This is a genomic window from Bacillus sp. T3 (assembly GCF_033449965.1).
Lineage (GTDB): Bacteria > Bacillota > Bacilli > Bacillales > Cytobacillaceae > Bacillus_BU.
Map to the genome: position 1 here is coordinate 1 of NZ_CP137761.1, position 115343 is coordinate 115343.

Sequence of the window (115343 nt, forward strand, 5' to 3'; positions counted from 1 at the left end):
ACAGGGGAGAGCCCCCAACTACCATCGGCGCTGAGAAGCTTAACTTCCGTGTTCGGTATGGGAACGGGTGTGACCTTCTCGCTATCGCCACCAGACTATTTTTATAAGACATTATTTATTATAATGGCTTTTTTAATTTTTGCAAGAGAAATTTTTAAATTTCATTCTCTCAAAACTAGATAATGTAGAAGAAGAAAAACGTTTTTTGGTTAAGTCCTCGATCGATTAGTATCAGTCAGCTCCACATGTCGCCACGCTTCCACCTCTGACCTATCAACCTGATCATCTTTCAGGGATCTTACTAGCTTACGCTATGGGAAATCTCATCTTGAGGGGGGCTTCATGCTTAGATGCTTTCAGCACTTATCCCGTCCGCACATAGCTACCCAGCTATGCCTTTGGCAAGACAACTGGTACACCAGCGGTGCGTCCATCCCGGTCCTCTCGTACTAAGGACAGCTCCTCTCAAATTTCCTGCGCCCACGACGGATAGGGACCGAACTGTCTCACGACGTTCTGAACCCAGCTCGCGTACCGCTTTAATGGGCGAACAGCCCAACCCTTGGGACCGACTACAGCCCCAGGATGCGATGAGCCGACATCGAGGTGCCAAACCTCCCCGTCGATGTGGACTCTTGGGGGAGATAAGCCTGTTATCCCTGGGTAGCTTTTATCCGTTGAGCGATGGCCCTTCCATGCGGAACCACCGGATCACTAAGCCCGACTTTCGTCCCTGCTCGACTTGTAGGTCTCGCAGTCAAGCTCCCTTGTGCCTTTACACTCTACGAATGATTTCCAACCATTCTGAGGGAACCTTTGGGCGCCTCCGTTACTTTTTAGGAGGCGACCGCCCCAGTCAAACTGCCCACCTGACACTGTCTCCTACCCCGATCAGGGGTATGGGTTAGAATTTCAATACAGCCAGGGTAGTATCCCACCGATGCCTCCACCGAAGCTGGCGCTCCGGCTTCTACGGCTCCTACCTATCCTGTACAAGCTGTACCAAAATTCAATATCAGGCTACAGTAAAGCTCCACGGGGTCTTTCCGTCCTGTCGCGGGTAACCTGCATCTTCACAGGTACTATAATTTCACCGAGTCTCTCGTTGAGACAGTGCCCAGATCGTTACGCCTTTCGTGCGGGTCGGAACTTACCCGACAAGGAATTTCGCTACCTTAGGACCGTTATAGTTACGGCCGCCGTTTACTGGGGCTTCGGTTCAAAGCTTCGCTTGCGCTAACCTCTCCCCTTAACCTTCCAGCACCGGGCAGGCGTCAGCCCCTATACTTCGCCTTGCGGCTTTGCAGAGACCTGTGTTTTTGCTAAACAGTCGCCTGGGCCTATTCACTGCGGCTCTTCTAGGCTTTAACACCCAAAAGAGCACCCCTTCTCCCGAAGTTACGGGGTCATTTTGCCGAGTTCCTTAACGAGAGTTCTCTCGCTCACCTTAGGATTCTCTCCTCGACTACCTGTGTCGGTTTGCGGTACGGGCACCTTTTATCTCGCTAGAGGCTTTTCTTGGCAGTGTGGAATCAGGAACTTCGGTACTATATTTCCCTCGGCATCACAGCTCAGCCTTTACGGAAACGGGATTTGCCTCATTTCCAGCCTAACTGCTTACACGCACATATCCAGCAGTGCGCTTACCCTATCCTCCTGCGTCCCCCCGTTGCTCAAACGATAATGAGGTGGTACAGGAATATCAACCTGTTATCCATCGCCTACGCCTTTCGGCCTCGGCTTAGGTCCCGACTAACCCTGAGCGGACGAGCCTTCCTCAGGAAACCTTAGTCATTCGGTGGATGGGATTCTCACCCATCTTTCGCTACTCATACCGGCATTCTCACTTCTGAAGCGCTCCACCAGTCCTTACGGTCTAGCTTCAACGCCCTTAGAACGCTCTCCTACCACTGACATCGTAGATGTCAATCCACAGCTTCGGTGATACGTTTAGCCCCGGTACATTTTCGGCGCAGAGTCACTCGACCAGTGAGCTATTACGCACTCTTTAAATGGTGGCTGCTTCTAAGCCAACATCCTGGTTGTCTAAGCAACTCCACATCCTTTTCCACTTAACGTATACTTTGGGACCTTAGCTGGTGGTCTGGGCTGTTTCCCTTTTGACTACGGATCTTATCACTCGCAGTCTGACTCCCACGGATAAGTCTTTGGCATTCGGAGTTTGTCTGAATTCGGTAACCCGATGAGGGCCCCTAGTCCAAACAGTGCTCTACCTCCAAGACTCTTACTACGTGAGGCTAGCCCTAAAGCTATTTCGGAGAGAACCAGCTATCTCCAAGTTCGATTGGAATTTCTCCGCTACCCACACCTCATCCCCGCACTTTTCAACGTGCGTGGGTTCGGGCCTCCAGTTGGTGTTACCCAACCTTCACCCTGGACATGGGTAGATCACCTGGTTTCGGGTCTACGACCACATACTAATTCGCCCTATTCAGACTCGCTTTCGCTGCGGCTCCGTCTTCTCAACTTAACCTTGCATGTAATCGTAACTCGCCGGTTCATTCTACAAAAGGCACGCCATCACCCATTAACGGGCTCTGACTACTTGTAGGCACACGGTTTCAGGATCTCTTTCACTCCCCTTCCAGGGTGCTTTTCACCTTTCCCTCACGGTACTGGTTCACTATCGGTCACTAGGGAGTATTTAGCCTTGGGAGATGGTCCTCCCTGCTTCCGACCGGATTTCACGTGTTCTGGCCGTACTCAGGATCCACTCAGGAGGGAACGAAGTTTCAACTACAGGGTTTTTACCTTCTTTGACGGACCTTTCCAGATCTCTTCATTTACCCCGTTCCTTTGTAACTCCATGTTGAGTGTCCTACAACCCCAAGAGGCAAGCCTCTTGGTTTGGGCTATGTCCCGTTTCGCTCGCCGCTACTCAGGGAATCGCATTTGCTTTCTCTTCCTCCGGGTACTTAGATGTTTCAGTTCCCGGGTGTGCCTTCAATACCCTATGTATTCAGGTAAAGATACTACTCCATTACGAGTAGTGGGTTCCCCCATTCGGAAATCTCCGGATCAAAGCTTACTTACAGCTCCCCGAAGCATATCGGTGTTAGTACCGTCCTTCATCGGCTCCTAGTGCCAAGGCATCCACCGTGCGCCCTTTCTAACTTAACCTAAAGGTTAATTCTCTTATTATTAAGAGAGAAAAAACTAATGTGGTGTTTCTTGTTTTCTTCTTTTACGATTATCTAGTTTTCAAAGAACGAACGGTAAATGATAAGCTTCGCATTTCGTTGTCAGCTGCGCTTACTCAGGTCCTCATGTACGCTAAGTACACTCCGGCCTTCCCTCGCTTGCTTCCTAGAACTGCTCGCTTCTAATTTACCTTAAGTTTCGAGGAATTGCTCCCTCAAAACTAAACAAACAAAGCGGTCAACAGTACAGACCAGAAGGTCTGCATTCCGATTGTCTTTATGACAATATCCTTAGAAAGGAGGTGATCCAGCCGCACCTTCCGATACGGCTACCTTGTTACGACTTCACCCCAATCATCTGTCCCACCTTAGGCGGCTGGCTCCTTACGGTTACCCCACCGACTTCGGGTGTTACAAACTCTCGTGGTGTGACGGGCGGTGTGTACAAGGCCCGGGAACGTATTCACCGCGGCATGCTGATCCGCGATTACTAGCGATTCCAGCTTCATGTAGGCGAGTTGCAGCCTACAATCCGAACTGAGAATGGTTTTATGGGATTGGCTCGACCTCGCGGTTTCGCGACCCTTTGTACCATCCATTGTAGCACGTGTGTAGCCCAGGTCATAAGGGGCATGATGATTTGACGTCATCCCCACCTTCCTCCGGTTTGTCACCGGCAGTCACCTTAGAGTGCCCAACTAAATGCTGGCAACTAAGATCAAGGGTTGCGCTCGTTGCGGGACTTAACCCAACATCTCACGACACGAGCTGACGACAACCATGCACCACCTGTCACTCTGTCCCCCGAAGGGGAACGTCCTATCTCTAGGAGTGTCAGAGGATGTCAAGACCTGGTAAGGTTCTTCGCGTTGCTTCGAATTAAACCACATGCTCCACCGCTTGTGCGGGCCCCCGTCAATTCCTTTGAGTTTCAGCCTTGCGGCCGTACTCCCCAGGCGGAGTGCTTAATGCGTTTGCTGCAGCACTAAAGGGCGGAAACCCTCTAACACTTAGCACTCATCGTTTACGGCGTGGACTACCAGGGTATCTAATCCTGTTCGCTCCCCACGCTTTCGCGCCTCAGCGTCAGTTACAGACCAAAGAGCCGCCTTCGCCACTGGTGTTCCTCCACATCTCTACGCATTTCACCGCTACACGTGGAATTCCGCTCTTCTCTTCTGCACTCAAGTTCCCCAGTTTCCAATGACCCTCCCGGTCTAGCCTGGGGCTTTCACATCAGACTTAAGGAACCGCCTGCGCGCGCTTTACGCCCAATAATTCCGGACAACGCTTGCCACCTACGTATTACCGCGGCTGCTGGCACGTAGTTAGCCGTGGCTTTCTGGTTAGGTACCGTCAAGGTACCGGCAGTTACTCCGATACTTGTTCTTCCCTAACAACAGAGCTTTACGACCCGAAGGCCTTCTTCGCTCACGCGGCGTTGCTCCGTCAGACTTTCGTCCATTGCGGAAGATTCCCTACTGCTGCCTCCCGTAGGAGTCTGGGCCGTGTCTCAGTCCCAGTGTGGCCGATCACCCTCTCAGGTCGGCTACGCATCGTCGCCTTGGTGAGCCGTTACCTCACCAACTAGCTAATGCGCCGCGGGCCCATCTGTAAGTGACAGCCGAAACCGTCTTTCAGCTTCCCCTCATGAGAAGGAAAGGATTATCCGGGTATTAGCTCCGGTTTCCCGAAGTTATCCCAGTCTTACAGGCAGGTTGCCCACGTGTTACTCACCCGTCCGCCGCTGATATCAGGGAGCAAGCTCCCATCAATCCGCTCGACTTGCATGTATTAGGCACGCCGCCAGCGTTCGTCCTGAGCCAGGATCAAACTCTCCAAGAAAGTTGATTTAGCTCAAAAATGTTACGTTGGCTAGTGTATTATAACCAAAGTTATAAGCACTAAAATTTATTATTGTTGACGTTTGTTTGTTTAGTTTTCAAAGAACAATTTTCTTGTTATCGCTCAGAGGCGACTTTATTAATATAACATGTCGTGTTAATCATGTCAACATCATTTTTCTCAATCAATGTTGTTGCTCAGCAGCGACGTTTATTAATATACCAAGTTCTATTATATAAGTCAACAAGTTTTATTCATTTTTCTTTTACCTTTTTCATCTGCCTTATTTTTGATGGCATATAATGAAAGCATTCAACAGGTGAAGCCACTCTCTTAAACAGGGAAAACAATATTTTGTAACGGTCTTTCATTGCCTGTTTAACTAGATGTTCAATTCGTTCATCCTGTAAATCAAATAAAATTTCATCCAGCTCTCGCTTAATCAAATATCTTATTTCTTGTTCCTCTTGTCCTGAAATGATCATTCCTATCATAGTAACACTCCTTATATATGGTTTTTATTTTTTGTAGTGTTTTCCATATTTGGTTTTTTTATTAGCAAATAATCATATCGGCTATTTTGGAGCATAGGATAGGATTGAGCGATGGGACGAGGTGAAGAGGATGAAATTCTTTTTCGTATTAAACGGTAAAACCATTAAGCATTTAGTATTAATAATGATTGCAGCCTTTTTTACAGCCTTTTTTATGTATATGGAGAACATCTTCCATCTTGCAGTATTTACAACTAAAGATGGTCCAAAGGCCATTTATAAAGGTGAAAAAGATGTGGCTCTAACCTTTAATATTGGTTGGGGTGATGAAAAAGCTGAGCCCATACTTGATATTTTAAAAAAGGAAAATGTTAAGTCTGCAACCTTTTTCCTTTCTGGATCATGGGCTGAAAGACATCCTGATCTTGTTGAGAGAATTGTAAAGGATGGTTTTGAGATTGGCATATTGGGGTATTCCTACCAAGATTATTCTGAGCTAGAGGAAGCGAAGATTAAAAAGGATCTTTTATTAGCCCAAGAAGTATTTAAAAAATTAAATGTTAAAGGGATTGAGCTTGCACGGGCACCAACTGGCCAATTTGATCAAAGGTCATTGAAGATTGCTACACAATATGGGTATTCCTTTGTTCATTGGAGCATCGACTCCAAAGATTGGACAAATCCAGGTGTAGAACAAATAACGAAAAATGTAGCAAAGGCAAAAAAAGGGGATATTATCCTATTACATGCCTCCGATTCTGCAAAACAAACTGCAAAAGCAATACCGAATATATTAGCCGAACTAAAAAAGAAGGGATTAAAGCTTGTCTCTGTATCAGAAATGATCGCCAACGGAACTACACAGTCCTCTGAGGTAAACTAATTAATAAACCTTTAAAAAAATGGAGCTGATATTTGGTCAGCTCCATTTTTCTTGTTTCAGGCCTTTTGAGCATTATTTCGTTGTAATTGGGAAGTTTCATTAAGCTTATGGAGAATTAAAAGCTGATAGGCATTACACACTAGAAGTGGAATTAACATTAAATACAACCAGCTGTGTTCATTAACTCGTAATACTGGCATCCATTCAATAACTGTAATAACAACCATAAAAAATAACGCAGGAACAAAAGCTTCTTTATTGGTTTGCTTTGCTTTTTGCCAGGCAAATAACAGACCGAATAGTAAAACAAATACTCCTAATACAATATAGGAAAGATAGCTTTCTCCTTTCTCAGCGTAAAATAAGTAACGAAAATAAATTAAATCGAATACAACAAAACCTACCAATACTAATTGAACACGATTCCAAAGCTTAACACTTCGAAATATTCCCAATCCAAATCGATGTATCGTTAAGTAAGCAAAAAAACCCATTTGACTAAGCAAACTAAAAATAAGACCAATCCCCATTAACCAAAACAATACTGATAGGATTTCTAACCATTCAAAATGAGTAAAGAATGGTTCAAATTCATCCCAGCGTACAATGAAGCCAACTATTCCAGTGGTTAATGCCCCAATCAATAAGGTTGAAAAAAATAATTTGACCAAATTTCGGCTATTCACGACTTTTCCCCATACTAAATTAAGTAATCGTTGCATCAACGAATACTTATTCTATAGTGTTATTAGCATAACAATCCTTCTCTACTTTAAATTGTACCAACCAAATTTTGAAAAATCTAGATATTCACATCAAATGAATAATTATCGTCCATCTTTCTCAATCTATAAGTAAGAATTGCTATGTGAAGGGAGCCTCAAAATGAAAATGCAGTCAAAATTGCTCCTCCCCTTTTGCTTAGTTTTTATTATTTCTGGCTGCGCGGAATCTCAAGCTCAAGGTGGACAACTTGATTATGAAGAAACTAAAAAAATGGTCGTCGACATCTTAAAAACCGATGATGGTAAAAATGCCATTAAAGAGGTCATGTCTGACGATAAACTAAAGCAACAATTAATAATGGATCAAACCGTTGTAAAAGAAGTTATTGAGCAAACGTTGACCTCAGATAAAGGCATGGAATTTTGGAAAAAGGCGTATGAAGATCCAAAATTTGCTGAAGGTATTGCCAAAAGCATGAAAACGGAGAATGAAGGTTTGTTGAAAAACCTTATGAATGATCCAGATTACCGTGGTAAATTAGTGGAAATTATGAAAGACCCCGAACTTCAAAAAGAGGTTCAGGATACATTAAAAAGCAATGAATATCGTGAGCATATACAAAAAATCGTCAGTGAAACTTTTGAAAGCCCACTTTTTAAAGCAAAAATTCAAGATCTCCTCATTAAAGCTGCAGATGAGGTAAAAGCCGGTAAGAGTGAAGGCGAAGCCTAAGAATTAATGAAAAATCTCCAAAAAATAAAGCCTCCTTGAAGGAGGCTTTATTTTTTTCAGTTTATTTCTCAATGATTCCTGCAATCTTTTGGGCAATATCCAAATAGATTTTGCCGAGCTTATGATCCTCTTGATAAATAGAAGGAGCAAAATCTTCTTCATTCCAATCAGGCTGTCCTAGTGGCAGTTGACCAAGTAGGGTCGTCTGTAACTCTTCCGCTAGCTTCTCTCCACCACCACGGCCAAAGATATATTCCTTATCGCCTGTTTTTTCACTTTCAAAATAAGACATATTTTCGATTACACCAATCACTTCATGATCGGTTTTAATGGCCATTGCACCTGCACGTGCAGCAACAAAGGCTGCTGTTGGATGCGGAGTCGTAATGATGACTTCTTTACATGCCGGCAACATCGAATGAACGTCTAAGGCAACATCTCCTGTGCCTGGAGGTAAATCAAGCAGTAAATAATCGAGTTCGCCCCATTTTACTTCATTAAAGAAACTGTTTAACATTTTACCAAGCATTGGACCACGCCAAATAATCGGAGCATTATCCTCGACAAAGAATCCCATCGAAATTACTTTAACACCAAAGCGGTCGACAGGAAGAATTTTTTCGTTCTGAATAGCAGGTCGAGTTGTAATTCCCATCATATCCGGAACACTAAATCCGTAAATATCCGCATCAACTAATCCAACCTTTTTCCCTAGCCGAGCCAAAGATACTGCCAAGTTAACCGACACAGTTGATTTCCCGACACCGCCTTTACCGCTCGCAATCGCGATAAACGTTGTTTTACTGTTAGGTGATAGCAATCCTTCTTCTTCTGGGGAGGCTTCGGCACGGAATTTTGCTAATACTTCTTCAGGGAGTTCACTAAAACGCAACCCAACTGTGTTAGCTCCCTCTTGTTTCAACAAAGAAACAATTTCCGATTGTAGTTGAAGCTGTTCTGCTGTTCCTGTTTTAGCAATAGCCACTTTAACACTGACATGGCCTTTTTCTGCATTGATCTTAACCTCTTGAATCGCATTGACTTCCTCAAGCGTTCTATGTAAAAAAGGTTCCTTTACTCCGTTTAAAAGTTCGACAACTTTTGCTTCTGACAACATTCAAAAACACCCACCTTGTGTATTCATTTCCAATTCATCATATACCATAATTAACTAAATTAACAGTTAAGTGAATCACTTTTGATAGATGAGAATGGTTTTTCCAGCAAAGAAAAAAAGAAGGCTTTTCACCTTCTATTCTGCTTCTTTTAATTCTTTTTCAGTCGTAAAGTAACGAATAATTCCTTTATAAATTGATGCTGCAATCTTTTCCTGATATTGGTCCTGCTTTAAGTTATTTTTTTCTGCTGGATTTGATAAGAAACCTATTTCAACTAAAGCACCAGGTTTTTTCGCATGTTTTAATATATAGACATGATGAATTGATTTCGCCTGTCGGTCTGTATTATTTAGATTTTTCCGTAATTCATCTTGGATAAATTTTGCTGCTCGTTCATTTTCGTTTTTTTGTGGTGCGTAAAAGGTTTGGGCACCGCTCCACCGTGGTGATGGAATTGAGTTCAAGTGAACACTTATAAATAAATCAGCCTCTGACTCATTGATCATCTTTAAGCGCGTTTTTAAATCCTCCACTTTTCTGCGGCTATATCCCTTCGTGTCTTCATCTGCTAAATCCCGATCTTCTTCTCGAGTCATAATGACAAGTGCACCCTGTTCTTGAAGGTATTCCCGGAGCTTTAATGATACATCTAAAGCAATATCCTTTTCTAAAGCCTTTTTATCCCCAGCTCCGCCATCTGGACCACCGTGGCCAGGATCAACGAGAATAATTTTTCCACTCAACGGAAGATTCCACGACTTCCATGAGTCATCCTCCCTGAAGTCATACTGTAGAATGAAAAATAAAGTAATCAGCCCGAGGGCAAATCCACTGATTTTTAATTTTCGTTTCATGTGTCGTGCTGCTCCCTCCCGCCTGTCCTTATAATTCACTATATGGGACATACAGGGGCTTTAGAACAGCAAAACAGTTAGACAATACACCCTTTATCGGAAATCAATAATAGCCTTTTTTTCAATGAAGCCGGAGCTTATATCGTCTTTCTCCCTTCGTAAACCCTTCTCTAAACCAATGATCTACATAGGCCTCGCAGAGATAAAACAAAGATTCACTATGGATTCCCTCATCATATAAGCCATGACCCCAATACAGGATAAAATTATATAAGGTATCGGATAAATGTTTTAGCTCCTCCTCGCAGCGTGTTCGGACCTGCTTTAACTCCTCACCAAAATAGCCAAACCGGCTCATCCGGGCACCTAATAAATATCCTTCAATCGCGATATCGTAACACGCCTCTTCCATTCCTGCCTTCATTAAAACACTAGAGGCAATCCTCGATGAACCAAAATATTGCTTCACACTTGTTTTCAGCATTTGTATAGATAAATCACGAAGTACGGTTCGCTCATATTTTATTTGCTTTTCTCGTTTTTTCTCTTTAAACGTTGTTATCAAGGTCATAAAATCTACACTCCTTTGAAAGTAGTCTTTATCCTTCACACAGGAGAAATACAAGAATTATTTAGCATTATGTTTCCAATTTTAATGGGTAAAATCGGAAAATTTAATTCGGTGAATTTTAGCATAAATTGATTCCTGTTTTAAAAACTATTAAGGATGCTTAATAGGGAAATTTTTTTGAAAGGAGGGCAAAATGAAAAACCTAATTATTTTAGTCACTAGTATTGTTTTTCTTCTACAATTTGACCCTCATCCTTCAAAAGCAGAAGGTAACTCCATTAATAATGAGGAAAAAATGGCGGAGGGCATTCCTAGTTCTGCCTCAGTTCAAGGTCAGCATATCTTGATGACAAGAGCGGAGTTTAAGAATTGGCTATATAAACAACATGTAACAAGGAAGATTGATTTAATTCAACAGCATCATACCTGGCTTCCTTCCTATAAGCATTTCAATGGGGCCAACCATTTTACGATGTTGAGCGGGATGGAAAATTATCATAAACAACAAATGGGCTGGAAAAATATTGCCCAAAATATTACAACCTTTCCTGATGGAAAAATTGCTGTTTCCCGGCCATTTAACATTCCTCCAGATGGGACCATTGGATCCAAAGCGAATGAGAATGGAATTGCGATTGAGCATGTGGGAAATTTTGATGTTGGTCACGATGTGATGACAGAGGAACAAAAGGAAACAATTGTCTATCTCAATGCCTTGCTCTGTATCAAATTTGGCTTGGACCCTTCCATCGACACTATTACCTATCATCATTGGTGGAGCTTAAAGAATGGCGAAAGAGTGTTAGATAAAGGTCCTGATTATAATGTAAAAACGTGTCCTGGGGCAGGCTTTTTTGGGGAAATTCAACCGAAAATGCGAAAACATACTTTTATCCGCTTATAGTCCGGAAAAAGGAAGAGATAGTAGGTTTGATGAAATAGTTTATTTAACCTGATTGCCGAATGAAGAGTGCATATAGAGGTTCCAACAAAATTGTATTTACTCATTTTCTTTTATTTACAAAAAGACTCCCAACCAAGTGGTGGGAGTCTTTGTCAGAATGTGGTCAAAAATAACACACCCTTGTTAAACTTTCTAGCATTAGAATAAATTCTTGAAGAACGCCTAAAGCGTTTATCGCCCTTTTAACATCCTATGATTCTTCATTCACCAAAAATTGTGCGTGTCGCAGCCATTCGTCTGAGTCCTACCATTAATAATGGTATTTCCATATTTATGACCTTTACCTTCTTCCGCAGCCATTGCATCTGACTTAGTTACATGAACGGTTCCACGTGGATGCTGTGGTGGTGCATATATGGAATAAAGTTTTAGAGGAATATTTCCGATATTGGTTACATTATGCCATGTTCCAGCGGGAACCATTATTGCTGAATCATCTTTGATTCTTCTTTCAAAATTCAGATTCCCTTTACTATTCCCCATTTGAACAATCCCCTCACCTTGTTCAACACGCAAGAATTGATCAACGTGAGGATGTATTTCTAACCCAATATCTTCCCCTGCTTTAAGACTCATCAATGTAACCTGCAAATGTTTTCCTGTCCATAAAGCTGTACGATACGTATTGTTTTGTTTTGATGCCTCATTGATGTTAATAACGAATGGTTTAGGACCATAATCTGTTAGCAAAGCATTTCCATTACTATTAGGTAATCTTAATGCATGAAATCTGTTTGCATAAATATTGGCTGGATAATCCCAGTAATCAGACTGTCTTGCATAATTATTCATTGGTATATTTTCATAATAAGGATATTGGTGCGGATAGTTATAAGGAACATAGTACATTTTTCTCCATCCTCTCACACTTTACTAATCAGGTAATGAAATCACCTAATTCTTACCTTAAATACTATGCAATATGAAATAGCATGAATAGGCACAGACCCATATCTTTATGTAACTGGGTTATTTCCTGTGAATTTCCTAAATTAATATTCTTATGACGAAACATTTTAATTAACACTTATATACTATAAGAAGGATAAAACATCTTGGGGTTAGGAGAGAAGAGTACATGAATGAAGAACTTCAAAGGTTATTTAATAATTTAATTCAAATTGAACATGTATCTACGACCTTATATCTTGCCATGTCTGCATATATGGGGAGATTGAACTTAACTGGTATGGCACACTGGCTAAGATTGCAATCAGAAGAGGAAAGAACACACATGCTTAAATTAATTGATTTTGTTGTGGATCGAGACGGTACTGTCCAACTGAGCAGTCTTCCTGCTCAACCAAGCGACTTTGGTACACCACTAGAGACTTTTCAAAAGGTATTATCTCATGAGCAATTTGTTACAAATTCTTATCGCCAAGCTTATAACTACGCCAATCAAACAGACCCACAGGCCGCTATCATTATACAAGATTTTCTTAGAGAACAAATCGATGAAGAAGCACAAGCAAAAACAATTATAGATCGACTTAGACTTGCTGAAGGTAACCCTTCTGCCCTTTTATTATTAGACCAGGAATTAGGAGCCAGAACAGCTACAACGACCGCTCCAGCAGCAAAATAAACTTGAAATTGACTTACTTTACACATGATAAGCATATAACTTAAACATTTCTTATAAAAATTCTATCCCAACCATCCTTTCAAGGATGGTTTTGTATTATATCAGCTTCATTTTTTACGAGCCTACCAAATCAACATTTTATTACTGATACTGTAGATAAACCCTAGAATTTAAATTCAAAAGGCATACTCTTCCCTGCTTTTGGAGTGATTAGATGTGATCAGAAAATTTTTGATGGTCAAAATGTGGTCAATAGCTATTTTCGCGCATAAAAAAGACCCTTTCCACCAAAGTGGAAAGAGCCTTGAAACGTAAATATTAACGTTTTGAGAACTGAGGTGCACGACGAGCGCCTTTAAGACCGTATTTTTTACGTTCTTTCATACGAGCGTCACGAGTTAATAGTCCAGCGCGCTTTAATGTTGGGCGGAATTCTGGATCAGCTTGAAGTAACGCACGAGCGATACCGTGGCGGATTGCGCCAGCTTGACCAGTGTAACCTCCACCTTTAACATTTACAAGCACATCGTAGCTACCTAAAGTTTCAGTAGCGTTTAATGGTTGTTTAACCACTTCACGTAATGCTTCGAATGGAATGTAATCTGTGATTTCACGATCGTTAATAGTAATGGTTCCGTTACCTGGAACTAAACGAACACGTGCAACGGAGCTTTTACGACGACCAGTACCGATATATTGAACTTGTGCCAAGTTAATAACCTCCTCTTAAAATTATCCGCGAAGTGTGTAAACTTCTGGTTTTTGTGCTTGATGTTGGTGTTCTGCACCAGCATATACGTGTAATTTCTTGAACATTTGACGACCAAGAGAGTTCTTAGGAAGCATGCCTTTGATAGCAAGTTCTAACATTTTCTCAGGGTAGTTTGTACGCATTTCAAGCGCTGTTCTTTGTTTTAATCCACCTGGGTGGTTAGTGTGACGGTAGTAAATCTTGTCAGTTAACTTTTTACCAGTTAACTCGATCTTAGATGCATTCACGATGATTACATTATCACCAGTGTCAACATGTGGTGTGAAAGTTGGTTTATTTTTACCACGTAAAATTGATGCTACTTCGCTAGCAAGGCGACCTAAAGTCTGACCTTCCGCATCAATTACGTACCATTTACGTTCAATATTGTTTGAATTAGCCATAAACGTTGTACGCATGAATTTCCCTCCTAAAATAATCTGATTCAGATTGTCCATATATATTTTTACACAAATTGCTCTTCCAGGGCTCATTGTGGGGTTAAAATACATACCATATGATATAATATCTCGTTCTGGTCGAATTGTCAACACCAGGATTAGTTGCCTTAACGAAAAATCCGATAATAAGTGTGTAAAAATATTATTAATAAACTACTTCCCATAAGTATAAGCCATGGGCTGGGGCTGTTTTGCCCGTTATGGTTCGATCTTTGTTCTTTATTAGCTCTGGAATTGAAGCCGAATCCCGCTCGCCAGTCCCAACCTCGAGCAAGGTCCCAACCAGAATCCTAACCATATTATACAAAAAACCGTTACCAACAAATCGAAATACTAACAGTCCATTTTCCTCCAACAATTCAATCTGATGAATGGTCCGAACACGATCCTCCACTTCTGTCTTCGCAGAGCAAAAACTCGTAAAATCATGAGTCCCAACTAAAAATTGTGATGCAGCGATCATGTTGGACACATTTAACGGATACTTAAATTGATAGGCAAACGGATGTAAAAACGGATCCCTTGTTTTTGAAGGATAGATAAAATAACGATACTCCTTCTTGACGACATCAAATCTTGCATGAAAATCACGATGAACTTTGCTAACAGCTAGAATGGATATATCATCCAGGGAGTAGGCTATTTAAGGCAAGCTGCCACTTTTCCTCAGAGATGTTTAAAGGAGAGTCAAAGTGAAAGACCTGTCCCTTTGCATGCACCCCTGCATCCGTTCTTCCGGAGGCAGAAATTCGCACCTGAGTGCCTTTATGAAGCTTCATCAATGCTCGTTCAATCTCACTCTGGACGGTAACTTTATTCGGTTGAACTTGATAGCCAGAATACGAAGTTCCTACATAAGCAATTTTACATTTAAAACGCTGCATTCTATTACCCCATTACGATCGAAAAAGATATAAAACAGCCGTTAAGCATCCAAGTGCTAGTAGCATGGCTGTATCAGCAAAACTCCATCTCAATAAGCGATACTTCGTTCTACCTTCTCCACCACGATATCCCCTTGCCTCCATTGCCACGGCCAGTTCCTCAGCTCGCTTAAACGAACTAATAAACAACGGTATCAATAACGGAACAATTGCCTTGACTCTTTCTTTAATTGGACCACTAGTAAATTCGACTCCGCGTGCAATCTGTGCCTTCATAATTTTATCCGTCTCCTGCATTAAGGTTGGAATAAACCTCAAGGAAATAGACATCATGAGCGCTAATTCATGCACTGGAAATTTCACTTTTTTCAATGGTCCCAACAGTGTCTCAAGACCATCCGTGATCTCAATTGGTGTTGTTGTTAATGTCAGAAGAGAAGTCATAAGGATTAATAAAAAGAACCGCATCGAGATAAAAACTCCTTGTCGGATTCCATTTTCATAAATCTCAATCGGGCCAAGCTCATATATAAGCTCGCCACCTTTAGTTAAAAATATATGAAGAATTAACGTAAAGATGATGAGCCAAAGAACCGGTTTAAGTCCGCCAATTAAAAAGCGAGCAGAAATTTTGGATAGTGCCACCATGATTAGTGTGTACAAAGTTAAGATTCCATAGGTGAGCGGATTATTGGCAAAAAACACAACACAGACAAATAAGAACACAAGAATCAGCTTAGAACGAGGATCCATTTGATGAATGATTGAATTAGCTGGTACATAGCGGCCCAGTATCATTTTATCCATCATCACGCATTCCCCCTTTTCAAATGAGCGGAAATCGACTCTATAAGCTGTTCCATTGTTAAACATGGTTTTCCAAGCTTCGTTTGAAAGGTTTGTTCAAACCGTTGCTGAAAGCGAATAATCTCCGGTACGTCTAAGCCTAACTGGATTAAACCTTCTGGTGAAGAGAAAATTTCTTCCAGGTGTTCCCTGTTTGTAGACCTCTCCTTTATGCATGATAAAAATTTGGTCAGCAAAACGAGCTGCATCCTCCATGCTATGAGTAACCAAGATGGTTGAAAGGGATCTTTCTTGGTGAAGTCGATAAAACATCTCCATAATCTCCTTACGCCCTCTCGGATCTAAACCTGCAGTTGGCTCATCCAATACAATGACATCTGGCTCCATCGCCAAGACACCTGCAATCGCTACTCTTCTCATTTGTCCACCAGATAGATCAAAAGGTGATTTGGTTAAAATTTCCTCAGATAGTCCAACTTGACGAATCGCTTCTCTCGCTCTTGCCTTGGCTACTGTTTCAGTTACCCCAAAATTCATTGGTCCAAAACAAATATCCTTTTCAACCGTTTCATCGAATAACTGATGCTCTGGGAATTGAAAGACAATCCCAACTTTTTGACGGATAGCTCTTAAATTTTTTTCCTTCTTGTTTGCTTCAATTGTTCGATCACCAATCATGACTCTACCTTTTGTAGGACGCAACAATGCATTGAGGTGTTGGAGAACGGTGGACTTCCCTGAGCCAGTATGACCTATAATGGCCATAAAAGAGCCAGATGGAATATTAATTGATACATTTTGAATCGCAAGTCGCTCAAATGGAGTTCCTTGTTGATAGCGATGCTCTACTTGCTGCAGTGAGATATCCATAATTCATTCACCAACTCTTCTTCAGATAAAAAATGTTTTGTCAGATGAAAACCGTTTTTACGAAATTCCTTCCCTAATTTAACAGGAAACGGAATATCCAAGCCTAATTGGACCAATTCTTCATCTAAGGAAAAGATTTGTTCAGGCGTACCTTCTTTATACCGTTCGCCCTTATTCATGACAATGATCCGATCGGCCTTTGCAGCTTCCTCTAAATCATGTGTAATCGAAATAACTGTTATATTTCGGCTTTCCTTTAGCTCTCTGATAGTGGCTAACACTTCTTCTCTACCACGGGGGTCTAGCATCGATGTTGCTTCATCCAAGATAATAATGGCTGGTTGTAATGCTAATACACTCGCAATCGCCACACGTTGCTTCTGACCACCAGAAAGATGGTGCGGCTCTTGATTAAGAAACGAAGCCATTTTTACTTTTTCCAAAGATTCAGGAATTCGTTCAAGCATAACCTCTCGAGGAATCCCCATATTTTCTAAACCAAAAGCCACATCATCTTCAACTGTTGTACCGACAAACTGATTATCAGGGTTTTGAAAGACCATACCGATTTTTTGACGAATATCCCAAACAGATTGTTCATTCAGCTCAATCCCACAAACATTTACCTTACCTGATTGAGGAAACTGTAAGCCGTTTAATATTTTAGCCATTGTTGATTTCCCTGAACCATTATGACCAACAATCGCAAGCCATTCTCCTTCAAACACCTCAAACGAAACATTCTTTAATGCAAAGCCTTCTTGGGAATCATATTGAAAACATATATTGTCTAAAACAACCAACGCTTTACTCATGGTAGTCCTCTCCTATCTAGTCTCCACTCAGCTATCTTTACTCTATAATCAAGATTTTTTGAAAATAAAAAAAGCCTGCACCTCGCCCTATACGAAAATCCGTAGCTTTTCGTATTCTACATTCCCAACTTGGAAACGAGGAGGAGGTGCATGAGCTAAACAAGACATGAATAGAGACCAAAAGTATTATTAACTTACATACCATCTCTAAGGCATATCATGCTTATCATAACGCTCAGTATGGGCTTGGTTCATTCGTGGAATGCTATACGAAATCTCTATATGCATTCAGCTTGATTAAAGAAAAAGGGCAAAGAACAAGTTTGTATGTAAACTGTCCTCGCCCTTGTTGTTAGTAGAAAAATATTAAACTAACTCGATGATAACCATTGGTGCGCCATCGCCGCGGCGTGGTCCAAGCTTCATAATACGAGTGTAGCCACCTTGACGCTCTTCATATCGTGGTGCGATATCAGCGAAAAGCTTTTGAAGTGCATCTTGGTTCGTTTCAGCGTTAGCTACTTCATTACGAATGTAAGCAGCAGCTTGACGACGAGCATGCAAATCTCCGCGCTTTCCAAGAGTAATCATTTTTTCAACTGTTGAACGAAGTTCTTTCGCACGAGTTTCAGTTGTTTCAATACGCTCATTAATGATTAGGTCTGTTGTTAAGTCTCTAAGCATTGCTTTACGTTGAGCGCTTGTACGTCCTAACTTTCTGTAAGCCATGAAAGTTTCCCTCCTTTGTTGAAGTCTTCTTCTCTATCTAAAAGTTAACAGCATCACATGTCAACTAGTTAGTCATCCTTACGTAAGCCTAAGCCTAGTTCTTCTAGCTTCGCTTTTACTTCTTCTAGAGATTTTCTACCTAAGTTACGAACTTTCATCATATCTTCTTCCGTTTTGTTAGCTAACTCTTGAACGGTATTGATGCCAGCACGTTTTAAGCAGTTATACGAACGAACAGAAAGATCGAGTTCTTCAATAGTCATTTCTAGAACTTTCTCTTTTTGATCTTCTTCTTTTTCAACCATGATTTCAGCATTTTGTGCTTCGTCAGTTAACCCAACGAAAATATTTAAATGCTCGGTCAAAATTTTAGCACCTAGAGCAATTGCTTCTTTAGGTCCTGTACTACCATCTGTCCATACATCAAATGTTAACTTATCATAGTTCGTCATTTGACCAACACGAGTATTCTCAACTTGGTAAGAAACACGTGCAACTGGAGTATAGATGGAATCAATCGGAATTACACCAATCGGCTGGTCTTCTCTTTTGTTTTGATCAGCGGGAGTATAACCGCGACCACGTCTAGCTGTTAGACGCATCCGAAAATGACCATTTGTCCCAAGAGTGGCAATGTGAAGATCTGGATTCAAGATTTCAACATCACTATCATGAGTAACATCAGCCGCCGTAACAATCCCTTCACCCTTCACATCAATTTCAAGCGTCTTCTCTTCATCAGAGTAGATTTTAAGTGCTAACTTTTTAATGTTAAGAATGATGGAAGACACATCTTCCACGACGCCTTCAATTGTTGAGAATTCATGAAGTACACCATCAATTTGAATGGCTGTAACTGCAGCACCTGGGAGTGAGGATAATAGGATACGACGTAAGGAGTTACCCAAAGTTGTTCCATATCCACGCTCAAGTGGTTCTACGACGAACTTCCCGTATTTGGCATCATCATTGATCTCAACCGTTTCGATTTTTGGTTTTTCTATTTCGATCATCAAATATACCCTCCTTCAAAACGTCGAAACCCAGGTTAATAAAGTTAACCGAAATTCCCCCTGCATACGTTCCCGATTGTGCACAACAACTGGATAGATTTCTGTATGAGCGCAAAATATTAGTATCATATCCCATTATAGACAGGGATACAAATTCTATACAGAAAAATTATACGCGGCGACGTTTTGGTGGACGGCATCCGTTATGTGGAACTGGAGTTACGTCTTTGATTGCAGTAACTTCAAGACCAGCAGCTTGTAAAGCACGAATTGCAGCTTCACGTCCTGCACCAGGTCCTTTAACTGTTACTTCAAGAGTCTTCATACCATGTTCCATTGAAGTTTTTGCAGCAGTTTCAGCAGCCATTTGAGCAGCGAATGGAGTAGATTTACGAGAACCTTTAAATCCAAGCGCACCTGCACTTGACCAAGAAATTGCATTTCCGTGCGGGTCAGTAATAGTTACAATCGTGTTATTGAAAGTTGAACGAATATGAGCAATACCAGATTCAATATTCTTTTTTACACGGCGTTTGCGTGTATTAGTTTTACGTGCCATTTAAATGAGTACCTCCTTTACTAATTATTTTTTCTTGTTAGCAACGGTCTTACGAGGACCTTTACGAGTACGAGCGTTGTTCTTCGTATTTTGTCCGCGAACAGGCAATCCACGACGATGACGAAGACCACGGTATGATCCGATTTCCATTAAACGCTTAATGTTAAGCGAAATTTCACGGCGAAGGTCACCTTCAACCTTTAATTTGTCGATAATGTCACGGATTTTATTTAATTCTTCTTCTGTTAAATCACGCACACGTGTATCTTCAGAAACTCCAGCATCTGCTAGGATTTTCTCAGCAGTTGGTTTCCCAATTCCGTAAATGTAAGTTAATGAGATTACTACACGCTTTTCGCGTGGAACATCCACACCAGCAATACGTGCCATAGAATAAGCACCTCCTTCTATATTAACCTTGTTTTTGTTTATGTTTTGGGTTTTCGCAGATAACCATTACTTTACCGCGTCTGCGAATAACTTTACATTTTTCACAGATTGGTTTAACAGATGGTCTTACTTTCATTATTCTAACCTCCTTGATCATACGGAGTGCAATGGACTATTTAAAGCGATACGTGATTCTTCCGCGAGTTAGATCATAAGGGGATAGCTCAACAGTCACTTTATCCCCTGGTAAAATCCGAATGAAGTGCATGCGGATTTTTCCAGAAACATGAGCTAACACAGAATGACCATTTTCTAATTCTACCTTAAACATGGCATTTGGCAAAGTTTCAACTACTGTACCTTCTACTTCAATTACATCATCTTTCGCCATCAAACTGTCTCCTTTCTTTATTCAAGTACGTATTAATTCACAAATTGCATTAGAAAGACAAGACCGATTTTTTCGATTGTACTCGAATCAGCATGCATACGTGAACCTAACTGCTTAGTTTGGTTAAAATTTCGTAACCTGTCTCAGTGATCGCAATCGTATGCTCGAAATGAGCACACATTCTCCCATCAACTGTTACAACCGTCCAGTCATCCGCCAAGGTCTTGACATATTGACTTCCAGCATTCACCATCGGTTCAATAGCTAGTACCATGCCAGGTTTTAAACGCGGACCTTTGTTTGGGGGACCATAATGTGGGATTTGAGGATCCTCATGTAAGTCTTGCCCTACGCCGTGTCCAACATACTCGCGCACAATGGAAAAGCCGTTTGCTTCCACATACGTTTGAATCGCATGAGAGATGTTTGATAGGCGTTCACCTGGTTTAGCTTCCTTAAGGCCAAGAAAGAGAGCATGCTCCGTAACCTCTAACAGACGTTTCGTTTCCTCTTCAATTTCACCTACCGGATAAGTCCAAGCTGAATCTCCATGATAACCGTTGTATTTTGCACCAATGTCAATACTGATGATATCGCCATTCTTCAATACACGATCACCTGGTATTCCGTGAACTAATTCATCATTGACAGAAGCACAGATGCTGCCACGAAACCCATTATACCCTTTAAAAGATGGAATTGCACCCTGTTTTAAGATAAACTGTTCGGCAATAACATCTAATTCTTTCGTTGTAATCCCCGGACGAATATGTTTCTTTAATTCCTCATGTGTTAGAGCAACAATGCGACCAGCTTGGCGCATTATTTCAATTTCACGCGGGGTTTTACAAATGATCATTATTTTAAGCTCCCGAGTAACTCGGCGATATCAGCAAAAACGACTTTAATATCGCGCTGACCATCGATGTTACGTAAATACCCTTTTGTTTCATAGAAATCTAATAAAGGCTGCGCTTGTTGAATATTTACTTCTAAGCGGTTTTGAACTGTTTCTGCATTATCATCAGCACGTTGGTATAATTCTCCGCCACAACGGTCACAAGTACCTTCTTGTGCAGGTGGATTAAACACTAAATGATAAGTAGCTCCACATCCTTTACAAATGCGGCGACCAGTTAAACGCTCCATTAAGATTCCATGATCGACATCAATATTAATAACGTAGTCGATTTTTTTGTCTAGTTGAGTAAGAATATCTTCGAGTGCTTCTGCTTGAGGTACAGTTCTTGGAAACCCATCGAGTAGGAATCCTTTCTTACAATCATCTTTGCTTAGACGTTCACGAACGATTCCGATCGTTACTTCATCAGGAACAAGGGCACCTTGATCCATGAAAGACTTTGCTTGTAAGCCTAGTTCTGTTCCCTCTTTCATCGCTGCACGGAACATATCTCCAGTTGAGATATGAGGAATGCCGTATTGATCGACAATTTGCTCAGCTTGAGTACCTTTACCGGCACCTGGAAGACCCATTAATACTAAATTCACAGTTATTCCCCCTCAGTCTAGACGGTTTTAGGGATATAACGTCCCTAAAACCAATTTATTTAATAAATCCTTTATAATGTCGATTCACAAGCTGTGATTCAAGTTGTTTCATCGTGTCAAGTGCAACACCAACCACGATTAGTAAACTTGTACCGCCAATTTGTGCTGATTGCGGCAGATCAGCAAATTTCACAAAGAATACAGGCAAGATCGCTATAATTGCTAAGAATAAAGATCCTACAAGCGTTAAACGATAAAGCACTCTTGTTAGATATTCCTGTGTGCTTCTTCCAGGACGAATCCCAGGAATATATCCACCTTGCTTTTTCAAGTTTTCAGCAACCTGTTCTGGGTTAACTTGGATGAAAGCATAGAAATAAGTAAAGGCGATAATTAAAGCAACATACATAATCATACCGACTGGATTTGTATAATCAAACGTCTTCTGAATCCATAACGTTACATCATTAGGACCAAAGAAAGACGCAATCGTTGGTGGAGTAACAATAAACGATACAGCGAAGATAACTGGAATAACACCAGCCGCATTAACCTTCAATGGCATGTGCGTTGCACCACCGGAAGGACGACCTTCAACCATTCGTTTTGCATACTGAATCGGAATCTTACGCAACGCCTGTTGAATAAATATAACTCCTACAACAACAGCGATAACAGCTAATACAATTAATAAAACCGTAAGAATACGGATAAATAATTGATCACCTGCATTTTCAAATTGCTGAGCGTATATTTGATTCGCCGTTGATGGGATTCCGGCCACTATACCAGCAAAGATGATAATCGAAATACCATTACCAACACCGTTAGAAGTAATCTGTTCACCTAACCACATTAAGAAAGAAGTTCCTGCTGTGAGTACAGTAGCGATTAACAAATAAGTGCCGATTCCTGGATTCTTAATTAACATCCCTGATGCCATATTATTAAAACCATAAGACATTCCAAACGCTTGAATAAAACCAAGTACGATTGTGAAGTATCTTGTAAATTGAGCTAACTTTCTGCGGCCCACTTCACCTTGCTTGGACCACTCAGTGAATTTAGGTACTACATCCATTTGTAGCAATTGAATAATAATGGATGCGGTGATATAAGGCATAATCCCCATTGCAAAAATAGAGAATTTCTTTAATGCACCGCCACCAAAAATATTCAAAACACCAAAAACACCAGATTGATCTTGTGCCTCTAATAAATCTGCATTTACGTTTGGGACGGGAATAAATGTCCCAAGACGAAATACAATTAGCATCAAGAGGGTGAATATGATTTTTTTTCTAATATCACCCACGCGCATAAAATTGGAGATTGCTCGGAACATTAGATCACCTCAGTAGTTCCACCGGCAGCTTCTATAGCTTCTTTCGCAGCAGAGGAAAATTTATGTGCTTTCACTGTAAGCTTTTTCTCTACACTACCTTTTGCAAGAATTTTAATTCCTGCTTTTTCACTGCTAACAATTCCTGTTTCAAGAAGAAGTTCTGGAGTAACTTCTGTCCCTTCTTCAAAACGATTTAAAACATCAAGGTTTACGATTGCGTATTCCTTACGGTTGATGTTTGTAAAACCACGTTTTGGTAAACGACGGAATAATGGTGTTTGACCACCTTCAAAGCCAAGACGAACACCGCCGCCTGAACGTGCGTTTTGTCCTTTATGACCTTTTCCAGCAGTTTTCCCTTGACCAGAACCAATACCACGTCCAAGACGTTTACGTTCTTTACGAGAACCTTCTGCAGGTTTTAATTCATGAAGTTTCATATGGGCACCTCCTTATAGGTAAAAAGAATCAATTTTATTGTTCTTTTACAGTAATAAGGTGAGCAACTTTTTTGATCATACCGCGGATAGCGGGATTATCTTGCTGCTCAACCGTCTGGTTAACCTTACGTAAACCAAGAGCCTTAACTGTTTCGCGTTGGTCTTGTGGACGACCAATAAGACTGCGAGTGAGGGTAATTTCTAGTTTATTCGCCATTTGATTTCCCTCCTTATCCTAACAGTTCTTCTACTGATTTACCGCGTAACTTAGCTACGTCCTCAGCACGTTTTAATTGTTTTAAGCCATCGATAGTTGCACGAACCATATTAATTGGTGTGTTTGTTCCTAAAGATTTAGATAGGATATCTGCAACACCAGCTAACTCAAGCACCGCACGTACAGGTCCACCAGCGATAACCCCAGTACCTTCAGAAGCAGGTTTTAATAGGATTTCACCAGCACCAAAATGTCCGATTACTTGATGTGGAATAGTTGTGCCCACCATTGGAACTTCAACTAAGTTTTTCTTAGCATCTTCAATTGCTTTACGAATGGCATCTGGAACTTCTTGAGCTTTACCAGTACCAAAACCAACATTACCGTTTTTATCTCCAACTACTACAAGTGCAGAGAAACGAAAACGACGTCCACCTTTAACAACTTTCGCAACACGGTTAACCGTAACTACGCGTTCTTCAAGTTCAAGTTTGTTTGGATCAATACGACGCATCTGTTTTTTTCCCTCCTTTGTCTATTAAAATTCTAAGCCGTTTTCACGTGCAGCATCAGCTAATGCTTTAACGCGTCCATGATAGAGGTATCCGCCACGGTCGAATACAATAGAAGTAATTCCTTTTTCAACAGCACGTTTAGCTACTAATTCTCCGACCTTTTGTGCTGCTTCAAGGTTTCCAGTTGATTCTAAACCGAAGTCTTTATCTAATGTAGAAGCACTCGCTAAAGTAACTCCATTAACATCATCGATTAATTGAGCATAAATGTGTTTACTAGAACGGAACACATTTAAACGAGGACGAGCCGCAGTACCGCTAAGTTTCGCACGAACACGAGCATGTCTCTTCTTGCGAGTAGCGTTTTTATCAAGCTTCGTAATCATTTACGTCACTCCTTTCGTTTGCCTAGGCAGCATTACTTACCTGTTTTACCTTCTTTACGACGCACGAATTCACCTTCGTAACGAATTCCTTTACCTTTATAAGGCTCTGGTGGGCGAACTCCACGAATGTTAGCTGCTAAAGCGCCGACACGTTCTTTATCTGCACCTTTAACAGAAATTTTTGTGTTTGCTGGTACTTCGATTTCGATACCTTCTTCAGGCTCGATTTCAACCTGGATGAGAGTAACCAACGTTAAGAACTAGTTTATTACCTTGCTTTTGAGCACGGTAACCAACCCCGATCAACTCAAGGTTTCTTACGAATCCTTTAGAAACTCCTTCAATCATGTTAGCAATCACTGCGCGAGTAGTTCCGTGCAAAGCGCGGTGTTCTTTCACATCAGATGGACGAGATACGTTGATCACGTTCTCTTCAATGCTAATAGTAATATCAGGATTAAATGTACGAGATAATTCCCCTTTAGGGCCTTTAACTGTTACTTGACCATTAGTAGCAGTAACAGTAACGCCAGCAGGAATTTCGATTGGTTTTTTACCTACGCGAGACATTTGGTGCACCTCCATTCATTAAAAAACTTGATTACCAGATATATGCTAGAATTTCTCCGCCAACTTGTTTAGCACGAGCTTCTTTATCAGTTACAACACCTTGTGAAGTCGATACAAGCGCAACTCCTAAACCGTTAAGAACACGTGGAACCTCAGTTGATTTCGCATAAACACGAAGTCCAGGTTTACTGATTCTCTTAAGACCAGTGATAACACGCTCATTGTTTGAACCGTATTTCAAGAAAATGCGGATGATACCTTGTTTGTTATCTTCGATATATTCAACATCACGAACGAAACCTTCACGCTTAAGAATTTCAGCGATTTCTTTCTTGATATTAGAAGCAGGAACTTCTAATTTTTCGTGACGAACCATATTCGCATTACGAATGCGAGTAAGCATATCTGCAATTGGATCTGTCATGACCATTTGATTTACCTCCTTCCCAGACTTTGGGTTTTACCAGCTAGCTTTTTTGACACCAGGAATTTGTCCTTTGTATGCTAATTCACGGAAACAAATACGGCAAAGCTTAAATTTACGGTATACAGAGTGTGGACGGCCACAACGTTCGCAGCGAGTATACTCTTGTACCTTATGTTTAGGCGTGCGTTTTTGTTTCGCAATCATTGATTTTTTAGCCACGTTTTCGCCTCCCTCATTTAGAGATTACTTTTGGAATGGCATTCCGAACTGAGTTAAAAGCTCACGAGCTTCTTCGTCAGTATTTGCCGTCGTAACGATAACGATATCCATGCCTCGTACTTTGCTTACTTTATCGTAATCAATTTCAGGGAAGATAAGCTGTTCTTTAACACCTAATGTGTAGTTTCCACGACCATCAAATGCTTTTTTAGATACACCACGGAAGTCACGTACACGTGGAAGAGAAACAGATACTAATTTATCAAGAAATTGGTACATACGCTCTCCACGAAGTGTAACTTTCGCACCGATTGGCATTCCTTCACGAAGTCGGAAACCAGCGATTGATTTTTTCGCACGAGTCACTACTGGCTTTTGACCAGCGATTTGTGTTAACTCTTCAACTGCACTATCAAGTGCTTTTGCGTTTGCAACAGCATCACCAACACCCATGTTGATAACGATCTTATCAAGTTTTGGTACTTCCATAACGGATTTATAGTTAAACTTGCTCATAAGAGCAGGGCTAATTTCACTTACAAACTTTTCTTTTAGGCGGTTCATTGAGTGTACCTCCCTTCACTTATAGACTATTTATCAAGAACTTCACCGGATTTTATTGCTACACGTACTTTCTTGCCGTCAACCGTTTTATATCCTACACGAGTTGGTGTACTAGATTTAGGGTCGATAGGCATTACGTTTGATACATGAATAGGTGCCTCTTGGCTAATGATTCCGCCTTGCGGGTTGATTTGAGAAGGTTTAGCGTGTTTTTTCACGATGTTAACTCCTTCTACAAGAACACGGCTTTGCTTTGGATAAGCTGCCAGTATAACGCCCGTTTTGCCTTTATCCTTGCCAGAGATGACCATAACTTTGTCACCTTTTTTCACATGCATCTGCGCGCACCTCCTTAAAGGCAATTTTAATTTATTTATAGTACTTCTGGAGCTAGAGAAACGATTTTCATAAAGTTGTTGTCACGTAATTCACGTGCAACTGGTCCAAAGATACGAGTTCCACGAGGGCTCTTATCATCTTTGATAATCACACATGCGTTTTCATCGAAACGAATGTAAGAACCGTCATTACGACGAGCGCCGCTCTTTGTACGAACGACAACTGCTTTAACAACGTCACCTTTTTTAACAACGCCACCTGGTGTTGCTTGTTTCACTGTACAAACAATAATATCACCAATGTTCGCTGTTTTACGGCCAGAGCCACCAAGAACTTTAATTGTAAGTACTTCACGAGCACCTGAGTTGTCAGCAACTTTTAAACGAGTTTCCTGTTGGATCATGCGTGTAACCTCCCTTCGGAATAAACCTTAATCCGAACAATTAAATAATAACTGCTTTTTCTACCACTTCAACAAGACGGAAGCGCTTTGTTGCAGAAAGCGGACGAGTTTCCATGATACGAACGATGTCGCCAACTTTTGCTGCGTTCTGCTCATCATGTGCTTTAAACTTTTTAGAGTATTTCACGCGTTTACCGTAAAGAGGATGCTTTTTGTATGTTTCGACAAGTACTGTAACGGTTTTATCCATTTTGTCAGAAACAACGCGTCCAGTGTAAACTTTGCGTTGATTACGTTCACTCATTTGGGCGAACCTCCTCTCAATTATCGATTGTTAACGCCGATTTCTCTTTCACGAATCACAGTTTTCATGCGAGCAATCGCTTTGCGTACTTCACGGATGCGAGCTGTGTTTTCAAGTTGTCCAGTCGCTAATTGAAAGCGAAGGTTGAAAAGCTCTTCTTTTAATGATTTCACTTTTTGTTCTATTTCGGCAGTGGTTAGATCACGAATTTCATTAGCTTTCATTAGATTCACCACCAATTTCTTCTCGTTTTACAAACTTACATTTAACTGGAAGTTTGTGTGATGCAAGACGTAATGCTTCACGAGCGATCTCTTCAGATACACCAGCGATTTCAAACATTACTTTTCCTGGCTTAACAACTGCTACCCATCCTTCAGGAGCACCTTTACCGAAACCCATCCGTACTTCTAGAGGCTTAGCAGTATAAGGCTTGTGCGGGAAAATTTTAATCCAAACTTTACCGCCACGTTTCATGTAACGAGTCATCGCGATACGAGCCGCTTCAATCTGGCGGTTTGTGATCCAAGATGCTTCTGTAGCTTGAAGGCCAAATTCACCAAAAGCCACTTCGGTACCACCTTTTGCATTTCCGCGCATTTTTCCGCGATGTTCACGACGATACTTAACGCGTTTTGGCAATAACATATTATTTGCCTCCTTCCACAGTTTTCTTCTTAGTAGGAAGGACTTCTCCACGATAGATCCATACTTTTACTCCAAGTTTACCGTAAGTAGTATCTGCTTCTGCAGTAGCATAGTCGATATCGGCACGAAGTGTATGAAGTGGAACTGTACCTTCACTATAGTGTTCTGAACGAGCGATGTCAGCACCGCCTAAACGACCGGAATACCATTGTTTTGATTCCTTTTGCACCAGCACGCATAGCACGTTGGATAGCTTGCTTTTGTGCACGACGGAATGATACACGGTTTTCTAATTGACGAGCAATGTTCTCTGCAACTAATTTTGCATCAAGATCTGCTCTTTTAATTTCAAGAATATTGATGTGTACACGCTTGCCAGTAAGTGAGTTAAGGGCTTTACGAAGTGCTTCAACTTCAGTACCACCTTTACCGATAACCATACCTGGCTTAGCAGTGTGGATTGTAATGTTTAAGCGATTAGCTGCACGTTCAATTTCAACTTTAGAAACTGATGCATCCTTTAAGCGCTTCGTGATATACTCACGAACTTTAAGGTCTTCGTGCAAAAGATCAGCATAGTCTTTGCCTGCGTACCATTTTGATTCCCAATCACGAATGATCCCGACACGCAAACCGACTGGATTTACTTTTTGACCCACTGATTATCCCTCCTTCTTTTCTGATAGCACAATTGTAATGTGACTAGTACGTTTGTTTATTTGACTTGCACGTCCTTGTGCGCGTGGACGGAAACGTTTTAAAGTTGGTCCCTCGTCTACGAATGCTTGCTCAACCACTAGGTTGTTAATATCCATTTCGTAGTTGTGCTCAGCGTTTGCCATAGCAGATTTTAAAACTTTCTCAACGATTGGAGAAGAAGCTTTTGGAGTTAATTTTAAAATCGCTACTGCTTCACCTACTTGCTTACCTCGAATTAAATCTACGACTAAACGAGCTTTACGAGGAGCAATACGAACTGTTCTTGCAACAGCTTTAGCTTGCATCAGAATGCCCTCCTCTCATTAACGTCTTGTTTTCTTATCATCACTAGCATGCCCTTTGTAAGTACGTGTTGGAGCAAATTCTCCAAGCTTATGACCTACCATGTCTTCAGTAACATATACAGGAACATGTTTACGACCATCATAAACAGCGATTGTGTGTCCGATGAATTGCGGGAAGATCGTTGAACGACGTGACCAAGTTTTTACTACTTGTTTGCCTTCAGTTTCATTTAACTTTTCGATCTTTGTGATTAAATGCTCATCAACAAAAGGTCCTTTTTTCAAGCTGCGACCCATAGCTGAACCTCCCTTCGTGATCGTTCTACGGTTCTTTTGGCGAACCGTAGTTCAATCCCGTTATTTTTTACGACGACGTACAATAAATTTATCTGATTTGTTTTTCTTCTTACGAGTTTTGAATCCAAGAGTTGGTTTACCCCATGGAGACATTGGTGACTTACGTCCGATTGGTGAACGTCCTTCACCACCACCGTGTGGGTGATCGTTAGGGTTCATTACAGATCCACGAACAGTTGGGCGTTTACCTAACCAACGAGAACGACCTGCTTTACCAATGTTAATTAATTCGTGTTGCTCGTTACCAACTTGACCGATTGTAGCACGGCAAGTAGCAAGAATCATACGAACTTCACCAGAATTCAAACGGACAAGAACGTATTTACCTTCTTTACCTAGAACCTGTGCGCTAGTTCCTGCAGAACGTACTAATTGTCCACCTTTACCAGGTTTTAACTCGATATTGTGGATAACTGTACCTACTGGAATGTTTGTTAATGGTAGTGCGTTTCCTACTTTAATGTCAGCCTCAGGACCAGACATTACCTCCATACCTACTACAAGGTTTTTTGGAGCTAAGATATAACGCTTTTCTCCATCTACATAATTAATTAATGCGATGTTTGCAGAACGGTTTGGATCATACTCAACTGTAGCAACGCGTCCTGGAATGCCATCTTTATCACGTTTAAAATCAATGATACGGTATTGACGCTTATGGCCGCCACCTTGATGACGAACTGTTAACTTACCTTGGTTATTACGGCCGCCTTTTCTCTTTAACGGTGCAAGTAGAGATTTTTCGGGTGTGCTAGTTGTGATTTCTGCGAAATCAGAAGTAGTCATACCACGACGACCATTAGAGGTAGGTTTATACTTTTTAATCGCCATTTTTTTCCCTCCTCTTCTAGTTATAGGAATTAAACTTCAAAGAATTCGATTTCTTTGCTGTCTTGAGTTAATTTTACAATAGCTTTACGGCGTTTGTTAGTGTATCCACCAAACTTGCCCATACGCTTAAATTTGCCTTTGTAGTTCATAATGTTAACTTTCTCAACTTTAACGCCAAAGATTTCTTGGATAGCGTCTTTTACTTGAGTTTTATTAGCTCTTACGTCCACTTCAAAAGTGTACTTTTTCTCAGACATTGCTTCACTTGAAGCTTCAGTAATCACGGGGCGCTTAATGATATCGCGTGCATCCATTATGCAAGCACCTCCTCTACTTTTTCAACCGCAGCTTTCGTCATGATTAATTTATCATGATTTAATACATCCAAAACATTAATACCGTTAGCAGTTACAACTGTTACACCTGGAATGTTACGAGCAGATAATGCTACATTTTCATCCAAATCAGCTGTTACAATTAACGCTTTAGATTCAACAGAAAGACCTTTAAGGACTTTAGTGAATTCTTTTGTTTTTGGTGCTTCGAAAGCTAGGTTTTCTAATACAAGAATGTTTTCAGCCAATACTTTAGAAGAAAGAGCTGACTTAATTGCTAAGCGACGTACTTTCTTCGGTAATTTATAGCTGTAGCTACGTGGAACAGGTCCAAATACTGTACCACCACCGCGCCATTGTGGAGAACGAATCGAACCTTGACGTGCACGACCAGTTCCTTTTTGACGCCACGGTTTACGACCACCGCCGGCTACTTCAGAACGAATTTTTGTTTTATGAGTTCCTTGACGTAAAGAAGCTCTTTGCATGATGACAGCTTCAAATAACACATGGTTATTTGGCTCAATACCAAATACTGAATCATTAAGTTCGATTTCACCAACTTGTGATCCGCTTTGGTTAAATAACGCTACTTTCGGCATTGTATTTCCTCCTTTCTGCGTGAATTACTATGCTTTTACCGCACTTTTAATTTTAAGTAATGCTTTTTTAGCACCAGGTACGTTACCTTTGATTAAAAGTAAGTTACGTTCAGCATCAACTTTCACGATCTGTAGGTTTTGAACTGTAACTTGCTCTCCACCCATACGTCCTGCTAACTTTTTCCCTTTAAATACGCGGTTTGGAGCAACAGGTCCCATTGAACCTGGACGACGATGGTAACGAGAACCGTGAGCCATAGGGCCGCGAGATTGTCCGTGGCGTTTGATAACACCTTGGAAACCTTTACCTTTAGAGATTCCTGTTACATCAACGATTTCGCCTTCTGCGAAAATATCAACTTTGACTTCCTGACCAACCTGATACTCACCTAAGTTTACACCACGTAATTCGCGGATGAAGCGCTTAGGAGCAGTATTTGCTTTGTTAACATGGCCTTTTTCCGGCTTGTTCGCAAGCTTTTCACGCTTATCTTCAAAACCTAATTGAACAGATTCATACCCGTCTGTTTCAACAGATTTTACTTGAAGTACCACGTTACCAGCAGCTTGAACAACTGTTACTGGAATAAGATCTCCATTTTCAGCAAAAACTTGAGTCATACCGATTTTTCTTCCTAAGATTCCTTTGGTCATTATAGTCACACCTCCTGTTTTCTTCATTATTTATTCATTATAATTTGATTTCGATGTCCACACCTGATGGTAAATCCAAACGCATTAATGAATCAACCGTTTGTGGTGTTGGGTTAATGATATCGATTAAACGCTTATGAGTACGCATCTCGAATTGTTCACGAGAATCTTTGTACTTATGCACCGCACGTAAGATTGTGTAAATTGACTTTTCAGTTGGAAGCGGAATCGGACCAGATACAGCTGCACCAGAACGTTTTGCCGTTTCAACAATCTTTTCAGCAGATTGATCAAGAATTCTGTGATCATAAGCCTTTAAACGAATACGAATTTTTTGTTTTGCCATTATTTTCCCTCCTTTTCGCCTATTTTAAGATAGACATTCTCCGCGAAAATTTCCCACACACTCGCCATGGCAAAGCGGCCGGGTGTGTCAGCAACCTTCCGCATCATCGCAGTCGAAGACCAACATTGTCTATTATACCGAAAACAAAAAGAGAAAGCAACATGTTTTTAAATCTCTTTAAGTCCAGCACACTTTTATTATTATAACGACCTGTAACGAAGAAATCAAGTCTGAATTATTACTGCCAATTATTACTCTATATTATAGAAATAAAAAAAGCAGATGGGTCGTCACCCACCTGCTTCTTTATTTAGTCCAAAGACTACGCCATGATTTTAGCAACTGATCCAGCGCCTACTGTACGGCCACCTTCACGAATTGAGAACTTAGTTCCTTCTTCAACAGCGATAGGAGCAATAAGTTCAACTGTCATTTCGATGTTATCACCAGGCATAACCATTTCTACGCCTTCTGGAAGATTACAAATACCAGTAATATCAGAAGTACGGAAATAGAATTGTGGACGGTAGTTTGTGAAGAATGGAGTATGACGTCCACCTTCTTCTTTAGATAAAACGTAAACTTGTGCAGTGAACTTTGTATGTGGGTTGATTGTTTTTGGCTTAGCCAAAACTTGTCCACGTTCGATTTCTTCACGAGCAACCCCACGAAGAAGTGCACCGATGTTGTCTCCAGCTTCTGCATAATCAAGAAGCTTACGGAACATTTCAACACCTGTTACAGTAGTAGATTTAGGCTCTTCAGTGAAACCTACGATTTCAACTACGTCACCAACTTTAACTACACCACGCTCAACACGTCCTGTAGCAACAGTTCCACGACCAGTGATTGAAAATACATCCTCAACTGGCATCATGAATGGCTTTTCAGTATCACGAGCTGGAGTTGGAATATATTCATCAACAGCAGCCATAAGTTCATTTACTTTTTCTTCCCATTCTGGTTCGCCTTCAAGAGCTTTTAATGCAGAACCTTTGATTACAGGAATGTCATCGCCTGGGAAGTCGTATTCAGATAGTAGATCACGGATTTCCATTTCTACTAATTCAAGTAACTCTTCGTCGTCAACCATGTCACACTTGTTCATGAATACAACAAGGTATGGTACACCTACTTGACGAGAAAGAAGGATGTGCTCACGAGTTTGTGGCATTGGGCCGTCAGCAGCAGATACTACTAAGATACCGCCATCCATTTGTGCAGCTCCAGTGATCATGTTTTTAACATAGTCAGCATGTCCTGGGCAGTCAACGTGTGCATAGTGACGAGTTGCAGTTTCATATTCTACGTGTGCAGTAGAGATTGTGATACCACGTTCTCTTTCTTCTGGTGCACCATCGATTTGATCGTATGCACGAGCTTCTGCTCCACCTACTTTTGCAAGTACAGATGTGATTGCAGCTGTTAAAGTTGTTTTACCATGGTCAACGTGTCCGATTGTACCAATGTTAACGTGTGGCTTAGAACGGTCGAATTTAGCTTTTGCCATTTTAGGAAATCCTCCTTTGATTTTAAAAAAATAAGTTAAGTATATGTGGGTATATGAAGATAGATTGAAGTCTATCTTCATATATTCCAAAGCTTACACTAGTATTTATACTTGATTAAAGGGGTAAAATCAATTACTCACCTTTATTTTTTTTGATGATTTCTTCAGAGATTGACTTTGGTACCTCTTCGTAATGGTCGAAGTGCATTGAGAACACTCCACGTCCTTGAGTGCTTGAACGCAAAGCAGTTGCGTAACCAAACATTTCAGATAGTGGAACCATAGAACGAACTACCTGAGCATTACCACGAGCTTCCATACCTTCGACGCGGCCGCGACGAGCAGTGATTTGACCCATGATATCTCCAAGATAATCTTCAGGAATAACAACTTCAACTCTCATAACTGGTTCAAGGATTACAGGGCTACATTTTGAAGCAGCATTTTTAAGAGCCATTGAAGCGGCAATTTTAAACGCCATTTCACTTGAGTCAACATCATGGTATGAACCATCAAATAGTCTAGCCTTGATGTCTACAAGTGGATAACCAGCAAGTACTCCTCGATCAAGCGCATCTTCAAGACCTGCTTGAACCGCTGGGATGTATTCACGAGGAACAACCCCACCGACGATACCATTTATAAATTCAAACCCTTTACCTTCGTCATTAGGTGAGAACTCAATCCATACATGTCCGTACTGACCACGTCCACCAGATTGACGAGCGAATTTCCCTTCAACGTTTGCAGAAGAACGGAATGTTTCACGGTAAGCAACCTGAGGTGCACCTACGTTTGCTTCTACTTTGAACTCGCGACGCATACGGTCAACGATGATATCAAGGTGAAGTTCTCCCATACCTGCAATGATAACTTGTCCAGTTTCCTGGTCAGTGTGTGCACGGAAAGTTGGGTCTTCTTCTTGAAGCTTTTGTAAAGCTGTTGTCATTTTGTCTTGGTCAGCTTTAGATTTAGGTTCAACAGAAAGTTGAATAACAGGTTCTGGGAACTGCATAGATTCTAAGATTACTGGAGCTTTATCATCACATAAAGTATCACCAGTAGTAGTATCTTTTAAACCTACAGCTGCAGCAATATCCCCTGCATGTACTTCTGAGATTTCTTGACGGCTGTTCGCATGCATTTGCAGGATACGACCGATACGCTCGCGCTTCCCTTTAGTAGAGTTTTGAACATATGATCCAGAGCTTAATGTACCTGAGTACACACGGAAGAATGTCAATTTCCCTACATACGGGTCAGTCATAACTTTAAATGCAAGTGCTGAGAAAGGCTCGCTGTCGTCAGAATGACGTTCAACTTCTTCATCTGTATCTGGTAGAGTACCTTTGATAGCAGGTACATCTAATGGAGATGGAAGATAGTCAATAACAGCATCAAGCATTAATTGAACACCTTTGTTTTTAAATGCTGATCCACAGATAACTGGGTAAAACTCAACATTTGTAGTACCTTTACGGATACCAGCTTTCAGCTCTTCAATGCTGATTTCTTCTCCGCCAAGATATTTTTCCATTAATTCTTCATCAAGCTCAGCTACTGCTTCAACCAACTTTTCACGGTATTCTGTAGCTAAATCTTGATGTTCTTCTGGAATTTCACGAATTTCAATATCAGTTCCAAGATCATTACTGTAGAAATGAGCTTTCATTTCTACTAAGTCAATGATAGCTTCGAACTCATCTTCAGCACCGATTGGTAATTGGATCGGGTGCGCATTCGCTTGAAGACGGTCATGAATAGTTTTTACAGAATACAAGAAATCCGCACCGATTTTATCCATTTTGTTAACGAATACTACACGGGGAACTCCATAAGTTGTTGCTTGACGCCAAACAGTTTCTGTTTGTGGCTCAACCCCAGATTGAGCATCAAGAACTGCTACCGCACCATCTAGTACACGAAGTGAACGTTCAACCTCAACAGTGAAGTCTACGTGTCCTGGTGTGTCGATGATGTTTACGCGATGACCCTTCCACTGTGCAGTTGTTGCTGCAGAAGTGATTGTGATACCACGTTCTTGTTCTTGCTCCATCCAGTCCATTTGCGAGGCACCTTCATGAGTTTCACCAATCTTATGAATACGACCAGTATAATAAAGGACACGCTCAGTAGTGGTTGTTTTACCGGCATCAATGTGAGCCATGATTCCGATATTACGAGTATTTTCCAAGGAGAACTCTCTAGCCATTTGGTCTATCTCCTTCCATGTATGAGTGTATTAGATTTGAAGGTTAGATTACCAACGATAGTGAGCAAACGCTTTGTTTGCTTCAGCCATTTTATGAGTATCTTCACGCTTCTTAACAGATGCTCCTGTTGCATTAGCTGCATCAAGAATTTCATTTGCTAAACGTTGTTCCATAGTTTTCTCACCGCGAAGACGAGAATAGTTAACTAACCAACGAAGACCAAGAGTTGTACGACGATCAGGGCGTACCTCCACTGGAACTTGGTAGTTAGCACCACCCACACGGCGTGCTCTTACTTCTAGTACTGGCATGATGTTTTTAAGTGCTTGTTCAAACACTTCCATCGGCTCTTTGCCAGAGCGTTCACGAATAATATCAAACGCAGAGTAAAGAATTTCTTGAGATTTACCTCTTTTACCGTCGATCATCATTTTGTTGATCAAACGAGTTACAAGCTTTGAGTTGTAAAGCGGATCTGGTAAAACGTCTCTTTTTGCTACTGGACCTTTACGTGGCATATTTTTTCCTCCTTTCAAAGAAGCTACTATTTAAATTAGATTATTTTTTCGGTGCTTTTGGTCTCTTAGTTCCGTACTTAGAACGACCTTGCATACGACCGTTAACTCCAGCTGTATCAAGTGCTCCACGAACGATGTGGTAACGTACCCCAGGTAAGTCCTTTACACGTCCGCCACGGATAAGTACAACACTATGTTCTTGTAGGTTGTGTCCAATCCCAGGAATGTAAGCTGTTACCTCGATACCGTTTGTTAAACGAACACGCGCATATTTACGTAATGCAGAGTTCGGTTTTTTCGGTGTCATAGTACCAACACGTGTACATACTCCACGTTTTTGAGGTGAAGATACGTCTGTTTGTGATTTCTTAAAGCTGTTATAACCTTTGTTTAGTGCAGGTGATTTTGACTTTTCCTCTTTAGATTGACGAGGTTTACGCACTAATTGATTAATTGTAGGCATGTTTTTTCCTCCCTTCATTTTTTGTGTAAGCCCACACATCCAGGTGGTTCAATTTTTTGCAAAAACAAAGTTTTTGCAGATATATTCTACAAAAACAGTTTTTAACGAGTAATAGCTACAGCTGCAGCTCCAACATCTATCTTACATGCTTTTCCGAGTTTTTTCATCGAATCTACATAAGAAACCGGCACGTTTTCTTCCCTTGCTGTTTGTTCAACTTTTGCGATCACTTTTTGATCGGCATCGGTCGCAATAACAAGTTCAATCACAACACCTGATTTTAGAGCTTTAACTGCTTGTTTTGTACCTATAATGACGTGACCAGCCTGTAATACTTTTTCATAAGACATCGTTCATATCCTCCAAAGTATCAGGTAAATAGGAGCACCTTTGATATATTAACACCTTAGAATTGCAATGTCAACATGTCGCTAAATATTTTATTTTGTAAAAAATGTATTTATCGACCTTGATATTTGAAACAAATCACAAGCGCCATGTAACGAAGATCGTCGCCTGGCGCTTGCGTATGTTATTTCAAATCATCTAACCTTATAACTTGGTAAAAGATTAATTATTCAACTGTCACAGTTTCTGCAGCTTCATCTTGAAGAATTGGCTCTGCTCGACGGTAACGTTGCATACCTGTTCCAGCTGGAACTAATTTACCGATAATTACATTCTCTTTTAAGCCGAGAAGCTCATCGCGCTTACCTTTAATCGCTGCATCTGTAAGAACTCTTGTTGTTTCTTGGAAGGATGCTGCTGATAAGAATGAATCTGTCTCAAGCGAAGCTTTCGTAATCCCAAGTAGTACAGGACGGCCAGTTGCTGGCATTTTTCCTGCAAGCAAAGCCTTCTCATTGGCATCAGTAAACTGATGAACGTCGAGAAGTGCACCAGGTAATACGCTAGTTTCACCTGCATCTGCAACTCGTACTTTACGAAGCATTTGTCGAACCATTACTTCGATATGTTTGTCTCCGATTTCTACCCCTTGCATGCGGTATACTTTTTGTACCTCACGCAGCAAGTATTCTTGTACGGATTTCATATCGGTTACACGTAATAATTCTTTTGGATCAATTGAACCTTCTGTTAATTCTTGTCCACGTCCAACTCGGTCATTTATAGCAACCTTTAAACGTGCTGTATATGGCGCTGTATACGTGCGGCTTTCTACATCACCTTGAACAACGATTTCGTGTTGGCGGTCACGACCTTCGTTAATACCAACGACAACACCTTCGATTTCAGAAATGACAGATTGACCTTTTGGATTACGAGCTTCAAATAACTCTTGAATACGAGGTAAACCTTGAGTAATATCGTCTCCAGCTACCCCACCTGTATGGAATGTACGCATTGTTAACTGAGTTCCTGGTTCACCGATAGATTGTGCAGCAATAATACCTACTGCTTCACCTACTTCAACCTCTTGGCCTGTAGCTAAGTTACGTCCATAACATTTCTTACAAACACCGTGGCGAGTATTACATGTAAAGGCAGAACGGATCCAAACCTCTTCAATGTTTGCTTCAACCACTTCAACTGATAAATCTTCAGTAATTAGCCCGTTTTCAGGAACAATGACTTCATTTGTTACTGGATGCTTAATAGCTTTTCTTGCATATCGACCAATAAGACGTTCGTCTAGTGGTTCGATAACTTCAGTACCATCTTTAAGTGCACTAATTAATAAACCACGGTCTGTTCCGCAATCATCCTCACGGACAATAACATCCTGTGCTACATCAACTAGACGACGAGTAAGGTAACCTGAGTCAGCTGTTTTTAGCGCTGTATCCGCCAATCCTTTACGAGCTCCATGTGTAGAAATAAAGTATTCTAATACTGTTAATCCTTCTCGGAAACTTGATTTGATTGGTAATTCGATAATACGACCAGCCGGGTTCGCCATCAAACCACGCATCCCTGCTAATTGGGTAAAGTTCGATGCGTTACCACGTGCTCCAGAATCACTCATCATAAAGATTGGGTTGGTTCTTTCCAAGGATTTCATCAGCTTCGCTTGAATTGTATCCTTAGCCGCACTCCAGATTGAAATAACACGGTCATAACGCTCATCTTCGGTGATTAAACCACGTCTAAACTGTTTCATGACGTTATCAACCTTTGCCTGAGCTTCTTGAATGATTTCTTGCTTCTCACCTAAAACGACGATATCAGCTACACCTACGGTGATACCAGCTTTAGTTGAATATTTAAATCCTAGATCCTTCATTCGGTCTAGCATTTTTGAGGTTTCAGTAATCTTAAATCGTTTAAATACTTCAGCAATGATATTTCCAAGAATCTTCTTCTTAAACGGATCAACAAGAGGCATCTCTTTAATAAATGCACTCACGTCTGTTCCAGGTCCAACAAAGTATTTCTCTGGTGTTTTTTCTTCAAGATTTAACTTGGTTGGTTCATTAATATAAGGGAATGATTCAGGTAATATCTCATTAAAGATTAACTTTCCAACAGTAGTTATCAATAGTTTAGAGTTTTGTTCTTCCGTAAAAGTAACATTTCCTAATGAACCAGCATCTACAGCTACTCTTGTATGCAAGTGGACATAACCGTTTTGGTAAGCAATTAATGCTTCGTTACGATCTTTAAAGATCATACCTTCTCCAACGGCACCTTCACGTTCCATTGTTAAATAATAGTTCCCTAATACCATGTCCTGAGATGGTGTAACAACAGGTTTTCCATCCTTTGGATTTAAGATATTTTGGGCTGCAAGCATTAATAAACGAGCTTCAGCTTGAGCTTCAGAAGAAAGTGGTACGTGTACCGCCATTTGGTCACCGTCAAAGTCAGCGTTATACGCTGTACAAACTAACGGATGCAAACGAATCGCACGGCCTTCAACCAATGTAGGTTCAAATGCCTGAATTCCAAGACGGTGAAGTGTCGGTGCACGGTTTAGTAAAACCTGAATGCTCTCTGATTACTTCTTCAAGTACATCCCATACCTCAGGGTTTACACGTTCGATTTTACGCTTTGCAGATTTAATGTTATGAGCAAGTCCTTTTTCTACCAACTCTTTCATAACAAATGGTTTAAATAACTCTAAAGCCATTTCTTTAGGTAAGCCGCACTGATACATTTTCAAGTTCGGTCCAACGACGATAACAGAACGACCTGAATAGTCAACACGTTTTCCTAAAAGGTTTTGACGGAAACGACCTTGTTTTCCTTTTAACATATGAGATAAAGATTTTAACGGACGATTTCCAGGTCCAGTAACTGGTCGGCCACGACGACCGTTATCAATTAAAGCATCTACTGCCTCTTGTAGCATCCGCTTTTCATTCTGAACAATAATACTTGGTGCACCAAGATCTAACAGACGCTTTAAGCGATTGTTACGGTTAATTACACGACGATACAAATCATTTAAGTCAGAGGTAGCAAAGCGGCCACCGTCCAACTGAACCATTGGACGTAATTCAGGCGGAATAACCGGAAGCACATCTAAAATCATCCAGGAAGGCTCGTTTCCTGACCCACGGAATGCTTCGAGTACTTCAAGTCGTTTAATCGCACGTGTACGACGCTGACCTTGAGCGGTTTTTAATTCTTCTTTTAACGAATCAACTTCTTTTTCTAAGTCGATATCGAATAAAAGCTTTTTAATCGCTTCTGCACCCATTGATGCTTGAAATTTACTGCCGTATTTTTCACGGTACGTACGGTATTCTTTTTCAGATAAAAGCTGCTTCTTCTCTAATGCTGTATCACCTGGCTCGGTAACAACATAAGAAGCAAAGTAAATAACTTCTTCAAGCGCTCGAGGAGACATGTCTAGGACAAGACCCATACGGCTTGGGATTCCTTTGAAGTACCATATGTGGGATACAGGAGCTGCTAATTCGATATGACCCATACGTTCGCGACGAACCTTCGCACGGGTTACCTCAACACCACAACGGTCACAAACTACACCTTTATAACGAACGCGCTTATACTTCCCGCAATGACATTCCCAGTCCTTTTGTGGACCAAAGATTCGTTCACAAAACAAACCGTCTTTTTCCGGTTTTAGTGTACGATAATTAATCGTTTCTGGTTTCTTGACCTCACCAAATGACCACGAGCGGATTTTATCCGGTGAAGCTAGACCAATTTTCATATACTCAAAATTGTTTACATCTAGCAAGGGGCCTACCTCCCTTTCGATCTTCAGGTTTTACCCTTATTCCGATTATATCGGCTAAAACATCGTAAATGATTACGTATGCAGTGAAACATCTATATGAAAAATGTAAGTGCTCAGTGATGACAAAAGTCTTCACTGAGCTCATAAACTATGTTACTCTTTCGTCCCTACAGGCTCTGTCTCAACACTATCTAATTCAGGTGTGATGGTTAAAGATTCGGCTTGTTGAATTTCTTCTTCATCTTCCATGTCGCGCATTTCAATTTCCTGCTCATCACCAGAAAGAATCTTTACATCCATTCCCAAACTTTGAAGTTCTTTAATTAATACCTTAAATGACTCTGGTACACCAGGTTCAGGTACGTTCTCACCTTTTACAATCGCTTCATATGTTTTTACACGACCAACAACATCATCAGACTTAACTGTTAAGATTTCTTGTAGTGTGTAAGCTGCACCATATGCTTCTAGTGCCCATACTTCCATTTCCCCGAAACGCTGTCCACCAAATTGAGCTTTACCTCCAAGTGGTTGCTGGGTAACAAGTGAGTATGGTCCAGTAGAACGAGCATGCAATTTATCATCAACCATGTGTGCAAGTTTAATCATGTACATAACACCAACAGAAACACGATTATCAAATGGTTCACCAGAACGACCATCATAAAGAACTGTTTTAGCATCTCGCGCCATTCCAGCCTCTTCAATCGTACCCCAAACATCTTCTTCACGTGCACCATCAAATACTGGTGAAGCGACATGAATACCAAGTGCTCTTGCAGCCATACCTAAGTGTAGTTCAAGCACCTGACCGATATTCATCCGTGAAGGAACCCCTAATGGATTTAACATGATATCTACAGGAGTACCATCTGGTAAATAAGGCATATCCTCTTCAGGCATGATCTTCGAGATAACCCCTTTATTACCATGTCGTCCTGCCATTTTATCGCCTTCATGAATTTTACGCTTTTGCACAATGTAAACACGAACGAGCTGATTTACACCAGGTGGTAGTTCATCACCGTCTTCACGGTTAAAGACTTTTACATCCAAGACAATACCGCCACCACCGTGAGGAACACGCAGTGATGTATCACGAACTTCTCGAGCTTTTTCTCCAAAGATTGCATGCAATAGACGCTCTTCAGCTGTTAATTCCGTCACACCTTTAGGCGTAACTTTACCAACTAAAAGATCTCCATCTTTCACTTCAGCACCAATTCGAATAATTCCGCGTTCATCTAAGTTGCGAAGAGCATCTTCTCCAACGTTAGGGATATCGCGCGTAATTTCCTCTGGTCCTAATTTTGTATCACGTGATTCTGATTCATATTCTTCAATATGAATCGATGTATAGACATCGTCTTTTACAAGACGCTCACTCATGATAATCGCATCTTCGTAGTTATAACCGTCCCAATTTATGAAGGCCACAAGAACATTTCGCCCTAATGCTAATTCACCTTTTTCCATTGAAGGTCCATCTGCAAGGATTTCTCCTTTTACAACACGATCTCCAACACTAACAATTGGACGTTGATTGTAACATGTACCTTGGTTCGAACGAATAAATTTCAACATACGGTATTTATCAAGATTCCCTTTCGTTTCTTGACCATCTACCACGGAAATCCGACGTACCCACACTTCACGTGCTTCAACATGTTCAACAATACCTTCGTGCTTACAAATAACTGCAGCACCAGAGTCTTTTGCTGATACATATTCCATACCTGTACCAACTCTCGGCGCTTCAGGTTGGAGTAAAGGAACAGCTTGTCGTTGCATGTTTGCTCCCATAAGGGCACGGTTCGAGTCATCGTTTTCTAAGAACGGAATACACGCTGTCGCTGCAGATACTACTTGTTTTGGAGAGACGTCCATGTAATCGATACGATCACGATTCACAACAACGTTTTCATCTCTAAAACGTGCAACAACATCTTCATCTAAGAATGAACCATCATCACCCAAACGAGCATTCGCTTGCGCAACTACATAGTTATCCTGTTCATCAGCTGTTAAATAATCAATTCTTTGAGTTACTTTGCCTGTTTCCGGATCGACACGACGATATGGCGTCTCAATGAAACCAAAACGGTTGACCTTTGCATAGGATGATAGCGAGTTAATCAATCCGATATTCGGACCCTCTGGCGTTTCAATCGGACACATACGGCCATAGTGTGAATAGTGAACGTCTCGCACTTCAAAACCAGCACGTTCCCTTGTTAAACCACCAGGTCCTAATGCAGATAAACGACGTTTATGTGTTAACTCGGCTAATGGATTAGTTTGATCCATAAATTGAGATAACTGAGAGCTACCGAAGAACTCTTTAATTGAAGCAATAACCGGTCTAATATTAATTAATTGTTGTGGAGTGATTGTCGCTGTATCCTGAATTGACATTCTCTCACGAACAACACGCTCCATACGTGATAAACCAATACGGAACTGGTTTTGCAGCAACTCCCCAACAGAACGTAAACGGCGGTTACCTAGATGATCAATATCATCGGTATTTCCAACACCGTGTAGCAAGTTGAAGAAATAGCTAATTGAAGCAATAATGTCAGCAGGTGTTATGTTCTTAATGGCTTCTTCGATATTCGAGTTACCAATTACATTAATGACCTTTTCTCCATCTTCATTAGGAGCGTAAATCTTGATTGATTGAAGAATGATATCATCTTCAACAACCCCACCTACTGGGTTAGATGTTTTAAATCCAATATTATTTTCGAGATTAGGAAGAATGCGATCTAATGTACGACGATCTAACGTTGTACCTTTTTCCGCAATAATTTCCCCTGTTTCAGGATCAACAAGCGTTTCTGCTAAGCGCTGACCGAAAAGTCTATTTTTAATATGAAGCTTTTTATTAATCTTGTAGCGTCCAACATTCGCTAAATCATAACGTTTTGGATCAAAGAATCTGGACACTAATAAGCTCTTCGCATTTTCAACCGTTGGTGGTTCACCCAGGACGAAGGCGCTCATATATTTCTAAAAGCGCTTTTTCAGTGCTTTCAGTGTTGTCTTTTTCTAATGTGTTACGGATATATTCATTATCTCCGATTAAATCGATGATTTCAGAATCAGATCCGAATCCAAGCGAACGCAAAAGAACCGTAACGGGCAGTTTCCGAGTACGATCTATTCTTACATACACTACATCCTTGGCATCAGTTTCATACTCAAGCCAAGCACCACGGTTAGGGATTACTGTAGCGGTAAATCCTTTCTTCCCGTTCTTATCCACTTTTCCACTAAAGTACACACTAGGAGAACGCACTAATTGAGAAACAATGACGCGTTCTGCACCATTAATAACAAACGTCCCTGTTTCAGTCATTAGTGGGAAGTCACCCATAAATACATCCTGGTCTTTTACTTCACCTGTTTCTTTGTTCACTAGACGTACTTTCACTCGCAACGGAGCAGAATATGTAACGTCTCGTTCTTTTGACTCCTCAACGGAATACTTAGGATCACCTAAGCTGTAATCAATGAATTCGAGTGATAGGTTACCAGTAAAGTCTTCGATCGGAGAAATATCCTGGAACATTTCTCGCAAACCCTCATCTAGAAACCATTGATAGGAAGAGGTTTGAATTTCAATAAGATTTGGTAACTCTAAAACTTCACTGATTCTTGCATAACTTCTTCGTTGGCGGTGTCGTCCATACTGAACTAGTTGACCTGTCAACTGATTCACCCCTCAAATCAAGCGTTATAATTACATCTATTGCCATCAAACAAACATAAACGGTTTCACCGTTCAGTCGTAAGACAAAAAGAAAAAGGGTTTTTTTGTTAAAAACCACAATTTCACATGACGAACTATTATTTTGTTAGCTTATCCGTCTATAGCCAAATTTATACAATAAATGATGAATTTAGCATTAAAACGAAAACTAATCTATTGGCATTTTATAATATTAACATAGGCATCTTGACGAGTCAATGTTTTTTTGCTTTATAAATGAAATAACCCTTGCTTTTATCCACCGTTTCAACTTCACCAAATAGTGCTTCAAGTTTAGCAAAAGCAGAAGGTCCACCTTGCTTCTTTTGAATAACAACCCAAAGTGACCCATTTACTTTCAAATGATGAAAGCTTTGTTCAAATATCTCATGTACAATCTGCTTACCTGCGCGAATCGGCGGATTCGTTACAATATCCGTAAACCCTGATTCTGAAACTGACAGGAGACGGTCACTTTGATAGATTTGGACATTATCAATTCGGTTTAATACAGCATTTTCCTGCGAAAGACTTAATGCTCGTTCATTGACATCAATCATATGTACAGTAGCATCCGGAAGACTCTTTGCAAGTGAAAGGCCGATCGGTCCATAACCACATCCTACATCTAGGATTTTTCCCGATTTCTCCGACGGTTCGAAAACTTCTATTAGAAGCCGGGAACCAAAATCCACCTCTTTTTTCGAAAAAACTCCATTATCTGTTTTAAATCGAAATGAGTGATTCCTCAGATTAAAATCCCAATAATTTGGATTACTTTCAACCTTTTGTGTGCGGGAATAATAATGGTCTGCCATAGGTTTATAACCACCTCCACGGGAGAGAGTTTTAGGAATAGAAGGAATTGAGGTAAAAAGCTTTTCCGAACAGTATTATATGTTAACTGGATTGAAAAAGCAAAAAAAGCTCGCTTATGCAGCGAGCTTTTTTAAAGTTAAATTACTTAACTTCTACGTTAGCGCCAACTTCTTCAAGTTTGCCTTTGATTTCTTCTGCTTCTTCTTTAGAAACGCCTTCTTTAACAGCCTTTGGAGTGTTATCAACAAGTTCTTTTGCTTCTTTAAGTCCAAGACCAGTGATTTCACGAACTACTTTGATAACCTTGATTTTTTGATCTCCAGGTGATGCAAGAACCACGTCAAATTCAGTTTGCTCTTCAACAGCAGCTGCACCTGCGCCACCAACAACAGCTACAGGAGCTGCAGCAGTTACGCCGAATTCTTCTTCAATTGCTTTTACTAAGTCGTTTAATTCTAAAACAGTCATATTTTTAACTGCTTCAATGATTTGTTCTTTAGTCATGATTATTTTCCTCCTTAGAGTTTTGTTTTATTTAGTAGTTTAACGATAAGTCTAACTTACGCGCCTTGTTCTTCTTTTTGATCTGCAACAGCTTTTGCAGCAAGAGCAAGATTGCGAATTGGTGCTTGAAGAACGCTGAGTAACATAGATAGTAAACCTTCGCGAGATGGTAGTTCCGCAAGAGCTTTAATATCATCAGCAGTCGCAACAGTTCCTTCAATTACACCCGCTTTAATTTCAAGAGCTTCGTGTTTTTTCGCGAAGTCATTAAGAATTTTAGCAGGAGCAACTACATCTTCAGTACTGAACGCGATTGCGTTTGGACCTGTAAGAGCTTCATTTAATCCAGAAAGCTCACAAGCATCAGCCGCACGACGAGTCATTGTGTTTTTATACACTTTGAACTCAACACCTGCTTCACGAAGTTGCTTACGAAGTTCAGTTACTTCTGCAACATTCAATCCACGGTAGTCAACAACAACAGTTGACACGCTTGCTTTTAATTTATCAGCAATTTCATCTACGATTTGTTTCTTTGTTTCGATAGCGCTGCTCATCCTTACACCTCCTGTAGTTATACTACATTCATACCTGGACAATAAAAAGCCTCCACACCCAAACAGACATGGAGGATTGTATACAATAGTAGTTTACAGAAAATCTATCGTATGACCTCGGTAGGATATTAAGCTATAAATAGCACCTACTGTCTCTGGTACAAATGTTATTTTATTTCAACAACAAATTACATTATAGTAAATGTAATTCTGTTTGTCAATTCCATTATTTTACTGAAACAGATGATGGATCAACTTTTACGCCAGGGCCCATTGTTGAAGTAACAGTAACGTTCTTCATGTATGTTCCTTTAGCAGCTGCAGGCTTAACTTTTACCATTGTTTCAAATACAGTGTTAAAGTTTTCGATCAATTTTTGATCTTCGAAAGATTGTTTACCGATTGGAACGTGGATATTACCAGCTTTATCAACACGGTATTCAACTTTACCTGCTTTAATTTCGTTGATTGCTTTTGTCACATCAAATGTAACAGTTCCTGTTTTAGGGTTTGGCATTAAACCTTTAGGTCCTAATGTACGACCGAGTTTACCAACTTCACCCATCATATCAGGAGTAGCAACGATTACATCAAAGTCAAACCAACCTTGTTGGATTTTGTTGATGTATTCAGAATCGCCAACATAATCAGCGCCTGCTGCTTCAGCTTCTTTAGCTTTTTCACCTTTAGCGAAAACTAGAACGCGTTGCACTTTACCAGTTCCGTTCGGAAGAACAACAGCACCACGAATTTGTTGGTCAGCTTTCTTAGGATCTACTCCTAGACGGAAAGCTACTTCAAGAGTTGCATCGAATTTAACAATGCTTGTCTTTTTTGCAAGTTCAATTGCTTCTGCAATTGGATACGCTTTAGAACTATCTACAAGCTTAGCAGCTTCTAAATACTTCTTACCTTTTTTAGCCATTTTAATTATCCTCCTTGAATGTGGTTTTAGCGGAATAACCTCCCACGAATAAAGGTTGCGAGTGAAATTTTCAGCTACGCAACCTCCTCTTACAAAACACTAACAGTTAATGACGAATTAGTCTTCGATAACAATACCCATGCTGCGAGCAGTACCTTCAACCATACGCATTGCTGCTTCGACGCTAGCTGCGTTAAGGTCAGGCATTTTCTGTTCAGCAATCTCGCGTACCGTTGCACGTTTAACTGTCGCTACTTTATTACGGTTAGGCTGGCCTGAACCAGACTGAATTCCAGCTGCTACTTTCAAAAGAACGGCAGCAGGAGGAGTTTTCGTAATAAATGTAAAAGAACGGTCTTCAAATACCGTAATTTCAACAGGGATGATTAAGCCAGCTTGATCAGCCGTACGAGCGTTAAACTCCTTACAGAATCCCATGATGTTTACACCGGCTTGACCTAATGCAGGACCAACTGGTGGCGCTGGATTAGCTTTACCTGCAGGAATTTGCAATTTGACAACTTTAATTACTTTTTTAGCCACGAGACACACCTCCTTAAAGTCCGTGATGTGGTAATAGGGAAAATTTCCCTCCCACTCATAGAAAAGTCTTTATATAAACATAAAGAACTTGATAATTGTCGAGTCTCTTTTCGAGACATATTGACCTATGAAATTTTATCACTATTCCGTGACAATTTCAAGTTGATTTTAATCTAATTTATCAATTTGTGTAAAATCGAGCTCTACCGGGGTATCACGACCGAACATATTAACTAAAACTTTTAATTTAGATTTATCTTTTTCAATCTCTTCGATTGTTCCTGTGAAGTTAGCAAAAGGACCTTCTTTTACCTTAACCGTTTCTCCTACCTCGAAATCGATGTCGACGCGTTTTTCATCCACACCCATGCGTTTCAAGATAACAACCACTTCTTCTGGAAGTAATGGAGTCGGCTTTGATCCGGATCCTGCAGAACCAACAAATCCTGTTACTCCAGGCGTATTACGGACAACATACCAAGAATCATCCGTCATAATGATTTCAACCAACACATATCCAGGAAACACCTTACGCTTAACAACTTTTTTCTTACCATTTTTGAAATCGGTTTCTTCTTCTTCAGGCACGATTACTCGAAAAATCTTGTCCGACATTCCCATAGACTCGACGCGTTTTTCTAAGTTCGCCTTTACTTTATTCTCATATCCAGAGTAAGTATGAACTACATACCAGTTCTTTTCCATTCAAGAGGACTAATTCGTCCGTCCCTCCCCATTTCATAATATCTGTACCTTATTACACGTACTTTTTTCCACAATGAAAAAACCCGTTACCCGAGCTTTAACATGTTTCTGCATTATTTTCCATTATACCATGGATTGCAGAGTGTTATTCAAGAATTATACGAATCAATTCAGAAATACCATAATCTAGTGCCGCAAAGAAAAGGGCAAAAAATGTAACCGTTGATAACACCGTAATCGTATAGCGGGTTAATTCTTTACGTTTTGGCCAACTAACCTTTTTTGTTTCTCGAGCCACTTCGCGGAAGAACGTTAAAATGCGTTGCATGCTGTAACCTCCAACAATCGATCTATAATAAAATGTAAATCATTTCGTTTCTCGATGTATCGTATGAGTTCCACAATTGGTACAGAACTTTTTCAGTTCAAGTCTTGCTTGCGTTTCTTTTTTACTGTTTGTGGTGTAGTTGCGTGAACCACAGCTTTCACATGCCAAAATTACTTTTTTTCCCACAAAAAACACCTACTATAAACAACTATATCATTCTTTAAAAATGTATCACTTCAATGATACAGTGTCAACAAGTGACACTAAGTTCTCACAAATAGAAAAGCGGAAGCGACCGGGTAGCGGCGTATGGACTGGAGCCCTCCGACCGAGATAAAGGAAACACGAAGAGCTGAAAGCGAATCGATGTTGACTTATCGTAGGGAGGTGGGTGAAGTCCACTAGACGCTGGTCGCTGCAGCTAGACAAATAGAAAAGCGAAGGTGCCTCGCTCAGCCCCGACAAGCATAAGACGCTTCAGGAGAAGGCGTTCTTTACCTTCTTACCTAAAGTGGCTTATGACCTCGAGGGGCTAGGCACCGCAGCTAGACAAATAGAAAAGCGGAAGCGACCGTTCAGCCCCTATGCAAAAAAACAAATATTAAACTGTAAACTCGCGGACTTCTAAATAACGCTCAAGCTTCCTCTTTACACGCTGCAACGCATTATCAATCGATTTCACATGCCGATTTAGCTCTTCGGAGATTTCTTGATAGGATTGGCCATCTAAGTATAATGCCAGAACTTTTCGTTCAAGATCACTTAAAAGTTCTTTCATTTTTCCTTCTATGTTATCAAATTCTTCTTGGTTAATGATTAATTCCTCAGGATCCATAACCTTTGCACCTGAAAGAACATCCATTAGTGTCCGATCTGATTCCTCATCATAAATCGGCTTGTCCAATGAAACATACGAATTTAGCGGTATATGTTTTTGCCTGGTGGCGGTTTTAATCGCGGTGATGATTTGTCTTGTAATACATAATTCGGCAAACGCTTTAAAAGAAGTCATCTTATCATCCCTATAATCACGAATTGCTTTATACAACCCGATCATACCTTCCTGAACAATATCTTCTTTATCGGCACCGATGAGAAAATAGGATCTTGCTTTTGCTCGAACAAAATTTCGATATTTATGAATTAAGTAATCTAATGCATCACTTTCCCCATTGTGCACTAACTCTACTAATTCTTCATCTTCGAGCTGTAAATATCGTTCATTGATCCTTGCTCTGAAGTCCGTACTCATGCAAATCCCCCCGACCACACATGCATAGTTAGAAATATTATACAGTAGGCTTTTTTTGGAAGTCAACCATTGCTCACCGTTCCCGGCGCCATTTTTCGAAAATTTGGGCTATTTCGTCACTTAGTGGAATCTTTGACGGCGGTCTCTTTGTTTGGATCTTCTTAACGTTTCGTTCAATTTTTTTCTCAATCGTATTCATTTCTGTTAACAATTCTCGCGCTGATTTCCTTAGGGCTCCTTGCCCAAAGATCACCCATTGCTCAGTAAAATCGGAAGTGGCGACATGGATTTGTGTTCGGCGATCACTAAGACTGCTAGCCAGCTTCTCAATTCTTTCATCAGCAGATTCATTTTCCTTCGTGAATATCACTTCAACCTTATAATTATGATATTTTTTTTCAATTCCTTGAACATAATGCGCATCAAATACGACGATGACACGGAAACCCGTATACGCTTGATATTCTGCCATTTTTTCTACTAATAAATCTCTAGCCGCACCTAAGTCCTTATTTTTCAAAGCACTTAAGTCAGGCCAAGCACCAATGATGTTATAACCATCTACAATCAGAATATCCATCATTATCGACCAATTGGGTGTCTTTTTCGGTAAACCTCGTACATAAGAAGTGCTGCTGCAACCGATGCGTTTAAAGAGGTAACATGACCCGCCATGGGCAAATGAATTAGAAAATCACATTTATCACGCACGAGTCGACCCATTCCTTTCCCTTCACTGCCAATGACCAAGCCAAGTGGCATACTTCCGTCAAAGGAGCGATAGTCCTCACTACCTTTAGCATCCGTCCCTGCAATCCATAACCCTTTTTCTTTTAACTCATCAATTGTTCGCGCGATATTCGTAACACGAACAACAGGAATGTACTCAATTGCACCTGTCGAAGCTTTTGCAACAGTAGAGGTTAATCCTACTGCTCTTCTTTTTGGAATAATAATCCCATGGGCACCAACAGCATCAGCTGTTCGCATAATTGAGCCTAAATTATGGGGATCTTCAATTTCATCTAAAATTAAAAAGAAAGGAGGTTCGTTTCTTTCCGCAGCAACGGCAAACAAATCGTCTATTTCAGCATATTGGTATGCAGCAACTGCCGCTATCACTCCTTGATGGTTTCCCTCTGTCATTTGGTCAATCTTTTTCTTTGGGACAAATTGGACTAACACACTCTTTTCTTTAGCTAATCCAATCACCTGCTGCATTTGTCCACCTTGTGACCCTTCCGCGATAAAAATCTTGTTAATGTCACGATCTGACTTCAATGCCTCAATGACGGGATTTTTTCCAATGATATAATCTGAATTCATTATCCGCGGCCTCCTTTCTTTTCTTCAACTAAGTGAATCGATTTCTTGATTAATTCTTCAAGTCGTATAATCTGGTTTGCTAAATACAAATAGCCTAATAAAGCCTCAAATGCAGTCGAGTATCGGTACGTTTGTACATCGGTATTTTTCGGAATACTACCAGATTTGGCATTTCTACCTCTTTTTAAAACAGCCATTTCTTCATCGGTCAGAATGCCTTCATCGATAAATTGATGGACCACTGCAGCCTGAGCTTTAGCAGACACATAATTCGTCGCTTCTCGATGCAATTGATTTGGCCTAACCGTACCAGATTGAATTAAGTGGTAGCGAATATAGTTTTCGAAGACAGCATCTCCCATATATGCAAGAGCTAAACTATTTAATTGTTTTTCGTCAATCAGACTTTCATAATGAAGCATGAATTAGCCTCTTTTCCATCTTGTTCCTTGCGGTGTATCTTCCAGAATAATATTCATGTCTTTCAGTTGATCCCTGATTTGGTCCGATAATTGGAAGTTACGATCCTTACGTGCTTGAATTCGTTGCTGAATCAATGACTCAATCTCTTCATCAAGCAATTCTTCCTGGCCTAACGAAAGTCCCAATACGCCAAATAATTTCTCGAATAATGAAGTAAAAGCATCAATCACTTCATTTGCCGTATTTTTTTCAAGCATATAGTAGTTTGAAAGCTTCGATAGCTCAAACAAGGTTGAGATACCATTTGCCGTATTAAAATCATCATCCATTTCCCGAATAAACTCTTGTTCAAGAGCCTGTATTTGATCTAACCATTCCTGATTATTATCCGTTAAATTAGTACTTGCCTCTTTTCGATGCGTTAGATTTTGGTAGGAAGTTTTCAATCGTTCTAATGCCGCTTTTGTATTTTCCAATAGCTCATCGCTATAGTTAATTGGATTGCGATAATGAACCGAAAGCATAAAGAAGCGAATCACTTCCGGATTATGCTTTTTAATAATGTCATGGACTAAGACAAAATTCCCTAGTGATTTTGACATTTTTTCATTATCAATATTGATATAGCCGTTATGCATCCAATAACGAGCAAATTGTTTTTCATTCAACGCTTCGGATTGCGCAATTTCATTTTCGTGGTGTGGAAAAGCTAAATCCTGCCCACCTGCATGGATATCAATTGTATCACCCAAGTATTTTTTTGCCATTGCCGAACATTCAATATGCCAGCCAGGTCGACCTAGACCCCATGGACTTTGCCAAGCAATCTCTCCCTGTTTTGCCGCTTTCCATAAGGCAAAGTCTAGAGCATCCTGCTTCTTTTCACCCACATCAATTCGCGCCCCAACCTTCAGTTCATCAATTGATTGATGTGATAGTTTTCCGTAACCATCAAACTTTCTAGTTCGATAATAAACATCCCCCGCTGATTCATATGCGTACCCTTTCTGAATCAAGGCATCAATAAAATCGATAATAATATCCATGTTCTCCGTAACACGCGGATGAACATCAGCTTTTTTACAGCCAAGTGCACTAACATCCTCAAAATAAGCATTGATAAAGCGGTCAGCAATGGTTGGAACATCCTCCCCTAATTGGTTGGCTGCTCTAATCAATTTATCGTCCACATCTGTAAAATTTGAAACATATTGAACATCAAAGCCGCGAAACTCAAAATAACGGCGCACCGTATCAAAAACAATCGCAGGTCTAGCGTTCCCAATATGAATATAGTTATAGACGGTTGGACCGCAAACATACATTTTTACTTTCCCTTTTTCCAAAGGAACAAATTCTTCTTTTTTTCTAGTCAGAGTATTATATAACTGAATCGTCATTTTTTTAATGACACCCTTTCCTTTTGCAAATCGTCAACTTCTTTTTTGAGGCGTTCGATTTCTTCGCCTAATTCTTTAAAGCGGTCAGCAATTGGATCTGGTAAATCGGTATGATTAAGGTCTTTTTTAATTTTTACACCATCGCGAACAACGACTTTTGCTTTCATTCCGACAACAGTTGAATTATCAGGAACGTCACTAAGAACAACCGCTCCTGCCCCAATCTTCGAATTTTCGCCAATTGTGATGGATCCGAGCACCTTCGCTCCAGGTAGCAATTAAGGCATTATCCTTAACTGTAGGATGGCGTTTTCCCTTCTCTTTCCCAGTACCCCCTAACGTAACCCCTTGGTATACAGTTACATTATCCCCAATTTCACAAGTTTCTCCAATGACAATTCCCATACCATGGTCAATAAAAAATCTGCGCCCTATTTTTGCCCCAGGGTGGATTTCAATCCCTGTGAAGAAGCGGCTAGCCTGAGAAATAACCCTTGCAATGAAGAAAAGCTTTCTTTTAAAAAACCAGTGTGCAAAACGATGTGCCCAAATAGAGTGTAGACCAGAGTAAGTTAAAATAACCTCGAGATAACTCCTCGCAGCCGGGTCCTGTTCAAAAATTACTTCAATATCCTCTTTTAATCGTTTAAACATTGTTACGTCTCCCCCTGTTAAATAACAGCACATCTTCTTTCTTTGGCCATTGCCTTAGTTCTTACTATTTTCAGTAAAACAAAAAGACGCCTCTGTCAAAAGACAGAGACGCCATATGCGCGGTTCCACTCTGTTTAGACCAAAACTTTTTCATCACACTTAACGAACGAAAAGTGAAGGAAAATATCAGTTGGTCTCAACTTAACCTGTTAACGGAAGGGTCCGCCCATGTCTACTCGATAAGTTACAATCTTTCGAATGGGACTCAGAGGGGCATTTCAAAAAACAAGAGGCTTAAACCACTTTCAGCCGATGATGGTTCTCTCTGAAAAACTTTGTTTTTTTACTTGTCCTCTTCAACGCTTTCTTGCCTATATATCCTATACTATATTATATTTTGTTCTTAATGTAACTAGCAAATAATAAAATTATTTTTCAAGCAACGCGTTAAATCGTTTAACAATCGTTTCTTTTCCAATCAAGGCGATAGCTTTAGGAAGATCCGGTCCATGTGTTTGGCCTGTAGCCGCCACACGAATGGGCATAAATAGTTTTTTCCCTTTATGGCCAGTTCCTTTTTGAACCGCTTTTATCGATGCTTGAATATTAGGTGCAGTAAATTCATCTAGCAGATCAATTTCAGCTAAAAATGCTTGAAGTACTTCTGGAACCTGCTCTTCGCTAATAACGGCTTTTGCCTCTTCATCGAACGTTACTTCATCCTTAAAGAATAATGAAGAAAGCTCAACTATTTCAGCACCATAGCTCATTTGATCTTGATAAAGGGCAATCAAATTACGAACCCATTCATTTTCCTGTTCCGACATCTCAAGCTGAACAAGACCAGCTTGAATTAAATGTGGCAAAGCAAGATCAACGGCTTTATCAACCTCAACCTTTTTCATGTACTGATTGTTCATCCAAGTTAATTTTTGCTTATCAAACAATGCAGGTGATTTTGACAGTCGCTTCGCATCAAACTTTTCAATTAACTCTTCTATTGTGTAGATCTCTTCTTCACCAGCTGGTGACCAGCCTAAAAGAGCAATAAAGTTAAATAATGCTTCCGGAATATAGCCCAATTGCTCGTATTGCTCAATAAACTGGATAATTGATTCATCCCGTTTCGATAGTTTTTTACGACTTTCATTCACAATTAACGTCATATGTCCAAACAATGGTGGCTCCCAACCGAGCGCTTCATATACCATTAATTGCTTTGGTGTGTTTGAAATATGATCATCACCGCGAAGGACATGAGAAATATCCATCGTATGATCATCGACGGCAACAGCAAAATTATAGGTTGGCATTCCGTCCTTTTTCACGATGACAAAATCACCCATACCTTCAGACTCAAATGATACACTGCCTTTTACCATATCATCGAACGTAAAGGTTTTATTCTGTGGAACCAAGAAGCGAATGCTTGGTTTGCGACCTTCAGCTTCAAACTTGGCCTGACCCTCTTCAGATAAATGACGACATCTTCCAGAATAGGCTGGAGTTTCGCCTTTTGCCATTTGCTCTTCTCTTTCCGCTTCAAGTTCTGATTCCGTACAGTAGCATTTATATGCCAAGCCCTTAGCTAAAAGCTCGTTTACATACTCATTATAAATTTCTAGGCGTTCTGATTGGCGATATGGTCCGTACTCTCCACCAACATCAATACTTTCATCCCAGTCCATACCTAGCCATTTTAAGTACTTTAATTGGCTTTGCTCTCCGCCTTCAATATTGCGTTTTTGGTCAGTATCTTCAATCCGAATAATGAATTTCCCGCCTAAATTTCTGGCGAACAAGTAATTAAATAATGCTGTACGAGCATTCCCAATATGTAAATGTCCTGTTGGACTGGGAGCATAGCGTACGCGAATATCAGTAGACATGATCGTTCCTCCTGTAACATTCCTTTTTCTGCTATATTGTAGCACCGCTTACTTTTCTAATAAAGTGAAACTTCCATCTTAATGGTGTACATTATTCCCGTCAGTTTGTTAAATAGTTCGTTTATTTCCGATCCAATCAACAGAATTACGTAGAATAAGCACTGAATACTAATCAATCTTTTTTAACAAAACTACCGCTTGAGCGGCAATCCCTTCTTCTCGACCCGTAAATCCAAGCTTTTCAGTTGTCGTTGCCTTTACATTAATTTGAGCAGCTTCAGACTGTAAAAGCTCGGCAATTCGTTGTTTCATCTGTTCAATATAAGGAGCCATTTTCGGCTTTTGGGCAATAATGGTACAATCAGCATTTAGCAGCGCATAGCCTGCTTGTCGCACCATTTCATAAACATACTCTAACAGCTTTGCAGAATCTGCATCTTTAAAGGTTGGATCTGTGTCCGGAAAGTGTTTTCCGATATCACCTGCACCAATTGCTCCTAGACAAGCATCGGCAATCGTATGTAAAAGCACATCTGCATCCGAATGACCTAGCAATCCTCTTTCGTAAGGTATAGTAATTCCACCGATAATGAGGGGACGTCCCTCAGTTAGTTGGTGAACATCAAAGCCTTGTCCGATCCGAAACATACTTTATTTCTCCTTTATCTGGCGTTTTCGAATAATAGCCTCAGCAAAATACAAATCCTCTGGGGTTGTCAGCTTAATATTATCATAATTCCCTTCGACAATTGTAATATCGAAAGGAAGCCTTTCTACTAAACTGGCTTCGTCCGTACCGAGATATCCATCCTTTTGAGCTAGATGGTGTGCATCTGCCAAGACGGAAATACGAAAAGCTTGTGGGGTTTGGACTGACCACAAGCTGGAGCGTTCAACAGTTTCAACAATCTTATTTCTGTGCACCTTCTTAATTGTATCCTTCACAGGTACAGCAACAACGGCTGCGCCGTCTAAGCTAGCTGCAGCCGTAACCATTGAAATTGTTTCTTTTTGAATAAACGGCCTAGCCCCGTCATGGACAAGAACAATCCCATCAGAATGGACCGATTGAAGGGCGTTGTATACACTATCCTGCCGTTCCTTTCCACCTACTACAAACGAAAGTACCTTCGTGATCTTATATTTTTTAATTAACTTGGATAACTCCGGCTCATCACTAGGAGAAATGGCTAATACAATGCCGTCACAATCCTCATCATTTTCAAAAACCCTCAAGGTATGAATCAGTACAGGTACACCATTTAAAGGTAGAAGCAATTTATTTTTCCCAGCACCCATTCTTTTCCCCTGTTCCGGCCGCTGGGATGACAACCTGATAACTCATAACGTTTCTCCTCTAAGTTATAATGCTTTTTCTAATAATTTAGGTTTAGCAAAAATCATTCGACCTGCTGAAGTTTGTAAGACGCTTGTTACTAACACATCAATCCGTTTTCCAATATAATCACGACCATCTTCAACCACAATCATTGTCCCATCATCCAAGTAGGCAACGCCTTGATTGTGTTCTTTTCCGTCTTTAATCACTTGAACATTCATTTCTTCACCAGGTAATACTACAGGTTTCACCGCATTTGCCAGATCGTTAATATTCAAAACGGATACACTTTGCAACTCACAAACTTTATTTAAATTAAAATCATTGGTTACCACTACACCATTCGTAATCTTGGCAAGCTTCACTAGTTTGCTGTCAACTTCTTGAATTTCTTCAAAATCTCCTTCATAAATCTCAACCTTTATGGCTAGCTCCTTCTGAATTCGATTCAAAATATCAAGACCCCTACGACCTCGGTTGCGTTTTAACACATCTGAAGAATCAGCAATATGTTGTAGCTCTTCCAAGACAAACTGAGGAATCACGATAATCCCCTCTAAAAATCCTGTTTGACAAATATCAGCAATTCTTCCATCAATAATCACACTAGTATCCAGTATCTTAAGTGTATCCGGAGCTAATTCTTCTCGGACTCCTCGTCCCCAGATTTCTTCTTACGATTTGAAAATAAGTTTGAAAGCTCATCCCGCTTTTTAAACCCAACCTGAAAACCTAAGTATCCAAATAATAAGGTTAATAAAATCGGTGCAACTGTATTAATAATCGGAACTTGAATAGCATTTAAGGCAAAACCGATTAAAAAAGCTACAATTAAACCAAAAACTAACCCTACACTTCCAAAAATGATATCCGTTATCGGAGCCTTGACAAGAGATTCCTCTACCCATTTCATAAAATTAGTAAAATAATCAACTGCCCAAAAAGTAATAAGATAAAAAATAAGTGCACCTGAAATAGCGGATACATATGGATTATTGATTAGAGGAATGTTGTCAAAATTTACTACCTTTAATAAATCAGGGATCAAAAAAATACCAAATGTCCCCCCGATAATTAAAAAACAAGCTTGAATAATACGTTTTAACATTCCTTCACCTCCTATCTATTCATTATAAACAAATTGGTAAAATTGAAACCTCATTTACATAGTTTTTTAAGAAAGGCGCGATATAAAGAGACAATACTATAATTTATACGATAAATAGTATAAAAAAGTTTCATAAAATCACTAATGATCAGGACATGCAAATCCCTCAGTTTAGGTTAGCATGGTAAAAATAGGGTGTCAAATAAATGAATTATTCTAGCACAATAGTATCCTATCTTCAACTATATATTATATATTAAGTCCAAAACTAACCCATTTCTCCATGCGTTATATAGGAACTACCTTCCGAGTGTTACATAAAGAGCTTGCTGGACCGAGGATACACCTATTAATTCAATTCCTTTCGGAGCTTTCCAGCCTCCTAGATTATTTTCAGGTACGATTACTCGCTCAAACCCTAGTTTTGCCGCTTCTTGCACTCGTTGCTCAATTCTTGAAACCCGCCTTACCTCTCCGGTTAAGCCTACTTCTCCAATAATACAATCTGTTGCTCTTGTTGGAGTATCGCGAAAACTGGAGGCAATACTAACAGCAATCGCTAAATCAATAGCTGGCTCATCTAGCTTAACCCCACCCGCAACCTTTAAATAGGCATCCTGGTTCTGTAAAAGCATTCCGACTCTTTTATCTAAGACCGCCATTAACAGTGAAACACGATTATGATCAATTCCAGTAGCCATTCTCCTCGGATTTCCAAAACTGGAAGGTGAAATTAATGCTTGGACCTCGACTAGAACAGGCCTTGTTCCTTCCATCGAAGCGACCACAGTCGATCCTGCTGCTCCTTGTGATCGTTCCTCTAAAAAGATTTCGGATGGATTTTCAACCTCTTCTAATCCCATTTCCTTCATTTCAAAAATACCCATTTCATTCGTCGATCCAAACCGATTTTTAACGGCACGTAAAATCCGATACGTATGGTGACGTTCTCCTTCAAAATAAAGAACCGTATCCACCATATGCTCAAGCAACCTTGGACCTGCAATCGAACCTTCCTTTGTTACATGTCCCACGATAAACACAGCTATTCCTTTTGTTTTCCCTATTCTCATCAGTTCTGCAGTACATTCACGCACCTGTGAAACGCTACCCGGTGCAGAAGTCACATCTGGATGAAATACCGTTTGAATTGAGTCTATGACAACAAAGCTTGGCGCTATGCTATCTATTGTTCTGCCAATTTCATCTAAGTTTGTTTCGGAATAGACTAATAAATGTTCTGAAGAAATTCCAAGCCGTTCTGAACGCAATTTTGTTTGCCGAAGCGATTCTTCACCTGAAATATATAACACGGAATGACCTTTTGTGGCCAGCTGTGAGGAAACTTGTAATAGCAAAGTGGATTTCCCAATCCCTGGGTCTCCACCAATCAGAACTAATGACCCCTGAACAATTCCTCCACCTAAAACACGGTTCAACTCTTTCAAGTTTGTCTCAATTCTCACTTCATTACCTGTTTCAATTGAAGTAATCGGTGTTGGCTTGGAGTTTCCAGCTAAACCTTGAGAGTGTGTGAACGCCCCCTTTTTCCAGCTCCAACGACTTCAACTTCTTCAACCATCTTATTCCAGCTTCCACATCCAGGACATTTTCCCATCCACTTTGGTGATTCGTACCCACACTCCTGGCACATAAATTTAGTCTTTCTTTTAGCCATAGTATCGTCCCTTCAAAAAACTTCTTACCACTATTATAACGGAAATCGAAACAGCTTCCCAATTACACTTACGATACATTCCTATTACAAAACGACCCTTTTATTGTTGGAGATGAAAAAAGGAGACCACGAAATAATCCGTGACCCCCTTCTGGTCCTCAAAATTAAGGCTTTGGTATTCCGGCAGGTTGTCCTGTTCTAACTATAAGTTCACCATTCTCCACATCGATAACGATATTTTGTCCCGTTAATACTGTACCTTTTAATAACTCTTCTGATAATCGATCCTCGATATGCTTTTGAATTGCGCGACGTAAAGGTCGAGCTCCGTATTCTGGATCATACCCCTCATCGGATATTTTATCTTTTGCCGCCTCAGTTAGTTCTAACTCGATATGCTGTTCTTTTAATCGTTTCACTAATTGATCCGCAAGTAATGTCACGATTTGTTTCAAATGTAGTCTCTCAAGAGCATGGAATACGATAATCTCATCAATTCTGTTCAGGAATTCTGGACGGAACGCTTTTTTCAATTCCTCCATCACTTTCCCTTTCATATCTTTATAGTCTTGAGCTCCATCCTGGATATTAAAACCAACATATTTATTACGCTTTAAAGCCTGAGCTCCAACATTGGATGTCATGATTAAGATCGTATTACGGAAATCCACCGTACGCCCCTTTGAATCAGTTAAACGACCATCCTCAAGCACCTGTAATAAAATATTAAAAACGTCTGGATGCGCTTTTTCAATTTCATCTAGTAGGATAACAGAATAAGGCTTCCTACGAACCTTTTCTGTCAATTGGCCGCCTTCTTCATAGCCTACATAACCAGGAGGTGAACCTACTAATCTTGAGGTTGAATGCTTCTCCATGTACTCAGACATATCAATCCGAATCATCGCATCCTCATCGCCAAACATCGCTTCTGCTAAAGCACGGGCAAGCTCTGTCTTTCCTACACCAGTAGGTCCAAGGAAAATAAATGAACCAATCGGACGTTTTGGATCCTTTAAACCAGCTCGTGCACGTCTTACCGCTTTAGAAACAGCAATAACTGCCTCTTCTTGACCGATAACACGGGAATGTAGAATCTCTTCTAAGCGTAACAATTTATCTGTTTCAGTTTGTGCTAATTTAGAAACCGGAATTCCCGTCCAGTTCGCAACAACGGTTGCAATGTCCTCTACCGTTACTTCACTATTTTCTTGACCCTGCTTTTCTTTCCAAGTTTTCTTCGTTTCTTCCAATTGCTCACGCAAACGTTGCTCTGAATCTCGAAGCGAAGCAGCCTTTTCAAATTCTTGACTTTGAACAGCTGCATCCTTTTCCTTACGAACCTCTTCTAACTTAACCTCTAATTCTTTTAAATTAGGAGGAGTTGTATAAGAACGAAGGCGAACCTTAGACCCTGCTTCATCAATTAAGTCAATTGCCTTGTCTGGTAAAAAGCGATCTGGGATGTATCTGTCTGATAAGGTAACAGCTGCCTCGATTGCTTCATCTGAGATTGAAACGCGATGATGCGCTTCATAGCGATCCCTTAAACCTTTTAATATTTGAACCGACTCATCCGCAGTTGGTTCATCAACACGGATTGGTTGGAAACGACGCTCTAAAGCTGCATCCTTTTCAATATATTTACGGTATTCATCAAGAGTTGTAGCACCAATACACTGTAATTCACCACGGGCTAAGGAAGGTTTTAAGATGTTAGAAGCATCGATTGCACCCTCTGCCCCACCTGCACCTATTAATGTATGAAGCTCATCGATAAATAAAATAATATTTCCTGCCTGACGGATTTCATCCATTACCTTTTTTAGACGATCTTCAAATTCACCACGATACTTTGTACCAGCTACAACGGTACCCATATCCAATGTCATAACTCGTTTATCGCGAAGAATCTCAGGTACTTCATTGTTAACAATTTGTTGGGCTAACCCTTCAGCTATAGCCGTTTTACCTACTCCAGGTTCCCCAATTAATACAGGATTATTTTTAGTCCGTCTGCTTAAGACTTCGATAACACGCTGGATTTCTTTGCTTCGACCAATTACTGGATCAAGACTACCTTCTCTTGCAATTGCAGTTAAATCCCTAGCAAGACTGTCTAATGTTGGTGTATTAGCATTAGCTGCAGCACCACCTTGCCCACCGCCTGCTTCATTGCTTCCAAGTAATTGAAGGACTTGCTGTCGTGCTTTATTAAGACTTACCCCTAGATTGTTCAATACACGTGCGGCAACGCCTTCTCCCTCACGGATTAAACCGAGCAAAATGTGTTCAGTTCCAACATAGGAATGACCTAATTTACGAGCTTCGTCCATTGATAATTCAATGACCTTTTTAGCACGTGGAGTATAGTGAATCGTTTGGGATGCCTCTTGTCCACGGCCGATAAGGTTCTCAACTTCTTTCTGAATCTTTTCTGCACCTAGTCCGAGTGCATATAGCGCTTTAGCAGCAATCCCTTCTCCTTCTCGAACAAGTCCTAATAAAATGTGTTCTGTACCAATATTGTTATGACTTAACCGTATTGCTTCCTCCTGGGCTAGGGCCAACACCTTCTGTGCTCTTTCTGTAAAGCGTCCAAACATCATATCTCTTCCTCCTAACTCTTCATTGTATCTAGTTTTAATCTTTCTCTTATTAACGCAGCACGCCGAATATCTCTCTCATTAGGTCTTAGAGGTCCTCCTGCATACTGCTGTAAGAAACCTGGTTGAGTTAAAATCATTAATTCATTTAATATAGTTTTAGGAATGTTTTTTATTAATCCCATATCAATTCCTAATCTAACATCAGATAAGCATTTTGCTGCTTCTTTAGACTCTAAAATTCTGCTGTTTTCTAATACTCCGAGTGACCGGAATACCCTGTCTTCTAATTCTATGTTTAATGTTTTTACTAATGCGTCTCGAGCATTTCTTTCCTGGGAAATCAATTGTTTAACTACGCCCATTAAGTCCTCAACGATATCTTCTTCAGATTTTCCAAGCGTAATTTGGTTTGAAATTTGAAAGATATTACCTAATGCTTCACTACCTTCACCATAAATTCCCCTAACCACTAAACCTAACTGATTAATAGCTGGAATAATTCGATTAATTTGCTGTGTTAACACAAGTCCAGGTAGATGCATCATAACTGACGCCCTTAAACCAGTCCCAACATTCGTTGGACAACTAGTTAAATAACCATACTGTTCATCAAATGCATAGTTGACATTTCCTTCAATCCAATCATCCACGACATTTGCAATCGAAAGTGCTTCAGTTAGTTGCAACCCAGGAAATAAACATTGAATTCGAATATGGTCTTCTTCGTTAATCATAATACTGATTTCTTCATTTTCAGATAACAAGCAAGCACCGTTTACTGCTTGGTTTGCTAAATGAGGGCTGATTATATGCTTTTCAACTAACACACGTTTTTGTAATGGCTGAAGCTGTTCCATTTTTAATAACTCAAACTTGCCTAGTTCGGTTAAAGGATGTTGTTGCGTCATTTGCTCAATTGAAGAAATGACTCCATTTGCTTCATCAAAAGAAAACAAGGTTGGAAAGGTGAACTCATTAAAATTTCGAGCTAAGCGAATCCGTGAACTCATAACAATGTCTGAATCCGGCCCTTCTGCACTCATCCATGAGCTGACAGCTTGATTAATAAATCTTTCTAATGACAAGCTATTCACCTCCCTCATGGCTTTGTTTCATATTACTTTCAAGAGCACGTATTTCATCTCTCACTTGGGCAGCCTTTTCAAATTCCTCATTAGCGATTAATGCTTTTATATGTTCTTTTAATTGTTCAATTTGTTTACGAACTTGAATGCTTCCACCAATTCTTTTTGGAATTTTCCCAAGATGGTCAGTATTACCACTATGGACCTTTTTCAACAAAGGTATTAGTTGATCTTTAAAAGCCTCATAGCAATTTGCACATCCAAATCTTCCAGCTTTGACGAATTGTGGGAATGTCATTGAACAGTTATTACATTGGATAATTTCTTGAGATTTAAATGCCTCTTGTGGGGATGGCGTAAACTTTGGTTCAACGTTTAATAAACCAGCAATTAAATTATTAATTGAAAAACCAGGCGCTCCATTTAGCAGAAACATCTCTCCCTTTTCTTGAGCGCATTTCTCACAGATATGAAATTCAGTTTTTTCACCATTGATTATTTTTGTAAAGTGGAGCGTTGCTGGTCTTTGATTACATTCAGGGCAAATCATTCTTTCACCTCTTCAGCCGCTTTATTTATACTTAAGAGTGGTCAGCATCGCTTTTAGCATCCTAGCTCGCAATTCATCTCGATACGGGAGCTCGATATATAAGACAGAACGGTCAATAACACTTAACATAATTTTTGCTTCTCTATTCGTAATGATTTCCTCTTCAACTAGGCGATAGATGACATCCTCCGCACTACTTTGAGCGATATTCGTCTTTACAAGTGAGATCAAGTGGTCGATCAAATGAACATAATCATTTGTCTGGACTTTAATAATACGTATATATCCGCCACCGCCTCTCTTACTTTCAACTACATATCCTCGTTCTACCGTAAAGCGAGTGTTAATAACATAATTTATTTGGGAAGGAACACATTGAAATTTGTCGGCAATTTCATTTCTTTTTATTTCAACTATTTCTTCTTCACTTAACTCTAATACCGTCTTTAAGTAATCTTCAATTATGTCGGAGATATTTCTCATCAAACCTCCCCCAATCATCTGACTTTGACTATATTTGACTTTGATTATACATGATAGACATATAAATTTGCAATTAATTGAACCATTAAACTATTGTTTCCACTTTGCTACTTCTCAAACTAAATTTTAGCTTTTTGTTCCCATTTATCACAAAATATATTCGCTAATAATTTTAGATAAAAATAAAAAAGAGCAGCACACACAATCATAGCGCTACTCTCCTCATTTCATACTTTATTCAATATAAATCATTTTTTTGGTCATTCCACCATCAATGATTAAATCAGTTCCATTAATAAAATCATTTTCATCATTTGTTAAAAAGAGACAAGCTCTCGCAATATCCTCCAGGTTTTCCTACTCGTTGAGACAAATGCTGTTGATGATCCAATTCACTTAATTTTGAGTAATCTCCTGTTTCAATCCACCTGGAGAGATTGAATTCACTTTTATTTTATATTTGCTAAAAGATGCAGCTAATGCATGAGTAATTGCCACAATCCCTCCCTTTGAAGCGGCGTACGGTTCGGAGTTAGGTTCCGACATATAAGCACGAGTCGATGATATATTGATAATCGTTCCGCCATTTTTGTTTTGACACATATATTTCGCTGCTTCCTTTGCTGCAATAAAAACACTTCTTAAATTTGTATTGATAATGTCATCCCATTCTTCTAAGGACAGTTCAAAGGGGGATTTAAATGAACCCCCTTTTCCTGCGTTATTGATCAATATGTGTAGGCTACCAAAGACATCTACTGTCTTTTCAAATAGTTGTATTACTTCATTCTCATTTCTTACATCTGTGTTAACAAACATGCAGATGCCACCACTTTTCTTGATTCGTTCTTCTACTAACAAACCTTTTTGTTCATTTTTATCTGCAATAACAACCTTTGCTCCTTTTAATGCATACTGTGATGCAATAACTTGACCAATACCATTAGCGGCGCCTGTTACAATCACTACTTTATTGGTGAAGCACATAGTTTCCCATCCTTTCTACCAGACACTACCTTTAATATGTTTATAACCATTTTATATCATCACTCATAACAGATTCATAATTTTTGAAACGCAAAAAAACAGCCAAATCGGCTGTTTTCTATCTTGTGCCCGGCAGCGTCCTACTCTCACAGGGGAGAGCCCCCAACTACCATCGGCGCTGAGAAGCTTAACTTCCGTGTTCGGTATGGGAACGGGTGTGACCTTCTCGCTATCGCCACCAGACTATTTAACTGAGAAAATTCATTCTCTCAAAACTAGATAATGTAGAAGAAGAAAAACTTTTTTTGGTTAAGTCCTCGATCGATTAGTATCAGTCAGCTCCACATGTCGCCACGCTTCCACCTCTGACCTATCAACCTGATCATCTTTCAGGGATCTTACTAGCTTGCGCTATGGGAAATCTCATCTTGAGGGGGGCTTCATGCTTAGATGCTTTCAGCACTTATCCCGTCCGCACATAGCTACCCAGCTATGCCTTTGGCAAGACAACTGGTACACCAGCGGTGCGTCCATCCCGGTCCTCTCGTACTAAGGACAGCTCCTCTCAAATTTCCTGCGCCCACGACGGATAGGGACCGAACTGTCTCACGACGTTCTGAACCCAGCTCGCGTACCGCTTTAATGGGCGAACAGCCCAACCCTTGGGACCGACTACAGCCCCAGGATGCGATGAGCCGACATCGAGGTGCCAAACCTCCCCGTCGATGTGGACTCTTGGGGGAGATAAGCCTGTTATCCCAGGGGTAGCTTTTATCCGTTGAGCGATGGCCCTTCCATGCGGAACCACCGGATCACTAAGCCCGACTTTCGTCCCTGCTCGACTTGTAGGTCTCGCAGTCAAGCTCCCTTGTGCCTTTACACTCTACGAATGATTTCCAACCATTCTGAGGGAACCTTTGGGCGCCTCCGTTACTTTTTAGGAGGCGACCGCCCCAGTCAAACTGCCCACCTGACACTGTCTCCTACCCCGATCAGGGGTATGGGTTAGAATTTCAATACAGCCAGGGTAGTATCCCACCGATGCCTCCACCGAAGCTGGCGCTCCGGTTTCTACGGCTCCTACCTATCCTGTACAAGCTGTACCAAAATTCAATATCAGGCTACAGTAAAGCTCCACGGGGTCTTTCCGTCCTGTCGCGGGTAACCTGCATCTTCACAGGTACTATAATTTCACCGAGTCTCTCGTTGAGACAGTGCCCAGATCGTTACGCCTTTCGTGCGGGTCGGAACTTACCCGACAAGGAATTTCGCTACCTTAGGACCGTTATAGTTACGGCCGCCGTTTACTGGGGCTTCGGTTCAAAGCTTCGCTTGCGCTAACCTCTCCCCTTAACCTTCCAGCACCGGGCAGGCGTCAGCCCCTATACTTCGCCTTGCGGCTTTGCAGAGACCTGTGTTTTTGCTAAACAGTCGCCTGGGCCTATTCACTGCGGCTCTTCTAGGCTTTAACACCCAAAAGAGCACCCCTTCTCCCGAAGTTACGGGGTCATTTTGCCGAGTTCCTTAACGAGAGTTCTCTCGCTCACCTTAGGATTCTCTCCTCGACTACCTGTGTCGGTTTGCGGTACGGGCACCTTTTATCTCGCTAGAGGCTTTTCTTGGCAGTGTGGAATCAGGAACTTCGGTACTATATTTCCCTCGGCATCACAGCTCAGCCTTTACGGAAACGGGATTTGCCTCATTTCCAGCCTAACTGCTTACACGCACATATCCAGCAGTGCGCTTACCCTATCCTCCTGCGTCCCCCCGTTGCTCAAACGATAATGAGGTGGTACAGGAATATCAACCTGTTATCCATCGCCTACGCCTTTCGGCCTCGGCTTAGGTCCCGACTAACCCTGAGCGGACGAGCCTTCCTCAGGAAACCTTAGTCATTCGGTGGATGGGATTCTCACCCATCTTTCGCTACTCATACCGGCATTCTCACTTCTAAGCGCTCCACCAGTCCTTACGGTCTAGCTTCAACGCCCTTAGAACGCTCTCCTACCACTGACATCGTAGATGTCAATCCACAGCTTCGGTGATACGTTTAGCCCCGGTACATTTTCGGCGCAGAGTCACTCGACCAGTGAGCTATTACGCACTCTTTAAATGGTGGCTGCTTCTAAGCCAACATCCTGGTTGTCTAAGCAACTCCACATCCTTTTCCACTTAACGTATACTTTGGGACCTTAGCTGGTGGTCTGGGCTGTTTCCCTTTTGACTACGGATCTTATCACTCGCAGTCTGACTCCCACGGATAAGTCTTTGGCATTCGGAGTTTGTCTGAATTCGGTAACCCGATGAGGGCCCCTAGTCCAAACAGTGCTCTACCTCCAAGACTCTTACTACGTGAGGCTAGCCCTAAAGCTATTTCGGAGAGAACCAGCTATCTCCAAGTTCGATTGGAATTTCTCCGCTACCCACACCTCATCCCCGCACTTTTCAACGTGCGTGGGTTCGGGCCTCCAGTTGGTGTTACCCAACCTTCACCCTGGACATGGGTAGATCACCTGGTTTCGGGTCTACGACCACATACTAATTCGCCCTATTCAGACTCGCTTTCGCTGCGGCTCCGTCTTCTCAACTTAACCTTGCATGTAATCGTAACTCGCCGGTTCATTCTACAAAAGGCACGCCATCACCCATTAACGGGCTCTGACTACTTGTAGGCACACGGTTTCAGGATCTCTTTCACTCCCCTTCCAGGGTGCTTTTCACCTTTCCCTCACGGTACTGGTTCACTATCGGTCACTAGGGAGTATTTAGCCTTGGGAGATGGTCCTCCCTGCTTCCGACCGGATTTCACGTGTCCGGCCGTACTCAGGATCCACTCAGGAGGGAACGAAGTTTCAACTACAGGGTTTTTACCTTCTTTGACGGACCTTTCCAGATCTCTTCATTTACCCCGTTCCTTTGTAACTCCATGTTGAGTGTCCTACAACCCCAAGAGGCAAGCCTCTTGGTTTGGGCTATGTCCCGTTTCGCTCGCCGCTACTCAGGGAATCGCGTTTGCTTTCTCTTCCTCCGGGTACTTAGATGTTTCAGTTCCCAGGGTGTGCCTTCAATACCCTATGTATTCAGGTAAAGATACCACTCCATTACGAGTAGTGGGTTCCCCCATTCGGAAATCTCCGGATCAAAGCTTACTTACAGCTCCCCGAAGCATATCGGTGTTAGTACCGTCCTTCATCGGCTCCTAGTGCCAAGGCATCCACCGTGCGCCCTTTCTAACTTAACCTAAAGGTTAATTCTCTTATTATTAAGAGAGAAAAAACTAATGTGGTGTTTCTTGTTTTCTTCTTTTACGATTATCTAGTTTTCAAAGAACGAAAAGATACAGAGGAATTGCTCCCTCAAAACTAAACAAACAAAGCGGTCAACAGTACAGACCAGAAGGTCTGCATTCCGATTGTCTTTACGACAATATCCTTAGAAAGGAGGTGATCCAGCCGCACCTTCCGATACGGCTACCTTGTTACGACTTCACCCCAATCATCTGTCCCACCTTAGGCGGCTGGCTCCTTACGGTTACCCCACCGACTTCGGGTGTTACAAACTCTCGTGGTGTGACGGGCGGTGTGTACAAGGCCCGGGAACGTATTCACCGCGGCATGCTGATCCGCGATTACTAGCGATTCCAGCTTCATGTAGGCGAGTTGCAGCCTACAATCCGAACTGAGAATGGTTTTATGGGATTGGCTCGACCTCGCGGTTTCGCGACCCTTTGTACCATCCATTGTAGCACGTGTGTAGCCCAGGTCATAAGGGGCATGATGATTTGACGTCATCCCCACCTTCCTCCGGTTTGTCACCGGCAGTCACCTTAGAGTGCCCAACTAAATGCTGGCAACTAAGATCAAGGGTTGCGCTCGTTGCGGGACTTAACCCAACATCTCACGACACGAGCTGACGACAACCATGCACCACCTGTCACTCTGTCCCCCGAAGGGGAACGTCCTATCTCTAGGAGTGTCAGAGGATGTCAAGACCTGGTAAGGTTCTTCGCGTTGCTTCGAATTAAACCACATGCTCCACCGCTTGTGCGGGCCCCCGTCAATTCCTTTGAGTTTCAGCCTTGCGGCCGTACTCCCCAGGCGGAGTGCTTAATGCGTTTGCTGCAGCACTAAAGGGCGGAAACCCTCTAACACTTAGCACTCATCGTTTACGGCGTGGACTACCAGGGTATCTAATCCTGTTCGCTCCCCACGCTTTCGCGCCTCAGCGTCAGTTACAGACCAAAGAGCCGCCTTCGCCACTGGTGTTCCTCCACATCTCTACGCATTTCACCGCTACACGTGGAATTCCGCTCTTCTCTTCTGCACTCAAGTTCCCCAGTTTCCAATGACCCTCCCGGTTCAGCCGGGGGCTTTCACATCAGACTTAAGGAACCGCCTGCGCGCGCTTTACGCCCAATAATTCCGGACAACGCTTGCCACCTACGTATTACCGCGGCTGCTGGCACGTAGTTAGCCGTGGCTTTCTGGTTAGGTACCGTCAAGGTACCGGCAGTTACTCCGGTACTTGTTCTTCCCTAACAACAGAGCTTTACGACCCGAAGGCCTTCTTCGCTCACGCGGCGTTGCTCCGTCAGACTTTCGTCCATTGCGGAAGATTCCCTACTGCTGCCTCCCGTAGGAGTCTGGGCCGTGTCTCAGTCCCAGTGTGGCCGATCACCCTCTCAGGTCGGCTACGCATCGTCGCCTTGGTGAGCCGTTACCTCACCAACTAGCTAATGCGCCGCGGGCCCATCTGTAAGTGACAGCCGAAACCGTCTTTCAGCTTTCCCTCATGAGAGGGAAAGGATTATCCGGTATTAGCTCCGGTTTCCCGAAGTTATCCCAGTCTTACAGGCAGGTTGCCCACGTGTTACTCACCCGTCCGCCGCTGATGTCAGGGAGCAAGCTCCCATCAATCCGCTCGACTTGCATGTATTAGGCACGCCGCCAGCGTTCGTCCTGAGCCAGGATCAAACTCTCCAAGAAAGTTGATTTAGCTCAAAAATGTTACGTTGGCTAGTGTGTTATAACCGAAGTTATAATCACTAAAATTTATTATTGTTGACGTTTGTTTGTTTAGTTTTCAAAGAACAATGTTCGCCGCCTCTCAAAAGCAACTTTTTAATAGTAACAAACATTAAATGCATTGTCAACTATTTTTTGGTGGAGTCTAGGGGGATCGAACCCCTGACCTCCTGCGTGCAAGGCAGGCGCTCTCCCAGCTGAGCTAAGACCCCAATATTATTAGAAGTTTAATGGTCGGGAAGACAGGATTCGAACCTGCGACCCCTTGGTCCCAAACCAAGTGCTCTACCAAGCTGAGCTACTTCCCGAATAATAAGCGCGCCCGAAAGGAGTCGAACCCATAACCTTCTGATCCGTAGTCAGACGCTCTATCCAATTGAGCTACGGGCGCATATTAATGTTTATTATTTTTTCTATCATGAAAAAATGGTGCCGAGGACCTGGAATCGAACCGGTACGGTAGTCACCTACCGCAGGATTTTAAGTCCTGTGCGTCTGCCAGTTCCGCCACCCCGGCAATATCATTGGAGCGGAAGACGGGATTCGAACCCGCGACCCCCACCTTGGCAAGGTGGTGTTCTACCACTGAACTACTTCCGCGAATATATGGTGCGGGTGAAGGGAGTCGAACCCCCACGCCTTGCGGCGCTAGATCCTAAGTCTAGTGCGTCTGCCAATTCCGCCACACCCGCATATATTCATATAAATGGTGAGCCATGAAGGACTCGAACCTTCGACCCTCTGATTAAAAGTCAGATGCTCTACCAACTGAGCTAATGGCTCGAAAAATGGTGCCGGCTAGAGGACTTGAACCCCCAACCTACTGATTACAAGTCAGTTGCTCTACCAATTGAGCTAAACCGGCATATGGTGGAGGATGACGGGCTCGAACCGCCGACCCTCTGCTTGTAAGGCAGATGCTCTCCCAGCTGAGCTAATCCTCCATTTTTAAAACAGCCCGGCAGCGTCCTACTCTCACAGGGGGAGAGCCCCCAACTACCATTGGCGCTGAGAAGCTTAACTTCCGTGTTCGGTATGGGAACGGGTGTGACCTTCTCGCTATCGCCACCAGACTATTTAACTGAGAAAATTCATTCTCTCAAAACTAGATAATGTAGAAGAAGAAAAACTTTTTTTGGTTAAGTCCTCGATCGATTAGTATCAGTCAGCTCCACATGTCGCCACGCTTCCACCTCTGACCTATCAACCTGATCATCTTTCAGGGATCTTACTAGCTTGCGCTATGGGAAATCTCATCTTGAGGGGGGCTTCATGCTTAGATGCTTTCAGCACTTATCCCGTCCGCACATAGCTACCCAGCTATGCCTTTGGCAAGACAACTGGTACACCAGCGGTGCGTCCATCCCGGTCCTCTCGTACTAAGGACAGCTCCTCTCAAATTTCCTGCGCCCACGACGGATAGGGACCGAACTGTCTCACGACGTTCTGAACCCAGCTCGCGTACCGCTTTAATGGGCGAACAGCCCAACCCTTGGGACCGACTACAGCCCCAGGATGCGATGAGCCGACATCGAGGTGCCAAACCTCCCCGTCGATGTGGACTCTTGGGGGAGATAAGCCTGTTATCCCAGGGGTAGCTTTTATCCGTTGAGCGATGGCCCTTCCATGCGGAACCACCGGATCACTAAGCCCGACTTTCGTCCCTGCTCGACTTGTAGGTCTCGCAGTCAAGCTCCCTTGTGCCTTTACACTCTACGAATGATTTCCAACCATTCTGAGGGAACCTTTGGGCGCCTCCGTTACTTTTTAGGAGGCGACCGCCCCAGTCAAACTGCCCACCTGACACTGTCTCCTACCCCGATCAGGGGTATGGGTTAGAATTTCAATACAGCCAGGGTAGTATCCCACCGATGCCTCCACCGAAGCTGGCGCTCCGGTTTCTACGGCTCCTACCTATCCTGTACAAGCTGTACCAAAATTCAATATCAGGCTACAGTAAAGCTCCACGGGGTCTTTCCGTCCTGTCGCGGGTAACCTGCATCTTCACAGGTACTATAATTTCACCGAGTCTCTCGTTGAGACAGTGCCCAGATCGTTACGCCTTTCGTGCGGGTCGGAACTTACCCGACAAGGAATTTCGCTACCTTAGGACCGTTATAGTTACGGCCGCCGTTTACTGGGGCTTCGGTTCAAAGCTTCGCTTGCGCTAACCTCTCCCCTTAACCTTCCAGCACCGGGCAGGCGTCAGCCCCTATACTTCGCCTTGCGGCTTTGCAGAGACCTGTGTTTTTGCTAAACAGTCGCCTGGGCCTATTCACTGCGGCTCTTCTAGGCTTTAACACCCAAAAGAGCACCCCTTCTCCCGAAGTTACGGGGTCATTTTGCCGAGTTCCTTAACGAGAGTTCTCTCGCTCACCTTAGGATTCTCTCCTCGACTACCTGTGTCGGTTTGCGGTACGGGCACCTTTTATCTCGCTAGAGGCTTTTCTTGGCAGTGTGGAATCAGGAACTTCGGTACTATATTTCCCTCGGCATCACAGCTCAGCCTTTACGGAAACGGGATTTGCCTCATTTCCAGCCTAACTGCTTACACGCACATATCCAGCAGTGCGCTTACCCTATCCTCCTGCGTCCCCCCGTTGCTCAAACGATAATGAGGTGGTACAGGAATATCAACCTGTTATCCATCGCCTACGCCTTTCGGCCTCGGCTTAGGTCCCGACTAACCCTGAGCGGACGAGCCTTCCTCAGGAAACCTTAGTCATTCGGTGGATGGGATTCTCACCCATCTTTCGCTACTCATACCGGCATTCTCACTTCTAAGCGCTCCACCAGTCCTTACGGTCTAGCTTCAACGCCCTTAGAACGCTCTCCTACCACTGACATCGTAGATGTCAATCCACAGCTTCGGTGATACGTTTAGCCCCGGTACATTTTCGGCGCAGAGTCACTCGACCAGTGAGCTATTACGCACTCTTTAAATGGTGGCTGCTTCTAAGCCAACATCCTGGTTGTCTAAGCAACTCCACATCCTTTTCCACTTAACGTATACTTTGGGACCTTAGCTGGTGGTCTGGGCTGTTTCCCTTTTGACTACGGATCTTATCACTCGCAGTCTGACTCCCACGGATAAGTCTTTGGCATTCGGAGTTTGTCTGAATTCGGTAACCCGATGAGGGCCCCTAGTCCAAACAGTGCTCTACCTCCAAGACTCTTACTACGTGAGGCTAGCCCTAAAGCTATTTCGGAGAGAACCAGCTATCTCCAAGTTCGATTGGAATTTCTCCGCTACCCACACCTCATCCCCGCACTTTTCAACGTGCGTGGGTTCGGGCCTCCAGTTGGTGTTACCCAACCTTCACCCTGGACATGGGTAGATCACCTGGTTTCGGGTCTACGACCACATACTAATTCGCCCTATTCAGACTCGCTTTCGCTGCGGCTCCGTCTTCTCAACTTAACCTTGCATGTAATCGTAACTCGCCGGTTCATTCTACAAAAGGCACGCCATCACCCATTAACGGGCTCTGACTACTTGTAGGCACACGGTTTCAGGATCTCTTTCACTCCCCTTCCAGGGTGCTTTTCACCTTTCCCTCACGGTACTGGTTCACTATCGGTCACTAGGGAGTATTTAGCCTTGGGAGATGGTCCTCCCTGCTTCCGACCGGATTTCACGTGTCCAGGCCGTACTCAGGATCCACTCAGGAGGGAACGAAGTTTCAACTACAGGGTTTTTACCTTCTTTGACGGACCTTTCCAGATCTCTTCATTTACCCCGTTCCTTTGTAACTCCATGTTGAGTGTCCTACAACCCCAAGAGGCAAGCCTCTTGGTTTGGGCTATGTCCCGTTTCGCTCGCCGCTACTCAGGGAATCGCGTTTGCTTTCTCTTCCTCCGGGTACTTAGATGTTTCAGTTCCCAGGGTGTGCCTTCAATACCCTATGTATTCAGGTAAAGATACCACTCCATTACGAGTAGTGGGTTCCCCCATTCGGAAATCTCCAGGATCAAAGCTTACTTACAGCTCCCCGAAGCATATCGGTGTTAGTACCGTCCTTCATCGGCTCCTAGTGCCAAGGCATCCACCGTGCGCCCTTTCTAACTTAACCTAAAGGTTAATTCTCTTATTATTAAGAGAGAAAAAACTAATGTGGTGTTTCTTGTTTTCTTCTTTTACGATTATCTAGTTTTCAAAGAACGAAAAGATACAGAGGAATTGCTCCCTCAAAACTAAACAAACAAAGCGGTCAACAGTACAGACCAGAAGGTCTGCATTCCGATTGTCTTTACGACAATATCCTTAGAAAGGAGGTGATCCAGCCGCACCTTCCGATACGGCTACCTTGTTACGACTTCACCCCAATCATCTGTCCCACCTTAGGCGGCTGGCTCCTTACGGTTACCCCACCGACTTCGGGTGTTACAAACTCTCGTGGTGTGACGGGCGGTGTGTACAAGGCCCGGGAACGTATTCACCGCGGCATGCTGATCCGCGATTACTAGCGATTCCAGCTTCATGTAGGCGAGTTGCAGCCTACAATCCGAACTGAGAATGGTTTTATGGGATTGGCTCGACCTCGCGGTTTCGCGACCCTTTGTACCATCCATTGTAGCACGTGTGTAGCCCAGGTCATAAGGGGCATGATGATTTGACGTCATCCCCACCTTCCTCCGGTTTGTCACCGGCAGTCACCTTAGAGTGCCCAACTAAATGCTGGCAACTAAGATCAAGGGTTGCGCTCGTTGCGGGACTTAACCCAACATCTCACGACACGAGCTGACGACAACCATGCACCACCTGTCACTCTGTCCCCCGAAGGGGAACGTCCTATCTCTAGGAGTGTCAGAGGATGTCAAGACCTGGTAAGGTTCTTCGCGTTGCTTCGAATTAAACCACATGCTCCACCGCTTGTGCGGGCCCCCGTCAATTCCTTTGAGTTTCAGCCTTGCGGCCGTACTCCCCAGGCGGAGTGCTTAATGCGTTTGCTGCAGCACTAAAGGGCGGAAACCCTCTAACACTTAGCACTCATCGTTTACGGCGTGGACTACCAGGGTATCTAATCCTGTTCGCTCCCCACGCTTTCGCGCCTCAGCGTCAGTTACAGACCAAAGAGCCGCCTTCGCCACTGGTGTTCCTCCACATCTCTACGCATTTCACCGCTACACGTGGAATTCCGCTCTTCTCTTCTGCACTCAAGTTCCCCAGTTTCCAATGACCCTCCCAGGTTCAGCCGGGGGCTTTCACATCAGACTTAAGGAACCGCCTGCGCGCGCTTTACGCCCAATAATTCCGGACAACGCTTGCCACCTACGTATTACCGCGGCTGCTGGCACGTAGTTAGCCGTGGCTTTCTGGTTAGGTACCGTCAAGGTACCGGCAGTTACTCCGGTACTTGTTCTTCCCTAACAACAGAGCTTTACGACCCGAAGGCCTTCTTCGCTCACGCGGCGTTGCTCCGTCAGACTTTCGTCCATTGCGGAAGATTCCCTACTGCTGCCTCCCGTAGGAGTCTGGGCCGTGTCTCAGTCCCAGTGTGGCCGATCACCCTCTCAGGTCGGCTACGCATCGTCGCCTTGGTGAGCCGTTACCTCACCAACTAGCTAATGCGCCGCGGGCCCATCTGTAAGTGACAGCCGAAACCGTCTTTCAGCTTTCCCTCATGAGAGGGAAAGGATTATCCGGTATTAGCTCCGGTTTCCCGAAGTTATCCCAGTCTTACAGGCAGGTTGCCCACGTGTTACTCACCCGTCCGCCGCTGATGTCAGGGAGCAAGCTCCCATCAATCCGCTCGACTTGCATGTATTAGGCACGCCGCCAGCGTTCGTCCTGAGCCAGGATCAAACTCTCCAAGAAAGTTGATTTAGCTCAAAAATGTTACGTTGGCTAGTGTGTTATAACCGAAGTTATAATCACTAAAATTTATTATTGTTGACGTTTGTTTGTTTAGTTTTCAAAGAACAATGTTCGCCGCCTCTCAAAAGCGACTTTTTTATATTAACAGATTGTTAATGTTGCGTCAACCACTTTTTAATTTTCTTTTCTTATGTGTTACTTTATCGTGGCAACAGATAATAATATACCACCATTATAAACATGTGGCAATATGTTTTTGTCACTTTTTTATCAAATTAATATAGACGGAATATTCTAATTCTTATCATTAAGTTTTAACCATAAAAATAATACTATTTATATCCTAAAATAAAAAAGAGAAGAAAAGAACCTAAAGGCCTTTCCTTCTCTATTTACTCTTAACGATGGCGCATTAATGGGAATAATAGAACATCCCTAATTGATGGTGAATTAGTAAGGAGCATAACAAGACGATCAATACCAATCCCAAGTCCGCCTGTTGGAGGCATACCATACTCAAGCGCTTCAACAAAATCATCATCCATTAGATGCGCTTCATCATTTCCTTGTTCACGCTCTTTAAGCTGCGCTTCAAAACGTTCTCTTTGATCAATCGGATCATTTAATTCAGTAAACGCGTTTGCGTGTTCACGTGCTACGATAAATAATTCAAATCGGTCAGTGAAGCGTGGGTCTTCATCATTCTTTTTGGCTAGTGGAGAAATCTCAACTGGATGACCAAAAATAAATGTTGGCTGAATTAAAGTTTCTTCAACCTTTTGTTCAAAGAACTCATTAACGATATGACCATAAGTCATATGTTCATTAATTTCCACGCCATGTTCTTTTGCAAGCTGACGGGCTTCTTCTGTGCTCATTTCCTTCCAGAAGTCGGCGCCTGTTACTTCTTTAATTGCGTCGACCATGTGGACTCTTTTCCATTCAGGTTTAAGGTCAACCTCATATTCACCATATTGAACTGTAGTTGTACCAAGAACCTCCTGCGCTACATGGGCAATTACATTTTCCGTAAGAGCCATGATATCACGGTAATCGGCGTATGCCTCGTATAGCTCAATCATTGTAAACTCAGGATTATGTCTAGTTGACACACCTTCATTACGGAATACACGACCAATTTCATAAACTTTTTCGAGTCCACCTACAATCAAACGTTTTAGGTGGAGCTCAATCGCGATTCGCATATATAATGGCATGTCCAATGCATTATGGTGCGTAATAAATGGACGAGCTGATGCTCCCCCAGCAATCGCATGCATCATTGGTGTCTCAACCTCTAAGTAACCGTGACTATCTAAGTATCTACGCATTGATTGAATAATGAGTGATCTTGTGATAAACGTATGCTTGCTTTCTGGACTCATGATTAAGTCTAAATAGCGTTGACGATAGCGTTGTTCGATATCTTTTAGTCCGTGGAATTTATCCGGTAATGGACGAAGTGCTTTTGTAAGTAAAGTAAATTCTTGAACCTTTACAGATAGTTCTCCAACTTTTGTTTTAAATAGTGTACCCGAAACACCTACAATATCCCCTAAATCAGCTGTATCAAATAACTCATATTGCTCTTCTCCGACTGCATCATTACGAATGTAGAGTTGAATTTGTCCAGTTAAGTCCTGAATATGAGCAAATCCCGCTTTTCCTTTGCCGCGCTTCGTCATAATCCGGCCAGCTAACGTAACAGATACATCCTTCTGTTCGATTTCTTCTTTCTCAAGTTCACCATATTGATTGATTAGTTCTTGTGTGTTATTAGAACGTTCAAATCGTTTACCGAAAGGATCGAGTCCTCTTTCACGCAAACTATTCATTTTTTCACGGCGAACCCGTAATTGGTCATTTAATTCTTCCTGACTCATATGATCACTCCATTTTTAAAAACTTTTATCTCAGCCAAAGGCATTATACATAAATCAATTTTTTTGCATACTTTATTATTTTACACAATCTCAGCAGTTCAGACATCAAAAAAGAATTTTAAATAGAAATAAACTGCTAGTTTGGCACTAGCAGTTTATTTTATAACAAAGGTATTATAGAAAAAGTTGTTATTAAAGTCAAACTTATCCGACTTGTGAAATTTGACTTTCTTCATCTTCATCCACTAATCCATATAGTAATGCTACTAATTCAGCTCTTGTGTTACATTCATTAATAGCGTTTCGAACTCTTGCATTCCCTCTAATTCCTTTTAGATACCATGCCGCATGCTTTCTCATTTCACGAACAGCTATATGATCATTTTTCAGAGCAATTAGTCGATCTAAGTGGAGAACACAAACATCAATTTTTTCACTAGGGCTCGGCTCACCAATGAGCTCACCTGTTTCAAGATACTTAACAGTACGATAGATCATCCATGGATTTCCTAATGCTGCTCGACCAATCATGACTCCATCGCAACCTGTTTGCTCAAGCATCCGCTTTGCATCCTGAGGTGTCGTCACATCACCATTACCAATCACCGGGATATTAACAGCTTCTTTCACTTGGCGGATGATATCCCAATCGGCTTTACCTTCATACATTTGGTATCGTGTTCTGCCATGTAGAGCAACAGCTTGACCGCCAGCTCGCTCAACAGCTTGAGCATTTTGAACAGCAAAAATATGGTCTGGATCCCAGCCCATTCGCATTTTAACGGTAACTGGCTTATCCACCGCATCCACTACAGCTGCAACCATTTCATAAATCTTATTATGATCAAGAAGCCATTTTGCCCCTGCATCGACCTTGGTGATCTTTGGGACTGGGCAACCCATATTAATATCAATAATATCTGCGTTTGTATGTTTATCAACAAACTGAGCCGCTTCTACAAGAGTCTTCTTTTCTCCACCAAAGATTTGTAGACTAAGCGGTTTCTCTTGATCATCAATATAGAGCATATTCATTGTTTTTTCATTCTTATAAACGATTCCTTTGTCGCTGACCATTTCCGCACATACTAATCCAGCACCAAATTCTTTAACGGTAAGTCGAAAAGCTGCATTGCATACTCCCGCCATTGGTGCTAGAACTATCGGATTTTTCATTTCAATATTACCAATCTTTAACAAGCAATTATACCCCTTTCATCTAAGGTGTGCTTTTCTTTATCCCCAATTGGTTATTGTAATTCATCTGGAGGTGTCAATTCTATTACATCAATTTGTAAAACAGCTGCGACTTCTTCAAGAAAATCATGCGTTGGCACGCGATTGCCTCGTTCAATTTCACCCAGAATCGAAACAGATACACCAACCTTTTTTGCAAAGCCTTCTTGCGTAAATCCTTTCAGCTTTCGAAAAGCGCGAATACGTCTTCCCCATTTATCCGCTTCCATATCCGTACTCCTTCTTTATCAGGCAGATTTTCCACCCATAATGTCATAGGTTTCTCAATCTTCGGTACGTGAATGTTCTTGTTTATTTCTAATAGAGGTATCATAACAAATGCTCTTTGATGCATCCGAGGATGAGGAACTTTTAAATCTTCTGTTTCAATATTTTCTTGATTATACAGTAAAATGTCAAGGTCTAATGTTCTTGGCCCCCAAAAAATTTCCCGTTTTCTACCAAGAATGTTTTCGATTTTTAAACATAACTTTAATAACTCTGCTGGCGAAAGTCCAGTTGATACTTGGACCACCATATTTAGAAATGGGCCTTGCTCTTCGTAGCCAACCGGATCCGTTTCATAGATGGATGAAGAATTTACCACTTCTATTTCTGGCTCATTCTCTAATAGAAGAATCGCCTGTTTCAAATGGTCGAGGCGGTCGCCTAGGTTTGAGCCAAGTGCCAGAAAAGCCATATTTGCAGCCATTTTTATCTACTCCTTATTATTTCCACCGCAACATGTTCATAATGCCCGGGTATAGGCGGGTCTGGCTTTACGACCTTGACCATACATTCTACTACTTTATCGTAACCCGCAAGAACTTTCGTTGCGATTGATTCTGCCACCGCTTCTATTAATTGATAAGGTTGCCCTTCTACTACTTCCTTACAAACAGAATAAAGCTCTGCATAATTGATCGAATCCTCTAGCTGATCGCTTTGTCCTGCTTTCCTTAAATCAGCATAAACAATTAAATCGATGTTAAAGCGTTGACCTAGTCTCGTTTCCTCCGGAAGGACACCGTGGTATCCATAAAACTGCATATTCTTCAACTCGATTTTATCCACCTTACTCCCCCTTTCCTATCATCGCATCCATCATTTTTGCCATTCTTGCTATTTCTTTTACATCATGTACACGAACGATTTGACACCCTTTCTGGATCCCATAGCACACAGTGGCCCCTGTTCCCTCTAGCCGTTCTGAAGGTGGTAAATTTAACACATTTCCAATCATTGACTTACGAGATGTTCCTAGTAATACAGGATAACCCAACGAAACAATCTTGTCCAAATTTCGCATTGTTTCTAGATTTTCATCCAAGTCCCTTGCAAACCCAATTCCCGGATCAAGAATGATGTTTTCATCATTTACACCCGCTTGTTTAACCAGTAAAATGCTTTCATAAAGATCACGAAGCACATCACGCATAAACACTTGATAGTTGCGGTCATTACGATTGTGCATCAGGATTATCGGCACTTGTAGCTCAGCTGCAACAGTTGCCATGTGTGGGTCAGCTTTTGCTCCCCAAATATCATTGATGATACTGGCCCCAGCAAGGATAGCCTCCTTAGCCACTTTCGCCTTATAGGTGTCAATAGAAATCGGCACTTGAACATGTTGAACCAATGCTTTGATGACTGGAATAACCCGATCTAGTTCTTCTTCAACAGAAATCTGTTCATAACCTGGTCGAGTGGATTCTCCACCAATATCAATGATATCAGCACCATGCTCTACCATTTCAATCGCGTGTTTAATTGCTGTATCAAAATGAGAATATTGGCCTCCATCAGAAAAAGAATCAGGGGTTACATTTAAAATCCCCATGATTAAGGTTTTTTTGCCATAATCAAGCTGGTACGGACCACACTGAATAATATTTGTTTGCCTTTTTTCCATACTTTTTTCCTCCTGTAAAGACCAATGCCCCTAACATGGACAAAAAAATATCACATTTGTCTATCTCTATCATACATGAAGATGAAATTATTTTCATTTCTACATATTACGACATGATCCTATAATCTATCAAACACAAAAAAAGACATTAGCCGCTAAGCTAATGTCTCTTATTGTATTGACTATTCTTCAAACTGGTAAAGTGGAGTACTAAAGTAACGCTCACCATTATCAGGTATAATTGCTAATACTTTCTTACCTTTACCTAGTTGTTTTGCTACTTTTAAAGCGGCAGAAATGGCTGCTCCACCAGATACTCCCGCAAGAATTCCTTCTTTGCTTGCAGTATTTCGAGCTGCTTCATACGCTTGATCAGTAGTAATCTGAATTATTTCATCGTAAATCTTCGTATCCAATACTTTTGGTATAAAGCCTGCTCCAATACCTTGGATTTTATGAGGACCTGGTTTTCCACCTGATAATACTGGTGAATCAGAAGGTTCTACTGCATATACTTTAACTCCAGGAATTTCTTCACGAAGAACTTGACCGACACCAGTAATGGTACCACCTGTTCCAATACCTGCGATAAATGCATCTAATTGTCCGCCAACTTGTTCAACGATTTCTTTTGCGGTTGTATTTTTGTGAACTTCTGGGTTTGCAAAGTTGTTAAATTGTTGAGGAACGAAGTAGCCATTTTCTTTTGCAAGCTCTTCTGCTTTGCGAATTGCACCGCCCATTCCTTCAGGTCCAGGAGTTAATACTAATTCAGCTCCATAAGCACGAAGTAAATTACGACGTTCTAAGCTCATTGTTTCAGGCATTACTAAAATAGCTCTATATCCTTTAGCAGCAGCAATCATTGCTAAACCAATTCCTGTATTTCCACTTGTAGGCTCAATAATTGTATCGCCTGGTTTTAAGCTACCCTCTGCTTCTGCAGCTTCAATCATCGATAAAGCAATACGATCTTTTACACTGCTTCCTGGATTAAAGTACTCTAACTTTAAATAAACATCAGCACTGTTCTCATCTACTACACGATTTAATTTTACGATCGGTGTTTGTCCTACTAATTCTGCTACAGAATTTGCTACACGTGACATATCTCTCCACCTCTTAATCCGAGTATTTTTATAGGTTTAATAAAATCCTACCAATTTAATCGGTAAATGTCAATCCTTTTGTAGGAAAAATTAAAATATTCTCGATAGTTATTCCCTAAATTGTCAAAAATAGTCACGAAAAAAGGGGTTTGTTCCAAGCCCCCCTATTTACTCCTATTTTCCTGTATCTTTTTCATAAAACCAATCGACTTGCGCTTCGTCCCAAAAAAGATTAGCAGAAACAGGAACATCCATTTGATCAAGTGCTATTTGTCGACGTATTTGATTTTTTACCTCTTTATAAGAATATTCTTTTTTAGGTACACGCTCATGTAAAAGATAAATCACATAGCCTTCCTCTGTTTTTAGCGGCTTCGTCCAATTTCCCGGCTTAAGCTGCTTTATTTTTGAAAAATTGCTAGGAGATATCCCTTCCTCTTCTTCCTTTACATAGCCAATTTTCCCACCTTGACTTCTAGAAAACTCATCAATCGATCGCTCCATTGCCAATGCCTCAAAACTGGACCCTTGCTTCAATTCTTTACTAGTTTGCTCTGCTTCTTTTTTCGTATGAACCATGATTTGTGATAATTCATAAGAGGTGGGGATAACAAATAATTCCTTGTTATCTTGATAATATTTTTTCATTTCTCTACTTGATACAGCTACGTCCTTCGTAAGTAATTCTTCAAGCAAAAGACTGAGCTTAATCTGTTCGCGCAGCTTTTCTTCTGTTTCATTTTGATTTTCCAAATAGGACGAAGTTTTGACTAGTGTTAATTCATGATCTATTTCTTTTTCACTGATGGTTATGTTGTATTTGTTTGCCATTTGGACAATAACCTTTTGATCGACTAGATCCTTTAATGCACTTTCTCCAAAACGATCTTCCATTTCGGTTAGCCATTCTTGGCGCGATATCTTTTCGTCTCCAATCGTGGCAACATATTCATCTTTTGTTTTTATAAACAGAACGGTAGCCGTAACAATGTTTAAGATGATAAGAGCTGCGATGATGATCAAGAGATGTTTATTTTTCACTTGCCTTCCTCCACTGCTTCTCCGTTATTGAGCTTGTTTATGTAATTCTTCTAGCTCTTCTTTTGAAAATTGGTAATACTCATTGCAAAAATGGCAGTGAACTTCTGCTTGCCCATCCTCTTCGATCATTTCAATAATTTCATGTTTCCCTAAACCTATTATCGCAACAGCAAATCGTTCTTTCGAACATTTACATGTAAAACTTACCGGGAGCGTCTCAAGAAATTTAACGTTACCTTCGCCTAAGACTTCTTCTAAAAGTTCTTCAGGGCTAAGACCTTTTTCAATCAAACTTGAAACAGTTGGCATTTTCTTTAGGCTTTCTTCTATCTTTGTAATCGTTTGATCATCGATATCGGGCATCAGCTGAATAATAAAGCCGCCAGCAGCTAAAATTGAATTGTCAGGATTGACTAATACTCCGACACCAACCGATGTAGGGACTTGTTCAGACGATGCAAAATAATACGTAAAATCTTCACCTAATTCTCCTGATACAAGCGGAACTTGACCAGAAAAGAAATCCTTCAATCCTAAATCTTTAACAACAGTAAGTGTGCCATCCTTGCCTACTGCCTTACCTACATTTAATTTACCTTGGGCATTTTGTTCAAAATGAATATGAGGATTCGTCACATAGCCACGGACCTCACCTTTTGTATTACTATCGACTAAAATCGGGCCAATCGGACCGCCGCCTTCGATTTTTATCGTTAACTTTGCATCATCCTTAAGCATAGCACCCATCATTGCACCTGCAGACAGGGTTCTGCCTAAAGCTGCTGATGCAATTGGCCAAGTTTGGTGACGTCTTTGCGCTTCCTGGACAGTTTCCGTTGATCGCACAGCATAGGCTCTCACCTTACCATCAAAAGCTAACGCCTTTACTAAATAATCGTTCATTCTTTTGCTCCTTCCTTCATGTTGCCATGTTTATTTCTTTAGGTTTTCCATATTGCGTTTATAAATTAGCTTTAGACCCTTTAATGTCAAAAATGGGTCCACGATATCAATAACATTCGATTCTTCAGCAATCAATGTAGCTAATCCACCTGTTGCAATGACTTTTGGCGTTACATTGCTCTGCGCCTTCATCCGCTGCACAATCCCTTCAACCTGACCAACGTAACCAAAAAGAATCCCAGATTGCATCGCAGACACTGTATTTTTTCCGATAATATCATCCTGGACGGGCAATTTCAATCCTTGGAAGTTTGGCAGCTCTTGAATAAAGCGCCTCTGTTGATATACCAATTCCAGGAGCAATCGCTCCACCCATATATTGATTTTGTTCATCTACATAGCAATATGTTGTCGCTGTTCCAAAATCAACAATGATTAATGGACTTCCATATTCATGGATTGCGGCAACAGCATTAACAATTCGATCTGCTCCGACTTCACGAGGATTTTCATACTTGATATTAAGACCTGTTTTAAGACCTGGTCCCACAACTACAGGCTTTACATGAAAGTATTTATTACACATCCGCTCGAGTGCAAACATAATTGGAGGAACGACAGAAGAAATAATAATGCCATTAATTTCTGAAAAAGAAAGATTAACATGATCAAACAATTCCTTGATCATCATTCCATATTCATCTTCCGTTTTATTGCGATTCGTTTCGATTCTCCAATGGTGCTTTAGTTCTTCATTGTCGTAAACACCAAGAACGATATTTGTATTGCCAACGTCAAAAACAAAAATCACCGTACTCACCACTTTACAAAAATTTAATTTTTATTTATTTCTATTTTGCATCATATCATACTTACCAATCTTCGTGAAAGGAAACGCAGGGAGCCTTTCGCTTGAGACCCACCAAAATTTAATGCTTTCTTTACTTGAAAAAAAGGCGCTCATCTTGAGCACCTTTTTTAAACATTAATCGATTTTATTATTAGAATTACTGTCAGCATCAACATTTTCATCTTGTTTAGATGAAATGTTAACCTTAACGTCGTCTATGCTCTTATTTTCAGAAGAACTTATTTTACGATCTGGTAATTTGCCGTGTTCCTTTAAGCTCATAATTTGTTCTGCATCAAGTGTTTCAACTTCCAATAACGTATTAGCGATTAAGTTAAGTAGTTCACGATTTTCAGTTAAAATCTTCCTAGCTTTTTCGTAGCAGTCTTTAATGAAACGCTGCATTTCTAAGTCAATTTCATAGGCAATCGCATCTGAATAGTTTTGCTCATTATTAATATCGCGACCAAGGAAAACTTGACCTTGGGCTTGACCAAATTGCATTGGTCCCAGCTTATCGCTCATACCGTATTCAGTAATCATTTTTCTAGCAATACCTGTTGCACGTTGGAAGTCATTATGGGCACCTGTACTTACGTCCCCAAAAACAATTTCTTCAGACACGCGGCCACCAAGTAAACCGGTAATCTTATCTAATAATTCAGGTTTTGTCATAAAGTAGCGATCTTCTCTAGGTAGCATAACCGCATACCCACCAGCTTGACCACGTGGTACAATCGTAACCTTATGTACCATATCAGCTTCATCTAAGATTAAACCGATAACAGTATGACCCGCTTCATGGAATGCAACAATTTTTCTTTCTTTTTCAGAAATGACTCGGCTCTTTTTAGCTGGACCTGCAATAACTCGGTCTGTTGCCTCATCAATATCTAACATATCAACCTTTTTCTTGTTACGACGAGCTGCAATTAAGGCAGCTTCATTCAAAAGGTTTTCTAAGTCTGCACCAGAGAATCCAGGCGTTCTTGTCGCAATTGCTCTAAGATTTACTGAATCATCTAAAGGTTTATTCCGTGCATGTACTTTTAAAACTGCTTCACGTCCATTTACATCTGGACGGTCTACCGTAATTTGACGGTCAAAACGACCAGGTCTAAGTAAGGCAGGATCTAAAATATCTGGACGGTTGGTTGCAGCAATGATAATGATTCCCTCATTTGCTCCGAACCCATCCATCTCAACTAATAATTGGTTTAGTGTTTGTTCACGCTCATCATGGCCGCCACCTAGTCCTGCGCCACGCTGACGTCCTACAGCATCAATCTCATCAATAAAGATAATACATGGAGAATTTTTCTTTGCATTCTCAAACAAATCACGAACACGGGATGCTCCGACCCCAACAAACATCTCAACAAAGTCAGATCCACTGATAGAGAAGAATGGCACTCCAGCTTCACCAGCAACAGCTCTTGCTAATAATGTTTTACCTGTTCCAGGTGGTCCAACTAATAGAACCCCTTTAGGGATACGCGCTCCTAATTCAGCAAATTTGCGGGGATCCTTTAAAAATTCAACCACTTCTACAAGCTCTTGCTTCTCTTCATCCGCTCCGGCAACATCCTTAAAGCGCACCTTTTTCTTCTCATCATTGTAAAGCTTAGCTTTACTTTTCCCAAAGTTCATTACACGGCTACCGCCACCTTGAGCTTGGTTCAATAAGAAGAAGAAGAGGATAAAGATAATGATAAACGGAATAATCGAAGTAAAGAATGTTACCCATCCGCTTGTTTCTTTAGCTGGCAGCACTTCAACCTTTGTTTTCGCTGCGGCTTTTTGAATTTGGGATAGTGATTCTTCACTGTTCCATACATAAGTTAAGAAATACTTGCCTTCATCATAACTCTTAAGTTGGCCTCGAACTTGATAAACACCACGTTCCGGCTGTAACGTAAGTGTGCTCACTTGACCATCTTCAAGATGTTGAATAAATTTATCATACGTTATATTCTCGGTTGGATCATTGTTTCCATTAAAGAAGCTAACTACGCCAATAATGACTAAAAATATCAATAAATAAAAGATGGTATTACGGAAGATCCGATTCATCCCTTACCTCCTCCCTACTAAACAAACTATACTAAATAGTATCATAAAAAATTGCGTCAATACAAGGAATTAACCCTGTACCACTAGCTCTCGGCTATCCTACTCATTAGTTTTCACTTAACTATTGTGACTGTATACCTCAGGCTTCAAAACCCCAATATATGGTAGGTTTCGGTATTTTTCTGCATAATCTAAACCGTAACCAACGACAAATGCATCCGGAACAATAAAGCCAACGTAATCTGCTTCAAGATCCGCTTTGCGACCAGTAGGCTTATCGAGCAAAGTAACAATCTTAATTGATTTAGCTTTCCGATAGCGGAAAAGCTCAACAAGATAGCTTAATGTTAGACCACTATCAATAATATCCTCAATAATTAGGATATTACGACCTTCAACAGAAGTATCTAAATCCTTTAGGATTTTAACTTCTCCTGATGAAACAGTTGAGTTTCCATAGCTAGATACATCCATAAAGTCCATCTCTAAGTATGTATCTATTCTTTTTAAGAGGTCACCCATAAAAGGCATTGCACCTTTTAATACCCCAATTGCTAGAGGAAATTTATCTTGGTATTCCTCGGTCAATTGACCTGCAAGATCTTTAATCTTGGCTTGAATCTCTTCCTCTGTAATCAGTATTTTTTCAATATCTCTTTTCATTACAAGTTGCCCCCTAGAAGAATCATTGCTTTTATATGTTAATTGAATAGTGCCGATTTTCATGGACCCTTGTGCTTCATATTTGGATTTTTTAATTCCTGGCACCCAAAGAATGTTATCTTCGCTATCCGTTACAATGGGCCATTGGTTCCGCTTATGAATCGGGATTTTTTGATCAATAAATATATCTTTTAACTTTTTTGTACCAGTCATACCTTTTATGCTCATTCTGTCTCCATTTTTTCGAGTACGAATGATAAGGGGTAAAGAAATAATCGTTGGGTCCAAAACAATGGAGTGGACATCATGGTTTTGGGGTTCTAACTGACTAAACATAATCGATAGGACATCTCCATTTGGAATGGAAAGTGTACCAGAACGGTTGATTTCATATCGATAGGTTTCCATCACCTTTTTATCAAACTGAAATGTACACTGATTATAAGAACGAATTACTGTTAGCTTATTGGGTAGGTCTAAACTACCTGAAGGCTGAGAGCCGTTTATTAAACTAAAAATTTGATCAATATGTATGACGGAAAGAAAATCAAGTCTTTCTTGATAAAGATATTTTAATATTAGTTGAATCCCTCTCCGTTGTAAAGGCATTGGCATTGTTGAAAACATTTTAATGTCAAGCGTAATTTTTTCCTGCTCTTTTCTCATTACTGTATTCATTTTTTGGACAGTTAATTCCTGAAGTAGTTCCTCATCGCTTTGGAGTTCCTCGCTAAACCTTTGAAAATGATTATGTACTTGGGAGTTTTCTTTTTTAAGAAAAGGAAGTACATGTTTTCGGAATCGATTCCGACTATATACCTCTTTATGATTGCTTGGGTCTCGCCTTGGATCTAAGGCAAACTGCAAACAATAAGCTTCTATTTCATCCCTATTTATACAAAGAAAAGGCCTAATAATCTGTCCTGTATGAAAAGGGCGGTGAAGTAGAATTCCTGCTCTTGCCATCCCTGTACTTCCTCGGGTTAATTTCATTAAAATCGTTTCAATTTGGTCATCACCATGATGTCCAAGGGCCAAATAGGGGAACTGATAACGATCCATAACTTCTTTATAGAATTCATATCGACACTCTCTTGAGGCAACCTGAGAGTTTTTCTTCGTTTCGGCAATGATCATTGGAACATCGATGTGCTTAACCTCACAAGGAATCTCATGTTGCTTACAAAAAGCTTCAACAAATTTTGCCTCCTGATACGATTCCATCCCACGAAACATGTGATCTACATGTGCAGCAACAATTGATAGGTTCCACTTTTTTCTTCGTTTCCATAAGTAATAAAGAAGAGCTAAAGAATCTGGTCCGCCCGAAACCCCAACAACCACTCCTCTATTTGTTAAATTAATGCCATGCTCCCTTAAAAAGAGATCTACCTTATTTTCTAGCATGAGTATCTTCCTTTAAAACGTTTAATAAAAGCTTATCATTTTTTACGATAGCGGTACAAAATAAAGCCACTAATTCTTAAATATTTTTATAGATAAAACGATTATTATTCTACATACGTTTCTCCTGTTAAAAGGTTTCACTTTTCAAAAGAAATATTTAGATAAGCTGACCAAAAATATACATGGTATATAAAAGAATTATAATCGCTGTAATGACCAATGTTTCAATGATTCCGCTCTTTTTCTTTTGTTTTGTATTTTTAATCCGACTCTTTTTTTATGCTGGGCTCTTGACCTTGCTAAGGACTGTTTGGCTTTACTTGGCACCTGATTTAATGCATTTAGCATATCTGAACGCATTTGACCTGCAGTAGAATAGTTTCCTTGGATGGCGGATAACAAGACTCCTTCCAACTTCTTAAGCTCTCTTTTTTGTTGAATCATGTTTTTTAATTGGTCTAACCCGCCTGTTGTTTTATTAAATCGTTTTGGATAAACCGTATTGAGGATGATCATTGCAACAGAAAACAAATCGTAGCTTGGGTCTGCTTTGCGGCTGCCCATACCCCAATAACCACGGTCAAAAAACTCGGTAAACTCCTTAATCGCTCGCCCCTTCATGGTCGTCCCGCCCACATCAATACAACGAATATGGGGAGGGGGACCTGTCACAATTAAATTTTCTGGCTTTAAATCACCAAATACCCAACCATTTTGGTGAAGTTGCTCTAAATCTGACAGAAGCTGGAGAATTAATACATTTGTCCACTCATAGCCTTTCCGTTGAATATAGGTAAGTAAATCCTGGGCCTTCAATGTATTCCATAACATAAAAAGAGATGTTCCCGGAGCGTCTGACCCAATCATCGACATCAAGCAAAGAAGGCCCAAGGGTTGAACCCTGGACCTTTGCAAAGGATTTTAGCACATTCACCTCTGAGGTGATCGACATACTATTATCACTCATTTTTAATGCCACCAGCTGTCGGTTTGTTGTTCTGGCTAAATAAACAATGCCGTTTGCACCAAACCCTAACTCCTTCTCGATGCTATAGCGATTACGATGCCATTTCCCTTCGATAATAGTTCCAAGGCTAACTCTACACTGACTCTTCAAAGAATGATTCATCATCACGAGATAACAAGCTCCTTAATGATCGTTTTTTCTTAAAGTAGGATAATGCTTCACGAATAGCCGGCCCTGTTGGAGTGATTCCTCCTGGTTGTAAGCTTGGAAAAAATAGTCGTTAGTGATCCTAGATTTGGAGTCCAATCCAGAAGTTTTTCGACATCATTCTTTTTCCAGGGAAATACAAACACAGCAAATCGGTTATCTCCTGAACGAGCATTTAAGCTTAGCTGTAGGTCAAGTAAAGCCTCCTTAACCGTTGGGAGCTTTTGTTTCATACTTGCGCTTGTATCGACAAGGATTAACACTTCCAACTGGGCGGTTTCCCCTAGTTCGTCTACAACTTCCATTACTTCTCCACGTTTTTCTGGCGGTAAATCCTCAACTGACTGTGAGCCACCTAAAATTTGTTGAAGCTCCTTGTTAACTAATCCTTGAAGAGTTTGTGTCATTGCTTTTCTTGTCACCATTTGCACTGTTTGCGAAAGTTGTGTGGCATAAACAACCTGGCTAACGCCGTTTCCAGCCATTGCAATTTCTTCAATTTCCTTCATACCCTTTTCGTCAATCATGTCTTCATCTACTACACCAATAACGTTTATTGTAATCCCTTGTTCATAAGCAAGTGCTGCCATTGCAATCGGGTCTTCGCCTTGATTTGAGCAACCATCCGTGATTAATAATATTTGCCTTAATGTCCCGGCTTTCATTTTTTCCCCTCCAGCATATGATTGCTAACATTTTCGCCTTTAATGCAAGCTTTTATACATAATAGGCTTACTAGGAGGGTAAAATAGCATTTATGCTTTTTTTCGTTGTTTTTGCGTCGGAATTGAGGCCCATTTTGGAGTGTTATGCTTAATTTTCGACACAACAATCGTCATGTCATCGTCAATTGAACCCCCTCTTGAACGAATGACCTCCTCAATAATTAAATCAGCTATTTGTTGGGGATTATCTGTCTGCAGCTCCTGTAGCTTTCTCTTCATCCACAAATCGTAATTTTCCACATGCTTTGGACCCTCAAATACACCATCGCTCATCATGATGAGCAGGTCACCAGCTTTTAATTGCTCACCAACTACATCAACTTCAAAATCTTGAAACATCCCCATCGGTAAATTACTTGCTTGGATTTTCATGATTTTTTTGCCACGTTTAACAAAGCTAGGCGTTGAGCCAATTTTTAGAAATTTTGCGGACGCATTTTGTAAATCAATCATAGCTAAATCAAGAGTTGAGAAGATCTCATCATTCGTTCGCAGCGATAGTACCGAGTTAACAGATTTAATTGCCACCTTCTCTTCGATGCCTGATTGTAGTATTTTTTGTAATAAGGTTAAGGTCTCCATACTTTCAAAATGGGCTCGCTCGCCATTCCCCATTCCATCACTGATGGCAATCGCATATTTCCCTAGTCCCAGTTCAATCGTAGAATAACTGTCTCCTGAGACAAAACCGCCATCCTTTGCTGCATGTGAAATGCCAGTTTCGACGACAAAAGCCTTAGCTGAGCCAAACGTTACATGACAAAAACCATTCGGGAAAGTGGAGCATTCTTCTGAGTTGACGACGATCGTTTCCCCAAGAATATCGGATAACATCGGAGCAATCAGTTTTTCACATTCGCCATGTCCATTGCAATACGGAATGGTCATATCTATATCAACATTTCCCTTTAATAAGCTGTAAATTTCAACCTGCTCAATTTGAATGCCAAATTCCTGAAGGGCATCAAGTATTTGTTCCTCTTGTTTATGATGATTTTCTCGTTCCCTCTGAATCTCTTGCGCAAAGTTTTCCATCACCTCGGAAACTCCTAATAATTGTTCTGCTACTAATCTTCTGCTTTCCTGTACCTGCTTTTTCAATTTTTGATTAGCTTGGAAGTAGGTGAGTTCCTGCCCAATCGAATCGATTACTTTATTGGAGCGCGTACAATGCTTTTCCCACTCGCGCACGATTTTTTGTGAAAGGACTCCATTATTGCGATCCATTTCCTGCATAATTTCACTCATATAGTCATAGGTTGTATTAAAATTCCTTGTCCAGCAATAATCCTTTTTAAAACATGTTTGACATGTTTTTTCGGTTACATTACTTAAAAAGAAATCCACCTCTCGATCGGTATCATCTAACTTTTCGTTATCCTCATTTGCAGTAAAGCTTTTTGATAAGGCTTGAAAAACATTGGAGAACTGCGCAACCTTTGATGCTGTAACATCTCTCATTTTCCGCATATACTGCTGTTGCTCCGCAGCGTATTCTGCTGTTCCAGGAATATGCTTTGCAAGTCTAGCAGTTAGTGCTTTCGGTGTGACGAAAAATAATAAAATCGCGACAGCCGTTTCTAATACAGTCGTGGAGAGATTTCCCCCTCCTTCTCCATACATACCTACTAAGACGGTTGCAATCAATAAACCGATTGAAACTCCTAGCTTTTTCCCTTCCTTCAACAACCCTCCTAACAATCCAGAAAAGGCAAGCAGGCTCATTTGGAAGAAGCTAGATACGTTTGCCAAGCTTAGAATTAGCCCTGTAACGACTCCTACTGTTGAACCAACTGTGGCTCCAGCCACAAAGGAAAATAACAAAACTAGGTACCTTGAAACAATATTTTCGATGGATAAATCGTAAACAACCCAACCAATTGTTCCTGTCATAATCGAGGCCAGCATAATAATCATGCAAACAATTTCTTCTGTTTTTAACGGTTGTTTACGCTTTGTTATCGATAATAAAGGGATGCTTTGTTGGAAAATTAACGTAAGAATACAGCCTAACCCTGCCTCAACCCCCGCCATTATTCCATCATAAATAGTAAGCCGTTGTTCAATAAACAAGACTTGAAGGAGGTTACCCACTAGCAAAGTTGCAAAAACGATGACAGGAACAACCTTTAAATCATTTTGAATCCATTTCCCTATTATTCTATAAATAATAAGAAAGCAGCATGCACTACCAACCGCGAGCACCGCATCGGATATCGATAATGTCAAAGCACCAGCCACTAAGCCAATCAAGGCTAATGGAGCGCGATCTCTTTTCATTAAATAGACAGCTGCAAAGAATGGTAGACTAAATGGAGTAAGTTTAGTTAAAATTAGAGCTCGTCCTAATAAAAATCCTATAAAAAGAAGGATGTAACCCCTTTTAATAAAGAATGCTTCAATTTTTGCTAACATTTTATTTAATCCATGAGAGAATTCGATCTTGGGACTTTTAAAATTCACTTCACCAATAGGTTCAGTAAAATTATGCTCTGCCTTAGCCATTAATCACACTCCCTTACATATTTCTTCTTGCAAACTATTATAATTTGTTATTTTTCAGAAAATTGTCATAATTACTGATTGTATTCCTATTTTTGTTCGACTTATTTCCCTGTCTTTATAAGTCAAAAAGCAATCTCCGACAGATTTCACTACCCATAAACTATCAACGTGTTCCTTCACACGTAGACGAAAAAATTTTATTGACACTTTTTCTTTTCCTATGTATTATATTTTTTGTGCTTAATTTTTTGGCGGTGTAGCTCAGCTGGCTAGAGCGTACGGTTCATACCCGTAAGGTCGGGGGTTCGATCCCCTCCGCCGCTATAACGAAAAGCGGAAACGGCTTGCCCAAAGGCGACAGGCATAAGACGAGCCGGCCGAAAGGTTGCACTTTAACCTTTTGGACGGATTGGCTTATGACCCCGAGCCTTTAGCCGCTGTAGCTGGACAATTCGAAAAGCGGATCTGGTTTTACCATTTCCTTTTTATTACGGCCCCTTGGTCAAGCGGTTAAGACACCGCCCTTTCACGGCGGTAACACGGGTTCGAATCCCGTAGGGGTCATACGAGGAGCTGTTCGAAGGATAACCCTTCGAGCAGCTTTTTTTATTAACAAAACAACAAAAAAGACAAGCCCTAATGACCTGTCTTTGACAACGAAATATATCATTTTGTACAAGTTTTTATTATTAATGAATAAGCAACAAGTTAACCTCTTCTAGCTCCTCTTCCACCACGTTTGGACTCAGTGTGACGCTTTAACGAAGATAAGCGGTCTTCACTATCCTTTAAAAAACGTGCCATTTTTGATTCGAAATTTTCAACCTTGTTATTCCGTTGATCATTTGTTCTACCATGGCGAGGACGCTGAGAGTGAGAATTGGAGTGCGAATGTGATTGTGGTTTTGATTCAACTCTGTCTTTTGCTTTTTTTATGGATAATCCAATTTTGCCATCTTTTTCAACATTAATTACTTTTACTTCTACCATATCGCCAATTTTCAGATGGTCATTTATATCCTTCACATAGTTATCTGCAACCTCACTAATGTGAACAAGGCCAGTTGAACCCTCTGGCAGCTCCACAAACGCCCCAAACTTAGTAATGCCTGTTACCTTCCCCTGTAACTTGCTGCCTACTTCGATTGACATATAAAACATTATCCTCCTTAAAAATATAAAAAATCATACTTACTCTATATTATACTGAAGCAAAAAAAAATGTGTCAATATCCCGACTATTTAGACTCCTTCTGACTTTTCTCATCTGGTATTGAAAAAATAATCTCATTACTATCTGATAGGAAGTAGTCCCGTCGAGCAAGCTTAGAAATATAATCCTTGTCATTGAGCTTAACGATTTCGTCTTTCAGGGCACCTTGATCTTCCCTTAATTGTGATAACTTTTGCTCAAGTTTTTCCTTTTCTTCTTGTTTTTGTTCAATCATTGAGGCTTGCGAAATGAGTGTTGAGATCATAAAGTAAGCTGTTGCAAAGGTAATAATTGCAAAGAAACTCAGTCTTCTAACTAATCGTTTTCTTTTTTTTGCAACGCGGATCTCAGCGATTTCATGTTGTTGTGTTAACTTTGTCTCAAGCTTAGCTACGTTTCTTTTGATGGCACCCACTGTCGCAGACCTCCTTTATTTTATTTTTTTTTCAATCGATTTATGAACTTAATGATGTATTCTATGATTTTTCTCAAGAATCCTGCCATTTTATTATATAACTTCTCGACGGTTTTTTTAATCCCTTTCGGCAAAAGTTTCCAAAAAAATAACAAAATGAACTTGACTGGTTTAAACAACAAAAGTAGAATCCAACCAAGTGCTTTCCCAATAAACTTGAGCAGAGATAATAGTGCCCTCCCGGTATATAAAAGTATTGATAAGATAAAGGCTAAGAGAGCTAAAACTGGCTTATAAACCAATGTTAACACCAGTTTCACAATAAACCTCCAAATGGAGACAACGGCTTTAATGATTAGCTCCAATCCTTTTAAATAGGGATTTTTTAATAGACTTTGATAGGCAGCAAAACCACAAAATAAAGCAATGAAAATGTAAAATCTCATTTCACCTTCATTGACGATAAACAATACATAAAAAATAATAAGACCTTGCAAAACCCAGAATAAGACATCATTAATAAAAACAAACCAATTTTTGCGCGAAGCTCGCTTCAAAAAACGATTATACGTATCAAACGAGGCCCCAAAAAGGAGCCCATGCCAACCATTGTCAGCATGGTAATAAATTGCGTTGATAGTGTCATCGGAACAACTTGCTAAAGAACCCTTTAGCTTTCTCCCGTGCTGTTCGTCTAGATAAATCAGTTCATAGATTTTCCCTTTTATCGAGACAATTCCTTTATCGACATCAAGGTTTTTCATTTGTAAATTTTGCCCTTTTATTGCTAGAAACCCCATCACTGTTTCTAATAAGAACTCTTCATTATCAAAGCTTTCCACTTGCTTAACTCCTGTTATCTCTAGGAGTCGTCTTCCTCTCATGATCACATCATGGTCTGGTATACTCGATTTCGTCGAGTTTTGATCATAATATTGATTCACTTTGATCCCTCACAGTCATAGTGCTGGTTTTTGTACAAGTTTATGAGGAAAGCACAACAAATAGAACAAGCTAAAAAGAAAACAGAGGCATTTATGCCTCTGTTACACGCTCTTCACTAATTATCGTATACATTTCGGCGGCTTCTTCTTTACGAGACGTTTCTTGGATTCGTTCAATTTTAGCGGTAACAATTCTTTGGCCAAATTTAACGGTCAGCACATCGCCTACCTTTACAGTAGAGCTTGATTTTGCCTGTTTTCCATTAATATCGATTCGACCTTGGTCCGATATCTCTTTGGCAATTGTCCGCCGTTTAATGAGTCGTGAAACCTTAAGAAATTTATCTAAGCGCATCATTCATTCTCCCTTCATTATGCACATTATAGGCCGGTTTTCTTTGCTTCATCCCAGTATTGGTCCAATTGGTCAAGAGTGTGCTGTTCAAAATCTCTGCCACTTTCCTTGACTTTTTTTTCAACAAAACGGAAGCGGTCTGTAAATTTTTGATTTGTCGCAAGCAGGGCTTCTTCCGGGTGAATTTTATAAAATCGTGCCAGATTAATGAACGCAAATAACAAGTCACCAAATTCCTTCAATGCATTTTCGCTGTCGTCATCTTTCATCACTTCAGCTTCAAATTCCTGTAATTCTTCTTTTACCTTATCCCAAACAGGAGCCACTTCCTGCCAATCGAAGCCAACCTTAGCCGCTTCCTTCTGCAGCTCATAGGCACGCATCAATGATGGCTGCGCTAAACTAACTTTATCAAGCAGCGATGATTCCTCATCTTGAGTAGCCTTCTCTTGGGATTTGATTTCCTCCCAATTTGTTAACACATCGTCCACATTATTAACTTTAACGCTACCGAAAACGTGCGGGTGTCTGCGGATCATTTTGGAGGTAATGCTACTAATCACTTCATCAATCGAGAAATATCCCTCATCCTCACCAATTTGTGCGTGTAGCATAACTTGAAGCAGAACATCACCTAACTCTTCAATTATATGATCAATATCATCATCATTAATGGCTTCGATTAATTCATAAGCTTCTTCAATTAAGTATTTCTTTAAGCTTTGATGCGTTTGCTTCCGATCCCACGGACAGCCATTAGGGCCTCTAAGCTCAGCAATTACTTCACGAAGCTTGGTGAATTCCTTATAGAGAAGGACTTCTTCTTGTACAGGTGGTATATAGACAGAGGTAAGATTATTCACCTTTACAACCCGGTCTAATTCATACAATAAGACTTCCTCAATCCTTTCATTATCACTACCTGCTGCACTAACAACATAAACGGGATAATCATCTGGAAGACGCTCCATTAGGGTTAATTTTACATTTGAGGCGACATAGGTATCGTAAACCTGACCAATAACCACATGCTGATGAAGATTAATTGCTTCTCGTGTTAACGATGTACCGTCTAATAATTGAAAACCATCAATCGGGTCCACTTTGAGCGCTTGAAAAACTGAATCGATAAAGCTTTGACCTCCGCCAAGCTCGATGTCAATTCCTCTTTCTTTCCTGGCTGATAATAGGATCTGAACGGTTTGTTCAGCCACGATTGGATGTCCGGGTACAGCATAAATAATTGAACCATCTTCGGCATTTTCTAATAGGATATTACTAATCTCTTGATAAACCTGCTCAAAGTGATCGTATTTTTCGTAAATAGAATCAAACGCTACAAATTGTACGCCCTCCTGCTCCAGGTCACCTACCACTGGATGCTCCTTCGTCCTTAAATAGACTGTGCCTGCCTGGAGCATTTTCTTATACACTCCTAGCGGGATTTGATTGATATCCCCAGCCCCTAAACCGAGAATGGTAATTTTCTTTTGCAAATGAATCATCTCCTGCTTTTATTTGGCAGTAACGCCCTTAGCTTGTCACCAAACGGAAGAACAGAAAGCTCCTCCTCCTTAAAAACGCCGCTTCTAAAAACAATAATTAAATATAGACTACCTCCAATTACACAAGCCGACAATGCTTGCAGTGCGGAAAATATTCGACCTTCAGAAAACAGAAAATCGGTAATTCTAATATAAGCTAGTAAACTACTTCCCATAATCAATCCAGCAAGAAAAATTGTTTGGATAAAGTCCTTATGTATTACTGTTGTTCTTATTGTCATCTTTAATTTTATACTTAATAACACCAAAATAAACACGAATGCCACTACAGATGATAGAGCCGCTCCCACTGTTCCCCATTTTAACACCATTGGAATATTCAAAAGGCATTTAATCACAAAGCCAAGAAAGATGAGCACGGCTGGTACGATGCTAATTCCCAAACCTTGAAGAATACTTGAAATTGTAATAATAACCGAAGAAAAAAAGATTAATAAAGCAATAATCGCTAACACATTAGAGCCTGAATTATCCTCAAATAACATAATGTTAGTTGGTTCAATAATACAAATTAGACCAATAGCCCCCCCAAGTCCAACCATAATACTAATTTTCAAGGCAGTTTCAATTTTCGCAATTAACTGCTCTCTATTTTTCTTTACTTTACTGCTTGAAATTAATGGTACTAATGACAGAGACATTGATGTTGCTAATATTGTCCCTAATTGAATAAGAGGCTGACCTCGATCATAAATTCCCTTTAGTTGTTTCGCCGCAAATTCGTCAACTCCAGATGAAACAAGCAGCGTATACAGATTAATCGAATCTGCTAATTGAATAAAAATAAGTAGCATTCCGGAAATACAAATTGCAAACCCTTGAATCGATAAGGTTTTAATAATTTCGATTGCTTCTGTAAACCGTATCGCTAGAATTAGTTTTTTAATTGAAAAATGATTATCCTTTTTCCTTTTTCTGAAAAAGTAAAATAACAGAATCCCCGCTACGATACCACCAGTAATTGACCCAAATGTCGCTCCTCCACCAACCATATAAAGCGAATATCCTTCTCTCATAAAAAGGGCAGAAACTCCGAGTATGGTCAGGACCCTGATTAACTGCTCAGCAACCTGAGATACAGCTGTTGGAAGCATGTCACCTTCCCCTTGGAAATACCCTCTCAATACGGAGGTAAATGGAAGAATGAGAAAAATAATGGATATGACACGAAATAAAACAGCTAAGTTCGGGTCATTCATTTTCAAGGCTAACCAGTCTGAGTTTAGGTACATTAAGCTAAAGCCCAGTAGGCCGACAGTAAATAAAAAAAGAAGGTAATAATAAGTAACTTCTTGGCCTCCATACCTTTTTTCTCCGCATACAGCTTTGAAATAATCACCGGAAATCCATTAGTTGTTAACACAAGCGCTAGACCATAAAATGGGTACACCTGCTGATATATGTAAAAACCAACATCACCAACCATATTTTGAAAAGGAATTCGATACATCGCACTCAAAATTTTTGTCAGGATTGCTCCTATTGTTAGGATAAATACACCCTTTAATAATTCTTTCTGTCCTTGTTCGGGCCTCATCGCCCCATCTCACCTTCCGAAGTAAGTTATTAATTCCCACGTATTATAGCACAGAAAAGCGAAAGCGACTCGCTCAGCCCCAACAAGCATAAGTCGCTTCATGTGAGAAGGCGTTCTTTGCCTTCTTGCATGAAGTGGCTTATGACCTCGAGGGGCTTGCCTCTGCAGCTAGACAATAATCATTCACACAAAAAAGGCAGCAACTAGCCGCCTTTTCAGCAAAAACACTATGATTATGTTATAAAATGCGGTTTAAAACAAAATTCTATTACGATTCCATTTGACGAGCTAAAAAGCTTGAAGCTGTTTCGACAGCCTTTTGTTCAACATCTCCTACTGTACCTTCCTTTGCAACGATAATCACTGCACCAATCGGGTCACCATTGGCAATAATTGGTCCAATCGTATAAGCAGATATCGCCTCATCATTTCCATCAACAATTGACACTGAATCTTGCTGGTTCATCAGAACAGAGTTTCGTTCTTCCATTGTTTTTTCTACTAAATCACTTATGTTTTTATTTAAGTAATCTTTCTTTGAACCTCCTGCAACAGCAATATATGTATCCCTGTCGCAAATTAATACTGGGTGCCCTAGACTATCATATAAGGCTTCTGCGTACTCTTTGGCAAAATCACTTAACTCACTAATTGGAGAGTATTTCTTTAAAATAACTTCCCCATCCCGATCTACAAAGATCTCAAGCGGGTCACCTTCACGAATTCTTAGTGTTCTACGAATTTCCTTTGGAATAACCACACGACCTAAATCATCGATTCGACGAACAATACCAGTTGCTTTCATCCAATGTTGCCTCACTTTCATCTGATGATTTGTTGTTTGGCAATGATTCATGGTGCTTCATTTAGTAAATCATCACCATGTTAGATATATTATCTTTCATCTGGAAAGTTCTATGCATTCTCATCGATTTTTTCTCAAGGAAGATAGTTATTCCAATTATAACAATAAATGGAATGGTTCTTTAAGTGGTTCCTTTATCCTATGAGACAATATTCTTTTTCGTTTCAACTTTAGCTTGATAAATCGCTTCAATGAGTTCAAGAGCCACCGCCATCCATTTTTGACAATCTACACCCTTGACATGAAGAACAAGTTTAAATTTAGTCCCATCCTGACCCATACCGATCATCCGTCCATATTTGTTGCTAATTTGAACGACCTTTTTCATATCAATTCCTTCACTTCCCTTTTCAGAGAAAAGGATAGTGATATCTTGTTTTACCTGCTTTATAAGCTCCACATAAGCTAATTGTGCAAACACCTTTATTTCAGCAATTTTGAATAAATAGGCGACTTCATCTGGATATTCACCAAATCGATCGATCATTTCTTCTTGGAGCTCTTCTAACTCCTCCATCGACGTTAAAGATCGGAAGCGTTTATACATTTCAATTTTTTGATGACCATCAGCAATATAAGCATCTGGAATATAGGCATCGACTTCCACGTCAATTTCAAGAGATACAGGTGCTTGCAAATCAATTTCACCTTTTCTTGCTTCAATTGCTTCTTTTAGCATTTGCGAGTACAGATCAAAACCTACTGAATCAATAAAGCCATGCTGCTCAGCTCCTAGTAGATTACCTGCTCCACGTATTGACAAATCACGCATCGCAATTTTAAAACCAGAGCCTAGCTCAGTGAATTCTTTAATGGCTTGCAAGCGTTTTTCCGCAACCTCCGTCAGAACCTTGTCCTTGCGGTACGTAAAATAGGCATAGGCAACCCTGGTTCGAACGGCCTACCCGACCCCTTAATTGGTACAGTTGTGATAAGCCCATGCGATCAGCATCATAGACTATTAAGGTGTTAACGTTCGGGATATCAACACCCGTTTCAATAATCGTTGTGCTTACTAGCACATCAAATTCACCCTCTAAAAATCCTAGCATTACGGACTCAAGCTCATTTTCGGACATTTGCCCATGTGCACAAATGACTCTTGCATCCGGGACCAGCATTGATATTTCTTCAGCCTTCCGTTCTATGTCCTCAACACGGTTGTATAAAAAATATACCTGTCCGTCTCGGGCCAATTCTCTTTCAATCGCTTCTCTTACAAGACCACCATTATATTCCATAACATATGTTTGAACAGGAAAACGATTTTCCGTGGTGTTTCAATTACTGATAAATCGCGTACACCAAGCATGGACATATGAAGTGTTCTCGGTATCGGGGTTGCCGTTAAGGTCAACACATCAACATTTGTCTTAAGCTGTTTAATTTTTTCCTTATGGGTTACTCCAAAACGCTGTTCCTCATCGATTATTAATAACCCTAAATCTCGATAGGTAATATCCTTTGATAATAAACGATGCGTACCAACGACGATGTCTACTGTACCTGCCTTTAAACCTTTCATTGTCTCTTGCTGTTCCTTACGCGAGCGGAAACGACTTAATAAGCCAATTTTTATTGGGTAATCCTGAAAGCGCTCCCTCATTGTTTCATAGTGTTGCTGTGCAAGAATTGTTGTCGGGACTAAAAATGCTACTTGTTTCCCATCTGCAATTGCCTTAAAGGCTGCTCGAATGGCTACTTCCGTTTTCCCATAGCCCACATCTCCACACAAAAGCCGATCCATTGGTCGCTCTCGTTCCATATCCTTTTTGATTTCACTAATGGAACGAATTTGATCCTCGGTCTCCTGATATGGGAAGGCCATTTCAAATTCACGTTGCATATCTCCATCAGGTGAAAACGCATTCCCTTTCGCTGCTTCCCGTTCCGCATAAAGCTTAATCAAATCATCCGCTATATTTTGAACAGAGGATTCTACCTTTCGCTTAACGCGTTTCCAATCAGTTCCACCCAATTTATAAATTTTTGGCTCTTTTCCTTCAGAACCTACATACTTTTGGACAAGATCAATCTGTTCAACAGGGACATATAATTTATCACTGCCTTGATAACGGACATGAAGATAGTCTTTATGAACACCGTTTATCACGAGTGTTTCAATTCCTAAGTATTTCCCGATTCCGTGATTTACGTGAACGACGTAGTCACCTACTCGAAGCTCAGAATAGCTTTTGATTCGTTCAGCATTAGAAAGCTTCTGGCGGCGCGTTGATTTTTTTGCTGTTTTTTTATTAAATAGCTCTTCTTCCGTAATAACAGCTAACTTTTGGATTGGAAGCTCAAAACCAGTCAGGACATTTCCTTCGGCGATTTGGATTTTCCCTGGTAGCAATGGTTGATCCTTTCCGACAAAAGCTACATCCACTCCATAATCTTCAAGGACACGTTGAAGTTTATTAACCCTTTCTTCATCAGGACCTAAAAATAAAACAGTATATTTACCTTTTGCCCATCGTTCCACTTCTGCCTTCAATACATGCATTTGGCCATGGAAGTTTTGCATTGGCTTACAGGAAACATTAATAATATTTTGTGGATTGGTGTTCGGTACATGCCTTAAAAATAAAGACATATACGTAACGGCGTTTTCTGACTTATGAAGCAAAGGCAATAGCTGATGTGATATTTTTACATCATGTGGGATTTTCCCTTCACCTAATAAACTGGTGTACCATTCTGCTTCTTCCTTTTCCAATGAATCATTCATCTCTTGAACTCTGCTAATTTCATCAACAAAAATAAGGCCGTTTTTTGGTAAATAATCTAGCAAACTATTCTCTTTTTCATATGCAAACGAAATATATTTAAAAATCTGTTCCGGCTTTTGGCCCATCCGCAACTGCTCAAGCTCGTAACCTATTGATTGGGTTAGCAATGTTTTATCTTTTTCTTGCTTGAGTGTCTTTAAGCTTTTGGACAGTGCTGTTTCAACTGACGCGGTTAACTTCTCGAAATGCGCTGATTCAAAAATATATTCTGTCGCTGGGGTAATCGTGACTTCTTTTAGTTTCATTTTTGAACGTTGGTCATCCAATGAAAAAGTTCGAATCGAATCAATCTCTGTATCAAATAGTTCAATTCGAATTGGGTCTGCCTCGGTAAGAGAATAAATATCTAGTATTCCACCACGAACACTAAACTCCCCAGGTGCTGAAACCATTTCAGCCCGTATATATCCCATTCTCACTAATTGTGGTAATAGTTCATTTAATATAATATCCTCGCCGATTTTGATCGAAACTTGATATTTTTCCCATAATCGTTTTGGTGGAATGATTTTCCTAAGCCCTGCAACAGGGACAATGACCACGCCGCTTTTCCCACTAATCCAATGATTCAACGCTTCAATCCGTTGGGCTTTTAGCTCTGGACTGGCAATACTGATTTCAGCGGCAATTAATTCATTGGCAGGGTATAGAAAGACTTCTTTTTCCCCAATTAAATTCACCATATCATCGTATATTTTTTGTGCCTGTAGTAGATTATGTGTCACAATCAGCTGTGACTTTTTTGTTTTTCCAAATACGGATGCCAGAAAAAGTGTTCGAGCAGAACCCGATAAGCCTGCAACTAATTGTTCCTTCAATCCTCCATTTACTCCCGCAATGATCGATTGAACATCCTCTAACCTACTAATGACAGATTTAAGCCCCTCCATATCCGGAACCCCCTCCTCTCAAAAAAGAAAAAATAACAGAAAAACGCTTTGGATTTAGACCCAAAGCTGTTAATGTATCAGAAAATCATATTGGTGATAGTCAGGATTTCTTGTCAGATGTTCCTGGCAATCCTCGCAAATTGCAGCTATATGAATATCACCTTGTTGATCATAAGAAACCATTTCCTGGCGTTCTACATCTGATAGCTTGTGTAAACCTAGTTGCTCACTATGTATAGACATTTGATCGATTGTGCCAATATTCATTCCGCAATGACGGCAGTGGTAATGAATAGCCAAGTATATTCCTCCTCAACAACGTAGATAAAGATATTATTTACTATTTTGAGGAAAGTTATTCGTATGCCTATTGTATGTTAAAGTCTTGCAATCATGTACAATTACGCATTGAATTGATTCATTACCTGTAAAAAAGGAGTGCTGAGCCATTGTTTCGTCGCCGCTCCACACTTTTGGATTACGTCTACCATCATGTCCTGCTCTTCTGGTGTGAATCGACCTAAAACATAGTCTGTCACTTTCATTCCATTCGTTGGTCGGTCAATTCCAACTCGGATCCGATTAAAGCTCTCTGTGCCTAAATGAGCAATGGTCGATTTGATGCCATTATGACCTCCTGCACTCCCTTTTTGACGGAGGCGTATTTTCCCTACAGGTAAGTCTAAATCATCATAAATAACCACTATGTCTTCAGTTTCTATTTGATAGTAATCCATAACCGCACGAATACATTCACCGGATAAATTCATATAAGTAAGTGGCTTTAATAAAATTACTTTTTCACCACCGATATGGGCCATTCCATAAATACCTTTATGTTTTGCTTGATCTAAACCAACATATAAATCATGTGCCAGTTGGTCAATCACTTTAAAACCAATATTATGTCTTGTGTTTTCATATTGTCTTCCTGGGTTCCCAAGGCCAACAATAAGCTTCATGCTTCCTCCCCCTTACTTTACTGTTTCCATCATACTATAAAAGACGTAACCTAAACTAGGTTACGTCTAAATTTATTATTCAGGCGCCTCTGTTTCTCGACCCTCTAAATTATCTGGAAGACCGCCTTCTTGTTGTTCACCAGTACTGATTTCAGATTCCTGTTTAGGCGGAAGAATCGTAACGATAACTTCCTCTTCATCATGATTGATGTTAATCTCATCTGAAATCGGTAGATCGGCAATCGTTAAATTTTCGCCTACCTGTAAATTTGAGATATCAACATGAATTGCCTGCGGAATATGATTAGGTGTTGCCGTAATCGTTAATTCATGGAGCGTCTGTTGCAGGACACCGCCATCCTTAACTCCAGCACACTCCCCATCTAATTGAATCCGTACATTGACTTGCAGTTCGGTTGACATATCTACAGCCAAGAAATCAGCATGAATGATTTCTTTTTTCAACGGATCTGTTTGATAGTCTGTAAGGATGACATTGCGACTTTTTCCGTCAAGCTGTAACGAAATGATTCCATTGCGACCATTGTCACGAATCGTTTTTAACAAATCCCCAATATTGATGGAGACCGACTGATTTGCCAAATTTGGTCCATATATGATCGCTGGAATATCACCACGATCCCGTAAGCTCTTTAGCGCTGAGCCCTGTGTTCCTGTTCGTCCTTTGGCTTGTAAAACTGCACTCATTGACGTTCACCTTCCTAATTTAAATCGTTGGGTACTATATCAAAATGCCCTAAATTAGGAAGAAATAAACCTATTTATATGGAAAGCCTATTCGAACAATACGCTTACTGATTGCTCCTCATGAACACGGATAATTGCATCACCAAGCAATGAAGCGACAGAAAGATTGACGATTTTATCAATCATCTTTTCTTCTGGAAGAGCAATTGAATTTGTAATAACTAATTCTTTAATTTTTGAGTTTTCAATACGGCTAATCGCTGGACCTGATAAAACAGGATGTGTACAGCATGCATAAACCTCTGAAGCTCCATTTTCAACAAGTGCATTTGCTGCTAGTGTAATCGTTCCTGCAGTATCAATGATATCATCAATTAGGATTGCAACTTTTCCTTCGATATTACCGACAATGTTCATAACCTCTGCCACGTTTGGCTTTGGACGACGCTTATCGATAATGGCAATTGGAGCCTTTAAGCGTTCTGCCATTTTACGAGCACGTGTTACCCCGCCATGGTCAGGTGATACGATGACAATATCCTTCTCGTAAGCTTTATTTTTAAAATACTCAGATAGGATTGGAACACCCATTAGGTGGTCGATTGGAATATCAAAGAAACCTTGAATTTGTGGTGCATGCAGATCCAATGTAATAACACGCGTAGCACCAGCAGTTTCAAGCAAGTTAGCAACTAGTTTTGCTGTGATTGGCTCACGCGCACGTGCCTTACGATCTTGGCGTGCATAACCGTAGTACGGAATAACTAGGTTTATCGTTTTAGCTGACGCTCTTTTCAGTGCATCGATTAAGATGAGCAATTCCATTAAATGCTCATTTACAGGTGAGCTTGTTGATTGAATGATGAATACATCACAACCACGAATACTTTCTTCAATGTTTATTTGAATTTCACCATCACTAAAACGAGTAACGGAACATTTCCCAAGTTCTACACCAATGACTTTGGCAATTTCTTCAGCAAGCTCTTTGTTTGAGTTTAAAGTAAATACTTTTAAATTTGGATCTAAATATTGATTCGACATGACGGCCCCTCCAGCTTATTTCTTTTGATTTAATTTTTGTACATAGTTTTCTTTATTCACTTGACGCGCTCGAGCGATTGATAATGCATCCTCTGGAACATCACTTGTAATCGTAGAACCTGCTGCAACGTAAGACCCTTTGCCAATAGTGACAGGTGCTACTAAATTGGAATTACAACCGACAAATACATTGTCTTCAATCTTCGTTAAGAATTTATTTTTTCCATCGTAGTTTACTGTAATTGAGCCACAGCCAATATTAACATCCTTACCAACTTCGGCATCTCCTATGTAACTAAGATGTGATGCTTTACTTCCTTGACCAAAAACAGCTTTTTTAATTTCGACAAAGTTTCCGATTTTTACATCATCATGAATATCAGATGCTGGTCGAATATGGGCAAATGGTCCAATATTTACAGCCCTACCAATACTGCTATCATGTGCAACAGAATGGCGGATTGTTGTTTCATCGCCAATTTGGCAATCCTTTATTTCGCTATTTGGGCCAATAATACAATCTGAACCAATTGTTGTCTTTCCTAAAAGAACCGTACCAGGGTAAATGACTGTATCTTGACCAATCGCAACATCCGAACCAATATATGTAGTTTGCGGGTCAATCAGTGTCACACCATTGCGCATATGTGTTTCATTAATTCTAATTTTCATAATCCGTTCTGCTTCAGAAAGGGCAATTCGATCATTGACGCCCAGCGTCTCTTCGAATTCTGTGGTTTGAAAAGCGGTTACGATTTCACCTTGTTTTTTCAGAATTTCAATGACATCAGGCAAGTAATATTCGCCCTGTACATTATCATTAGAAACTTGTTCAAGTGCTTGAAATAAAGCAAGATTATCAAAGCAATAAGTGCCTGTGTTAATTTCCTTAATGCTCCGCTCTTCTACTGTTGCATCCTTATGTTCAACAATCTTTTCAACAAACCCTTCGTTATTCCGAACAATTCGACCGTAGCCAGTTGGATCCACAGCTTCTGCAGTTAAAACCGTTACTTTTGCATTGGCATCTTGATGCTGCTTGAACAACGCTTCCATCGTTTCAGCCTGAATTAACGGAGTATCTCCGCAGACAACTAACGTGACTCCTGGTTTTCCTGCAAGCATTTCTTTAGCTTGAATAACAGCATGTGCCGTACCAAGCTGACTTTCTTGCAATGCATACTGACTCAAGTTCCCAAGTTGAGCTTTTACTTTTTCCGCACCATGACCAATAATTGTGACCATTTCATCTATATTAAGCTGAGAAACTTGATCAACAACGTGTTGAACCATTGGTTTACCGCAAACAGGATGTAACACTTTATAAAGCTTTGACTTCATTCGTGTTCCTTGACCTGCGGCTAAAATAATCGCATACCGACTAGACATGTATGGCCCTCCAATTTACCTTTTTATCCATTAAGAATATATCTTAAATAGCCGAGTATTTCAAGGAGTGTTCACAAAGTGCAAATATTTGTTAAGTTAGGGAGAATTCAGGAAGGGATAGTAAGCGCTTGCTTTTTTGTAGGGGTATAGAAGAGGAGATGGATTATAATCTTTTAAAAAAAGAGCCATACTTATTAGGTCAGTAAGGCTCTCGTTGTAACCGTTATTTAGGATGCTCCGGCTTCTTCAAATTCAACTTCTAATTCACCTAATCGATGGTATTCCGCTAATACGGCTTCTTGAATTTTGCCACGAGTTCCCGAATTAATTGGATGGGCGATATCACGGAATTCACCATCTGGTGTCCGTTTGCTCGGCATCGCAACAAATAAACCATTGTTTCCGTCTATGACACGAATGTCATGAACAACAAACTCATTGTCTAATGTAATTGATGCGATTGCTCTCATACGACCATCTGTATTAACACGGCGTAATCTAACGTCTGTCACTTCCATCATGTTCACCACCTTTATAATTTTCCAAATGAAAACCACCTAAATTATTCAACAAGTATTTCCATTTTTCCTCCTTAACTATTACTTTTTTTTCAAAAAATTTGCTCAAATTGTGAACAAAAAATGAAACGAAAACCGAAATAAATGTGATGTACATCACTGAAACTTTTTAGAATATGTAGTATGGGTGTTTTTTATATAATTCTATGTTAAAGAACGAAGCTGATATTTGAGCAATCTGTTGATTGGAGCGGAAGGCTTTTTCTTCAAAAAAAAAAAACGCTCGTTATTATTTAACGAGCGCAATCACTTCAATTTCAACTAGTACATCTTTTGGTAGACGAGCCACCTCAACACATGATCGTGCTGGCTTATGTACTGAAAAATATTCACCATATACTTCATTCAGAGCCACAAAATCATTCATGTCCTTAATAAACACCGTTGTTTTAACAACTGTTTCAAAAGACGCACCAGCCTCCTCAAGGACTGCTTGCAGGTTTTTAAATACCTGATGAGTTTGTGCTTGAATGTCTCCCTCAACCAATACCCCTTCTGCAGTTAATGGAATTTGTCCAGAACTATAAAACATATTGTTGACAATGATTCCTTGAGAATATGGACCTATTGCGGCAGGAGCACCGCTTGTTTGAACTACCTTCATTTCAAAAAACCTCCCCAAGATTGATTTCATCTATAGTGAAATGTTAATACCTAGCTCTTATTTTTCCCAAGACATATTTCCGGCTAATGTGAAATAATTTCCTTCACTTACCTTCACGGTTTTGGCTCTCTCATCCACATCAGATAGTCTAACCAAAGATATGTATTCATCGACTAATCGTTCCTCAATATTTTCTGATTCAACTAATACAGCTATACCCGTTAGATCAGCTTTAAACTCCGCTAATAAGCTCTTCATGCCATTAACAGTTCCGCCCGCCTTCATGAAATCGTCAACAATGAGAACCTTTGTCCCTTCGGCTAAGCTCCGTTTTGAAAGAACCATCGTTTGAATTCGTTTCGTAGAGCCAGATACATAGTTAATACTAACGGTTGAACCTTCTGTTACCTTGCTATCTGGTCTTACAATGACAACGGGAACATTGATTTGACTTGCCACTGCATAAGCAAGTGGAATACCCTTTGTAGCCACTGTCATTACCGCATCAATATTAGCATAGGCATAGGCAGATGCAAACAAACGACCGGCTTTTCGAACAATAGAAGGATCCCCAATAATATCGGTCATATATAAATACCCACCAGGAAGAAGCCGTTCTGGACTCGACATTAACTCACACAATTCCTCAACAAATGGTCTTGCCTCTGTTTCATTCACCTTCACATAATACTTAACTCCACCTGCCGCACCTGGGACTGTCTGTAATGTGCCTATCCCTCTTTGCTCGAATGTATCTTTAATAATCGCTAAATCTTCACTAATTGATGATTTAGCTGATTTATATCGATCAGCAAAATAGGATAATGATACTAACTCGCGAGGGTGCTCAGTTAAATAATGAGCCATGTCTAGCAAACGTTCACTCCGCCGGAATTTCATAAATGGGACCTCCAAAAACCGAATGTTTAACGATAATATATCATTAATATACGGATTTAATCAAGGGTATGACGGTCGCCTAATATCCTTACAGCGAAAACCTGGTCACAAAATCCTCTCAATCCATTATAAATACGATGCATTCTTGAATCATGTTGTACAAGGCAAAATACAGTTGGACCGCTACCACTCATTAACACAGCATCTGCCCCAAACCGCTTCATTTGGTCTTTAATTTGCGCAACCTCTGGATGCAGCTGAAGTGTAACTTCTTCTAGTACGTTACCAACCTGCTGACAAACCTGGTCATAGTTTTTCGTATAAATAGCATCGATCATAGCATTTGTATTTGGATGCTTTATTTTACTGAGATCTAAACGTCGATATACATCAGCAGTCGATACACCAATGAACGGCTTCGCTAAAATCACCCAGCATGTAGGGGGTACAGGAAGCTCTTGGATGATTTCACCCGGCCTTTTGCCAGAGCGGTTCCTCCATATACACAAAAGGAAACATCTGATCCAATTTCTGAACCTAACACTGCTAACTCGTCTAAAGATAAGCCTAGCTTCCAAAGCTTATTTAGCCCCCTTAAAGCAGCAGCAGCATCACTACTACCCCCAGCAAGTCCAGCAGCAACGGGAATGGTTTTTTCAATCGCAATTCTTACACCTTGTTTTACCTGAAACCTGGTCTTTAAAAGACTTGCTGCCTGATAAGCCAAATTACGCTGATCATCTGGAACAAATCGATTATGTGAAACAATATGTATTTCATCTTTATCTAATAAAGAAAGCTCAAGGCGATCGGCTAAATCAATTGTTGTCATAATCATTTCGACTTCATGATATCCATCTGGACGTTTATGTAAAACATCTAATGATAAATTGATTTTCGCCGGTGCTTTCACTAAAAGCTTCAACATACCCACCTACTTTACAAAATTCGACGATATCTTCATATTTTGTCCTATTTTACCATAAAACAGACAGGTTAGAACGTTTACTTCCCTACATTATTCTGAATTACTCCTTTTATTTTTCTATTATAATGTTTTATTTCGGTGGTTTCCTTAGCATTGATGCACTATTATGATATCGCTTGCAAATTTTATTAAACTTGAAAGTTGATTTCCGCTGCAGGCACTCGCTTTCCGCGGGGCTAACTGGGAGCCTCCTCGGCGCTATCGCGCCTGTGGGGTCTCCCATGCCAGCTACTCCCGCAGGAGTCTCGCGCCTTCCGCTCCAATCAACATTGTGCTAATAATCAACAATAAGCTTTAACACAGCCTAAAAAAAGAAGTCAAGGCTAACCCCTGACTTCTTGCCGTGTGATGTTTTTGATTGAAGCCTAAAGCTTGTTGTGTAAGAGAAATTATCGTTTGTTCATTAGCTGTTGCTCTGCAAGTTGGATCGCCATTTTTACCATATTTCCTGCATCACGGGCCTTGATTCCACCCCAGCCTTCCTTTTGAACCACATCATAAAAGCCAAGCTCTTTTGCAAGCTCTTCTTTAAAATGTTCAGACATAATCCCTCTTCTTCTGCTCAAACAAACAACCTCCTATTCACTCCGGCACTCTTAGTTTGTGATAAGAAAAGAAACTTATTAGTATGATTGATGGAAGACAAAATAAAAAGCAGCAAACAAGTGTCCACTGCATTTTTAAAAAATATTAACTTAAAGCAATATTGCCTGATGGATCTTCATAGAAGGTAATCTGAACCGTCTCTGTTAAAATATCTGCGTAGCTATATGATACCCGTTCAAACGCGTTTTCTTCTTGATCCAACTCAATTACAAATACAGAAGGATACGTTTCTGCTAAAACACCGGAACGTTCAATCGTCTTTCTACGTCCCCCATTCGCCTTTAGCATCAGTCTTTTCCCTAAATTTGAGTCGAGAGCTTTCTTAATATCCGCTAATGTTTTTGGCATTCGGTCCACCTCACTATGAAAAGTATAACACGATTAACAAAAAAAGTCAAACAAAATATAAAATTATAACAGTCAAATAAATTGATTGTCAATGTTTTTCATTCCACTTTTTTTGCTAATTTTCTACATTGTTATATTGACCTGATTTAGCAAGGATTATGTATCGATTTTTTTCAATATAACAAAATAAAGAATCGATTGGACAGCTAAGGGATTTTGCGTCTAAAGATAGTACTCCATTAAAATTGATCTTTTTCCTAAATAGAACCACAATAAGCCGTCATTTCAGACGGCTTATGATAGTTTAGCTAATCGTCTAATGGTAATTTATAAGGCATGCCTGTTCGAAGGACTCCCTTTGTCTCAATTCCACCTAAGCCTTTTTCACCTGTTAGTGTATTTCTTAACACATCCCAAACATTAATTCTTTCCATAAAAGGAGTAAAACTAATCTTTGCTACGATATAAACAGGGTCAAGCGCGTGAATATTTACTCGGGAAGGGGAACTTGCAAAATTTGCTCCTGCTTGAATTAATGACTCAAAATGGGATTGGCATGCTCCTGCAAAAATAACTAACTGATCTAAGTGTGGCACCTTTTTCCTAGCCTCTAACACCGTTTGCATAAAATGCAATGAATGGCGGTATGCATGAATATCCGACATTTTCCCTTTTGACTTCGAATAAGAATCATGACCAGTGATAACCAAAATATCTGGCCGATAATAATCGATTAATTGACCAATCTTCAGTGGCATTTCCTTTTCATTGCAATGAACCCCATAAACAGGAACCCCGACTTTTTCATATAATAAAAGACATTTCTTTAAATATGAGGGATCACCGTCAATGTGAAGAACCTTTCCCGGCACTTGAAAGATACCAATATCTTTACTATATCCATCACTTGCATCGTATTCTTGTTTCTCTTTCAGCAAACTGACATCTTGGCGAAATAGTTCAAATGATTGTTCTTCCATTGAACGGAATTGTTGGGATTTCTTCCTTTGTTCAGATGGATTCATTTTAATAAGATCATCATATGGTGCATCAGCAATGAGTCGAAAATCCTCTCCGTAAAGAATGGCAATTTTTCGACCTGCCTCTTCTCTTAGATCGATTACACGAAACAATATGTCACAATGGTATGACTTTCTTCCGACTACATCCATCATGTTTATCGCCATAGTCATCCACTCCATACTCCCATACTTTAGGCCTTCCTAAAGCTTTCTCCTATAGGCTATGCAACTACACCACAATATGTGATTCGACTTCAAATGGAGCTTTCAAAAGTCTTAAGACGGCAAATACAAAAAGAGGATAACTCGAATGAAAGAGTTATCCCCTATGTATAAACATTACTTCAACATAATAGCATTGTTTTTCAACTACACGATTCTTTACGATACATGTTGAAAATAATGTAGGAGCTCGTCACTTAAACGGGCAAATTCCTCAATTGTGAGCGTTTCTCCTCGTCGTCCTGGTTCAATATGAGCAGCATTCAATGCGGCTACAATTGCTTCTTTTTTCTCTTTTCCCAACGGCAGCTGGTTCGTTAAATTATTTAATATCGTTTTCCGCCTTTGTGCAAAACTTGCTTTGATCACTTGAAAGAAGAAGTCCTCATCTTTCATTTCAACGGCTGGCTGATCACGGACAGTCAGTCTAATAATAGCTGAATCGACATTTGGCTGTGGAACAAAGACTGTTTTTGGAACGGTCATCACAATTTCTGCCGTCGTATAGTATTGAACAGCAATTGAAAGCGAGCCGTAATCCTTCGTTCCTGGTTTCGCTGAAATACGGTCAGCAACTTCCTTTTGAAGCATGACGACAATTCCTCTGATCGGCAGCTTCTCCTCCAGTAATTTCATGATAATCGGCGTCGTCACATAG

Annotated in this window: 98 protein-coding genes, 11 tRNA genes, 9 rRNA genes, 18 pseudogenes and 2 other annotated features (1 of these 138 running past the window's edge); of the genes and pseudogenes, 6 read left to right on the plus strand and 130 right to left on the minus strand. The window is 40.8% G+C overall.

The genetic code is table 11. From position 1 onward, the window contains the following. From rrf (RGF10_RS00005) to RGF10_RS00020, 4 genes are all read right to left on the minus strand, one after another. Positions 1 to 95: ribosomal RNA gene (rrf, locus tag RGF10_RS00005) — 5S ribosomal RNA — on the minus strand. A 110-nt stretch (positions 96 to 205) separates the two neighbouring features. After that, a 23S ribosomal RNA gene (locus tag RGF10_RS00010) occupies positions 206 to 3141 on the minus strand. Between the two features lie 315 nt (positions 3142 to 3456). Continuing rightward, positions 3457 to 5006 (minus strand): 16S ribosomal RNA (locus tag RGF10_RS00015). The 16S, 23S and 5S rRNA genes sit together here, the layout of an rRNA operon. A gap of 254 nt (positions 5007 to 5260) precedes the next feature. Then, positions 5261 to 5500: a hypothetical protein gene (locus RGF10_RS00020; protein ID WP_318506218.1), complete on the minus strand. Its 240-nt coding sequence runs from the start codon at positions 5498 to 5500 to the stop codon at positions 5261 to 5263. 130 nt (positions 5501 to 5630) lie between these two features. Here RGF10_RS00020 and pdaB point away from each other — a divergent pair, with 130 nt between their 5' ends. Then, complete coding sequence (gene pdaB / locus RGF10_RS00025; protein WP_318506221.1) at positions 5631 to 6383, plus strand: polysaccharide deacetylase family sporulation protein PdaB; 753 nt, start codon at positions 5631 to 5633, stop codon at positions 6381 to 6383. Positions 6384 to 6439: 56 nt separating this feature from the next. Here the strand turns inward: pdaB and RGF10_RS00030 are convergent, their stop codons facing one another. Continuing rightward, a complete protein-coding gene (locus RGF10_RS00030; RefSeq protein ID WP_318506223.1) occupies positions 6440 to 7069 on the minus strand; it encodes a KinB-signaling pathway activation protein in 630 nt (209 codons plus the stop codon). A gap of 199 nt (positions 7070 to 7268) precedes the next feature. Between RGF10_RS00030 and gerD the strand changes: the two genes are divergently transcribed. Then, positions 7269 to 7841 carry a spore germination lipoprotein GerD gene (gerD, locus tag RGF10_RS00035; RefSeq protein WP_318506225.1) on the plus strand — a complete coding sequence of 191 codons (573 nt, stop codon included), beginning with the start codon at positions 7269 to 7271 and terminating at the stop codon, positions 7839 to 7841. A gap of 61 nt (positions 7842 to 7902) precedes the next feature. Here the strand turns inward: gerD and RGF10_RS00040 are convergent, their stop codons facing one another. The 3 genes from RGF10_RS00040 to RGF10_RS00050 form a co-directional block, all read right to left on the minus strand. Then, on the minus strand, positions 7903 to 8958 hold the full coding sequence (locus tag RGF10_RS00040) for an Mrp/NBP35 family ATP-binding protein (protein WP_318506226.1): 1056 nt from the start codon (positions 8956 to 8958) through the stop codon (positions 7903 to 7905). 135 nt (positions 8959 to 9093) lie between these two features. Beyond that, positions 9094 to 9813, minus strand: coding sequence for an N-acetylmuramoyl-L-alanine amidase CwlD (gene cwlD / locus RGF10_RS00045; RefSeq protein WP_318506228.1), 720 nt, complete (start codon positions 9811 to 9813; stop codon positions 9094 to 9096). A gap of 121 nt (positions 9814 to 9934) precedes the next feature. Beyond that, positions 9935 to 10384: a YbaK family protein gene (locus RGF10_RS00050; protein WP_318506230.1), complete on the minus strand. Its 450-nt coding sequence runs from the start codon at positions 10382 to 10384 to the stop codon at positions 9935 to 9937. A 193-nt stretch (positions 10385 to 10577) separates the two neighbouring features. On the opposite strand from RGF10_RS00050, the gene RGF10_RS00055 reads away from it, so the two are divergent. After that, positions 10578 to 11288: a peptidoglycan recognition protein family protein gene (locus RGF10_RS00055; RefSeq protein WP_318506232.1), complete on the plus strand. Its 711-nt coding sequence runs from the start codon at positions 10578 to 10580 to the stop codon at positions 11286 to 11288. A gap of 264 nt (positions 11289 to 11552) precedes the next feature. Here RGF10_RS00055 and RGF10_RS00060 read toward each other — a convergent pair whose 3' ends face one another. Continuing rightward, the gene (locus RGF10_RS00060; protein ID WP_318506234.1) at positions 11553 to 12197 is read right to left on the minus strand and encodes a cupin domain-containing protein; all 645 of its coding nucleotides are present in this window, start codon (positions 12195 to 12197) and stop codon (positions 11553 to 11555) included. 229 nt (positions 12198 to 12426) lie between these two features. Here RGF10_RS00060 and RGF10_RS00065 point away from each other — a divergent pair, with 229 nt between their 5' ends. Beyond that, complete coding sequence (locus RGF10_RS00065) at positions 12427 to 12936, plus strand: ferritin (protein ID WP_318506236.1); 510 nt, start codon at positions 12427 to 12429, stop codon at positions 12934 to 12936. A 318-nt stretch (positions 12937 to 13254) separates the two neighbouring features. Here RGF10_RS00065 and rpsI read toward each other — a convergent pair whose 3' ends face one another. From rpsI to spoIIE, 98 genes and pseudogenes are all read right to left on the minus strand, one after another. After that, positions 13255 to 13647 carry a 30S ribosomal protein S9 gene (gene rpsI / locus RGF10_RS00070; RefSeq protein ID WP_147535658.1) on the minus strand — a complete coding sequence of 131 codons (393 nt, stop codon included), beginning with the start codon at positions 13645 to 13647 and terminating at the stop codon, positions 13255 to 13257. Positions 13648 to 13668: 21 nt separating this feature from the next. Continuing rightward, positions 13669 to 14106, minus strand: a complete 438-nt coding sequence (gene rplM / locus RGF10_RS00075) for a 50S ribosomal protein L13 (protein WP_318506240.1) — start codon at positions 14104 to 14106, stop codon at positions 13669 to 13671. 187 nt (positions 14107 to 14293) lie between these two features. Continuing rightward, a pseudogene (gene truA / locus RGF10_RS00080) lies at positions 14294 to 15032 on the minus strand (tRNA pseudouridine(38-40) synthase TruA). Positions 15033 to 15044: 12 nt separating this feature from the next. Next, positions 15045 to 15842 (minus strand): energy-coupling factor transporter transmembrane component T family protein, encoded by a 798-nt coding sequence (locus RGF10_RS00085; RefSeq protein WP_318506242.1) that lies wholly within the window; start codon positions 15840 to 15842, stop codon positions 15045 to 15047. Next, positions 15842 to 16709: pseudogene (locus RGF10_RS00090) on the minus strand (energy-coupling factor ABC transporter ATP-binding protein). The gene RGF10_RS00085 and the pseudogene RGF10_RS00090 overlap by 1 nt, the downstream one beginning before the upstream one ends. Further along, a complete protein-coding gene (locus tag RGF10_RS00095) occupies positions 16685 to 17524 on the minus strand; it encodes an energy-coupling factor ABC transporter ATP-binding protein (RefSeq protein WP_318506244.1) in 840 nt (279 codons plus the stop codon). Before RGF10_RS00095 ends, RGF10_RS00090 begins: the two are co-directional and overlap by 25 nt. 366 nt (positions 17525 to 17890) lie before the next feature. After that, positions 17891 to 18253, minus strand: a complete 363-nt coding sequence (gene rplQ, locus RGF10_RS00100; protein WP_147535664.1) for a 50S ribosomal protein L17 — start codon at positions 18251 to 18253, stop codon at positions 17891 to 17893. Between the two features lie 68 nt (positions 18254 to 18321). Then, positions 18322 to 19266 (minus strand): DNA-directed RNA polymerase subunit alpha, encoded by a 945-nt coding sequence (locus RGF10_RS00105; RefSeq protein ID WP_318506248.1) that lies wholly within the window; start codon positions 19264 to 19266, stop codon positions 18322 to 18324. A gap of 169 nt (positions 19267 to 19435) precedes the next feature. Continuing rightward, a complete protein-coding gene (rpsK, locus tag RGF10_RS00110) occupies positions 19436 to 19825 on the minus strand; it encodes a 30S ribosomal protein S11 (protein ID WP_318506251.1) in 390 nt (129 codons plus the stop codon). A gap of 24 nt (positions 19826 to 19849) precedes the next feature. Next, a complete protein-coding gene (gene rpsM / locus RGF10_RS00115; protein ID WP_318506252.1) occupies positions 19850 to 20215 on the minus strand; it encodes a 30S ribosomal protein S13 in 366 nt (121 codons plus the stop codon). Positions 20216 to 20237: 22 nt separating this feature from the next. Then, entirely contained in the window at positions 20238 to 20351 is a 114-nt protein-coding gene (rpmJ, locus tag RGF10_RS00120; protein WP_000868344.1) for a 50S ribosomal protein L36, read from the minus strand. Positions 20352 to 20387: 36 nt separating this feature from the next. Beyond that, on the minus strand, positions 20388 to 20606 hold the full coding sequence (infA, locus tag RGF10_RS00125) for a translation initiation factor IF-1 (protein ID WP_096155951.1): 219 nt from the start codon (positions 20604 to 20606) through the stop codon (positions 20388 to 20390). A 106-nt stretch (positions 20607 to 20712) separates the two neighbouring features. Continuing rightward, the gene (gene map, locus RGF10_RS00130; protein WP_318506258.1) at positions 20713 to 21465 is read right to left on the minus strand and encodes a type I methionyl aminopeptidase; all 753 of its coding nucleotides are present in this window, start codon (positions 21463 to 21465) and stop codon (positions 20713 to 20715) included. Then, positions 21465 to 22115: an adenylate kinase gene (locus tag RGF10_RS00135; protein WP_318506260.1), complete on the minus strand. Its 651-nt coding sequence runs from the start codon at positions 22113 to 22115 to the stop codon at positions 21465 to 21467. Before RGF10_RS00135 ends, map begins: the two co-directional genes overlap by 1 nt. A gap of 55 nt (positions 22116 to 22170) precedes the next feature. After that, a complete protein-coding gene (secY, locus tag RGF10_RS00140; protein ID WP_318506262.1) occupies positions 22171 to 23460 on the minus strand; it encodes a preprotein translocase subunit SecY in 1290 nt (429 codons plus the stop codon). Beyond that, positions 23460 to 23900, minus strand: a complete 441-nt coding sequence (gene rplO / locus RGF10_RS00145) for a 50S ribosomal protein L15 (RefSeq protein WP_318506263.1) — start codon at positions 23898 to 23900, stop codon at positions 23460 to 23462. The genes secY and rplO overlap by 1 nt, the downstream gene beginning before the upstream one ends. Positions 23901 to 23934: 34 nt before the next feature. Continuing rightward, positions 23935 to 24117 carry a 50S ribosomal protein L30 gene (gene rpmD, locus RGF10_RS00150; RefSeq protein ID WP_318506264.1) on the minus strand — a complete coding sequence of 61 codons (183 nt, stop codon included), beginning with the start codon at positions 24115 to 24117 and terminating at the stop codon, positions 23935 to 23937. A 13-nt stretch (positions 24118 to 24130) separates the two neighbouring features. Then, positions 24131 to 24631, minus strand: a complete 501-nt coding sequence (gene rpsE, locus RGF10_RS00155) for a 30S ribosomal protein S5 (RefSeq protein ID WP_318506265.1) — start codon at positions 24629 to 24631, stop codon at positions 24131 to 24133. Positions 24632 to 24655: 24 nt separating this feature from the next. Then, positions 24656 to 25018, minus strand: coding sequence for a 50S ribosomal protein L18 (rplR, locus tag RGF10_RS00160; RefSeq protein ID WP_318506268.1), 363 nt, complete (start codon positions 25016 to 25018; stop codon positions 24656 to 24658). A gap of 32 nt (positions 25019 to 25050) precedes the next feature. Further along, positions 25051 to 25588, minus strand: a pseudogene (gene rplF, locus RGF10_RS00165) (50S ribosomal protein L6). 31 nt (positions 25589 to 25619) lie between these two features. Further along, positions 25620 to 26018: a 30S ribosomal protein S8 gene (rpsH, locus tag RGF10_RS00170; RefSeq protein WP_147535676.1), complete on the minus strand. Its 399-nt coding sequence runs from the start codon at positions 26016 to 26018 to the stop codon at positions 25620 to 25622. A 30-nt stretch (positions 26019 to 26048) separates the two neighbouring features. Continuing rightward, the gene (gene rpsN, locus RGF10_RS00175) at positions 26049 to 26234 is read right to left on the minus strand and encodes a 30S ribosomal protein S14 (protein ID WP_009336593.1); all 186 of its coding nucleotides are present in this window, start codon (positions 26232 to 26234) and stop codon (positions 26049 to 26051) included. 24 nt (positions 26235 to 26258) lie between these two features. Next, a complete protein-coding gene (gene rplE, locus RGF10_RS00180) occupies positions 26259 to 26798 on the minus strand; it encodes a 50S ribosomal protein L5 (RefSeq protein ID WP_318506273.1) in 540 nt (179 codons plus the stop codon). Positions 26799 to 26824: 26 nt separating this feature from the next. Then, a complete protein-coding gene (rplX, locus tag RGF10_RS00185) occupies positions 26825 to 27136 on the minus strand; it encodes a 50S ribosomal protein L24 (RefSeq protein ID WP_318506275.1) in 312 nt (103 codons plus the stop codon). Between the two features lie 35 nt (positions 27137 to 27171). Next, complete coding sequence (rplN, locus tag RGF10_RS00190; RefSeq protein ID WP_318506277.1) at positions 27172 to 27540, minus strand: 50S ribosomal protein L14; 369 nt, start codon at positions 27538 to 27540, stop codon at positions 27172 to 27174. Between the two features lie 40 nt (positions 27541 to 27580). Beyond that, the gene (rpsQ, locus tag RGF10_RS00195) at positions 27581 to 27844 is read right to left on the minus strand and encodes a 30S ribosomal protein S17 (protein WP_318506280.1); all 264 of its coding nucleotides are present in this window, start codon (positions 27842 to 27844) and stop codon (positions 27581 to 27583) included. Positions 27845 to 27864: 20 nt separating this feature from the next. Further along, positions 27865 to 28068 carry a 50S ribosomal protein L29 gene (gene rpmC, locus RGF10_RS00200; RefSeq protein WP_003351417.1) on the minus strand — a complete coding sequence of 68 codons (204 nt, stop codon included), beginning with the start codon at positions 28066 to 28068 and terminating at the stop codon, positions 27865 to 27867. Further along, complete coding sequence (gene rplP, locus RGF10_RS00205) at positions 28058 to 28492, minus strand: 50S ribosomal protein L16 (protein WP_318506284.1); 435 nt, start codon at positions 28490 to 28492, stop codon at positions 28058 to 28060. Before rplP ends, rpmC begins: the two co-directional genes overlap by 11 nt. Position 28493: 1 nt before the next feature. Next, positions 28494 to 29151: pseudogene (gene rpsC, locus RGF10_RS00210) on the minus strand (30S ribosomal protein S3). 3 nt (positions 29152 to 29154) lie between these two features. Further along, positions 29155 to 29496 (minus strand): 50S ribosomal protein L22, encoded by a 342-nt coding sequence (rplV, locus tag RGF10_RS00215; RefSeq protein WP_318506286.1) that lies wholly within the window; start codon positions 29494 to 29496, stop codon positions 29155 to 29157. 18 nt (positions 29497 to 29514) lie between these two features. Further along, positions 29515 to 29793: a 30S ribosomal protein S19 gene (rpsS, locus tag RGF10_RS00220; RefSeq protein WP_147535684.1), complete on the minus strand. Its 279-nt coding sequence runs from the start codon at positions 29791 to 29793 to the stop codon at positions 29515 to 29517. 60 nt (positions 29794 to 29853) lie between these two features. Continuing rightward, on the minus strand, positions 29854 to 30684 hold the full coding sequence (rplB, locus tag RGF10_RS00225; RefSeq protein ID WP_318506290.1) for a 50S ribosomal protein L2: 831 nt from the start codon (positions 30682 to 30684) through the stop codon (positions 29854 to 29856). Positions 30685 to 30713: 29 nt separating this feature from the next. Continuing rightward, positions 30714 to 30998 carry a 50S ribosomal protein L23 gene (gene rplW / locus RGF10_RS00230; protein WP_169101655.1) on the minus strand — a complete coding sequence of 95 codons (285 nt, stop codon included), beginning with the start codon at positions 30996 to 30998 and terminating at the stop codon, positions 30714 to 30716. Further along, positions 30998 to 31621: a 50S ribosomal protein L4 gene (rplD, locus tag RGF10_RS00235; RefSeq protein ID WP_318506293.1), complete on the minus strand. Its 624-nt coding sequence runs from the start codon at positions 31619 to 31621 to the stop codon at positions 30998 to 31000. The genes rplW and rplD overlap by 1 nt, the downstream gene beginning before the upstream one ends. Before the next feature lie 27 nt (positions 31622 to 31648). Continuing rightward, positions 31649 to 32275, minus strand: a complete 627-nt coding sequence (rplC, locus tag RGF10_RS00240; protein ID WP_318506296.1) for a 50S ribosomal protein L3 — start codon at positions 32273 to 32275, stop codon at positions 31649 to 31651. 37 nt (positions 32276 to 32312) lie between these two features. Continuing rightward, positions 32313 to 32621 carry a 30S ribosomal protein S10 gene (gene rpsJ / locus RGF10_RS00245; protein WP_009791329.1) on the minus strand — a complete coding sequence of 103 codons (309 nt, stop codon included), beginning with the start codon at positions 32619 to 32621 and terminating at the stop codon, positions 32313 to 32315. Positions 32622 to 32943: 322 nt separating this feature from the next. Next, the gene (gene tuf, locus RGF10_RS00250) at positions 32944 to 34131 is read right to left on the minus strand and encodes an elongation factor Tu (protein WP_318506298.1); all 1188 of its coding nucleotides are present in this window, start codon (positions 34129 to 34131) and stop codon (positions 32944 to 32946) included. Positions 34132 to 34264: 133 nt separating this feature from the next. Then, complete coding sequence (gene fusA / locus RGF10_RS00255) at positions 34265 to 36343, minus strand: elongation factor G (protein ID WP_318506300.1); 2079 nt, start codon at positions 36341 to 36343, stop codon at positions 34265 to 34267. 48 nt (positions 36344 to 36391) lie between these two features. Next, on the minus strand, positions 36392 to 36862 hold the full coding sequence (gene rpsG, locus RGF10_RS00260; protein WP_318506302.1) for a 30S ribosomal protein S7: 471 nt from the start codon (positions 36860 to 36862) through the stop codon (positions 36392 to 36394). A gap of 40 nt (positions 36863 to 36902) precedes the next feature. Continuing rightward, complete coding sequence (gene rpsL / locus RGF10_RS00265) at positions 36903 to 37325, minus strand: 30S ribosomal protein S12 (RefSeq protein WP_318506304.1); 423 nt, start codon at positions 37323 to 37325, stop codon at positions 36903 to 36905. A 101-nt stretch (positions 37326 to 37426) separates the two neighbouring features. Beyond that, on the minus strand, positions 37427 to 37675 hold the full coding sequence (locus tag RGF10_RS00270; protein ID WP_318506306.1) for a 50S ribosomal protein L7ae-like protein: 249 nt from the start codon (positions 37673 to 37675) through the stop codon (positions 37427 to 37429). A 224-nt stretch (positions 37676 to 37899) separates the two neighbouring features. After that, a pseudogene (gene rpoC, locus RGF10_RS00275) lies at positions 37900 to 41497 on the minus strand (DNA-directed RNA polymerase subunit beta'). A 153-nt stretch (positions 41498 to 41650) separates the two neighbouring features. Next, positions 41651 to 45212, minus strand: a pseudogene (gene rpoB / locus RGF10_RS00280) (DNA-directed RNA polymerase subunit beta). A gap of 254 nt (positions 45213 to 45466) precedes the next feature. Continuing rightward, a complete protein-coding gene (locus RGF10_RS00285) occupies positions 45467 to 46069 on the minus strand; it encodes a class I SAM-dependent methyltransferase (protein ID WP_318506308.1) in 603 nt (200 codons plus the stop codon). Positions 46070 to 46211: 142 nt separating this feature from the next. Next, complete coding sequence (rplL, locus tag RGF10_RS00290; protein WP_318506310.1) at positions 46212 to 46574, minus strand: 50S ribosomal protein L7/L12; 363 nt, start codon at positions 46572 to 46574, stop codon at positions 46212 to 46214. Between the two features lie 56 nt (positions 46575 to 46630). After that, positions 46631 to 47131 carry a 50S ribosomal protein L10 gene (gene rplJ, locus RGF10_RS00295; RefSeq protein WP_318506312.1) on the minus strand — a complete coding sequence of 167 codons (501 nt, stop codon included), beginning with the start codon at positions 47129 to 47131 and terminating at the stop codon, positions 46631 to 46633. 34 nt (positions 47132 to 47165) lie between these two features. Continuing rightward, positions 47166 to 47308 (minus strand) — a sequence feature (ribosomal protein L10 leader region). 49 nt (positions 47309 to 47357) lie between these two features. Beyond that, the gene (rplA, locus tag RGF10_RS00300; RefSeq protein ID WP_318506315.1) at positions 47358 to 48056 is read right to left on the minus strand and encodes a 50S ribosomal protein L1; all 699 of its coding nucleotides are present in this window, start codon (positions 48054 to 48056) and stop codon (positions 47358 to 47360) included. A gap of 117 nt (positions 48057 to 48173) precedes the next feature. Continuing rightward, positions 48174 to 48599 carry a 50S ribosomal protein L11 gene (gene rplK, locus RGF10_RS00305; protein WP_147535699.1) on the minus strand — a complete coding sequence of 142 codons (426 nt, stop codon included), beginning with the start codon at positions 48597 to 48599 and terminating at the stop codon, positions 48174 to 48176. Between the two features lie 168 nt (positions 48600 to 48767). Then, entirely contained in the window at positions 48768 to 49304 is a 537-nt protein-coding gene (nusG, locus tag RGF10_RS00310; protein WP_318506318.1) for a transcription termination/antitermination protein NusG, read from the minus strand. Between the two features lie 145 nt (positions 49305 to 49449). Beyond that, positions 49450 to 49632, minus strand: a complete 183-nt coding sequence (gene secE / locus RGF10_RS00315; RefSeq protein WP_318506321.1) for a preprotein translocase subunit SecE — start codon at positions 49630 to 49632, stop codon at positions 49450 to 49452. Between the two features lie 39 nt (positions 49633 to 49671). Continuing rightward, positions 49672 to 49818, minus strand: a complete 147-nt coding sequence (rpmG, locus tag RGF10_RS00320; RefSeq protein ID WP_318506323.1) for a 50S ribosomal protein L33 — start codon at positions 49816 to 49818, stop codon at positions 49672 to 49674. 415 nt (positions 49819 to 50233) lie between these two features. Beyond that, positions 50234 to 50884: an RNA polymerase sporulation sigma factor SigH gene (sigH, locus tag RGF10_RS00325; protein WP_318506324.1), complete on the minus strand. Its 651-nt coding sequence runs from the start codon at positions 50882 to 50884 to the stop codon at positions 50234 to 50236. A gap of 73 nt (positions 50885 to 50957) precedes the next feature. After that, a complete protein-coding gene (locus tag RGF10_RS00330; RefSeq protein WP_318509259.1) occupies positions 50958 to 51464 on the minus strand; it encodes an NYN domain-containing protein in 507 nt (168 codons plus the stop codon). Positions 51465 to 51466: 2 nt separating this feature from the next. Next, complete coding sequence (gene rlmB, locus RGF10_RS00335) at positions 51467 to 52210, minus strand: 23S rRNA (guanosine(2251)-2'-O)-methyltransferase RlmB (protein ID WP_318506326.1); 744 nt, start codon at positions 52208 to 52210, stop codon at positions 51467 to 51469. Next, the gene (locus RGF10_RS00340; RefSeq protein ID WP_318506328.1) at positions 52210 to 52632 is read right to left on the minus strand and encodes a Mini-ribonuclease 3; all 423 of its coding nucleotides are present in this window, start codon (positions 52630 to 52632) and stop codon (positions 52210 to 52212) included. The genes rlmB and RGF10_RS00340 overlap by 1 nt, the downstream gene beginning before the upstream one ends. Before the next feature lie 3 nt (positions 52633 to 52635). Further along, on the minus strand, positions 52636 to 54033 hold the full coding sequence (gene cysS, locus RGF10_RS00345; RefSeq protein ID WP_318506330.1) for a cysteine--tRNA ligase: 1398 nt from the start codon (positions 54031 to 54033) through the stop codon (positions 52636 to 52638). After that, positions 54030 to 54687, minus strand: a pseudogene (gene cysE / locus RGF10_RS00350) (serine O-acetyltransferase). Before cysE ends, cysS begins: the two are co-directional and overlap by 4 nt. 101 nt (positions 54688 to 54788) lie before the next feature. Then, positions 54789 to 55056: a binding site (T-box leader), on the minus strand. Positions 55057 to 55115: 59 nt separating this feature from the next. After that, positions 55116 to 56576, minus strand: a complete 1461-nt coding sequence (gene gltX, locus RGF10_RS00355; RefSeq protein ID WP_318506332.1) for a glutamate--tRNA ligase — start codon at positions 56574 to 56576, stop codon at positions 55116 to 55118. Positions 56577 to 56744: 168 nt separating this feature from the next. Then, positions 56745 to 57224, minus strand: a complete 480-nt coding sequence (gene ispF, locus RGF10_RS00360) for a 2-C-methyl-D-erythritol 2,4-cyclodiphosphate synthase (RefSeq protein ID WP_318506334.1) — start codon at positions 57222 to 57224, stop codon at positions 56745 to 56747. 3 nt (positions 57225 to 57227) lie between these two features. Further along, positions 57228 to 57921 (minus strand): annotated as a pseudogene (ispD, locus tag RGF10_RS00365) (2-C-methyl-D-erythritol 4-phosphate cytidylyltransferase). 17 nt (positions 57922 to 57938) lie between these two features. Next, positions 57939 to 59023 (minus strand): annotated as a pseudogene (locus RGF10_RS00370) (PIN/TRAM domain-containing protein). Between the two features lie 299 nt (positions 59024 to 59322). Next, a pseudogene (gene radA, locus RGF10_RS00375) lies at positions 59323 to 60701 on the minus strand (DNA repair protein RadA). 164 nt (positions 60702 to 60865) lie between these two features. Next, the gene (gene clpC / locus RGF10_RS00380) at positions 60866 to 63310 is read right to left on the minus strand and encodes an ATP-dependent protease ATP-binding subunit ClpC (RefSeq protein ID WP_318506338.1); all 2445 of its coding nucleotides are present in this window, start codon (positions 63308 to 63310) and stop codon (positions 60866 to 60868) included. 11 nt (positions 63311 to 63321) lie between these two features. Then, positions 63322 to 64395 carry a protein-arginine kinase McsB gene (locus tag RGF10_RS00385; protein ID WP_318506340.1) on the minus strand — a complete coding sequence of 358 codons (1074 nt, stop codon included), beginning with the start codon at positions 64393 to 64395 and terminating at the stop codon, positions 63322 to 63324. 1 nt (position 64396) lies between these two features. Further along, complete coding sequence (locus tag RGF10_RS00390; RefSeq protein WP_318506342.1) at positions 64397 to 64945, minus strand: protein-arginine kinase activator protein McsA; 549 nt, start codon at positions 64943 to 64945, stop codon at positions 64397 to 64399. Between the two features lie 21 nt (positions 64946 to 64966). After that, positions 64967 to 65428, minus strand: a complete 462-nt coding sequence (locus RGF10_RS00395; protein WP_318506344.1) for a CtsR family transcriptional regulator — start codon at positions 65426 to 65428, stop codon at positions 64967 to 64969. Positions 65429 to 65662: 234 nt separating this feature from the next. Next, positions 65663 to 66415 (minus strand): annotated as a pseudogene (locus RGF10_RS00400) (SDR family oxidoreductase). Between the two features lie 127 nt (positions 66416 to 66542). Then, a 5S ribosomal RNA gene (gene rrf, locus RGF10_RS00405) occupies positions 66543 to 66658 on the minus strand. A gap of 62 nt (positions 66659 to 66720) precedes the next feature. Continuing rightward, positions 66721 to 69656: ribosomal RNA gene (locus RGF10_RS00410) — 23S ribosomal RNA — on the minus strand. Positions 69657 to 69851: 195 nt separating this feature from the next. Beyond that, positions 69852 to 71400 (minus strand): 16S ribosomal RNA (locus tag RGF10_RS00415). A gap of 175 nt (positions 71401 to 71575) precedes the next feature. Further along, positions 71576 to 71651: transfer RNA gene (locus RGF10_RS00420), tRNA-Ala, on the minus strand. Between the two features lie 19 nt (positions 71652 to 71670). Further along, positions 71671 to 71747: transfer RNA gene (locus RGF10_RS00425), tRNA-Pro, on the minus strand. Between the two features lie 9 nt (positions 71748 to 71756). After that, positions 71757 to 71830: transfer RNA gene (locus tag RGF10_RS00430), tRNA-Arg, on the minus strand. A 36-nt stretch (positions 71831 to 71866) separates the two neighbouring features. Continuing rightward, positions 71867 to 71956, minus strand: a tRNA-Leu gene (locus RGF10_RS00435). 8 nt (positions 71957 to 71964) lie between these two features. Continuing rightward, positions 71965 to 72039, minus strand: a tRNA-Gly gene (locus RGF10_RS00440). A gap of 7 nt (positions 72040 to 72046) precedes the next feature. Next, positions 72047 to 72131: transfer RNA gene (locus tag RGF10_RS00445), tRNA-Leu, on the minus strand. Positions 72132 to 72146: 15 nt separating this feature from the next. Then, positions 72147 to 72222, minus strand: a tRNA-Lys gene (locus RGF10_RS00450). Positions 72223 to 72228: 6 nt separating this feature from the next. Further along, positions 72229 to 72304: transfer RNA gene (locus RGF10_RS00455), tRNA-Thr, on the minus strand. A 3-nt stretch (positions 72305 to 72307) separates the two neighbouring features. Continuing rightward, positions 72308 to 72383: transfer RNA gene (locus RGF10_RS00460), tRNA-Val, on the minus strand. A 12-nt stretch (positions 72384 to 72395) separates the two neighbouring features. Then, positions 72396 to 72512 (minus strand): 5S ribosomal RNA (gene rrf, locus RGF10_RS00465). 62 nt (positions 72513 to 72574) lie between these two features. Further along, positions 72575 to 75512: ribosomal RNA gene (locus RGF10_RS00470) — 23S ribosomal RNA — on the minus strand. 195 nt (positions 75513 to 75707) lie between these two features. Further along, positions 75708 to 77257: ribosomal RNA gene (locus RGF10_RS00475) — 16S ribosomal RNA — on the minus strand. Positions 77258 to 77655: 398 nt separating this feature from the next. Further along, on the minus strand, positions 77656 to 79140 hold the full coding sequence (lysS, locus tag RGF10_RS00480; protein WP_318506346.1) for a lysine--tRNA ligase: 1485 nt from the start codon (positions 79138 to 79140) through the stop codon (positions 77656 to 77658). 204 nt (positions 79141 to 79344) lie between these two features. Further along, complete coding sequence (gene dusB / locus RGF10_RS00485) at positions 79345 to 80340, minus strand: tRNA dihydrouridine synthase DusB (RefSeq protein WP_318506347.1); 996 nt, start codon at positions 80338 to 80340, stop codon at positions 79345 to 79347. A gap of 50 nt (positions 80341 to 80390) precedes the next feature. Continuing rightward, entirely contained in the window at positions 80391 to 80606 is a 216-nt protein-coding gene (locus RGF10_RS00490; RefSeq protein WP_318506350.1) for a helix-turn-helix domain-containing protein, read from the minus strand. Beyond that, entirely contained in the window at positions 80558 to 81088 is a 531-nt protein-coding gene (gene folK, locus RGF10_RS00495) for a 2-amino-4-hydroxy-6-hydroxymethyldihydropteridine diphosphokinase (RefSeq protein ID WP_318506351.1), read from the minus strand. Before folK ends, RGF10_RS00490 begins: the two co-directional genes overlap by 49 nt. A 2-nt stretch (positions 81089 to 81090) precedes the next feature. After that, positions 81091 to 81450 (minus strand): dihydroneopterin aldolase, encoded by a 360-nt coding sequence (gene folB / locus RGF10_RS00500; RefSeq protein ID WP_318506353.1) that lies wholly within the window; start codon positions 81448 to 81450, stop codon positions 81091 to 81093. Position 81451: 1 nt separating this feature from the next. After that, a complete protein-coding gene (gene folP, locus RGF10_RS00505; RefSeq protein WP_318506355.1) occupies positions 81452 to 82288 on the minus strand; it encodes a dihydropteroate synthase in 837 nt (278 codons plus the stop codon). Positions 82289 to 82470: 182 nt separating this feature from the next. After that, positions 82471 to 83397 carry a cysteine synthase A gene (cysK, locus tag RGF10_RS00510; RefSeq protein WP_318506357.1) on the minus strand — a complete coding sequence of 309 codons (927 nt, stop codon included), beginning with the start codon at positions 83395 to 83397 and terminating at the stop codon, positions 82471 to 82473. 174 nt (positions 83398 to 83571) lie between these two features. After that, positions 83572 to 84438 (minus strand): peptidyl-prolyl cis-trans isomerase, encoded by an 867-nt coding sequence (locus tag RGF10_RS00515; protein WP_318506359.1) that lies wholly within the window; start codon positions 84436 to 84438, stop codon positions 83572 to 83574. 24 nt (positions 84439 to 84462) lie between these two features. Continuing rightward, a complete protein-coding gene (hslO, locus tag RGF10_RS00520; RefSeq protein WP_318506361.1) occupies positions 84463 to 85341 on the minus strand; it encodes an Hsp33 family molecular chaperone HslO in 879 nt (292 codons plus the stop codon). Positions 85342 to 85371: 30 nt separating this feature from the next. Continuing rightward, a pseudogene (locus RGF10_RS00525) lies at positions 85372 to 86152 on the minus strand (type III pantothenate kinase). Positions 86153 to 86326: 174 nt separating this feature from the next. Continuing rightward, the gene (ftsH, locus tag RGF10_RS00530; protein ID WP_318506362.1) at positions 86327 to 88264 is read right to left on the minus strand and encodes an ATP-dependent zinc metalloprotease FtsH; all 1938 of its coding nucleotides are present in this window, start codon (positions 88262 to 88264) and stop codon (positions 86327 to 86329) included. A 117-nt stretch (positions 88265 to 88381) separates the two neighbouring features. Further along, the gene (hpt, locus tag RGF10_RS00535; protein WP_412176707.1) at positions 88382 to 88927 is read right to left on the minus strand and encodes a hypoxanthine phosphoribosyltransferase; all 546 of its coding nucleotides are present in this window, start codon (positions 88925 to 88927) and stop codon (positions 88382 to 88384) included. 132 nt (positions 88928 to 89059) lie between these two features. Next, positions 89060 to 90334, minus strand: a pseudogene (gene tilS, locus RGF10_RS00540) (tRNA lysidine(34) synthetase TilS); the annotation flags it as partial. Positions 90335 to 90491: 157 nt separating this feature from the next. Continuing rightward, positions 90492 to 91466: pseudogene (locus tag RGF10_RS00545) on the minus strand (serine/threonine protein kinase). Next, a pseudogene (locus tag RGF10_RS00550) lies at positions 91435 to 92173 on the minus strand (VWA domain-containing protein). Before RGF10_RS00550 ends, RGF10_RS00545 begins: the two co-directional pseudogenes overlap by 32 nt. 90 nt (positions 92174 to 92263) lie before the next feature. Beyond that, positions 92264 to 94738, minus strand: coding sequence for a stage II sporulation protein E (gene spoIIE / locus RGF10_RS00555; RefSeq protein WP_318506364.1), 2475 nt, complete (start codon positions 94736 to 94738; stop codon positions 92264 to 92266). A 250-nt stretch (positions 94739 to 94988) separates the two neighbouring features. Between spoIIE and RGF10_RS00560 the strand changes: the two genes are divergently transcribed. Both RGF10_RS00560 and RGF10_RS00565 read left to right on the plus strand, forming a co-directional pair. Next, a tRNA-Met gene (locus tag RGF10_RS00560) sits at positions 94989 to 95062 on the plus strand. Between the two features lie 168 nt (positions 95063 to 95230). After that, positions 95231 to 95302: transfer RNA gene (locus tag RGF10_RS00565), tRNA-Glu, on the plus strand. Positions 95303 to 95446: 144 nt separating this feature from the next. Here the strand turns inward: RGF10_RS00565 and RGF10_RS00570 are convergent. From RGF10_RS00570 to rsmA, 23 genes and pseudogenes are all read right to left on the minus strand, one after another. Next, positions 95447 to 95890, minus strand: a complete 444-nt coding sequence (locus RGF10_RS00570; protein WP_318506366.1) for a S1 domain-containing RNA-binding protein — start codon at positions 95888 to 95890, stop codon at positions 95447 to 95449. Positions 95891 to 95976: 86 nt separating this feature from the next. Next, a complete protein-coding gene (locus RGF10_RS00575) occupies positions 95977 to 96366 on the minus strand; it encodes an FtsB family cell division protein (protein WP_318506368.1) in 390 nt (129 codons plus the stop codon). A 20-nt stretch (positions 96367 to 96386) separates the two neighbouring features. Continuing rightward, entirely contained in the window at positions 96387 to 96923 is a 537-nt protein-coding gene (gene yabQ, locus RGF10_RS00580; RefSeq protein ID WP_318506370.1) for a spore cortex biosynthesis protein YabQ, read from the minus strand. An 85-nt stretch (positions 96924 to 97008) separates the two neighbouring features. Beyond that, positions 97009 to 97310 (minus strand): annotated as a pseudogene (gene yabP / locus RGF10_RS00585) (sporulation protein YabP). Positions 97311 to 97401: 91 nt separating this feature from the next. Next, positions 97402 to 97665 (minus strand): RNA-binding S4 domain-containing protein, encoded by a 264-nt coding sequence (locus RGF10_RS00590; RefSeq protein WP_318509263.1) that lies wholly within the window; start codon positions 97663 to 97665, stop codon positions 97402 to 97404. A 26-nt stretch (positions 97666 to 97691) separates the two neighbouring features. After that, positions 97692 to 99161, minus strand: a complete 1470-nt coding sequence (gene mazG / locus RGF10_RS00595; RefSeq protein WP_318506372.1) for a bifunctional methyltransferase/pyrophosphohydrolase YabN — start codon at positions 99159 to 99161, stop codon at positions 97692 to 97694. A gap of 5 nt (positions 99162 to 99166) precedes the next feature. Further along, positions 99167 to 100462 carry a putative polysaccharide biosynthesis protein gene (locus tag RGF10_RS00600; protein WP_412176661.1) on the minus strand — a complete coding sequence of 432 codons (1296 nt, stop codon included), beginning with the start codon at positions 100460 to 100462 and terminating at the stop codon, positions 99167 to 99169. Beyond that, complete coding sequence (locus RGF10_RS00605) at positions 100462 to 100767, minus strand: oligosaccharide flippase family protein (protein WP_318506374.1); 306 nt, start codon at positions 100765 to 100767, stop codon at positions 100462 to 100464. The genes RGF10_RS00600 and RGF10_RS00605 overlap by 1 nt, the downstream gene beginning before the upstream one ends. 268 nt (positions 100768 to 101035) lie before the next feature. Then, positions 101036 to 101572 carry a stage V sporulation protein T gene (gene spoVT / locus RGF10_RS00610; RefSeq protein ID WP_318506376.1) on the minus strand — a complete coding sequence of 179 codons (537 nt, stop codon included), beginning with the start codon at positions 101570 to 101572 and terminating at the stop codon, positions 101036 to 101038. Between the two features lie 199 nt (positions 101573 to 101771). After that, positions 101772 to 105314, minus strand: a pseudogene (gene mfd / locus RGF10_RS00615) (transcription-repair coupling factor). A gap of 69 nt (positions 105315 to 105383) precedes the next feature. After that, positions 105384 to 105614 carry an anti-sigma-F factor Fin gene (locus RGF10_RS00620; protein ID WP_318506377.1) on the minus strand — a complete coding sequence of 77 codons (231 nt, stop codon included), beginning with the start codon at positions 105612 to 105614 and terminating at the stop codon, positions 105384 to 105386. A gap of 101 nt (positions 105615 to 105715) precedes the next feature. Further along, positions 105716 to 106276: an aminoacyl-tRNA hydrolase gene (pth, locus tag RGF10_RS00625; RefSeq protein ID WP_318506380.1), complete on the minus strand. Its 561-nt coding sequence runs from the start codon at positions 106274 to 106276 to the stop codon at positions 105716 to 105718. A gap of 75 nt (positions 106277 to 106351) precedes the next feature. Next, entirely contained in the window at positions 106352 to 106984 is a 633-nt protein-coding gene (locus tag RGF10_RS00630) for a 50S ribosomal protein L25/general stress protein Ctc (RefSeq protein ID WP_318506382.1), read from the minus strand. A gap of 87 nt (positions 106985 to 107071) precedes the next feature. Then, positions 107072 to 108028 (minus strand): ribose-phosphate diphosphokinase, encoded by a 957-nt coding sequence (locus tag RGF10_RS00635; protein ID WP_318506384.1) that lies wholly within the window; start codon positions 108026 to 108028, stop codon positions 107072 to 107074. Positions 108029 to 108043: 15 nt separating this feature from the next. Continuing rightward, positions 108044 to 109417, minus strand: coding sequence for a bifunctional UDP-N-acetylglucosamine diphosphorylase/glucosamine-1-phosphate N-acetyltransferase GlmU (gene glmU / locus RGF10_RS00640; RefSeq protein ID WP_318506387.1), 1374 nt, complete (start codon positions 109415 to 109417; stop codon positions 108044 to 108046). Between the two features lie 227 nt (positions 109418 to 109644). After that, positions 109645 to 109935, minus strand: a complete 291-nt coding sequence (spoVG, locus tag RGF10_RS00645; protein ID WP_003347151.1) for a septation regulator SpoVG — start codon at positions 109933 to 109935, stop codon at positions 109645 to 109647. A 289-nt stretch (positions 109936 to 110224) separates the two neighbouring features. Further along, complete coding sequence (ridA, locus tag RGF10_RS00650; protein WP_318506390.1) at positions 110225 to 110599, minus strand: 2-iminobutanoate/2-iminopropanoate deaminase; 375 nt, start codon at positions 110597 to 110599, stop codon at positions 110225 to 110227. 57 nt (positions 110600 to 110656) lie between these two features. After that, positions 110657 to 111499 carry a pur operon repressor gene (gene purR, locus RGF10_RS00655; protein WP_318506393.1) on the minus strand — a complete coding sequence of 281 codons (843 nt, stop codon included), beginning with the start codon at positions 111497 to 111499 and terminating at the stop codon, positions 110657 to 110659. A gap of 56 nt (positions 111500 to 111555) precedes the next feature. Beyond that, positions 111556 to 112424 (minus strand): annotated as a pseudogene (gene ispE, locus RGF10_RS00660) (4-(cytidine 5'-diphospho)-2-C-methyl-D-erythritol kinase). A gap of 452 nt (positions 112425 to 112876) precedes the next feature. Further along, the gene (locus tag RGF10_RS00665) at positions 112877 to 113053 is read right to left on the minus strand and encodes a small, acid-soluble spore protein, alpha/beta type (RefSeq protein ID WP_318506395.1); all 177 of its coding nucleotides are present in this window, start codon (positions 113051 to 113053) and stop codon (positions 112877 to 112879) included. A gap of 124 nt (positions 113054 to 113177) precedes the next feature. Further along, positions 113178 to 113441, minus strand: coding sequence for a biofilm formation stimulator Veg (gene veg / locus RGF10_RS00670; protein ID WP_318506397.1), 264 nt, complete (start codon positions 113439 to 113441; stop codon positions 113178 to 113180). A gap of 308 nt (positions 113442 to 113749) precedes the next feature. Continuing rightward, positions 113750 to 114628 carry a sporulation peptidase YabG gene (gene yabG / locus RGF10_RS00675; protein WP_318509275.1) on the minus strand — a complete coding sequence of 293 codons (879 nt, stop codon included), beginning with the start codon at positions 114626 to 114628 and terminating at the stop codon, positions 113750 to 113752. A 216-nt stretch (positions 114629 to 114844) separates the two neighbouring features. Then, positions 114845 to 115343 carry the 3' portion of a 16S rRNA (adenine(1518)-N(6)/adenine(1519)-N(6))-dimethyltransferase RsmA gene (gene rsmA / locus RGF10_RS00680; protein ID WP_318506400.1) on the minus strand. 389 nt of this gene lie beyond the right edge of the window, so the window shows 499 of its 888 coding nt (coding positions 390-888); the start codon falls outside the window, past its right edge; it ends in the stop codon at positions 114845 to 114847.

What these genes read in the sequence shown, in the direction of transcription:
- RGF10_RS00020 (WP_318506218.1), bottom strand. Translation starts at nt 5,500, where the DNA reads ATGATAGGAATGATCATTTCAGGACAAGAGGAACAAGAAATAAGATAT.
- pdaB (WP_318506221.1), top strand. Translation starts at nt 5,631, where the DNA reads ATGAAATTCTTTTTCGTATTAAACGGTAAAACCATTAAGCATTTAGTA.
- gerD (WP_318506225.1), top strand. Translation starts at nt 7,269, where the DNA reads ATGAAAATGCAGTCAAAATTGCTCCTCCCCTTTTGCTTAGTTTTTATT.
- RGF10_RS00040 (WP_318506226.1), bottom strand. Translation starts at nt 8,958, where the DNA reads ATGTTGTCAGAAGCAAAAGTTGTCGAACTTTTAAACGGAGTAAAGGAA.
- cwlD (WP_318506228.1), bottom strand. Translation starts at nt 9,813, where the DNA reads ATGAAACGAAAATTAAAAATCAGTGGATTTGCCCTCGGGCTGATTACT.
- RGF10_RS00050 (WP_318506230.1), bottom strand. Translation starts at nt 10,384, where the DNA reads ATGACCTTGATAACAACGTTTAAAGAGAAAAAACGAGAAAAGCAAATA.
- RGF10_RS00055 (WP_318506232.1), top strand. Translation starts at nt 10,578, where the DNA reads ATGAAAAACCTAATTATTTTAGTCACTAGTATTGTTTTTCTTCTACAA.
- RGF10_RS00060 (WP_318506234.1), bottom strand. Translation starts at nt 12,197, where the DNA reads ATGTACTATGTTCCTTATAACTATCCGCACCAATATCCTTATTATGAA.
- RGF10_RS00065 (WP_318506236.1), top strand. Translation starts at nt 12,427, where the DNA reads ATGAATGAAGAACTTCAAAGGTTATTTAATAATTTAATTCAAATTGAA.
- rplM (WP_318506240.1), bottom strand. Translation starts at nt 14,106, where the DNA reads ATGCGTACAACGTTTATGGCTAATTCAAACAATATTGAACGTAAATGG.
- RGF10_RS00085 (WP_318506242.1), bottom strand. Translation starts at nt 15,842, where the DNA reads ATGATGGATAAAATGATACTGGGCCGCTATGTACCAGCTAATTCAATC.
- RGF10_RS00095 (WP_318506244.1), bottom strand. Translation starts at nt 17,524, where the DNA reads ATGAGTAAAGCGTTGGTTGTTTTAGACAATATATGTTTTCAATATGAT.
- rplQ (WP_147535664.1), bottom strand. Translation starts at nt 18,253, where the DNA reads ATGGCTTACAGAAAGTTAGGACGTACAAGCGCTCAACGTAAAGCAATG.
- RGF10_RS00105 (WP_318506248.1), bottom strand. Translation starts at nt 19,266, where the DNA reads ATGATCGAAATAGAAAAACCAAAAATCGAAACGGTTGAGATCAATGAT.
- rpsK (WP_318506251.1), bottom strand. Translation starts at nt 19,825, where the DNA reads ATGGCACGTAAAACTAATACACGCAAACGCCGTGTAAAAAAGAATATT.
- rpsM (WP_318506252.1), bottom strand. Translation starts at nt 20,215, where the DNA reads ATGGCACGTATTGCTGGTGTGGATGTTCCACGCGAAAAGCGTGTAGTA.
- rpmJ (WP_000868344.1), bottom strand. Translation starts at nt 20,351, where the DNA reads ATGAAAGTAAGACCATCTGTTAAACCAATCTGTGAAAAATGTAAAGTT.
- infA (WP_096155951.1), bottom strand. Translation starts at nt 20,606, where the DNA reads ATGGCGAAAGATGATGTAATTGAAGTAGAAGGTACAGTAGTTGAAACT.
- map (WP_318506258.1), bottom strand. Translation starts at nt 21,465, where the DNA reads ATGATCATTTGTAAAACCCCGCGTGAAATTGAAATAATGCGCCAAGCT.
- secY (WP_318506262.1), bottom strand. Translation starts at nt 23,460, where the DNA reads ATGTTCCGAGCAATCTCCAATTTTATGCGCGTGGGTGATATTAGAAAA.
- rplO (WP_318506263.1), bottom strand. Translation starts at nt 23,900, where the DNA reads ATGAAACTTCATGAATTAAAACCTGCAGAAGGTTCTCGTAAAGAACGT.
- rpmD (WP_318506264.1), bottom strand. Translation starts at nt 24,117, where the DNA reads ATGGCGAATAAACTAGAAATTACCCTCACTCGCAGTCTTATTGGTCGT.
- rpsE (WP_318506265.1), bottom strand. Translation starts at nt 24,631, where the DNA reads ATGCGTCGTATTGATCCAAACAAACTTGAACTTGAAGAACGCGTAGTT.
- rplR (WP_318506268.1), bottom strand. Translation starts at nt 25,018, where the DNA reads ATGATTACGAAGCTTGATAAAAACGCTACTCGCAAGAAGAGACATGCT.
- rpsH (WP_147535676.1), bottom strand. Translation starts at nt 26,018, where the DNA reads ATGGTCATGACAGATCCAATTGCAGATATGCTTACTCGCATTCGTAAT.
- rplE (WP_318506273.1), bottom strand. Translation starts at nt 26,798, where the DNA reads ATGAACCGCCTAAAAGAAAAGTTTGTAAGTGAAATTAGCCCTGCTCTT.
- rplX (WP_318506275.1), bottom strand. Translation starts at nt 27,136, where the DNA reads ATGCATGTGAAAAAAGGTGACAAAGTTATGGTCATCTCTGGCAAGGAT.
- rplN (WP_318506277.1), bottom strand. Translation starts at nt 27,540, where the DNA reads ATGATCCAACAGGAAACTCGTTTAAAAGTTGCTGACAACTCAGGTGCT.
- rpsQ (WP_318506280.1), bottom strand. Translation starts at nt 27,844, where the DNA reads ATGAGTGAACGTAATCAACGCAAAGTTTACACTGGACGCGTTGTTTCT.
- rpmC (WP_003351417.1), bottom strand. Translation starts at nt 28,068, where the DNA reads ATGAAAGCTAATGAAATTCGTGATCTAACCACTGCCGAAATAGAACAA.
- rplP (WP_318506284.1), bottom strand. Translation starts at nt 28,492, where the DNA reads ATGTTATTGCCAAAACGCGTTAAGTATCGTCGTGAACATCGCGGAAAA.
- rplV (WP_318506286.1), bottom strand. Translation starts at nt 29,496, where the DNA reads ATGCAAGCTAAAGCTGTTGCAAGAACAGTTCGTATTGCTCCTCGTAAA.
- rpsS (WP_147535684.1), bottom strand. Translation starts at nt 29,793, where the DNA reads ATGGGTCGCAGCTTGAAAAAAGGACCTTTTGTTGATGAGCATTTAATC.
- rplB (WP_318506290.1), bottom strand. Translation starts at nt 30,684, where the DNA reads ATGGCGATTAAAAAGTATAAACCTACCTCTAATGGTCGTCGTGGTATG.
- rplW (WP_169101655.1), bottom strand. Translation starts at nt 30,998, where the DNA reads ATGGATGCACGCGATATCATTAAGCGCCCCGTGATTACTGAAGCTTCA.
- rplD (WP_318506293.1), bottom strand. Translation starts at nt 31,621, where the DNA reads ATGCCGAAAGTAGCGTTATTTAACCAAAGCGGATCACAAGTTGGTGAA.
- rplC (WP_318506296.1), bottom strand. Translation starts at nt 32,275, where the DNA reads ATGACCAAAGGAATCTTAGGAAGAAAAATCGGTATGACTCAAGTTTTT.
- rpsJ (WP_009791329.1), bottom strand. Translation starts at nt 32,621, where the DNA reads ATGGCAAAACAAAAAATTCGTATTCGTTTAAAGGCTTATGATCACAGA.
- tuf (WP_318506298.1), bottom strand. Translation starts at nt 34,131, where the DNA reads ATGGCAAAAGCTAAATTCGACCGTTCTAAGCCACACGTTAACATTGGT.
- fusA (WP_318506300.1), bottom strand. Translation starts at nt 36,343, where the DNA reads ATGGCTAGAGAGTTCTCCTTGGAAAATACTCGTAATATCGGAATCATG.
- rpsG (WP_318506302.1), bottom strand. Translation starts at nt 36,862, where the DNA reads ATGCCACGTAAAGGTCCAGTAGCAAAAAGAGACGTTTTACCAGATCCG.
- rpsL (WP_318506304.1), bottom strand. Translation starts at nt 37,325, where the DNA reads ATGCCTACAATTAATCAATTAGTGCGTAAACCTCGTCAATCTAAAGAG.
- RGF10_RS00270 (WP_318506306.1), bottom strand. Translation starts at nt 37,675, where the DNA reads ATGTCTTATGAAAAAGTATTACAGGCTGGTCACGTCATTATAGGTACA.
- RGF10_RS00285 (WP_318506308.1), bottom strand. Translation starts at nt 46,069, where the DNA reads ATGGCAGACCATTATTATTCCCGCACACAAAAGGTTGAAAGTAATCCA.
- rplL (WP_318506310.1), bottom strand. Translation starts at nt 46,574, where the DNA reads ATGACTAAAGAACAAATCATTGAAGCAGTTAAAAATATGACTGTTTTA.
- rplJ (WP_318506312.1), bottom strand. Translation starts at nt 47,131, where the DNA reads ATGAGCAGCGCTATCGAAACAAAGAAACAAATCGTAGATGAAATTGCT.
- rplA (WP_318506315.1), bottom strand. Translation starts at nt 48,056, where the DNA reads ATGGCTAAAAAAGGTAAGAAGTATTTAGAAGCTGCTAAGCTTGTAGAT.
- nusG (WP_318506318.1), bottom strand. Translation starts at nt 49,304, where the DNA reads ATGGAAAAGAACTGGTATGTAGTTCATACTTACTCTGGATATGAGAAT.
- secE (WP_318506321.1), bottom strand. Translation starts at nt 49,632, where the DNA reads ATGCAACGCATTTTAACGTTCTTCCGCGAAGTGGCTCGAGAAACAAAA.
- sigH (WP_318506324.1), bottom strand. Translation starts at nt 50,884, where the DNA reads ATGAGTACGGACTTCAGAGCAAGGATCAATGAACGATATTTACAGCTC.
- RGF10_RS00330 (WP_318509259.1), bottom strand. Translation starts at nt 51,464, where the DNA reads ATGGATATTCTGATTGTAGATGGTTATAACATCATTGGTGCTTGGCCT.
- rlmB (WP_318506326.1), bottom strand. Translation starts at nt 52,210, where the DNA reads ATGAATTCAGATTATATCATTGGAAAAAATCCCGTCATTGAGGCATTG.
- RGF10_RS00340 (WP_318506328.1), bottom strand. Translation starts at nt 52,632, where the DNA reads ATGCTTCATTATGAAAGTCTGATTGACGAAAAACAATTAAATAGTTTA.
- cysS (WP_318506330.1), bottom strand. Translation starts at nt 54,033, where the DNA reads ATGACGATTCAGTTATATAATACTCTGACTAGAAAAAAAGAAGAATTT.
- gltX (WP_318506332.1), bottom strand. Translation starts at nt 56,576, where the DNA reads ATGTCTACTGATATTCGCGTACGCTATGCTCCCAGTCCAACAGGACAT.
- ispF (WP_318506334.1), bottom strand. Translation starts at nt 57,224, where the DNA reads ATGTTTCGGATCGGACAAGGCTTTGATGTTCACCAACTAACTGAGGGA.
- clpC (WP_318506338.1), bottom strand. Translation starts at nt 63,310, where the DNA reads ATGATGTTTGGACGCTTTACAGAAAGAGCACAGAAGGTGTTGGCCCTA.
- RGF10_RS00390 (WP_318506342.1), bottom strand. Translation starts at nt 64,945, where the DNA reads ATGATTTGCCCTGAATGTAATCAAAGACCAGCAACGCTCCACTTTACA.
- RGF10_RS00395 (WP_318506344.1), bottom strand. Translation starts at nt 65,428, where the DNA reads ATGAGAAATATCTCCGACATAATTGAAGATTACTTAAAGACGGTATTA.
- lysS (WP_318506346.1), bottom strand. Translation starts at nt 79,140, where the DNA reads ATGAGTCAGGAAGAATTAAATGACCAATTACGGGTTCGCCGTGAAAAA.
- RGF10_RS00490 (WP_318506350.1), bottom strand. Translation starts at nt 80,606, where the DNA reads ATGGAAGCGGATAAATGGGGAAGACGTATTCGCGCTTTTCGAAAGCTG.
- folK (WP_318506351.1), bottom strand. Translation starts at nt 81,088, where the DNA reads ATGGCTGCAAATATGGCTTTTCTGGCACTTGGCTCAAACCTAGGCGAC.
- folP (WP_318506355.1), bottom strand. Translation starts at nt 82,288, where the DNA reads ATGGAAAAAAGGCAAACAAATATTATTCAGTGTGGTCCGTACCAGCTT.
- cysK (WP_318506357.1), bottom strand. Translation starts at nt 83,397, where the DNA reads ATGTCACGTGTAGCAAATTCTGTAGCAGAATTAGTAGGACAAACACCG.
- hslO (WP_318506361.1), bottom strand. Translation starts at nt 85,341, where the DNA reads ATGAACGATTATTTAGTAAAGGCGTTAGCTTTTGATGGTAAGGTGAGA.
- ftsH (WP_318506362.1), bottom strand. Translation starts at nt 88,264, where the DNA reads ATGAATCGGATCTTCCGTAATACCATCTTTTATTTATTGATATTTTTA.
- hpt (WP_412176707.1), bottom strand. Translation starts at nt 88,927, where the DNA reads ATGAAAAGAGATATTGAAAAAATACTGATTACAGAGGAAGAGATTCAA.
- spoIIE (WP_318506364.1), bottom strand. Translation starts at nt 94,738, where the DNA reads ATGGCTAAGGCAGAGCATAATTTTACTGAACCTATTGGTGAAGTGAAT.
- RGF10_RS00570 (WP_318506366.1), bottom strand. Translation starts at nt 95,890, where the DNA reads ATGTCAATCGAAGTAGGCAGCAAGTTACAGGGGAAGGTAACAGGCATT.
- RGF10_RS00590 (WP_318509263.1), bottom strand. Translation starts at nt 97,665, where the DNA reads ATGCGCTTAGATAAATTTCTTAAGGTTTCACGACTCATTAAACGGCGG.
- RGF10_RS00600 (WP_412176661.1), bottom strand. Translation starts at nt 100,462, where the DNA reads ATGTACCTAAACTCAGACTGGTTAGCCTTGAAAATGAATGACCCGAAC.
- RGF10_RS00605 (WP_318506374.1), bottom strand. Translation starts at nt 100,767, where the DNA reads ATGAGGCCCGAACAAGGACAGAAAGAATTATTAAAGGGTGTATTTATC.
- spoVT (WP_318506376.1), bottom strand. Translation starts at nt 101,572, where the DNA reads ATGAAAGCAACTGGTATTGTTCGTCGAATCGATGATTTAGGTCGTGTG.
- pth (WP_318506380.1), bottom strand. Translation starts at nt 106,276, where the DNA reads ATGAAGCTTATTGTTGGCCTTGGGAACCCAGGAAGACAATATGAAAAC.
- RGF10_RS00630 (WP_318506382.1), bottom strand. Translation starts at nt 106,984, where the DNA reads ATGAGTGCAGTTTTACAAGCCAAAGGACGAACAGGAACACAGGGCTCA.
- RGF10_RS00635 (WP_318506384.1), bottom strand. Translation starts at nt 108,028, where the DNA reads ATGTCGAATCAATATTTAGATCCAAATTTAAAAGTATTTACTTTAAAC.
- glmU (WP_318506387.1), bottom strand. Translation starts at nt 109,417, where the DNA reads ATGTCTAGTCGGTATGCGATTATTTTAGCCGCAGGTCAAGGAACACGA.
- spoVG (WP_003347151.1), bottom strand. Translation starts at nt 109,935, where the DNA reads ATGGAAGTGACAGACGTTAGATTACGCCGTGTTAATACAGATGGTCGT.
- ridA (WP_318506390.1), bottom strand. Translation starts at nt 110,599, where the DNA reads ATGAAGGTAGTTCAAACAAGCGGTGCTCCTGCCGCAATAGGTCCATAT.
- purR (WP_318506393.1), bottom strand. Translation starts at nt 111,499, where the DNA reads ATGAAATTCCGGCGGAGTGAACGTTTGCTAGACATGGCTCATTATTTA.
- veg (WP_318506397.1), bottom strand. Translation starts at nt 113,441, where the DNA reads ATGCCAAAAACATTAGCGGATATTAAGAAAGCTCTCGACTCAAATTTA.
- yabG (WP_318509275.1), bottom strand. Translation starts at nt 114,628, where the DNA reads ATGGCGATAAACATGATGGATGTAGTCGGAAGAAAGTCATACCATTGT.